A 109,449-nucleotide genomic window follows, 5' to 3' on the forward strand; every position below is an offset into this window, starting at 1 on the left:
AACGAGCACAAGATCAGCTTCCTCAGCATCCTCGCCGACAACGGCCTCCAGCTCGCGCTCGACACGCTCGTGCCCTACGCGCACTGGATCACGCCGGAGGGCATGCCGAAGCGGTTCGACACCTGGTTCTTCCTGGCCGCGGCGCCCCCGGACCAACTCGGCGCGCATGACGGCCGCGAATCCACCGATTCGATCTGGGTGTCGCCCCGCGAGGCGGTGGAGGGCGGCGAGAGTGGCCGCTTCAAGCTGCCGTTCCCGACCACGCGCAATCTGATCCGGCTCGCCAAGCAGGACAGCGTGAGCGCCGCGCTGGAGCATGCCCGCGGCATGTCCATCGTCACGGTGATGCCCGTCATGACCAAGACCGAAACCGGCCGCCAGCTCCGCATCCCCCGCGAGGCGGGCTATGACGGCGAGGTGTTCGAGGTCGGCGCGGTCGGCTGATATACTTCGACAAGCAACGAAGTATTGGCTGCTGCGGACGCGCTAGGTTCCGTCCATCGCGAATGGACGGGACTGCTTGCCGGCGCGGCGGCCCTGATCCCGGCCTCGCTGATCGTCGGGCAGCCCTGGACGCTGTCACCGTCGCTGGCTTCCGTGCTGGCGCTGCTCGCGCTCGCGGTGTTCTCGACCGCGGCGGCGTTCGCGATCTATTTCCGCCTGATCCAGACCCTGGGCTCGGTCGGCACCACCGCGCAGGCTTATCTGCGCGTGCCGATCGGGGTCGCCATCAGCGTTACCTTCCTCGGCGAGACCTTGAGCCGGACTGCCTGTGTCGGGCTCGCCTGCGTCGTGCTCGGCGTCGCCGCCATGACGATCCAGGCCCGGCGGGGGGCAAGCGTCAAAACGTCATAGAGCCGGCGAGGAGGGCGGGTCGAGAACCACGACATTAAGGATATTCCGGGGCGCGAGGCATGTTCCCCCGGGCGTGCAATACGTCGTATATTGGGCTTCCAATAGATAGCCCGGTCCTCAACGCACCAATGTCCGCCGAATTGACGCCGCCCCCCGAGAAAAAGCGAATCTTCTCGCTGTCCATCGGCCAGTTGACGTTCGGAAGCTTCATCCTGGTGCTGGCGGTGATCATCGTCACCTCGGCCGCGAGCGTGATCGCGATCCGGCACATCGACACGACCTTCGCCGAGTTGCAGCGGCTCCAGAGCGTCGGCGACCTTGCCGAGGACATCGACCGCCGCATGAACGAGCTGCGCCTTGCCGCCCGCGACTTCGTCACCGACCCCGGCGCCGGCATCCAGTTCAAGCAGGTGGGCGAGGCGGCCTCGACGCTTAGCGACATCCTGAAGAAGACCCGCATCGAGCTTGCGCCCGAGCAGCAGGACATGATCGACGGGGTCACCGAGCGGCTTGCGACCTATCGCAATGGCCTGGAGCGAATCTCCACCCTGATCGACCGTCGCGCCCAGCTGCTCGCCGGATTGCCGCCGCTGCGCGACCAGTTCGACGCGGCCGTCTCCGGCACCGCGGACCGCGAGCTCGCCTCACGGCTGTCCGAGGCACAGAGCCGGATCGCGCTCGGGCTGCTCGCGCGCAATCCCTCCGCGGCCGAGCAGGCCGCGCAGAACATGCGGACGATGGACTTCCCCGACGCCAAGCTCAGGACGGCCGTGAATGATTACGCCGAGGCGATCATGGCGGTCGCCGTCCGGGAGCGACAGATCGCCGACATCGACCGCGAGGTGCTGGGAACCGAGGGCCGCCTGATCGGCCGCGTCACCGAATTGCTGCGTGAGGTCAGCGCCAGGCGCGGCCATGTGCTGTCGCGCGATTTTGCCCGCACGCTGACGGAGGCGCGGTGGCAGAGCATCGTGCTCGGCAGCATCGGCGTGCTGATCGGCATCCTGGCGGCCGGCTTCGTGGTGCGGCGGACGGTGCGTCCGCTGGCCCAGATCGCGCGCTCGATTCGCGCGCTTGCCGCCGGCCAGAAGGACACCTCGATCCCGTCCGCGGATCTCGACAACGAGATCGGCGACATCGCACGTGCCGCCGAAGTGTTCCGCCGCGCGCTGGAGGAGGCCGACACAGCGCGTGAGGCAGCGGTGCGCGCGCTCACCGAGCAGCGCCTCGCCGAAGAGAGCTACCGGAAACTGTTCGAGGGCTCGGTCGACGGCATCTACGTGACGACGCCGGCCGGCGACCTCCTCAACGCCAACCCGGCGCTGGCGCGGATGATGGGCTATGACAGCCCGCAGCACCTCATCGACAGCATCAACGACATCGCCCACACGATCTACGTCCATCCCGAGGCGCGCGACGAATATCAGCGGCTGATGTCGCGCGACGGCATGGTGCGCGAGTTCGAATACCAGGTGCGCCAGCGCAGCGGCGATATCCTGTGGCTCTCCGACAGCGCCACGGGCGTGCGGGACGAGCAGGGCAATATCGTCCGCTACGAGGGCACGCTGCGCGACATCACCGACCAGAAGCGGGCGGAAGACGCCATCGCCGAAGGCCGGCGCCTGCTCCAGCAGGTCATCGACACCGTGCCCGCGGTCATCAACGTCAAGGACCGCGACCTGCGCTACGTGCTGATGAACCGCTACATGGCCGGCATCTTCGGCATCGAGCCCGGCGATGCGCTGGGCCGCACCACCGCGGATCTGATGTCGCGCTACGGCGCGGCCAAGACCGACGAGAACGACAAGCGGGTGCTGAAGCTGCGCAAGGGGCTCGGCTTCTACGAGGAGGAGTACAAGGATAGCTCCGGCAACATGCGGCAATGGCTGGTCAACAAGCTGCCGCTGCTCGATGCCGAGGGCGAGATCGAGCGGATCGTCACCGTGGCGCTCGACATCGGCGAGCGCAAGCGCGGTGAGCAGGAGATGCGGAAGGCCAAGGAATCGGCGGAGACTGCGCTGCGCAATCTGCGCGAGACCCAGGCCTCGCTGATCGAGGCGGAGAAGCTCGCAGCGCTTGGACGGCTGGTCGCGGGCGTCGCGCATGAGGTCAACAACCCCGTCGGCATCAGCCTCACGGTCGCTTCTGCGCTGGAGCGCAAGACCGCGATGTTCACGTCAGAGGTCGAGCGCGGCGAGCTCCGCCGCTCCACGCTCAACGACTTCCTCAACACCAGCCGCGACGCGTCCTCGCAGCTCGTCTCCAATCTCAACCGCGCCGCCGAGCTGATCCAGTCGTTCAAGCAGGTCGCGGCCGACCGCAACTATTCGGACCAGCGCAGTTTCGATCTCGGCGACCTCACCGAGCAGGTGGTGATGAGCCTGCGGCCGGGCCTGCGCAAACACAATCTGACGCTCAATGTCGATTGCCAGCCCAGCCTGACCATGAACAGCTACCCCGGCCCGTACGGGCAGGTGCTGACCAATTTGTTTCTCAATTCGGTGGCGCATGCCTTTCCCGACGGGCGCCCGGGGATCATCGACATCCAGGTGCGCGAGTCCGGCAAGGACAATGTCGAGATCATCTTCTCCGACAACGGCTGCGGCATGTCGCTCGACGTCCGCCGCCGTGCCTTCGATCCGTTCTTCACCACGCGGCGGGACCAGGGCGGCACCGGCCTCGGGCTGCACATCGTCTACAGCATCGTCACCAACCGACTCGGCGGCCGGCTCGATCTTGATTCCGAGCCGGGCAGCGGCACGCGCATCCAGATCATCCTGCCGCGCACCGCGCCGCTCGAGCAGGCCGCGGAATAGCTAATCCACCTCGGCGAGCTTGTGCAGAGTGGCGCCGAAAATCAGGCTGGCCTTGCCGACGAGCGCCGTTCCGGTCATCTCCGCGCGCGTGTCCGTGTAGGTCCCGCTGACACCGATGCCGACCGGCGCCGGTCCGCCGAACAGCGGATTGTCGTCGCCTCGCGGTGAGGTGTGCCGCTGCACCAGCACCTCGCCCTTGAAGGAGTGGTCATCCTTCACCACGTAGCTGCCGGTGTAATAGAGGTAGGCATCGCCGCCAAGGATCTTGCCGTCGCGGAAAAGAATCACGCCGCTGCCCTTGCCGACTCGACCATCGAGCAGGTTCACGTGGATCGAATAGAGGCCGTTCTTCATAACGTCCCGCAGGCCGGCCGCCATCGCCCAATGGCGTAACCGGTAGAGCTTTTATGCCAAAGCGTATCCCCTCGCGCAACGCGGCAGTTTGCCGGCCGGCAAGCTGTCCCGTGGCGCGGACCGTAATTATCCCGACTTGTCTATGACGCGGTTATGACGGTCTCATCATGAGGCGAGGCCAGTCGTTGCGAATCAAGTTGGCCCGCGAAATGCATAACCATTGTTGCACTGGCCGCGGGGTGCTGGAGCAAGACAAACGTGAGCAACTGGATCGATTCCGGCGGCGATCAGCCGCATCTGTACAGTGCGCGTGCCACGAATTGCAAAAACGAACGACGGCGGATTGGCAGCGCGACACGCTGGCGAAGCGTGACGAGACTGGCATGCGCCACGGCCCTGATCGCGCTCGCAGCCCCCTTCGGGCACGCCCGCGACCGCGGCCAGTTCGTCAACACCAATGCCGACTTGAAGGCCTGGTTCGACGGACTGCGAAGCGGCAAGGGGCCATGCTGCTCCGATGCCGACGGCTCCGCGCTCTCGGACACCGACTGGGATAGCAAGGACGGGCGCTATCGTGTCCGCGTCCCGCGCTATGGCTACGCGCTCGAGGGCCAAAAGCAGGAACTCGTCTGGGTCGACGTGCCCGACGAGGCCGTAATCTCGGAGCCGAACCGGGTCGGGCGTACCATGGTGTGGCCGATCTACGGCTATATGGGCGTCACCATCCGCTGCTTCATGCCCGGCAGCATGACTTAGCTGCGTCAGGCGGCACGTCGCTAGGTCTTGCTGATGGCGGATGCGGTGCGCGCCGCGTCAGGTGTATTTCTTGTCGCGCTCGAGCAGCTCGATGGAAATGCCTTCGGGGCCTCGGATGAAGCAGATGCGCACGCCGGGCCGGATCGTCGTCGGCTCGCGCGTGAACGCGACGCCCTTGGCCTTGATCTCGGCGGCCACCGCGTCGATGTCCTTTACCGTGAGTCCGAAATGGTCGAGGCCCTGGTGCGGATGCGGCGGGGGCGGGCTGACGGCGTTGTCGCCCTCGAGCGGTGCGATGAAGATCCTGGCGCCGCCGAGGTTCACGTCGATCCGTCCGGGCGCACGCACGATCTCGCCGCCGAGGATGTCCCGCAGCCAGGCCGCCGTGGCCTCCGGATCGGGGCTGCGCAGATGGACGTGATCCCAGGTGACAGCGATTGGCATTTCATGTTCTCCCAACGGGGGCTTTCGATATTGCGGCGCATGTTAGCGGTCCGGGGCGGTGATCGCCACCGTCCTTGCCGACTCGCTTGAAGCGCGGGAACCTTAGTTCGTCTCCCGGATTAAGGTAAGCAGTGGCCGGGTCCGTCGTCGGACCTGTTGCGGCCACCATCGGTGATACAGCCATGAGCGCAGGGCTTGAGCGGGTCGGGACGGAGAGCTTCGCCGGCATCGGCGAGCGTCTGGCGCGGGTCGTGAGGGTTGCGAGCGTCTCGTGTGGCCGAAGCCTGCTGTGGCTGCTGGCCGCCATCATCGTCGGCTGCGGCGTCTGGATGCTGCTCCCGCTCCCCAAAGGTAACAGCGCTGAACCGGTGAAGCCGGAGCTGGCATCCGTCGAGACGGCGCCTTCATCCGATACGGCCGCCGCGGTCACGCCGGCGTCCGAAGCCCAGGCTCTGGCTGCGGCAGAACTCGACCGTCTCAGGATTTCCTCTCAGACCTGGCGCCGCGGCGGTCTTGGCTCGAAGGCGCTGGTGACGTTCACGCTGCGAAATGACAATGACTATGCCGTAAAGGATGTGGCGATCGTTTGCGCGTTCGCCCGGCGCGACGGCAGTCATCTGACCGACCGCAGCCGCGTTCTGGCCGACACGGTCGGCATGAAGAGCCGCAAGACCTTCGCGCGCATCGCTGTCGGCTATGTCAACGTCAATGCCGATCAGGCGAAGTGTTCGCTGGTCGCAGCCCGTCGCGCGTAAGGCGCGGCATTTTCGGGTAGCGGAAAAGTTACCCTTACCGGGCCTTGGCGAAAAAACTTGGCGTTGCCATTTGAACCCAACGGCTGGGTCAGGAACCAATTGAAGTATCGCCTGTTAAGGCGGAGAGCCCACGCGGGGATGCGGGGGGCGGAGCACGGTTAATGCCCATCTTTCGGTATTTCCTTTTTGTCGGTGGAGCCTTGCTCGCACTGCTGTTCGCAGTGAACTTTGTTCTGCCGGCCTCGCCCGTGACACAAGCCGTCGCGACCGCCGGCAATGATCAGCCGTTGATCCGGATCCGATCCGATCGTCACCTGCCTGAGCGTGTCGTGCTCGACACCAGCCGGCCGATGATGGCCGCGCCCGCGGTGAAGACCGCCGCTGTCGTTGCGCCCCAGCCGCCGGTGCAGGATGCCGCCTCGGCGGCGCTCGCCGAGATGTCGGCCAAGGCGCGGGTGCGCGAGACGTTCGCCCAGTTCACGCCGGACCCGAAGGCCGGTGCCGCCGCGTCCAGGAAGATCGACGCCAAGCCGCAGGGGCAGATCCAGCAGGCCCAGGCCCAACCTCCTCAGGCTTCTCCGGCCTTGTCTCAGCCGAAGCGCAAGGTTGCGAGAGCGCATCCGGCGCCGCAGCCCGGGCAGCCTGGCCGGCCGGTGATGCTGGTGGCCCAGCAGCCGCATTTCGGTCTCTTCAACACGACCTGGTGAGAGCCGGCTCTGACCCGCCTCGGTGACGGCGGGAAGGGCTTTTTATTGGCCAGCCTCTCTGCTAATCCGAGCGCGTCCGAACGCCGTCCGGTGTGCTGGCTCGCCAGCAATTGTCCGGCACGTCTCGGTTTCGGCCCAATATTCGGGCCAGGGCGCTCGTAGCTCAGCTGGATAGAGCATCGGATTTCGATTCCGAGGGTCGGGAGTTCGAATCTCTCCGAGCGCGCCACCCCCCGTCGGTGTTCCAGCTCCGTTCCACGGCGATGCCGCGGCCGTGGAAGCGGTTTGGCGGGGATCAGCCTGTCAGGAGACTGGTTTGCCGGCCCCGCGCCAGCGTGTCCGAGGGCGTCTCGTGGAAGGTCGCACGGTAGGCCGCGGCAAACTCGCCCATGTGATGGAAACCCTGGGCGCGCGCGCAGGTGGCGACGGTGACGCCGCCGCCTTTGAGCAGCCGGGTGCGGGTCGCCCACAATCTCTTCAGGCGGATGTACTGGTGCAGGCTCATGCCGCGCACCTTGCTGACTGCGCCGCTGAGCGTCCGGATCGAGACACCGAACTCTCCGGCGAGATCGGCCGTATAGATCGCAGCGGTCGGATAGGCCGCGACGTAATCGTCGATCCGCTGCACGAGCTTGGCCGACCGCCCGCCCTGGACCGAAGTGCTCCGATCCGGGCGCACATCGATCCGAAACAAATCGTCGAGCGCGAGCAGCAGGCCTTCCTCGAGATGGGCGGCGGCCTCGGTGGTCTCGAACAGGAGCGGCTGCACCGACGCGGTTCGCAGGATATCGAGCAGGAGTTGCCGGGCGTGGAGCAGGGCGGGCCGGTTCGCGACGTAGGCCCGCAAATCGTCGGCATGATCGAACCAGCCCCGGTCTCTCAGGCCGGGCGAGAAGATGATCATCGCATGATAATTGGTCTGGGGTTCGACGAAATGGCATTCATCGTTGCCGCGGAGCGCAACGAAGAAGCGCGCGTCGAGATCCACTCCCTTGGAGTTGACCCGAAGGTCGTCGGTCATCGGCAGGACCACCATCCCGCCCGGCATGCGATAAGCGGTGTCGAGGATGCGCGCGAAGGATCTCATCACGACGATGCGGCACGCCGGCAGAGAGACGACGGCGCGGGCGGCCGCGAAGTTCGGGACGTCGAGCGGAATGCTTCTCGCATCCTCCATCGACTCGATCGGCCGAAAGGCATCGACATCGGCAAAGCCGATCAATTGAAGCGCGGTGGACGGGGCGAGGGCGTCGAACATGCGTCTGACCGGCTGCTGCAATGTGACAATCAAATGAACGTCGGTACGTCGCCATCAATGACGAAACATCACGCTTCAGTAAACCGAATTCCGGGCCGTAGTATTGCGGACATCATGCCATGACATCCGTCAGATCATTTTACCGTCAACGTTCCCGGTTCATCGGTTGGCCGGAGGCGAGGTCGATGAAATGGAGGCGCGTGCAGGCCGGACAGGCGAAGGACTCGAAGCTTCGTCCCTCCGGTCTCTGCTGCTTCTCCAGATGCGTCTGCACATTCATGCCCGTCTGGGGGCATCGAAAAACAATCAACTCGGCCATTACCGTAGAATGACGGTACGGCGAACTTTGCTCTTTGATCTAGATCAGTTTTGGATTGGCTCCAGACCGATCAGGCGCGCGTGGGCATCCACGATCTCGCAAAAGCGAAGGGGCCCGAGGGCCCCTTCGAATGTCACCAGCGGCGATAGCCGTAGCCATAATAGCGCGGGCCGTAGTAGCGCGGCCCATAATACCGGGGGCCGTAGTACGGCCGCGGCGGCCCGTAATATCCATAATAGTCCGGGCGCCACCAGCAGCGGCCCCAAGGGTTACAGACCCAGCGGACCTGCTCGACGTCGGAGGCCTGCGGGACCGCCGGGGCAGGCGCGATGGGCATGGCGGACACCGCCGGCGATGCCGCGAGGGCACCGAACAGGAACGCGGCGACGACGCCAATCTTGAGCTTCATGATATCTTCCTCCGCTTACGCGATACAGGATATCGAAGTTGTTCTGATCAAATTGTGGCAGAACCGAAATGTAATGCTGATGAACAAATCTCCTTCCACTCCGCCGCGGGCCTGATCCAGCTCCGGCCGCATCGCGGGACATCGCCACCCTTCTTGATCCTGCGCAATTCGCGCCGGCGACTTCGTCCCTAGTCTTGCCGCCATGGGCAGTCCTTCGCGGAATGCGAAGCGCGTTCGGCCGGTCGTCCGCATCGGTCCGAGGCCCAGTGTTTGTTTGGAGCTGTGCAATGGACAAGATGAGAATCGACAAGGGTGACTGGCTGGTCGTGTGCGACGGGCGCAAGGCGCTCATTCTGGAAAACCTCGGCGACGAGATGTTTCCGAATCTCCACACCAGGGAGGTACACGAGCAGCCCAATCCCGCCACGAGCGCGCAAGGGAGCGATGCGCCGGGCCGATTGCAGGGCGGGGCCGGCGGTGCGCGTAGCTCGGTCGAGCAGACCGATTGGCACGATGAGGCCGAGCGCGCCTTCCTGCGCAGCCTGGCCGGCCGGCTCGACGCCGCGGTCAGCTCGGGCGAGACCTCGGCCCTGACCATGGTGGCCTCACCGCGCGCGCTCGGCATGATCCGCGCCGATTATTCGGACGTCGTGCGCAAGGCGCTTCAGGGCGAGGTCGGCAAGGACCTCGTCAAGCTGCCGGTCTACGAGATCGAGAAGCAATTGCTGCTGTCGGGAGTCGCCAGGTAGGGACGCCCGCAACGGACGCGCCAGCGCCCCTCAGTAGCAGGGGTGCCGGCGGCGGTCCTGGCCGACATAGGCGGCCGCGCTCTGGTAGCAGTGGTTGGTCGAGGGGCCGTCGTAATAGGCGAAGGTGCCAGGGGTGACGCCGGGGCCGTAATTGTGCAGGTAGCTGATCGGGTAGGGCAGCGGGTTGACGTAGGAACGGTGGTACCGGTGATGGCCCCGCGCCTCCGCCAGGCCAGGGACTAGGATTGCGGCCGACAGGGTAGCAACCGCGGCAACAAGCTTCAACTTGCTCATCTCGATTCTCCGGAACCCGTGCGAATAGGTCAGCCGGTTATAGCCATTTCGGGCCGTCAGGACACCCGTCCGGCGGCCGGAAAACGGGGCCAATCCCGCAGATTCCCGGGTGGGTGTGACAGAATTGCCGGAAGTGCGGCCGGACCCTGCCCATTTTTGGCCTTTTCGGGATGCTTAACGAATTCCCCACACAAGTGTGGCCAAAGAGAATTCGGTTAGACTCTTGTTGCCGGCCCTTTGGGGGTCCTTCGCGGCCGGTCCCATTGCTGAAGGCTTTCGTCGTCCGCCGCCATGCGCATCACGCTTTTGAGCCTGCTGTTGCTCTGCCTCGCCGCCGCCACGCCGGCGCGGGCCGAGCTGCATATCACCCGTGACCACGGCGGCTATGTCGAGGAGTACAAGGCCAAATACAAGCGCGTCCGGGAAAAGGGCGAGCGCGTCATCATCGACGGCATCTGCAACTCGGCCTGTACGCTCGTGCTCGGCATCGTCCCGATGAACAAGATCTGCGTGACGCCGCGGGCCAGCCTCGGCTTCCATCAGGCCTATTACGACAAGGCCTTCACCTTCGGCATCAAGGTCACCAGCGCGGAAGGGACGTCCGATCTGATGTCCTACTACCCCGATACGGTGAAGGACTGGATCCGCCGCAATGGCGGGCTCACCACCGACATGAAGAAGATCAAGAACGGCGTCGATCTCTGGAAGATCATCGACCCCTGTCCGGAAGAATGGTGAGCGGCCGAGTCGAACCGCCGCCGTCCGTCGCAGCGCAGCATCGCTCAATCGAAATTCGCATTGCCGCATAGGCCCCCATGGGGCAATGAGGGCGGCAATGAACCATAATCAAGAAGCCCTGACCGCCCGCGCCGCGCCGATCCTGTTCGTGCTGCTCTGGAGCACCGGATTCATCGGCACCAAATACGTCATCAACAATGCCGATCCCTTGACCTATCTCGCCATCCGCATGGCGATCGTGGTCGGCCTGATGGCGATCATCGCAGGCATCGCGCGGCCGAAATGGCCGGACCGAATCGGCATCGCGCACAGCGCGGTTGCCGGCATCCTCGTCCACGGCTTCTATCTCGGCGGCACCGCGATCGCGATCGCGCATTCGATTCCGGCCGGGCTCTCCGCGCTGATTCCAGGCCTGCAGCCGATCCTGACCTCGACCATCGCCAACCGCTGGCTCGGCGAGAAGGTGACGCCGGTGCAATGGGCGGGGCTCGTGCTCGGTCTCGGCGGCGTGGTGCTGATCCTGCACAACCGTCCCATGACCGGCGAAGCCGGGCTCGGCTGGCTTGCCTCGGTGGTCTCGCTGGTCAGTATCACGCTCGGCACGCTCTATCAGCGCCGCTACTGCAACCACATCGACTGGCGCGCCGGCAATTTCGTGCAATATGTTGCCGTCACCATCTTCTTCGCGCTCGGCGCCTTCCTGTTCGAGGATCGCGTGGTGCACTGGACGCGGGAGTTCGCGCTCGCGCTCGGCTGGCTCACCGTGGCGCTCTCGATCGGATCGATCGGGCTGTTGTACTGGCTGATCCGCCACGCCGCGGCGACCTCGGTCGCGAGCCTGTTCTACCTCGTGCCCGCCGTGACCGCGCTGATGGCTTACGCACTGTTCGACGAGAAGCTCGATGCGCTGGCGATTGCCGGCATGGCGATGTGCGCCGCTGCGGTGTTCGTGGTCAACCGGCGCGTCTAGTCAGATGGCCGCAGTGCGGGAACACATCCCTGATGTGCAGGGGGCATCGTGTTAGGCTGAACGTATGTCAGCCTCCCTTTCACACGGTGATTTCATGAAGAAGGCGCGACGCGCACTGCTCGGCAGGTCCCTGAAGCCGGTCCGGATTGCCTGCATCAACTACGCCGAAGAGATGATGAGCGACCGGATGATGGCGAGGCTCACGGCCGCGCTGCAGAAATGCTACGACGAGCATTTCCTGCCCGTCTGGGGCTACCCGGTCGATCTCGACGTCACCCGCAAGCCGAAGCCCACCGACTGGCAGCTGGTCTATTTCGACGATGCCACCCACAAGAACTTCCTCGGGCGGCATGAGCTGACCCATCGGGGGCAGCCGATCTCGAAGATCTTTCTGAAGGCCCTCGGCGAGGACGATCCGGTCAGCCTCGCGGCATCGCACGAGCTGTTCGAGATGGTGCTCGATCCCATGGCCAATCTGTGGGCCGACAAGACCCGGCAAACCCAATATGCCTACGAGGTCTGCGATGCCGTCGAGGAGGAGTCCTTTCTCGTCAGCGGCTTTCCGATGTCGAACTTCGTCTATCCATCCTGGTTCGAACCGTTCGCACATCCCCGCGGCACCAAGTTCGACCATATGGGATCGCTGAAGGAGCCGTTCTCGATGACCGAGGGCGGCTACGTCATCAAGAAGGTCAACGGCAGGAGGGTGATCAAGCAGTTCGGCTCGCCCGAGAAAAGGCGGCGCTTCGCCAAGGAGGACCGGCGCGGCCATCGCAGCGAATTCCGCGATCCGCAAGGCGAGCATCACGCTGGCCGCCGCTCCGCCAGACGGCGAGGGTAGGGGGACTCGCCGGAGCGGTCTCCGGGCAGCGCCCGGAGACCGCCGCGCTGTGATCAGCGCTTGGCCTTCTTGGCCTTCTTTTTCGATTTGGCGGCTTTCTTGCCAGCCTTCTTCGCGGTCTTCTTGGCCGCTTTCTTCGACGACTTCTTGGCAGCCTTCTTCGAGGTCTTCTTGGCAGCCTTCTTGGCTTTCTTCTTCGAAGCCTTCTTCGGCGCTACCTTCTTCGCGACCTTCTTGGCGGCTTTCTTCACCTTCTTGACGGCGGTGACAGCGGCGTCCTTGGTCGCTTCCACGGCGGTGGTGATGGTCTCCATCGCCTGTTCGGTGATCGGCTTCTCGTCGTCCATATCGTCCCCCATTGCTTGCGTGGAGCGCTGACGATACCGGGTTTCAAAATTGTGTCAAAGCAACGCTCAACCTTTGCGGATCTTTGCGTAAGCGGCGAGCGCGCGCTCGCGTCCCCTGGCGTGATCGATGATCGGCTGCGGATAGGTCTTGCCGAGCGTGATGCCGGCGCTCGCCAGCTCGATCGGCGTCGCCTGCCAGGGCTGGTGGATCAGCTTGGCCGGTACGTCCCTCAACTCCGGCACCCAGCGCCGGACATAGGTTCCATCGGGGTCGAACTTCTCGCCCTGCAGCTGCGGATTGAACACGCGGAAGTAGGGCGCAGCGTCGGCGCCGCAGCCGGCGACCCACTGCCAGTTGGCGGGATTGCTGCCGGCATCCGCATCGACCAGCGTGTCCCAGAACCAGGCCTCGCCATCGCGCCAATCGATCAGGAGGTGCTTGACCAGGAAGGACGCCACCACCATCCGCACCCGGTTGTGCATCACGCCGGTGTGCCAGAGCTGGCGCAAGCCGGCATCGACGATGGGATATCCGGTGCGCCCGCGTTGCCAGGCGGAGAGGGCCTTTCCGTCAGGCTGCCAGGGGAAGTCGTCGAAATTGGATTGCAGGTTTGCGGTGGCGAGGTCGGGATGGTCGTGGAGCAGATGGCGGCAGAACTCGCGCCAGCCGAGTTCGCTCAGGAATTTTTCGACGCCGGGCCCGCGCGCGGGATCCTCGGCCGCGGCAAAGCGCGCGGCGTGCCAGACCTGGCGCGGGCTGAGCTCGCCGAACCTCAAATGCGGCGACAGGCCTGAGGTGCCCTCCCGGTCCGGGCGGTCGCGGTCGCCGGCATAGCCGCGCACGGTGTGCTTGAGGAAGTCGCGCAGGCGCGCGCGGGCGGAGGCTTCGCCCGGCGTCCAGCTCTTGCGCAGGCCGCCGGCCCAATCGGGCTTGCCCGGCTCGAGCTTCCAGCTCTCCAGCGTGTCGCTCGCGATCTTTCCGCTCGGGCGCAGCTGCTTCGGTGCGGGCAGGGGCTTTGGCGGATCGCCGAGCGACAGCACGCGCCGCCAGAACGGCGTGAACACCCGGAGGCCCCGGCCTTCCTTGTTGCGGATCGACGAGGGCGGGGCCAGCAGGTCGCCGGGGAAGATTTGCGAATCCACGCCGAGCTTTGCCAGCGCCGCCTCGAGTTGTCGCTCAACCGCCTGATGCGGCGTCTGGGCGATGCCATTCCAGTAGACGGCAACGGCGCCGTTGTCGCGCACCAGGTCGGGGATCACCCTGGCCGCCGGTCCCTCGCGCAGGATCAGCGATGCGCCCCGCGCGGCGATCTCGGCTCCGAGCGCCCGCAAGGACTGTGCCAGCCACCAGCACGCCGCGCCGCCGGGCGCCCGGCCGGTGGTCTCGTCCAGCACGTAGAGGCAGACGATTGGCGCACCGGTCTTGGCGGCGGCGTGGAGGGCCGGATGATCGGACAGACGAAGGTCATCGCGAAACCACACGATGATGGGCGGCGCGCTTGGCGTGGTCAGGCGGATCCTCGTTTACAATTTGGAAAGCATGTCGCGGCGTGAACCGCCGTTAATGGGACCGTAAGTCCACTGCAACATTATGCAGGAATTACGGGGGTAGTTCCATTCATGTCGAACCCATTAACGGCGAAGTTCCTGCCGCAGTTCAAGCTTGGCACCAAGGCCGTCCTGTGCGCCGTGCTGCTGATCGCCGTGAATACGGCGCTCGTGGTCGGCGCCGGCTATTGGTCGCTCACGTCCGCTTTCAATGAGCGTGCGCTGCGCGACATCGAGGTCAATTTGCGCACGCTGGCGCTGGCCTTTGCCGAGACCGTTCCAGAGGCCAAGATCACGGTGAGGGATGGTGCGGTCGTGCGCGCCGAGATCCCCAAGATGCCCGAGTTCAAAGATCACGCCATCGTCGATCGCGCGGTGTCCTATGTCGGGGGCAATGCGACCCTGTTCGTGTTCGACGACGCGAGCGGGCAGTTCGTCCGCCGTTCGACCAATGTGAAGAAAGAAAATGGCGACCGCGCCGTCAGCACCCAGCTCGCCGCCGATCATCCGGCGCAGGCGCTGCTGCGCCGTGGCGAGGCCTACAAGGGCCCCGCCGTGCTGTTCGGCAAGTCCTTCATGACCGCCTATTTCCCCGTCATGGACGCGACCGGCAAGGTCGCCGGCATTCTCTACGTCGGCATTCCGATGGCGCAGTTCGAGAGCATGCTGGCCCACGCCATCGAGAGCATGGCCGCCGCGGCCGGCATCGCCGCGCTGCTGGTCCTGGTCCTCACCATGCTGGTCGTGCGTCGTGTCACCCGGCCGCTCACTTCGGTCACGCGCTCGCTCACGGCGCTTGCGAACGGCCAGAGCGACGTCGCGATCGAATGCGAGGACCGCGCCGACGAGATCGGCGAGATCGCCCGCACGGTCGCGGTGTTCAAGAGCAATTCGCTCGAGCGGGCGCGCTTGCGCAGCGAGCAGGTGGCGGCATCCGCCGCCGCGGCGGAGCAGCGCAAATCCGAGCTGCGCAACTTCGTCGAGGAGTTCCGCGGTAGCGTCAGCGGTATCCTCGACAAGGTGCTGAGCTCCTCCGGCGAGTTCGAGCGCGTGGCGCGGCAATTGACCGATACCGCGCGCACGACCGCCGAACTGTCGGCCCAGTCGGCCGGGGCGTCCGAGGACGCCTCCGAGCACGTGCGTTCGGCGGCGTCAGCCTCCGACGAGCTGAGCCAGTCGATCTCCGAGATTACCCGGAGGGTGCAGGAATCCAACGAGATCTCCGCCGAGGCCGTGCGACAGGCCGAGGCCACCGACCAGCGCATCGCGCAGCTCTCCGAGGCGGGCGCGCGCATCGGCGACGTCGTCAAGCTGATCACCTCGATCGCCGAGCAGACCAACCTCCTGGCGCTGAACGCAACCATCGAGGCCGCGCGCGCCGGCGATGCCGGCCGCGGGTTTGCAGTCGTGGCTCAGGAGGTCAAGACGCTCGCCGGCCAGACCGCCAAGGCGACCGACGAGATCTCGAACCAGATCGCCAGCATGCAGCTCGCCACCGAGGAATCGGTCGCCGCGATCAAGGCCATCAGCCAGACCATCGAGCGCATCAGCGGCATCGCCGGCTCGATCTCGGCTGCGGTCGAGCAGCAGAAGGGCGCGACGCACAACATCGTGGCCAGCGTTCGTGCGGCGGTGTCGGGCACGGCCGATGTCGCCGTCAACGTCCGTCACGCTGCCAAGGGTGCGAGCGAGACCGGCGAGACCTCGAGCCGGATGTTCGCCTCGGCCCAGGCGCTGTCGGGCGAGAGCCTGCATCTGAAGGCCGAGGTCGACGGCTTCCTCGACCGCGTGCACGCGGCCTGAAATCCAACGTCATCATTACCGGGGCGAGGCTGACGCATCGCCCCGGGATGTCAGTGAGTTATTTCGGCTGCGGCACGATCCGGATGTAGGGCTTCGGCTCTTTCCAGCCCTGCGGGTAGATCGTCTTGGCCTCGTCGTTGGAGACCGAGCCCGCGATGATCACGTCCTCGCCCTGCGACCAGTCGGCCGGGGTCGCGACGCGGTGCTTGGCGGTGAGCTGGAGCGAGTCGATGACGCGCAGGATTTCCTGAAAATTCCGGCCCGTGGTCATCGGATAGACCAGCACCAGCTTGATCTTCTTGTCCGGCCCGATGACGAAGACGTTCCGAACAGTCTGGTTGTCGGCGGCGGTGCGGACAAGGGGATCGCCTGAGATGGCAGCCGGCAGCATGCCGTACAGCTTGGAGACGTTGTAGTCGGTATCGGCGATCATCGGGAAGTTCGGCGCAGTACCTTGCGTCTCCTTGATGTCCTCCGACCATTTCGAATGGCGGTCCACCGGATCGACCGAGAGGCCCATCAGCTTGACGCCGCGCTTGTCGAATTCCGGTTTCAGCTTGGCGAGAGCGCCGAGCTCGGTCGTGCAAACCGGCGTGAAATCCTTGGGGTGCGAGAACAGCAGCGCCCAGCTGTTGCCGATCCAGTCGTGGAACTTGATCTTCCCTTCGGTGGTCTCGGCTTCGAAGTCGGGGGCGGTGGCGCCGATCGGAAGTGTCATGGTTCTACCTCATCGCTTTGAATTTACTTAGAAATTCCTGGCTGGCCGTGCGCCCCAGTATAGGGACTTGGCGATCCCAAGTGAACGCCAACTGAACTGCTTCAAGTAAAATGTGAATTCCTCCTCTGAAGGGCTGATTTCCGAGCACGTTTTTGTTACGGGGGCACCTGCGGCGAAACATCTCCACCGGGGCCACACGGTCTCGATTGCCCCGATAAAGCCTTTTATGACCCGCATCACGCTCGCCCGACGCTCTCCGGAACCGAACCGGTCCTCATAGCGACTAATCGGCAACCATTGAGAAAAGTCGCGATCCCCGTATCCAATCATTAACCACCCCTTTACGCCCGCATGAAAATGCTGGTCGATCAGAAGAAATCTGGAAGTGCACTATGTCTGCCGCTGCGCCTAAGTCTGTTGAGTCGCCGTCCCTGGAACCGTCCTGCCGCGATACCGCGGCGCATGCACTCACCATCGTGCGCGACGGCGTGATCACGGGCGAAGGCCCGACCACCAAGGGCCGGGTCCATTTCTCCCGCTCACTCGATGCCGACGACACCGCCTGGTGCGCGCGCATCCTGACCGCCACCGCCGTCAACGACCAGCCGATCAGCCGGGCCGAAGCGGAGGTCCTGTTCGAGATCAACGAGGCCGCAACCGAGCGCACCGATGGCGGCCGGTTCGACGACCTGCTGGCCAAGGCCGTGGCTCACTACGCCGCGAGCGCCTCGGGTCTGAAGGTGCCGCCGCGCAGCGTCGCACTGTCGGCCGACACCGATATCGAGAGCTGGGCGCCGTCCTATGCCTCCAAGGTCAACAGCGAGATGCTGGAGTGGATCGCCGGCCAGATGCGCGGCAAGCGCCACAACAACCGCCGCCTGATGGCAATGGTGGCGACCTTCCTGGGCGCCACCGCGCTGCCTCTGGCGGGCCAATTGCCGAACGTGTTCGACATCGGCATGTAAGAACTCTGCGCCTCTCACGAGGACGCACCTGAACGGCGGGGTTACTTCCCCGCCGTTTTTTGTTTGCCGGCGTCCGGCTCGAGCCCCAGCGTGCGGCCGGGGAAGCCGGCGGCGTCGAAATAGCGTTGGCTGCCGACGCGCTGGAAATTCAGCACGGTCACGAGGCCGCCCTCGGCAGGCTTGGACTTCTGCGTGCCGGCATACGCCTTCGGCACGATGCCGTTGGGCAGGGCCTCCGACATCACGCGGCCGACCAGGCCGCCGTTCTGCGAACCGCGCAGGTCCATGAGCCGGGCAGCCGTCATGCCGACGTCGGCATTGCTGACCGGGATCTCGCTGACATAGCCGGCTTTGAAGTCGGGACCGATGGCGGCCATGAAATTCATGGTGTCGCCGCGGCTGAAGCTGCCATGCATGCCCTGGCCCTGGCGCAGCACGGTGTCGGCGACCTGCACCGAGCAGTTGGTCGGCGCCTCGCCGCAATCGCTGGCATAGGAGCGGAAGTTGACGACGATCGAGGGCGTCGGCGTCGCCGACTTGCCGCGCAGATTGATGCTCGACAGCGGCAGGGTGCCGGGGAAGCGGCCGAGCGAGTCGTCGACGAACAGGCCGGAGACGTAATCCTGCTCGAGCAGGGCCTTGATGGTTTTCGCCGCCAGCTTCTTGTCCTTGTTGGGCAGATAGACCAGGTCGGAGCCGCCATTGGTGGCGACGACGAGATCGGGCTTCTCCGGATCCTTGCCGAGCACGCCGTTGCCGGCCTTGGGATGCTTGTTGCCCTCGATCTTCGCATTCTTGTCGTTGGGATCGAACAGCGGCAGGTCGAGCGCCTTGGCCAGATCGATCGCCAGAAAGCCCATCGGCAGGAAGTCCTTCGGCGTGTCGTCATAGCTGACCTTGGCCGAGGGGCTGGTCTTGCTCTCCTTGGAGATCGTCGAGAAGCCGTGGTCCGCCGACACGATGATGTTGGTCGAGGCGGCGAGCCCGAGCTCGTCGAGCGCCTTGCGGAGCTGGGCGAGGTTGTCGTCGGCGTTCTTGATGCCGGCCATCGAGGTCGGCCCGTTGATGCCGGGCTTGATCTGGTTGAGGCTGTCGCCGGTGTTGTGCTGGCTGCCATCGGGATCGCGCGACCAGAACACCAGCACGAACGGCTTGTTGCGGGCCTTGAACATCGGCAGCACCACCTTGGCGGCGACGTCGGCGAAATAGGCCTGCTGCGCGACGTTGGCGACGGTGGTGCCGGGCGTCCTGGCATCGCCGGCCTTGCTGTTGTCGCCACGCGGCGGCGTCGCGAGGGGCAGGCCGGCCTTGGTCAGCGCCGCCTTCACCTCGTCCGAGAGCGCCACGCCGTTCTTGCCGCCAGTGGAGTCGTCGAACACGACCGAATGCAGGCCGGGCTTTTCGGGCTTGTCGGTATGGTCGAACTGGTAGGTCGGACCGACCTTGCCGATCGCCGCCGTGCTCAGCCCCTTGTCGCGGGCCATCTTCAAAATGGTCTCTTCGTTGAGATAGTCGCCCCTAAAATGCTCGTCGATGTCGCCGAGCACGGCGTCGTTCTCGATGAAGGGGACCACGGTGTCGCCGGCGGGGACCGAGGTGTAGTTGGTCCAGATCGTGTTGGAGAACACGCCGGTGTCGCCGAGATAATGGCCGGTCGACATCGCCGAGCCGTTGGCCATGGTGAAGGTCGGAAACAGCGAATGCGGATTCCTGAAGTTGACGCCCTTGTCGCGGACCTCGGCCATCGCGGGGGCCGTTTCAGGGGTGACCTTCAGCGCGCGCAGCCCGTCCGGAATGAACAGGATGAGGTTGCGAGGGGTGTTGTTCTGGGCGGAGGCAAGTCCGGTGGACAAGACTGTCAGTCCGGCGGACAGCAACACCAGTGAACGGCGCATCAAAGTCTCTCCCTGCGGTGAGGCGGCATGGCCGCAATCGCGGCCCCGCCTTCGTTTAGTTTTGCTGTGTGACGGTTTTGTTACAAGAGGGGCGAGGCATGCAAGAGGGCTGGGGGGAGGGTGACGCCGCTGTGACAGTATCCATCCCGTCATCCTGAGGTGCGAGGCTTATGATGCGAATGCATCGCAAGCCGAGCCTCGAAGGATGAACGTTCGAGATGCAGCCGGGCCGTCGCCCTTCGAGGCTCTCCACGCGACGCAGTGCGTCGCATGGTTCGCGCCTCCAGCGACAACCGCTTCGCGGTTGCGCGGGGGTGGCGGTCTGAGATGGTGCTTGCGGCAGCATTCGGTCTTCGGCTTCTGAGCGGCAGACACACCTTCGCATCCTCGCGGCTTGTTTCGCCCGAGATTTGCTTTGTCGTCTGACCCTCATCGATGGAAGAGGGTGCAGGGAAGACCGGGAGCCGGTTGGCTCCCATCGACCGCCATGCCAAGAGCAGCTTGCGCATGCTTCATGCACAGCGGAGAACAGGGCAACCGGAGACATCCCGGCCTTCCCTGCGCAGTGGTTTGACGGCTTATGTCGTGCTCTCCCCGGGGAGCGGTGCACTATTGCCCCCGTCGCCTTTGCAGATGGCTGATGCGTCTGCCCGGTTGGGCTGCCACATCACCACAAGACTTGACGCACAGACCCCGGGCGTCAGGACCACACGATTTTGCCGTACGCTGATGGCACCGGTCGTGTGCGCGACGGCTTTGCTCACGGTTGCCCGCCCTGCGAAGCCATTCGCGCCGACGCCACTCGCGTCCACCGCCACCCGGCCCGCGTGTCGTGACGATCGCGATGCGCCCCTCTTCCTTGGGCCGGAGTGAGGAATGTCTACCAAAATTCCGAATTCGAATAAAGAGAATTATTTCGATGCCGGTCCCTTGACCCGGGCTTGGGTGTTTTGCCCGGCGGCTGCACAAGGGCTTGTGTTGACGCAGAAAAGGCCCGTCGTCCCTGCAAGGACGACGGGCCTTGTTGCAAGGCTTGCGCTACCAGTTGCGATATCTGCCGGTCAGCGTGCCATTGTTGTTGCCGTCGGGGCCGACATCGCCCTGCGTCGAGCTCGGTGTCGGATGATGGGTGCCGCTCACCGCGCCATACGGCCCGGCGGCATCCGGATAGTACGCGCGCGGCTGAACCGGTTCGTAGGTGGGGGCGGTGCGGTCCCAGCCTGCCCGCGGCCCGTTCCAGTCGTAGCCCTGCGCGGACGCGGCTGCAGTGCCTGCGACGAGCAACGCCGTGATCAGCCCGAAGAGTTTTGACTTGTTTTGCATGCGAGATGCTCCCTGCTTCTTGTCGGGGGCCAACAACTGCAATCCGACAGCGTTCCGGACATGGACAGCCTCAGCCGATCAACTCCGATCAACTACTTATGAATCGGCGTCCTGTGGATCGAAGGGCTTGAAGCCGGCCGGGAATCCCGGGCGTTCTGCCGCACCGGGTTCCCCGTTAATCCCGTGCCTTAACCAATAATTAATTATACGTTTGCGGCTGGGCGACAGCCCGGCCTAGCGTGCGGTGGGGAGCCGCCGAAGCCAAACGAGTTGGTGCGTATCATGATGATGTCCAGATCATTTGGGGCGCTGTTCGCCTCGCTCAGCGCAGCCGCGCTGCTCCTTTCTTCCAGCGACAGTTTTGCAAGGCCCGGCGGCGCCGCGCCGCATGGCGTCGTGGCCACTGCTGCGCCTCCCGGCGCGGTAGCGCGTCCTCCGATTGCGCCGGGCGCCCGGTTCCGCGGCCGCACGCCCTGGGTCTATTGGCCGGGCGGCGGTGGGTTCTACTACGGCGGAGGAAACGACAACCAGCCCTTCGTCGACATCGGACAGCCCGTCTCCAACGACGTGCGCTACACCTACACCTATGACGTCCCCTGGGACTGGACGCATCGCTTCCCGCCCAACGTGGTGCCGTCCGACCGGCCCTACGTGCCGAGCTGCCCGACGGAGCAGGTGACGGTGCCCGGCCGCGGTGGTGGCGAGCACACCGTCAACGTCATGCGCTGCTACTGAGCGGCGCTTTGCACTAACCCAGCTCGAAGCTGGTCACGCCGAAGACGCGGTCGAGCCGCAGCGGTGGGATTGGCCCGGTGTACATCCGCGCCGTCTCGAACACCGGCTTGAGGCCGAGCCCTTCCGCGAGCGCGATGGCCTCGCGATTGACGGCGGGGACATCGAGGAAGACTTCGCCGCCGCCCGCGCTCGCCAGCAAGGCCTGCACGACGGCTTCGGCCGCCGCACGATCGTCGGCGACGAGCGGGCCGATCTTGCAGCCGGTCCGGCACGGACGGATCACGCCCCATGCGGCCAGCTTGCCATCACGCAGCAGCGCGCGGCCGACATGGCCTGATGTCTTGATCCAGGCGCGGAGGAAGGCGCTGCGCGGTGCGGGAAACACCGTGGCGTCGTCGGCTTCAACGAGCGCGAAGGGGATCGTGTCGAGCGCGACGACATCGGCGGGCGGTTTCAGCGCGGCGACGATGCCGCCATAGCGGATATTGGCGTAGGCGAGCTGGAAACCGGACTTTTTATAATTGTCCTGCTGCGCGACGACGCCGTCGAGCCCGATCACGCGGGGACGCGCATGCGCGATCGCCGCGTTCCAGATGCGCAGGCCGTGGCCGGAGCCGCGAAAACTTTCGCGCACGATGTAGAATCCGAGAAAGGCGAAGCGGTCATCGTAATTGACGCAGGAGACGGTCGCGACCGGCTCGCCATCGATCTCGCCGACGAAGAAGCCCTGCGCGTCTGGTATGGCGAAGCAGGCGGCGTCGGACGGGCCCGGATTCCAGCCTTCGGCCGCGGCCCAGTCGACGGCGATGGAGATCTCCTCGGGGCGCAAATTGCGGATCTGCAAATCGCTCATGACGGTTGCTTTCGACGGTGGACCTGCTGGCAAGTCTGGCGCTAGAAGGCCTCATGATAGGCCGGGCCATAACAGACTAAACCTTGGGCTCGCCTCAAGACAGGGATGATCGTCATGGCAGCAGAGAAGGTCGCACTTGTCACCGCCGGTGGCAGCGGCATGGGGGCAGCGGCTGCGCGGCGGCTCGCGGACGACGGATTTCGCGTCGCGATCCTGTCGTCCTCCGGCAAGGGCGAGGCGCTGGCGGCCGAGCTCGGCGGCCTCGGCGTCACCGGTTCCAACACGTCGAATGACGATCTGAAGCGTCTCGTCGATGGAGCGCTTGCCAAGTGGGGACGCATCGACGTGCTCGTCAACAGTGCGGGCCATGGGCCGCGCGCTGCGATCACCGAGATTACCGACGAGCAGTGGCACACCGGGCTCGACACGTATCTCCTCAACGTGATCCGGCCGACCCGGCTGGTGACGCCGGTGATGCAGGCGCAGAAGAGCGGCGCCATCATCAACATCTCGACCGCCTGGGCGTTCGAGCCGAGCGCGATGTTTCCGACCTCGGCGGTGTTCCGCGCAGGGCTTGCCGCCTTCACCAAGATCTTCACCGACACCCATGCCGCCGACAACATCCGCATGAACAACGTGCTGCCGGGCTGGATCGACAGCCTGCCGCAGCAGGACGCGCGACGCGACAGCGTGCCGATGAAGCGCTACGGCAAGGTCGGGGAGATCGCCGCGACGATCTCGTTCCTGGCCTCCGACGGCGCGGCCTATATCACCGGCCAGAACATCCGCGTCGACGGCGGACTGACACGCTCGGTCTGAGCCGGGCGGCTTCGAATCGCGCTCGCGCGGCCTTGTCGTGATGCGACATGGGCGCGCGTGGCGCGCCGTCGATCAAGGATGATGCGTGGCTGCCGGGCCACACTCCTCGTTCGTTCGCACGAGGTGGGGCGCACACTACGTCACAGTCCCTATGAACTTCGTCGCAGCCCAAGACGGCATGAGGCCAGCCGCCTATGCCCGATCTGCGCCGGATGCCTTCCGCCCGCGCATTCGAAACGCGAGCAGATCGCGTGGGGCAAGGAGACTGGAATGAAGACGTTTTTGCTGGCGGTCGCATCGCTTGTGCTCGGCACCGCATCCGTGCAGGCGGCCGACCTGGCGGCGCATTACACCAAGGCGCCGATGATGGCGCCGGCCTACAACTGGACCGGATTCTACGTCGGCGGCAATGTCGGCGGGCAGTGGGGCAGCTCCGATCCCAGCACCTCGACCGTGTTTTCTCCGACCGGCTATTTTGCGGCCAGCAGCATTCCTGCCATAGGCGCCGTCGGCGCCCAGGGCGTCAACAGCTCCAGCGTCACCGGCGGCTTCACCGCCGGCTACAACTGGCAGGTCAACCATGCCGTGCTCGGCCTCGAAGGCGACATCAACTATTTCGGCTTCAAGGGCAGCGCGAGCGGCTCGGCGCTCTATCCCTGTTGCGCCCCGACCGGCTTCACGGTGTCGTCGTCAGTCTCGGCCGACTGGCTCGCAACGATCCGCGGCCGCATCGGCTTCCTCGCCGCTCCGACCTGGCTGCTCTACGCCACGGGCGGCGCGGCCATCGCGGAGGTGAAGGGCAATTTCAACTTCACCGACACGTTCGCGTCGGCGACGGAGTCCGCGGCGATCCGCGACACCCGCGTCGGCTGGACCGTGGGCGCCGGCACCGAATACGCGTTCGGCGGCGGCTGGTCGCTCAAGGCCGAATATCTCTATGTCGATCTCGGCCGCGCCAGCGCGACCAGCACCAACCTTGCTGCCTTCGTGCCGGCCGTCGCATTCCCGAGCAACGTCTACACCCACTCGGTCGACCTCAAGTCGAACATCGTGCGCGTCGGCGTGAACTACAAGTTCGGCGGACCGGTCGTCGCCAGATACTGAGCTCCATCCCGTTCCTGATCTGGCGTGGAAAGCCCCGGCCTGGCCGGGGCTTTCTGTTTTCGAGCTCAGCCGCCGTGCGACGCGACCAGTTGTGCGAGCGCCGGCAGAATCTTGTAGCGGGCGATCTCGTGCGGGTATTCGCCGCGATTGGCCAGCAGCACGATGCCGATCCGCCGCGACGGGATCAGGCCGAGATAGCCGGAGGCGTTGTTGAGGCCGCCCGGCTTGTCGATAACGGTGGCCTCGGGAAGATGCACCGTCTCCCAGGCCATGCCTTGGCCGAATTTCTCGTCGACGCGGAAGGCCTCATGCTGCGTCATTCGCAACGCCTCACGCAAATGCGGATCGACCGAGCGGCCATCGACGCAGGCCGCAACGAAGGTCGAAAGATCCCGCGGCGAAGAGAACATCTGGCCGGTGCCGGGGACATCGAAATAGCTCTGCTGGTTGCCGGGCGGGCCGATCGCGGTGCCCTGATCCGAATAGCCCTGGACCACGCGCTGCATCCAGGCCTTGTCCATGATGGCGCGGTTGTCCTCGCCGCGTTCGGGCACCGAGGTCGCGGTCATGCCCAGCGGCTTGAAGATGCGCTGCTCGAACTGGGTTGCGATCGGCGCGCCGTAACGGCTGTCGAGCACGAGCTGGAGCAGCACATAGCCGGCGTGGCTGTAGATGCGTTGCTTGCCGGGCGCCTCACCAGCTCGCGGTCTCCACGCGTTGAGCATCTCGATGAACTGCGCGCGTGAGAACTGCGCGTTCGGCCAGGGCGGATGGTCGGTCGGCAGCAGCAGTCCCGACGTGTGCGTGACGAGCTCGCCGACGGTGACGCGGCGGATGGTGTCGCCGGTGAGTTCGGGCAGGTATTTCGGCAGGGGATCGTCGAGCCGCAGCTCGCTACGGAGCGCGCCGAGCGCGACCAGCGTCGCCTCGAAAGGCTTGCGCAGCGAGGCGAGGTTGAACAGCGTGTCCGGTGTGACGGGACGCCGGCTGGCGTCGTCGGCAAAGCCGTAGTTGAAGAACTCGACGTGGCGGCCGGCATAGAGCGCGGCGGCGAGGCCGCCCGGCCGGTCCGGCGTTGCGGTCGGCGCAAGCTCGGCGGCGACGATGTCGCGCATCTGCGCGATCATGTCGGAATCCGCGGATGCGCGCCGCGGTCGAAGCGCGATTGCAAGCGGAATGAGCGCAGCCCGGGCGAAGGTTCGCCGGCTGATCGGGGATGAGGTGACAACAGGCGCCACGTGCTCTGATGAATCATGCTTGTGCGCCCCCGGATATCTTTTAGCGGGGAGGGTGCGATGTCCCAATTCACGATTGCGCGTTGTGGGTTCCATCTAGGTTACGCAGCTTTAACTTAGCCAACCGGCTAACAATCGTTGACGTCCGCCATCTGGCGTGTATGGTTAGCTACATGGCTAACCAATTATCCCACCTTGATCAGATCTTCGCGGCTCTTGCCGATCCGACACGGCGGGCGATCGTGATGCGGCTCTGCGGCGGCGAAGCATCCGTCGGCGAGCTCGCGGATCCCTTCGACATGGCGCTGCCGAGCTTCATGAAACACATCCATGTGCTGGAGACGAGCGGGCTCGTTCTGTCGGAGAAATCCGGCCGCGTGCGCACCTGCCGTCTCAGCCCGGACGCGCTCGTCGGTGCAGAGGACTGGTTCCAGCAGCAGCGCGCGATCTGGGAGGCGCGGCTCGACCGGTTCGAGGCTTACGTCATGCAACTGAAGAAAGAGAAGGAGAGGGCGGCCGCCAAGCGGCCGTCCCGTACAACCAAACGGAAAGGTTCTTGACGATGACGAATTCTGCCAACCCCGCTCTGTCGCAATGGTCGCTCGACCGCGAGATCGTGATGTCGCGCGTGATCGACGCGCCGCGCGATCTGGTGTTCGAGGCTTGGTCCGACCCGAAGCATCTGCCGCAATGGTTCGGGCCGAAGGGCTTCAAGGTCGAGACCTTCGAGATCGACGTGCGCGTCGGCGGCGTCTGGCGCTTCAACATGATCGGCCCAGACGGCACGGTCTATCCGAACCGCATGCGCTTCCGCCGTATCGAGCGGCCCTCGCTGATGGAGATGGACCACGGCACCGACCAGGACGACGATCCCGGGATGTTCCGCTTCACGGTCACCTTTGCCGAGCAGAGCAACGGCAAGACGGTGCTGATGATGCGGCAACTGGCCTCGAGCACCGAGCAGCGCGACGGCATGATCGGCTTTGGTGCCGTCGAATACGGCTACCAGACGCTGGACAAGCTCGCGGCGTATGTGGGTGGGATGAAGACATAAGTTCCTCGCATCATTCGGGCCGCCTCAAAAGGGCGGCCCCGGAATGAGCCTGGAAAGGAGTGGAGGGCTGATCGCCTTCGCGAATATGACAGCGCGGAGCGCAATTATGACAGCGCCATAACGTAGATTTTTGTCGCGTCGTGCTGCTGATTTATGACAGAATTACTACCGCTGGATGTCATATCGGTTACGGCGGAGCGATTCATGTTGCAGTGGCAGGCGCGGTCAAATCCCCTGGCGTGGTGGTGGGGGTCCCTGACGCTTGTCAGTGCTGCCAATATTCTCGTCTGGTTCATGCTGTATCGCGAGTTCTACCCGACGGTCGCCGGCAGTGTTGGCGGCGGGTCCGACATCGGGCTGATGTTCCTGCTCTGCGCCGGCTATGTGTTCGGCTGCGCCTTCCGCTCGTTCCTGCCGCGCGCCGACGTGCAGCGCATCTGCCTGTTCGACACCTGGCTCTCCAGCGTCGTGGTCGGCCGTTCGGTCGCGACCGTGGCCGAGCTTTGCTTCGTCGCGCAATGGGCCATCATCCTGCATCAGCTGGGTCAGATGACGGGTGCGGAGACCGCGGTGAACATCGCGCTCGTGATCGTGCCGATCATCATCATCGCGGAGTGCTTCTCCTGGTACGCGGTGGTGACGACCAACTTCCTCTACAACGCGATCGAGAACTCGCTGTGGGCGGTGACCTTTTTCCTCGCCGGCATCGCGCTGTGCCGCCTGATGCCGGAATTCCAGGGCCCGGTGCGCTGGGCGATGATTGCCGGTATCGTCGGCATCGCCTGCTTCCTCGCCTTCCTCGTCACCGTGGACGTGCCGATGTATCTCAGCCGTTGGCGGGCGGGGCATGAAGAAGGCAACAGGTTCCTTGGCTTCCTCGAAGGCCTGCATGACGTCTCGACGCGCTGGGTGGTGACCCACGACATCGCGCATTGGAAGGGCGAGCTGACCTGGATGTTCCTGTATTTCAGCGCCGCGGTGTGGTCGAGCCTGGCGCTGTGCGCGCTCTACGCGATGGAAGGCTATCTGACGCGCTATCTGGCCTGAGCGCTTCAGGCCTCGCCGAGATCGACCTGCGTCAACAACCCCTGGCGCAGCGCCAGCCGGACCAGCTCGATGTCGGAGCCGACGCCGAGCTTGTCCTTGATCAGCGAATGCAGGTTCGCCACCGTCTTCGGACTGACGTGGAGCGTCTCGGCGATCTCCTCCGTCGTGTTCTCGGCCAGCAGCAGCCGCAGCACCTCGAACTCGCGCGGCGTGAGGACGTCGGCAGCCGAGCTCTCGCCGCTGATGCGGCTGAGCGCCAGCTCGTGGTCGATGTCGGGACTGATGGCGATCCTGCCCGCGAGCACGTCCATCACCGCGCGCACCAGCGTCTCCGGCGGGCTCATCTTGGTGACATAGCCCCGCGCACCGGCACGGATCGCCTGCACGGCGAAGCCCGCATTCTGGTGCATGGTGAAGACGAGGATTCTTGCGCCCTTGTCCCATTGCCTGATGCGCCTGACGGCCTCGATGCCGCCGATGCCGGGCATGCTCAGATCCATGATGACGAGGTCGGGCGCCTCGGATTTGAACAGACGATAGGCCTCCGCGCCGTCGGCGGCTTCGGCGATGACGCGCAGGCCCGGCTGCTTCTGGAGCACCGAGCGATAGCCTTCGCGAACGACGGAATGGTCGTCGACCAGCAGGATGGTCGCGTCGGCCGCGCTCATGCCGCCCGCTCCAGCACCGGCCGATCGGCGCTGACAGGGATGGTGACGCGCAGCGCCGTGCCGCCATGCGGTCCGGCCTCGAAGCTCAATCGGCCACGCAGGGCCGCGACGCGCTCGCGCATGCCGAGCAGGCCCATGCCGGATTTCGCGGCGGGATCGCTTGAGCGGCCGTCGTCGTCGATCGCAAGCGCGATCTCGTCGGCACGCCTCGTCAATTCCAGGCTCACCTTGGTTGCGCCGGCATGCTTGGCGGCGTTGGTGAGGGCCTCCTGCACGATGCGGTAGAGGCTGGCGCTGATCGCGGGCGGCAGGGTCTCGAAGGCGCCGTCGAACCGGATCGCATAACGCGTCTCGCCGCGGCTGCGTCCGTTCCAGCCGGCGACCAGGCCTTCGAGGCTGGCGACGAGCCCGAGCTCCTCGACATCGGGCGGACGCAGCCGGAACAGCGTGCCGCGCAGCATCTCCATCATGCCGGTTGCGGTCCGTGCGATGCCGTCGCATTCGGACAGCAGGGACGGGCAGTCCTGCACGGCGGTCTGGCGGGCAGACGAGGCGAGCGCGCGGATGGCGGCCAGCGACTGGCCGAACTCGTCGTGCAGCTCGCGCGCGAGATGGCGGCGCTCCTCGTCCTGGAGCGCGATCAGCTTCCGCGTCAGCTCGGCGCGTTCGGCGAGCGCGGTGTCGAGGCTTTCGGCGAGGTGATTGAAGACGTCGCGAAGGGCCGAGAGCTCGGCGAGCTCGAACGGCGGCAGGCGCGTCGCGAGGTCGCCGGCGGCGATCCGCTCGAGGCCGGTACGGATCATGCGGGTAGGGCGCAGCGCCCGCGCCAGCGCCGCATAGACCAGCGCGCAGAGCAGCGGCAGTGCGATCGCAAGCGCGATCGTCAGGCGGCCGGCCTCGTGCCAGGCCTCCGCGGTCTGCACGGCCGGATCGACCGAGACCACGGTCTCGCCGAGCTTCGTTCCGCGCACGATCACGGGCCGTGCCGCCTCGCGGCCGGGGTCGAACAGGCTGCGATAGAAGGTCGCGAAGGCCTGCGGCGGCGCGTTTGCCGGCGTCGGCGCGCCGCTGCAGAACCGCTGCAGGATGTCGCCGCTCGTGCCTCGGAAGGCCAGGCACAGGCCCGGCGTCATGACGTAGGCCGATACGGGGTCAAGGTTGGGGAAGTCCGAGCGCGGGCTGGCCACCCACTGGACTTTGCCCTGTTGCAGCTCCAGCGACTTCGCCACGATGGCAGCGATACTGTCGATGCGCGCATGCGCCGCGCGGTCAGCCGTGACAAGGAAATAGGCTGATATCACGGCGAAGCAGGCGGCCGATATTGCGGCCACGCGCAACGTCAGACGGACCTTGAGATCGAATCTCGGGCGGTTCCACATCGGCGGGCACCTGGCGCGAACGGGCTTGTCGCCTCCGCATTAAACGGCAGAACGCAAGCGGCGGAAAGCGCTGCGCTTACCGCAGTGCAACGTCGTGAAATTTTCCCGGTGCTTGCCGGGACGGACACGGATGCAAGGCCGTAGGCGACCATCCAGATTTTCGGGCCGCTCCGTCCCACGAGGCCCGCTCATGCACCTGTCCCGGTTGATCTTCTCCACTTTCCTCCTTGTCGTCCTTGCCGCGGCCTGTTCGCCAGCCGGTGCCGACGCCGGCATCGGCGTTGCCATGGACGATTTCAGCTATACCGACACGTCGGCCGAGCCGGCCAACCAGACCGCCGCCCACGAGCGGCGGCTGTCGGCCTTCATGGCCGCGCTCAGACGGGACATCGGCGCGGACGGCCGCTACCGGCCGGTGCCGTCGGTCGAGGACGGCGCGGCGTTCAAGGTGATCGGCGGCATCCAGAAGACCAGCACGCTGGTGCAATGGGCCAAGGTCGCCGTGATCGACGTCGGATCCAGGAGGATCGTGATGGACAAGCTCTACACCTTCCGCGGCGACAACGACGAATCCTGGGAGCGTGCCGAGATGTTCGTCTCGCGCGAGGTCAAGGCGGCGCTGGCTGGGCCCGCACCGATCGCGCTGGCGGTGTTCGAGTTCGAGCTCGAGGACATGACCGCCGCGTCTGCGGGGGCAACGGCGACGTCGGACGCAGCCTATCTCGCCGAGGTCACCGGCAGCGTGCGCGAGGCGCTCGGCCAATCCGGCCGCTATCGCATCGTCGATGTCGGCGGCGAGGCCAAGGCGCGCGCCTTGCGCGATTGCGGGGGCTGCGAGGCGACGATCGCCCAAGGGCTCGGCGCGGACCAATCTCTGATCGGCGTGGTGCGGCGGGTCGGCCGCACCGAATATACGCTGGGCTTCCAGGTTCGCGACGCCAGGAGCGGCGCAGTGCTGGCGCGCGGTGACAGCGGCCTGCGCCTCGGCGCCGACTATTCGTGGAAGCGCGGCGCCGTGCGGCTGGTGAATGAGCGGTTGGTCGAGAGCCGGTAGTGCGGTCCACCTCTCCCTACGGGAGAGGTGGAGCAAGCCTCGCCGCATTTAGAACGTCAGCTGCACCTTCATCGACTGCGCGCGGTCGCTGGCAAGCTCGAAGGCGGCGACCGCGTTCTCGAACGGCATGGTGGCCGTGATCAGCGGCTTGACGTCGATCAGGCCTTCGCCCATCAGCCGCACCGCGAGCTCGAACTCGGGATCGAAGCGGAAGGTGCCGCGGAGCTGCAATTCCTTGGCGACGATGGAATTGATCGGCAGCGTCATCTCGCCGCCGAGGCCGAGCTGCACCAGCGTGGCGCCGGGCCTGAGCACGTCGAGCGCGGTGCGTAGCGCCGCCTGATTGCCGGAGGCTTCGAACAGCGTGTCGAACACGCCCTTGCCGGTGCGCCAGGAATCGAGCGCGGTGGCATTTGTCGCGACGTTGATGGCGTGGGTGGCGCCGAGCTTCCTGGCGACCGCCAGCGGCGCGTCGGCGACATCGGTCACCACGATCTCGGCGGCGCCGCCGAAGCGGGAGACCAGGATCATCAGCGCGCCGATCGGGCCGCAGCCGGTGATCAGCACGCGCTTGCCGAGCAGGGGGCCGGCCTGCTTGCCGGCATGCAGGCACACCGCGAGCGGCTCGGCGACCGCGGCCTCTGCCAGCGACAGCTTGTCGGAGATCGGCACCGCCTGCGTGGCATCGACCGTGATGAACTCGCGAAAGCCGCCCTGGACATGGGGAAAGCGCATCGCGCTGCCGAGGAAGCGCATGTCGAGGCATTGGTTGCGCATGCCTTCCTGGCAATGCAGGCACTGGCCGCACGGCTTGCTCGGATTGACCGCGACGCGCGTGCCCGGCTTGACGCTGGTGACGCCGTCACCGACGGCCGCGACGACACCGGCGATCTCGTGGCCCAGCGCCATCGGCTGCTGGATGCGCACGACGCCGAAACCGCCGTGATGATAGTAATGCAGGTCCGAGCCGCAGATGCCGCCATTGGCGATCTTGACGCGGACCTCGCCCGGGCCGGGTGCCGGATCGGGGTAGCTGTCGATCCGCAGGTCTTTCGGGGCGTGAATGACGACGGCGCGCATGGGCTCGCTCCTCACTATGCTTTGCGGGTCACATCGCGGCGATCATGCCGCCATCGACATAGATGATCTGGCCATTGACATAGGTCGAGGCGTCCGATGCCAGGAAGATCGCGGCGCCCACCAGCTCGTCCGGTCTGCCCCAGCGCTTCGACGGGATGCGGCCCATCAGCCAGGTGTTGAAATCGGTGTTGTTGACCAGCGCCTCGTTCATGTCGGTGAGCATGTAGCCGGGGCCGATCGCATTGGCCTGGATGCCGTGCTGGGCCCATTCCACCGCCATCGAGCGGGTCAGGTTCTTGATGCCGCCCTTGGCTGCTGTGTAGGGCGCGATGGTGGGACGCGCCAGCTCGCTGCCGAGCGAGCCGATATTGATGATCTTGCCGTACTTGCGCGGGATCATGCGCTTGGCGGCCTCGCGGCCGATCACGAAGGCGCTGGTGAGGTTGGTCTCGATCACCTTGCGCCACTCGTCGGTGGTGAACTCGACCAGCGGCTTGCGGTGCTGGATGCCGGCGTTGTTGACGACGATATCGACGGCAATGCCCTTTTTGTCGAAATCGTTGAACGCCGCGACGATCGCCGGCTCGTCGGTGACGTTGAAGGCAGCGCCTTCGGCCTGATGTCCTGCGGCGCGAAACTCGGCGACGGCCTGCTCGACGCGCTTGGGATCGACGCCGTTGATGATCAGCCTGGCGCCGGCCTTGGCCATGCCCTCGGCGATGGCGCGGCCGAGCCCGCGGGAGGAGCCGGTCACGAGTGCGGTGCGGCCGGACAAGTCGAACAGGGCAGTGCTCATCTCAGGAGATCCTCAAGCGTTGGAGCGGCGCACGGTGAGATCAGTGCGGTCGAATACGGCGGGCAGAAGGTCGACGCCAAGGCCGGGTCCTTCCATCGGGAAGACATAGCCGTCCTTGATCACGGGCATCGTGGTGACGAGCTCATTGTACCAGCCCTTGTAGAAGGCGCGCACCGATTCCTGGATCAGCGTGTTGGGCTGGCTGAACGACATGTGGATCGCCGCGATGAAGCCGATCGGGCCGATGCAGTCATGCGGCGCAAAGGGCCGGTGATAGGTCTCGGCCATCGCCGCGATCTTGCGGCCCTCGGTGAGGCCGCCGGTCCAGCACAGATCGGCCATCACCACATGCATGGCGTCGCGGTCGAGCATGTCCTTGTAGGGGAAGCGCGAGCCCAGCGTTTCGCTGGCGCAGACCCAGACGTCGGTCGAGCGGGCGTATTCGGCCAGCGCCTGCGGCGAGTTCATCCGGATCGGGTCTTCGTACCAGGTCGGCTTGTAGGGCTCGAGGGCGCGCGCGATCTGCTTGGCGGTCGGCAGGTTCCAGAGCGAATGGAGCTCGACCATGATCTCCATCTTGTCGCCGACGGCTTTCCGGATCTTCTCGAACGGCTCGATCGCCTTCTTCATCTGCGCAGCGGTGATGTAGAGGCCCTTGTTCTCCTGCGCCGCCGGATCGAACGGCCAGATCTTCATCGCGGAGATACCGCTCTCCAGCAGGCTTTCGGCCAGCGCGTCGGCGTGGTGCATGAAGCCGTCAAGGTCTTCATAGGGACCCTTGGACGCCCCGAGATTCCAGTTGGCAACCGGGCTGATATTGGTGGAGCGGACATATTGCGTGCCGGCGCAGGTGTTGTAGATGCGCTGCTTGTCGCGGCACAGGCCGCCGAGCATCTGGTGCACCGGCTGATTGCAGACCTTGCCGAACAAATCCCACAGCGCGATGTCGATCGCGGAGGCCGCGCGGTATTCGACGCCGGTCGAGGATTGCGCCATCGGCAGGTTCAGCATGTCGCGATGGATGGCTTCGATGTGCAGGGGATTGCGGCCGAGCAGGCGGCCGGCAAACGTGTCGTGGATCTGCGCTTCGACCGCGCCTGCGCCGTAGAAGGTTTCGCCGAGACCGATCATGCCCGTGTCGGTGTGGACGCGCACCCAGATGACGTTGGAAAATTCCTCGGTGCGCAGCGTCTCGATCGACGTGATCTTCACGGCAACAATCCTCCCATCACCGGCGCCTCGCGCCTGACGTCTCATTTTGCACTGCAGCATGCTGCAGGTCGCACGGAAGTCTTACGCCTGCTTGTAATATATCACAACATGTTTTAAGCCAGTCACAAATAAGGCGCCGCCCTGCACGGGACAACGCAGGCCGACGGGGAGGACAACATGGCACGGCGCAAGCGCGCGCTCGAGGTGGTGAGAAACGAGGACGACGGCGAGGGCAGGCCCTCCCGCCGCAACCGTCTCAACTTCTTCGAGCTTGCCTACCAGAAGATCGAGGAGTTGCTCGTTCATTGCGAGCTCAAGCCCGGCCAGTTCATGACGATGCTGGAATTGCAGCAGATCACCGGCTTCGGGCGCACGCCGGTGCATCACGCCGTCAATCGTCTCTCCAACGATACGCTCATCATCATCCGTCCGCGCCATGGCCTGCACATCGCGCCGATCGATCTGGCGCGCGAGCGCATGCTGCTGGCCTTGCGCCGCGACATGGAGCGCTTCGTCGTCCGCCTTGCGGCCGATCGCGCCAGCCTCTCGCATCGCAATCAGGCGCTGCACATCGAGCGTCTGTTGCGCGAACGCCGCGCCACCCTGACCCTCGACGAATTCAACAGCATCGATCGCCGCATCGACGCGCTGGTGCTGGAAGCTGCCGGCGAGCCTTTCCTGGTGCATACGCTGCGGCCCTTGCACACGCTGTACCGCCGCATCGGCTACATCCACCACCGCTTCATGCCGGGACAGGCCGAACTGTCAGGCACGATCGATCGCCACCTCGCCATTCTCAGTGCGGTCGCCGGCCGCCATGTCGAGGACGCCGTGAAGGCGAGCGACGCGCTGATCGACTACATGGACCAGATGTTCACGGGCATGGAGGCAGGGATCGATCCGCGCCTGCTCGATTGCAGCATCGAGCCGCTGCTCGGCGCGTAAGAGAGTTTTGAAGAGAGGACCAAAGATGTCGACGATGGCCATGCCCCAACCGACCGCGAGCGAAGCCGCGGTCCGCTACCTCATCACGAACTACAGTCCCAAGGGGAACAAGGTCGGCTGGCTGATGATGGCCTCGATCCTGGTCGAGGCCTGGGACCTCTATTCGATCGCCTTCGTGCTGATCTTCATCAAGGAGCAGTACAATCCCGATCCGCTGATGCTGGGCCTTGCCGCAGCCGGCACGCAGGGCGGCGCACTCATCGGCGCGCTGCTCGGCGGCTGGCTCTCCGACAAGATCGGCCGCCGCGTGATGTTCCTGGTGACGATGGTGATGTTCATCGTGCTGGCGCTGGCGCAGGCTTTCGTGCCGAACGTTACCTGGCTGATCGTGATCCGATTCCTGCTCGGCATTCCGCTCGGCTCGGATATTTCGACCGGCTACACCTACATCATGGAATCCATGGCCAAGGGTGAGCGCGAGGTCATGGGCAATCGCTGGCAGTTCATGTTCGCCGTCGGCGAAGTGCTGACGATCGGCGTCATCGTGATCTTCCTGCTGCTCGACATCCACCATGAGACGCTGTGGCGCGTGACGCTCGGCCTCGGCGCGCTGCCGGCGCTGATCATCCTGGTGATGCGGCATGACGTGCCGGAGACGGCAGTGTGGCTGGTGCAGAAGGGACGCTACCGCGAGGCCAAGCAGGTCGCGCGCGAGATGTTCAACGACGATCTCGCCATGCTGCCCAACCAGGACGTGGAGGTGCCGAAGGTCTCGACCCGCGCGTTCCTCGCCGATCTCAAGAAGGATCCGATCCGCTGGCGCGCGACGATCTACGGATGGATCGCCTGCTTCGCGCAAGGCAGCGAGTTCTCGACCTTTGCGTTCTATCTCCCGGTGCTGTTCGTCATGGTCGGCGTGTCGAGCGTGCTCGGCATCAATCTGGTGACGATGGCGCTGTTCTCCTTCGCCGCTCTGTCCGGCTGGGTCGGACCGCTGCTGACGCCGAAGATCGGTCACCGCGGCATCGCGATCGCCGGTTTCGGCATCGTGCTGGCCTCGCTGCTGGTCGCCGCTTTTGCGCTCTATACCGACAACAAGATCCTGCTGCCGTTCGCGGCCGCCGCCATGTTGTGGGGCCATTATTGGGATGCGTCGAACTGCATGACGATCCCGACCATGGTCGCCAAGCCGAAGTACCGCGGCACCGCCAGCGGCTTCGCCTACATGTTCGTGAAGCTGCCGTCGTTCCTGGCGATCTTCCTGTTCCCGACAGTGTTCGCCGCCATCGGGCAGGCGAATGCCACGCTGATGGTCGCGATCTTCCCGCTGATCGGATTGCTCGCCGCAATCTTCATCCTGCCGGAAGTCTACGGCTACGAGAACGACTGAAGATGCGAGATAACCCCGGTCGCGGCCGTCATGGCCGCGATCGGGCTTTTCCCGCTACGGGCTCAGGAAGACGGGATCAATCCCGGTGCCATGGCTGAGCAGGCCGATCGCCTGAAGCTGGACGGAATGCAGGTCGATTTCCACGATGGCGAACAGAGCCAGCAGCGCCACGACGGAGACGACGAGCAGGGGATGGGATGTCTCGCCTCGGCTTACGGCCGGCGCCATGAAGCTCTGAATTTCGCGACGCAGGGAAAAGCTCTGCGGCAGCGCTTTTGATTGGATCTGCATGATGAACCTTCCTTGCCGCGGCATGTTTTAATCGCGCGACAAGTGAACTCTAGCGGTGGTTACACCGCCGGCATTGATGCACCGCAAACAACCGAACCTAATTGGCCGCGACTACCTGATCGCCGCAGCCAGCGCGGCGATCAAAGCGGGCGGCGTCACCAATAGGCCGAGCTTGAGGAACGGCCAGGCGCCGACCTCGATCTTCTCCCGCCGCAGCGCGACCAGCCATAGGATGGTGGCGAGGGATCCCGTTACCGACAGGTTGGGGCCGAGGTCGACGCCGATCAGGATGGCGCTGACGACGGGCGCGGGCAAATGATCGGCGGCGGCGACCGAGCCTGCGACGAGGCCGACCGGAAGGTTGTTGGCGATGTTGTCGGCGATGGCGGTTGCGATGCCGACGCTCCAGGCGGCCTTCGGCACCGATTGCGCGACGGCCTGGTGCAGCAGTGCGCTGAGCTGCCCGATCACGCCTGTTTTCACCAGCGCTTCCACCATCACGAAGAGCCCGCCGACCAGCGGCAGCACGCTCCACGACACGCCCCTCAGAACGGGCAGCGGCGATTGCCGGCTCAGCAGCAGCACGATCGCGGCCGTCGCCACGCCGCAGATGAAGGTCGGCAGGCCGAGTTGTCTGTCGAGCGCGGAGGCCGTGACCAGCACGATGCCGATCGCGACGATACCGGCCGCGGTCAGCTTGCCGCCGCGGCCGAGCTTCGGATGCGGCACGCTCCGTGCAATCGTCTCCTCCTTCAGCGCGCGATGCTGGGTCAGGCGCAGCACGACATAAGTCAGCAGAATGGAAGCCGCCGAGGGCAGGGCGAACAGGTGCAGCCATTCGGTCAGCTGCGGCATGCGCGCGCCGAACACGACGAGGTTGGCCGGATTGGAGATCGGCAGCACGAAGCTTGCGGCATTCGCGATGAAGGCGCAGACGAACAGATAAGGCAGCGGCTTGGCGCCGGCGGCGCGCGTCGCGGCATAGACGGCGGGTGTCAGCACGATCGCGGTGGCGTCGTTCGAGAGCAGCACGGTGACAAGGGTGCCGACGAGATAGATCAACAGGAACAGCCGCTGTGGCGAGCCGTCTGCATATTCCACCGCGAGCGCGGCGAGATAGTCGAACAAGCCTTCGAGCCGCGCCAGTTCGGCGATCAGCATCATGCCGATCAGGAAGAGATAGACGTCGACACCCTTCTCGATGCCGACAAGCGCATCCTGCCACGGCAGGAAGCCGAGCAGCACGAGGGCGCCGGCGCCGATCACGGCCCAGATCGCCTCGGGCAGGGCCAGGGGGCGGATGATGACGCCTGCGGTCGCGGCGACGATGATGCTCCAGGCCCAGATGGCGTCAGACGGCGCGGTCGGCACGTTCGGTCCTCGTTGCCTTTGATTGTTCCGCAGCGGTAGCCGAAGCCGACGGCGCTGTCTTCCCCTGAAGGCGAGGCCGCCTCAAGATTTCACAATGAGGATGCGCTCACCTTGCCACCGACAGCTTCTCGGTGATCGCCTTGCGCAGAATCCGCGACAGCGATTCCACCGAATACGGCTTCTGGATCAGCTCGAAGCCGCGATGGGCGTTCTCGGCGAGCACGTTGCTGTAGCCGGAGGTGAGCACGACGGGCAGGCCCGGATAGCGCTCGCGGATGATCCCGGCGAGCTCGACGCCGTTCATGCCGGGCATGATGACGTCGGAGAAGACGAGGTCGACGGCGAATTCGTTCTCGCCGAGGATCGCCAGCGCCGCGTTGGCGTTGGCGACGCGGCGGACGACGTAGCCGAGGTCCTCCAGCAGCTCGGTCGAGAACTGGCCGACGTCGTCATTGTCCTCGACCACGAGCACGCGGTAGCCGCGCCCGGTGGTCGCGGCTTCGCTGGTCAGCGCTGCGGCTTCGTTCTCGGTGGCAGGGCTCTGCGCCTGCGGAAGGTAGATCGTGAAGGTCGCGCCTTTGCCCGGCGTGCTCGTCACCGCGATGTCGCCCTCGGACTGCTTGGCGAAGCCGAACGCCTGGCTGAGGCCGAGGCCGGTGCCCTTGCCGACCTCCTTGGTGGTGAAGAACGGCTCGAAGATGGAGTCGAGATGGTCGGGCACGATGCCGCTGCCGGTGTCCGCGACCGAGATCGCGACATAGTCGCCGCCGCGCGCCGATTGCGCGCGCAGGCTCGGGATGCCCTGCACCTTGCGCACCGCGATGGTGAGACGGCCTTCGCCGTCCATGGCGTCGCGGGCGTTGATGGCGAGGTTGATCAGCGCGGTCTCGAACTGCGCGATGTCGGCGACGGTGAAGCAATCCGCATCCTCAACCTCGACGCCGATCTCGATGCGTCCGCCGACCAGCGGCCGCACCAGTTGCGCCACGCCCTCGACCTGGCTGGCGACATTGAAGATCTGCGGCTTCAGCGGCTGCCGTCGCGCGAAGGCCAGAAGCTGCGCGGTCAGTTTCGAGGCGCGCTCGACGGTGTCCGAGATCGCATCGACATAGCGGCGGCGGCGTTCCTCCGGCAGTTCGCGCCGGCGCAGGAAGTCGGTCGCCGAACGGATGATGGTGAGGAGGTTGTTGAAGTCGTGGGCGACGCCGCCGGTGAGCTGACCGATCGCCTCCATCTTCTGCGACTGCCGCAGCGCTTCCTCGCCGCGGCGGCGCTCGGTGATGTCGACCAGTTCCGGCACCGCGCCCGTGATCTTGCCGTGGCGGTCGAGCACGGGGCGCATGTCGAACTCGAAGTCGCGCTCGCCTATCGGCAGGCGCAGCCGCATCTCCATCCGCACCGCTTCGCCTCTCAGCACGGTTTCGAAGGCCTCGCGCGCGACGGCACTCATCCCCGGGGTTCCCGTGAACCACGGCGAGTCCCAGAACGGCTTGCCGATGACGTCGCGCGCCTCGGCGCGGATGCCAGCGAGCGCGGTCTTGTTGGCGTAGAGCAACTCGCCCGTGAGATTGACCAACCCCTGATACTGGTTGCTGGTCTCCAGGATCGCGCGCAGCCGGGCCTCGTTGGATTCGAGCTCGGCGGTGCGCTCGGCGATGCGCTCCTCCAGCGTCTCGTTGAGCCGCCGGAGCTCGATCTCGGCCTGCTTGGCGGCGGTGACGTCGTGAGCGACGCCGATGAAGCCGATATGCTTGCCGGTCGGATCCCAGCGCGGCTGGGATTCCGAGCGCAGCCAGCGCCATTCGCCACTGGCGTTCTTGTAGCGCGCTTCCAGCACGAAGGGCTTCAGCGACGCTTCACCCTGGACGGATTGCTGGAGCACCTGCGGCAGGTCGTCCGGATGCAGCACCTTGCGCCAGTCGAAATCGATGGCTTCCTCGTAGGGCAGGCCCACGAAGTCGACATAGGCCTGGTTGGCGAAGGATCGCTTGCGGTCGAGTTTCGTGACCCAGATCGGCACCGGCGCGCTGTCGGCGATCAGCCGAAACCGATCTTCGCTCTCGCGCAGCGTCTCACGCGCGAGCATCTGGTCGGTGATATCGATATGGGCGCCGACGAGGCGGATGGCGCGCCCGTCGCGGTCGCGCTCGATCTTGGCGACGACGCGGATCCAGCGGGTCTCTCCGTCACTGGGACGGACGATGCGGTATTCGGCGACGTAGTCTTCGCTGGTCCCGGCCAGCGCGTCGATGAAGTGCTTGACGGTCGCATCCCGATCCTCGGAATGGATGCGGCTGACCCACGCCTCGTGCGATTCGTCGGCGGCCTCGGGAGGCAGGCCGTGGATCATCAGATATTCCGGCGAGCGGCGGTTCTTGAAGCCCTCGCGGAAGTCGACCTCGAGGCCGCCGACCTTGCCGATGCGCTGGATGCGCGCGAGCTCGGCCTCTCGCTCCTGGAGCGCGCGATAGGCATTGTCGCGCTCGCGCGCGACATCTTCGAGGTGCTGGCGCAGCCTTTCGGCGGCGATGGTCTCGGGCAAAGGATCGTTCAAGGCGTCGGCCGTTGTGATGCGGATGCGCACATGCCGGACCGATACTCACACAGACGGAGCGTGATGACCATTGCCTGGAGGGGATAGACTGTCAGGAAAGGCCCGCGGCCAGCCAGAACGCGGTAAGGTCCGGCCAGTCAACGCCGGGTCTGGCAATTTGTTCCTGATATTGGAACGATGGGCGTGCGGATGCGTCTTTGCGAGGCGCCACGACTTTCATTCGTAAAATTCCCTTTTCGGAGAGGCTAAATCTTGAAGCTCTTTGTCTGCCAGTCCTGCGGCAACGTCCTTTATTTCGAGAACCGGGCCTGCGAGCGTTGCGGTCACCTCATCGCCTTCCTCCCGGAGAAGGAGACGATGTCGGCGCTCGAGCCCGACGGGGAGGGCTGGGCCACGCTCTCCGACAAGGGCAAGGGACGCATGCTGTGCCGCAATGCCGAGTACGACGCCTGCAACTGGCTGACGGATCCGGGTGATACCAACGGATATTGTCGCGCCTGCCGCCACAACGGCATGGTGCCTGATCTGTCCGATCCGGCTCAGCTCGCCGGCTGGCGCGAGCTGGAGGTGGCAAAGCACCGGCTGTTCTATTCCCTGATCCGCTGGAAGCTGCCGCTCCAGAACCGGCAGGACAATTCCGGGCATGGCCTGATCTTCAACTTCCTCGCCGACGATCCGAACAGCGGACAGAGGATCATGACCGGCCACGACAACGGCCTGATCACGATCGCGCTCACCGAAACCGACGGCATCGAGCGCGAACGGCGCAGGCTGGAGATGGGCGAGCCTTACCGGACGCTGCTCGGGCATTTCCGCCACGAGGTCGGACATTATTTCTGGGATGTGCTGGTCAGCGAGGGGGGCAAGCTCGACGCATGCCGCGCCGTATTCGGCGACGATTCGGCCGATTACGGTCAGGCCCTGCAGCGCCACTATGCCGAAGGCGCGCCGCCGGACTGGCAGCAGAACTACGTTTCGGCCTACGCCACGACGCACCCCTGGGAAGATTTCGCCGAAACCTGGGCGCACTATCTCCACATCGTCGACACCCTGGAGATGGCTTCCGAATTCGGTATGGAGGTGCGGCCGAGGGTCGATCGCGACGGGGAGCTGTCGACGCGGATCCGGTTCAATCCCTATGAGGCCAAGGACGTCCAGACGCTGGTCGACGCATGGCTGCCCTTCACCTTCGCCATGAACAGCGTCAATCGTGCCATGGGAATGCGCGACCTCTATCCATTCATCCTGTCGCAGCCGGTGGTCGCCAAACTGGACTTCATTCACGCCCTGGTGCGGGACGTCGCCAAGGCCGGGAAGCCGTAGGCCGTCCCCAGGCCCGCCGAGCCCGCTCCCCAAGTCCGTTTCCCCAAGTCCGTTTCCACAAGCCCAGTTCGGTCTTGCGCTGGTACGCCAGAGGGGTCGGATTTAGACCGTTGCCTCCGGCCTATTTTGATGTACCACGGGAGCCGTACGGCCCGTCCCATAGGCCCAACGGCCAGGGAAGGGTCCCGCCCAAGGTCGAGACTCAAGAAAAGCATGTTCAAACGCATTCTGATCGCCAATCGCGGCGAAATCGCCTGCCGGGTCATCAAGACTGCCCGCCGGATGGGAATTGAAACGGTCGCGGTCTATTCCGAGGCCGACCGTGATGCCCTTCATGTCGAGATGGCCGACGAGGCCGTGCTGATCGGCCCGCCCGCCGCCGCCGAGAGCTATCTGGTGATCGAGAAGATCGTGGAGGCCTGCCGCAAGACGGGCGCGCAGGCCGTGCATCCCGGCTACGGCTTCCTGTCCGAGCGCGAGGCGTTCCCACGGGCGCTGGAGGCCGCCGGCATTGTGTTCATCGGTCCCAATCCCGGCGCGATCGCGGCGATGGGCGACAAGATCGAATCCAAGAAGGCGGCCGCCAAGGCCAAGGTCTCGACCGTGCCGGGCTATCTCGGCGTCATCGAGGACGACAAGCACGCGGTGCGGATCTCCGACGAGATCGGCTATCCCGTCATGATCAAGGCCTCCGCCGGCGGTGGCGGCAAGGGCATGCGCATCGCGCACTCGAAGAGCGAGGTCGCAGAAGGCTTCAATCTCGCCAAGGCCGAGGCCAAGGCCTCGTTCGGCGACGACCGAGTCTTCGTCGAAAAGTTCATCGTCGATCCCCGCCACATCGAGATCCAGGTGCTGGGCGACAAGCACGGCAACGTGATCTATCTCGGCGAGCGCGAATGCTCGATCCAGCGCCGCAACCAGAAGGTCATCGAGGAGGCGCCGTCGCCGTTGCTCGACGAGGCCACCCGCCGCAAGATGGGCGAGCAGGCGGTCGCGCTGGCCAAGGCCGTGAACTACGATTCCGCCGGCACCGTCGAATTCGTCGCAGGGCAGGACAAGAGCTTCTACTTCCTGGAGATGAACACGCGCCTCCAGGTCGAGCATCCCGTCACCGAGCTCGTCACCGGCGTCGACCTCGTCGAGCAGATGATCCGGGTTGCCGCCGGCGAGAAGCTCGAGCTTGCGCAGAAGGACGTCACGCTCACCGGGTGGGCCGTGGAATCCCGCCTCTACGCCGAGGATCCGTTCCGCAACTTCCTGCCCTCGATCGGACGCCTGGTGAAGTATCGTCCGCCGGCGGAAGTGAGCCAGGACGGCATCACCGTGCGCAACGACACCGGCGTGCAGGAGGGCGGCGAGATCTCGATCCATTACGATCCGATGATCGCCAAGCTCGTCACCCACGCACCCTCGCGCGCGGCCGCGATCGAGGCGCAGGCCACCGCGCTGGATTCGTTCTATGTCGACGGTATCAGGCACAACATCCCGTTCCTGTCGGCGCTGATGCACCATCCGCGCTGGCGCGAGGGCCGGCTCTCGACCGGCTTCATCGCCGAGGAATTCCCCAAGGGCTTTGCGGTGCGCGTGCCCGAAGGCGAGGTCGCCCGGCGGATCGCCGCGGTCGGTGCCGCCGTCGACCACGTGCTCGGCGAACGCAAGCGCCAGATCTCCGGCCAGTTGGGCGGGCGCATCGTGCAGCGTGAGCGCCGCCGCGCGGTCTGGCTCGATCGCCAGGAGATCCTGCTCGAGGTCGCCCGCGAAGGCGAGGCGATCGCGATCCGTTTCATCGATGCCGAAGGTAAGGCCGGCAACGCGCATCTGCTGAAGTCCGCATGGAAGCCGGGCGATCCGGTCTGGCAGGGCACCATCGACGGCCACGTCGTCGCGGTGCAGGCCCGGCCGGTTCCCAACGGCATCCGCCTGGCGCATCAGGGCGTCGAGGTGCCGGTCTATGTCTGGACCGAAGCGGAAGCGGCCTCTGCGCGGCTGATGCCCGTGACCACAGCCTCCGACACCGGCAAGAAGCTGCTCTGTCCGATGCCCGGCCTGATCGTCTCGATCGCGGTGACCGAGGGGCAGGAGGTCAAGGCCGGCGAGACGCTCGCGGTGGTCGAAGCCATGAAGATGCAGAACGTGCTCCGCGCCGAGCAGGACGGCACCGTGAAGAAGGTCCACGCCAGCGCCGGCGCGACGCTCGCGGTGGACGCGCTGATTCTGGAGTTTGCGTAAAGAGTGTGAGTGGGGCTCTCGCCGGGCCCCGCAAACACCGTCATTGCGAGCGCAGCGAAGCAATCCAGACTGCCCCCGCGGAAAGATTCTGGATTGCTTCGCTACGCTCGCAATGACGGAGTATGTTGCGACGGCGTCGTTCTGATCGAGACAGCACCATGGCCTTCCGTTCCCGCCGCGAGAAACTGCGCTCCATCCTGTCGGGCGCAACTTGTGTCCATCCCGGCTCGGTCTATGACGCGATCTCGATCCGCATTGCCGAGGATCTCGGCTTCCCGCTCGGCATGTTCGGCGGCTCGGTCGCCTCGCTCGCGGTGCTGGGCGATCCCGACATTACGCTGATCACGCTCACCGAGCTTGCCGAGCAGATGCGGCGGATGTCGCGCGCGTCCGCATTGCCGGTGCTGGTGGATGCCGATCACGGCTATGGCAATGCGCTCAACGTGCGCCGCACGGTGCAGGAGCTGGAGACGGCGGGTGCGGCCGGTCTCACCATCGAGGACACGATGCTGCCGGCCGCCTTTGGCGAGGCGAAGGCGCAGCTGATCTCGCTGGAGGAGGGCGTCGGCAAGATGAAGGCCGCACTCGATGGCCGCGGCGATCCCTCGCTGGTCATCATGGGCCGAACCGGGGCTGCCTCGATCACTTCGATCGAGGATGCGATCCGCCGCGCCAAGGCCTATGAAGCCACCGGCGTCGACGCGCTGTTCTTCACCGGCATCAAGTCGCGCGCAGAGCTGGAGGCCATCGTGGCCGCCACGCATCTTCCGATCGTGCTGGGCGGCGCGCCGGACGAATTGAGCGGGCTCGACTATCTCACCAGCCAGCGTGTGCGCATCGCGCTGCAGGGCCATGCGCCGATCGCGGCGGCGACGCAAGCGGTGTACGAAGTGCAGAAAGCGTTGCGCGAGGGTACTGTGCCGAAAAATCTCAAGGGATTGCCCTCGGCGGAGTTGACCAGTCGCGTCATGCGAGAGGCCGATGGAAAGGCGCGTGGCGCCGTTTTTCTCGGACTCAAAAAGTGAGCCAGGCGATCCTCCAGGTGATGATCCGCGGCCGCGTGCAAGGCGTCGGCTACCGCGCCTGGGTCGAGTATCAGGCCACCAATTGCGGGCTGGAAGGCTGGGTCCGCAACCGCCGCGACGGCAGCGTCGAAGCACTATTCGCGGGTGCGCCGAAGCATGTCGCCGACATGGTCGCGCTGTGCCGGCATGGTCCACCGTCGTCGCGGGTGGATAGCGTGACGAGCGAGACGGCCAGTGTGGATGAATTGAACCTGCGTCGGGCAGGGGAGGCATTCTCGGTGCTGCCGACGGTGTAGGCGCGCTTTCAAGAGAGGTCGTCATGCCCAGGCCTGTCCCGGGCATCCACGTTCTTGGTGTCGTGCAGCAGGGCGTGGATCGCCGGGACGGGCCCGGCCATGACGCTGTGGAGGCCTGGTGCCTCAAACAATCACCGCGGCAGCTTCGAGATCGCCTCGCTCAGCTCGTGGATCTCGTAGGGCTTGCGCAGGATCGGGAAGTCGCCGCGCACGTCGGCGGCGGCCTCGCTGTAGCCGGTGGCGAGCAGGATCGGCAGGCCGGGGCGGATCAGGCGCAGGTGATGGGCGAGGGTGAGGCCGTCCATCTTGCCGGGCATCACGATGTCAGAGAATACGAAGTCGACTCCGTTGTGCTCGAGCTCGCGCAACGCGGATTCGGCGTCCGGGACGCGGCGAACGCGGTAGCCGAGCTGCTCCAATAGACCGATGCTGACGACGGCGACATCCGGGTTGTCCTCGACCAGCAGCACCGTGCCGCTGCCGCGCAATGGCATCGCCTCCGCCGCGTCCCGCGGCGGCACGTCCGTTCCGCGCGGCAGCACGATGGTGAAAGTCGTGCCCTTGCCGAGCTCGCTTGCGACCTTCACCGTGCCGCCGGCCTGATGCGCAAAGCCGTGCACCTGGGACAGGCCGAGACCGGTGCCCTTGCCGATCGGTTTGGTGGTGAAGAACGGCTCGAAAATCTTGTCGATGACGTCGGCGGGAATGCCGAGACCGGTGTCGGCGACGTCGATCGCCACGAACTCGCCGGCGAGCAGAGCCTCGTCCAGCACGACATTGCGGGCGCTGATCGTCACCGTGCCGCCGTCGGGCATCGCATCGCGGGCGTTGATGACGAGATTGAGCAGCCCGGTCTCGAGCTCGGAGGCGTCGGCCCTGATCGGCCAGACCTCGCGGTCGATGTCGAAGGCGAGGCGCACGGAGCTGCCGACGCCGGCGTCCAGCACCTCGCGGATCGCCGAGATGCGCTCGGAAAAATCGATCGCCTGCGGGTTGACGCTCTGCCGCCGGGCGAAGGTGAGGAGCTGGTTGGTCAGCGCGGCGCCCCGCTTGGTCGCAGTCTCGATCGCCGAGATCGCGCGCTGCAGCTTGGCATCGTCAGCGCCCCGCTTCAGGGTGTGAAGGCTGCCGCTGATGATCATCAGGAGGTTGTTGAAATCGTGGGCGACGCCGCCGGTGAGCTGGCCGAGCGCATCGAACTTCTGGGATTCGGCGAGCTGCTTCTGCATCGCCTCGAGCTTCAGCTGCGTGTTGCGCCGCTCGGTGATGTCGCGCGTGATCTTGGCGAAGCCGATCAGTTCGTCGTCCTCGTAGATCGGGTCGATCACGACGCTCGCCCAGAAGAAGGTGCCGTCCTTGCGGACGCGCCAGCCTTCCTCCTCGTAGCGGCCTTTGTCCCGGGCGATGCCGAGGGCGCGCGCCGGCTTGCCGTTGGCCCGGTCGGTCTCGGTGTAGAAGCGCGAGAAATGCTGGCCGACGATCTCTTCGGACGAATAGCCCTTGATGCGCTCGCCGCCGATGTTCCAGCTGGTGATGGTTCCCTTGGGGTCGAGCATGTACAGGGCGTAGTCGGCAACCCCTTCGACCAACAGCCGGAAACTGCGTTCGCTCTCGAACAAGTCTCTCTGCTGACTGGACTTTTTTACCATTCCCAACACCCTGCCTCGACCGGTGCAAACGCTCAACAGGTCGTTTGGTTCCCGATCGCTGGGAAGTTTTTAGGCAAAAGCAACGCACGGTATGCACGGGGCAGGCCATCCGGAAGCGCTTGACACTCAATCTCATTCGTCAGATATTTCTGTTATGACAGAAATAACCGGAAAGAAGAAACTCCCCGCCGCCGTCGAGCGCTTCATCCTGCATTGGGGCGACATGGGCGACGAATGGGGCGTCAACCGCTCGGTCAGCCAGATCCACGGGCTGCTCTATCTTGCCGAGGCGCCGATGACGGCCGAGGACATCGCCGACACGCTCGGCATGGCGCGCTCCAACGTCTCCAACTCGATCAAGGAGCTGCTGGCCTGGAATTTGATCCGTCGGGTGCCGATCCTCGGCGACCGCCGCGATCATTTCGAAGCCGAGACCGACATCTGGGAGGTTGCGGCCCGGATCGCGGCGCGGCGCAAGGAGCGGGAGCTCGATCCGGCGATCACGGCGCTCCGGGCCTGCGTGTCCGATGCCGCCGACGATCCGACCATCAATCCGGTCGCCAGCAAACGGCTGAAGGAGATGCTCGCCTTCACCGAGCTCGCCGACCACTGGTTCATGCAAATGCTGAAGGTGCCGCGGCCGCGGCTGGTCGCCCTGATGCGGCTTGGCGAAAAGATCGCCAACCTGCTGCCGCTGGGCAAGGCCAGATAGGGTAGAGGAGGGTGCGATGACGTCGGCTCGATTATCAGGCTCCAGCGCATCTCCCTCCGCTCACACCAAGCTGCTCGACGACCGCCGCTTCCGTGCGCTGCTGTCGGACGAGGATTGGGGCCGCCTGCCGCTCGCGACCTGGCGGCGCTTTTCCAAGCGCGTCGCCGACGGCGACAGCGTCGTCTATGTCGGCGTGGTCGACGAAGTCTCTTTCAGCGATATCGGCTGGTGGTTCGCGCAACTCGCGCGACTGATCGGCGGACCGCTGCCGACCGGCCGTGACACCGGTGTCCCCATGATCGTGACGGTCACCGAGGACGGCGCGAGCGGCGGCCAGACCTGGACCCGCATCTGCGCGCGCAAGCAGGGCTTTCCGCAAGTCATCCATTCGGCAAAACGCTTCGCCGGCCCGACCGGCCTCGAGGAATATGTCGGCTTCGGCGTCTCGATGGCGCTGCGCATCGCGGTCGAGGACCAGGTGCTGACCTTCCGCAGCGCCGGCTACGGCCTCCAGTTCGGACGCCTCTGGATTCCGCTGCCGCAATGGCTCACGCCGGGCGATCTCACGGTCACGCACAGCGATCTCGGCGAGGGCGCCTTCCGCTTCACCCTCGATGTTACTCACCCGCGTTACGGCGCGCTGATCCACCAGTCCGCCGTCTTCAGGGAGGCCGTATCATGACGCCGCTGTTGTGGACCCTTATCGCCATCCAGATCGTGATGGGCGTGTTCGACACCTTCTATCACCACGAATTCACCGAGCGTCTGGCCTGGCGCCCCTCGCAGCGTTTCGAGCTGAAGCTGCACGGCATCCGCAACATGCTCTATGCGCTGTTGTTCCTGATGCTCGGCTGGCTAGAGGTCTACGGCGTGCTGGCGCTGCTGATCGTCGCAGTCCTGGTCGCCGAGATCGTCATCACGCTGATGGATTTCGTCGAGGAGGATCTGAGCCGAAAGCTGCCGCCGAGCGAGCGCATCAATCACACGCTGCTCGCGATCAACTACGGCGCCATCCTGGTGCTGCTGCTGCCGGTGCTGATCGATTGGGCCATGCAGCCCTTCGGCGTGAGCGTCGTGTATCAGGGCCTGCTCAGCATCGCCGCCATCGCCTGCGCGATTGGAGCTGGGCTCTGCGGCGTCAGGGATTTTGCGGCAATGCGCCGGCTCGGCCGCATGAAGAGCGTGCCCGCGCCAGGGCTCGTCGAAAAGCTCCCCGGCCGCAAGACTGTGCTGATATCGGGCGCCACCGGCTTCATCGGCAGCCGCCTTGCGGCGAGCCTCAGCGGGGCAGGGCATCACGTCATCGCGCTGATCCGCAACCCCGCCAAGGCCGAGATGCTGCCGCCGCCGGTGACGCTGATCACCAGCCTCGATCAGCTCGCTTCGGACACGCAGATCGACGCCATCGTCAATCTTGCCGGCGAGCCGATCGGCAACGGCCTGTGGACCGAGGCGAAGCGCGCGAAGATCATCAACTCCCGCATCGACATGACCGGCGAAATCGTCAAACTGATCGCGCGGCTGGACCGCAAGCCCGAGGTGCTAGTCAGCGGCTCCGCGATCGGCTGGTATGGCTTGTGGGCCGATCAGGTGCTGACGGAGTCGGCGAAGTCCCACGCCTGCTTCAGCCACGAACTGTGCGCGGCTTGGGAGATGGCGGCGCGGCCGGCGGAGGAGCTTGGCGTGCGCGTGGTGTACCTGCGCATCGGCCTCGTGCTGGGTACCGAGGGCGGATTCATCACGCGCATGCTGACGCCGTTCGAGTTCGGGCTCGGTGGGCCGCTCGGCACCGGGCGGCAGTGGATGTCCTGGATCGAGCGCGACGACCTCATTCGCCTGATCGCCTATGTGGTGGCGACGCCCGATCTCGCCGGTCCCGTCAACGCCACCGCGCCGATCCCCGTCACCAATGCAAAGTTCACCGAGGAGCTCGGCCGCCGTCTGCATCGGCCCGCCGTGTTCCGCATTCCCGGCGGCCTGTTGCGCCGGATCGGTGGCGGCTTCGCCGACGAGCTTCTGCTGGGCGGTCAGCGTGTGCTGCCGAACAAGGCGCTGAGCCGCGGCTTCGTGTTCCGGCACGAGACGCTGCGCAGTGCGTTCGAGGCGATCTTATGAGGGTGGTGTCATGGCTTGCGATGCTCGTCTTCGCGCGTTCGACGGCTGGTTTCGCGGATGCTTGACTGCGACAGCCGTGCTGGACACGATGATATTTGTCGTCCTCGCTCTGATCGCGCCCGAGCGTAGCCCGAAGCAGGTCGTAGATGACACATTCGCAATGGCGGTTGTCGTCGTGCCGCTGACATTCTTCGTGACCTGTGCCCTCACAAGCGTTCCGGCAGCTGTCTTGATCTGGCTTGGCGAACGTCTGCGCACCCGCGCCATGGTATTCTATGTAGGCTCCGGCGTTGCGGTTGGTGCGTTGTTTTGCGTGTTGCTCTTCAAGGATGTCGGTTTGCTTGGTGTGGCATTTGTTCTCGCCGGTGGTCCGGCTGGGTTCGTTTACTGGCGCGTGGCAGGCCGATACACGGGAGAAGATTAGGGACCGCTGGCTGAGCGCTAAGCCGCCAAGCTCCGGAACGTCGCCGCCACCGCGCGCAACGCCGCGAGCTTGGCGGGATCGCTGACCTTCGAATGCAGCATCACCTTCGAGCTGCCGAGCTTTGGCAGCCTGTGGGCAGGGCCGATGTCGACAAGCCCGTGAGGCGCGATCCGTCGCGCCAGCGGCGCGATCGCGAGTCCCGCGAGCGCGGCGGCGACCACCGCAGTGACACCACCACCCACAAATCGCTCGCGCCAGGTGATGCCGGCCTTGTCGAGCGCGCGCACTGCGATGGCGCGGACACCGCACGGCGGGGCGAGCGTGGCCAGCGGCAGCGGCTCGCCTTTCGGCAGGGTGAAGCGCCGCGATGCGAACCAGCCGAACTCGTCCTCAGTCAGCTTCTCGCCGCCGCGGCGGCTGCCTTCCTGGCGAACGATGACGGCGTCCAGCTCGCCCGCGTCATAGGCATCTTGCATCTCGCGCGAGAAGCCGATGGTGACGGCGAGGGTGAGGTTGGTCGACATCGCGTGCAGGCGTTTGAGCAGCGGCACCAGCTCCGGGCCTGCGGCGTGGTCGGAGATGCCGAGCGAAAGCGACTGCACGGTCGGCGCCTCACCGGACAGCGCGCGGTCATGCGCCGCCATCAGTGCGCGAGCGCGATCGAGGAAGCTCGCGCCATCAGCGGTGAGCCGGACCGCGCGCGGTGAGCGCTCGACGAGGCGCTTTCCGAGCAGCGTCTCCAGCCGCTGAAGCTTGAGGCTGACGGCGGCCTGTGTCGTGCCGAGTGCCTCGGCGGCGCGGGTAAAGCTCTGGAGGTCGGCGACCAGCAGGAAGGCCTTGACGGTGGCGATGTCGAGCGTTGCTGTCATTATGAATAGTTATCACTGGTATCAGGTGAGATAAGATACCCAAATGACGAGGGGAGGTCTAGCTTCTCACCAACGCCGCGCAAATCGCGCGGGCAGCTTGAGGAGAACGACTATGCCCCTGATCACCGTGTCCTATACGTCTTCCCGCCAGTCGCCGTCGCTGAAGGCCGACATCGCCAGCGCTGTCTCCGAACTCACCGCAAAGATCCTGCACAAGGCCCCAAAGGTGACCGCCATCATCGTGAAGGCGGTCGATGCGGGCGACTGGTTCGCCGGCGGCAAGTCGCTCGCCGAGCAGAAGCTGGCCAGCTACTGGATCGACATCCACGTCAGCGAGGGCACCAACACCAAGGACGAGAAGGCGGCCTATCTCGCCGCGATGTTCAAGCGCATGGCCGAAATTCTGGGCCCGCTGCATCCCGAGACCTATCTGCATGTCGACGAGGTCAAGGGCGACGCCTACGGCTTTGGCGGCCTGACGCAGGAGCGGCGCTACATCGCCGGCAAGCTCGAGGTGTCGTTGCAGGCGGCGTGATGACGGGGGCCGCGGGAGAACAATCTCACCCGCGGCCCAAAGCCATCAGCTCGCCGCCCGGAACTGAACTGCGGAATTGTTGATGAAACACGTCTTGTCGAACAGCGTCAGGTCCAGCGGGTTCGGCAGGCGGACATCGCTGAGGTCGGGGCAGGGCTTGACCGAGGAATCATAGGATCGGTCGATCTGCGAGATGAAGACGACGATCAGCCCCTGGTCGCGTGCGAAGGATTTCAGCGCGCGCACCTGAACGGTCAGGTCGGGGTTTTCCCGCCTCTGGTCGAGCAGTTGCAGATAGTCGATCACCACCACCGTGCCGCGGGGTGCAGCGGCCATTTGCTTCACGACGTAATCGGCGCTGATGGCGTCGGAGCAATCGACCTCGAACAGCCCAGTGAATTGCGCCGGCTCCGCGCCGATCGCCCGCAGGCGATCCAGCACGTCTTTCTCGGTGTATTCGAGCGAGAAGAACGCGGCTCGATGGCCTGATTTCATGGCCTCCACGGCGAGTTCGAGGCTCATCAGGGTCTTGCCCTGCCCGGGGCGTGCCCCGACCAGCACCAAATCGCCCGGCTTGAATTGCGGAAACAGCCTGTTCGCCGGTGTTGCTGCCGCGGCTTTCGCCGCGAGCATGCTCCAGGCGGAAAAGCCTTCCGTCGTGGCGACGCGGTCAAGCGCAGCGTGGAGCGGAATGCCTTCCTCGCGGGACAGGCGCTTCGCCTTGCGCTTCAGATGATAGACAGGCGCAGAGAGTCTCATCGTCAAAACCTCCCATTGCGAGCATGATCGCAACCCCTCCTTATGCCTGGCGCTCGAACAGTCGGTCCGATGATCAACTCGCCCGGTATGAAGTCTACTTTCCCGGCGGAGGGGGGAGGCGTGGGCGACACCGGACTCAAATCTAGCCGATTCCGCGCCTGCGGAAAACGGGATCGGCGGGTGTCCAACAGGAATGCGCTCAGGCAATCGCTTCCGACAGCAGCGCGCGGGTCGGCCCGAACAGCTCCTCAAAGGCCTGCCGGAGCGCGACGTCGACGTCGGCCATGGTCACGAGCTGGCCGAGATCGACCAGCGAGGTGACGCCGTAGCGGGGATCGGCGACGCCGCAGGGCACGATGCCGGCGAAATGCGACAGCTCCGGCTCGACATTGATGGCGATGCCGTGGAACGACACCCAGCGCTTCAGCCGGACGCCGATCGCCGCGATCTTGTCTTCATGCTGGGGCCCCTTGTCGGGCCGCTTCACCCAGACGCCGACCCGGTCCTCGCGCCGCTCGCCGCGGACGTTGAAGGCGGCGAGCGTGCGCAGGATCAGCTCCTCTAGGCTCGCGACATAGGCCCGCACGTCCGGCCGGCGGCGCTTGAGGTCGAGCATGATGTAGGCCACCCGCTGGCCGGGCCCGTGATAGGTCAGCTGCCCGCCGCGCCCGGTGGCAAAGGTCGGAAATCGGGGATCGAGCAGGTCGGAGGCCTTGCCGGAGGTGCCGGAGGTGTAGAGCGGGGGGTGTTCGAGCAGCCAGACCAGCTCCGGCGCCTCGCCTGCCGCGATCGCGGCGACCCGCGCCTCCATGGCGGCGACGGCCTCCGGATAGGGCACCGGAGCGTCCGAAATCCGCCATTCCGCGGGCTGGCCGTCGGCGGCGGAAAACGACGTCAAGTCTAGGTCTTGGCGAGGGTTTTGAGGTGAATTAACCATTGGCTAACCATAACGTGGTGATGATCGCAGGTGCAAATGCCAAGTCCATTGGTGTGAGTCTCAAGTTGCGGCGGTCCTGACAGTGCCCACTCTCGATAAAGTCACCGTGGATCTCATGGTCGTCCTCGGGACGACCACCATGCCGATCCATCAGGTATTACGTCTTTCCCGCGGCGCCATCATCGAGCTGGACGCAACCGAGGCCGACGAGGTCAAGGTTTTGGCCAATAACCTGCCGGTCGCTTCCGGCGTCGTGCTGGTCGATCGCAATCGCATCGCGGTCGAGGTCAAGCAGATGCTGCCGCGCACAGCCGGGACCCGATAGCGGCCGGGGCACGCGGTGGCGGCCCGGGGCACGCGGTAGCGGCCCGGGCACCCGATGGGGCCGGACCAGGGCAGGGAGGAACTTTCTTCCCAAGCTTGTGGAATTCGGGGCCTTTGCAGGCTTGTACCCCTCTGATGGATTTGTTAGATCGGCGCCGTTGATCCGGCAGGCCTCAAGCCTTAAGCCGGCATCCCCAAAGCGCTCGTGGCGGAACTGGTAGACGCGCTGCCTTGAGGTGGCAGTGAGTAAAATCGTGGGGGTTCGAGTCCCTCCGAGCGCACCAAAATCCGCATTCATCATTGAAATATATGGATTTTTCCCGGTGTGACCATGGAACGGCATCACGCCGTTCCGGAGCAGCGTTCATTCGCGACTCGGGCATCGGCCGAAGGCCCGCCGCGCATCATCTCCTCGGGCCGAACGCGACGATCCCGTTGATTTCACAGCTACCGAGCTTCCCTCGATTCGCCAGCGCGGTAACCGAGCGGCCTCTGATCGGTGACCCGCACTTCTTCCTCACGCACTCCGCGCCGAGCGCCGCAGCGACTGCGGCGGCTGACCGAATGCGCGGATGAAGGCTCGGCGCATTCGCTCGGGGTCACGAAACCCCGTGGATTGCGCGACGCGCTCGATGGCTTCGCCCGAGGATTGCACCCGCTCGCGCGCAACCTCGACCCGTAATCGCTCGACGGCCTTGGTCGGCGTGGAGCCGGTTTCGGCGATGAAGGAGCGCACGAAATGCCGCGCACTCAATCCCGCGCGTTCGGCAAGCGCGTCGACGGTGAGCTGCGCGTCCAGGTTCTCGCGCACCCAGGACAGCAAGCTGCCGAAGCGGCCGTTCGGCGGCTTGAGTTCGAGCAAGGTCGAGAACTGCGATTGCCCGCCGCCGCGGCGCTGATAGAGCACCAGCTGCCGCGCGGCGGCTTGCGAAACCTCCTCGCCGTGATCCTCGCCAATCATGGCGAGCGCGAGATCGATTCCGGCGGTGATGCCCGCCGACGTCCAGACACGATCGTCCCGGATGAAGATCTGGTCCGGCTCGAGCCTGACTTTTGGATAGCGTCCGGTGAAGTCGCGTGTGCAGGACCAGTGCGTGGTCGCGCAGCGGCCATCCAGCAGGCCCGCCTCGGCGAGCAGGTAGGCGCCGTTGCAAACACTGGCCATGCGCACGCCGCGCTTCGCCAGTCTCTGAATGAAGGCGATCGTCGTCTTGCAGCGCGTGGCTGCTTCTACGCCTTCGCCGCCTGCAACGAGCAGCGTCGTGACGGAGCTCGCCGCGCGCAAGCTGCGCGCCAGCATCTCGGTGCCCGACGAGCTGCGCACGGCGCCGGCCTTGTTTGCGACCGTGATGACGTGTGGGGCGTTTGGCACGTGACGTCTTGCGATCTCGAAGACCGAGATCGGGCCCGCCGCGTCTAGCAACTGGAATTCGGGAAAGATCAGGAAGCCGATCATGGACGCGTCCAATAATGAGGGAAATACGCCGTTTCCGACCTCAACGCCAACATGGCAGGCTGCAACCGTCAAGCGCGATGTCGAGGTTGGTCATGTCGGGTCCGTTGCAGATCGGTCTTCTGGTTTTTCCCCGCGTCACCCAGCTCGATCTCACCGGTCCGGCGCAGGTGTTCTCCAGCCTGCCTGATGTGAACGTGCATCTGATCTGGAAACGCATCGAACCGGTGCCGAGCGATTCCGTGATCATGCTGACGCCGACCGTCACCTTCGCCGATTGCCCGCAGCTCGACGTGATCTGCGTTCCCGGCGGCTATGGCACCGACGAGCTGATGCTCGACGAGGAGGTTCTGGCGTTTCTGCGCAGGCAGGAGAGGGGCGCCAAATACGTCACGTCGGTCTGCACCGGCTCGCTCGTGCTTGGCGCCGCCGGCCTGTTGGACGGCTATCGCGCAGCGACGCACTGGACGGCCATCGATGCGTTGCCGTTCTTCGGCGCCTCGGTGTCGCGGGAGAGGGTCTGCATCGATCGCAATCGCATCACGGGCGGCGGCATCACCGCCGGGATCGATTTCGCGCTCACCCTGGTCTCGATGCTGCGAGGCCGCGCAGCCGCCGAGATGATCCAGCTGCGCATGGAATACAACCCCGCGCCGCCGTTCGGGGCCGGCTCGCCGGATACGGCGCCGGCTGCGATCGTCGCGGCGATGAAGGAACGCGTTGCGCCTGCGCAGGCGCGGCGGCTGGAATTCGTCAGGAAGGCCGTCGGTCAGCAAGGATAGCGCGGCGGTCGGGTCAATCATCGCCGACATGCGTCGCGATGCGGAAGCGGAGGGGGCAATGGCGCCTTGTCGTGTTGAGAAGTTACACCCGTGGCACAGCCGGCTTTGCCGTTTGACTTCCTGCGTGATCCTGATGCTGGGTCCGGTCGCGCTCACTGAGCGGAGCGCGGCCGCCGACTTCTCCGGCGGAGTGGTCAGGATCGGCATTATCAATGATCAGGGCGGACCATTGTCGGACCTTGCCGGACCCGGCTCCGTCGTCGCGGCGAAGATGGCGGTTGAGGATTTCCAGCGGGCGACGCCGGGCCTGAAGGTCGACATCGTCGTCGCCGACCATCAGAACAAGCCGGATATCGGCGCCCAGATCGTCCGCAAATGGTTCGACGTCGATGGCGTCGACATGGTGGCCGATGTCGGCAACTCCGCGGTGGCCCTCGCCATCCAGTCGATCGCGCGCGACAAGAACAAGCTCGTCATCTACTCGGCCGTCGGCACGACCGATATCGGCGGCAAGCAATGTTCGCGCACCGGCCTGATGTGGCTGCACGACAATTATAACCTTGTCGCCGGATCGGTTCGCAGGCTGGTGTCGCAAGGCTACGACAGCTGGTTCTTCATCGCGGCCGATTACGCGTTCGGACGCAACATGGTGGAGGTGTCGCAGCGCGTGCTGTCCGCATCGGGCGCCAAGTCGCTCGGGGCGGTGTTTCATCCGCTCGGAAACGCCGACTACGGCTCGTTCCTGCTGCAGGCCCAGGCCTCGAAGGCGAAGGTGGTGGCCTTCGCCAATGCCGGCGAGCAGCTCGTGACCTCGATGAAGCAATGGAATGAGTTCGGAATGACTACGGGGCCGCAGAAGCCGGTCGCCGAGCTGATGTTCCTGACCGACGTCCATGCCATGGGCGTCGAAACGGCGAAGGGGCTGACCACGGTCACGGCCTGGTACTGGAATCTGAACGAGGAGACGCGTGCATTCGCCGAGAGGTTCTTCAAGCTGCACAAGGCCATGCCGACCGCGCCGCAGGCCGCCGTCTACTCCGCCGTGTTGCAATATTTGAAGGCGGCGGCAGCGGCCGGAACGGACGAGACGGGCGCCGTCCTGGAGAAAATGCGTGCGATGCCGGTGGACGATTTCTATGCGCGGGGAGCAAGGCTGCGCGCCGACAACAAGCTCGTGCACGATTTCTACCTGGTCGAGGTCAAGCAACCCTCGGACGTCAAGACGCCGTGGGACTACTACAAGGTCGTCGAGAAGATCCCCGCCGAAGACGCCTTTCTCCCCCTGAGCCAAAGTGAGTGTCCGTTGCTCAAGGTCTCCGGAAACTAGCGTCGGCCGGGGGCGAGGCCAAAGCAGGGCTCCTCAGCCATATTCTTCGCCGATGCCGTATTCCCGGTAGATCTCAAGCGGATCCGTATCCGGAAACAGGCGGCATTTGGCCTGGGCGAGGTGCAGGCTCACCGCCGCCGGCGCCTTGCCGTTCGCCAGCATCTTGCGGATGTCGTCCATATGCGCGCTCGGCTGGTGCTTCGGCGCGAGCTGCTCCAGCGCGACCAGCGCGGTCGCGAGCGCCTCGGTCAAGACCCAGTCGTCGTGGCCCGTGATTCCCTTCTTCGGCATCGGCAGACCCCACGTGTGGCGGCAGCCCCCAGTGTATCGCGACTTCCGCCAAACCGCCATTGAGCCGGCGCGGACACCCCGGCGCGCGGAACTGGCCGGTTGCATTATGGCCGCGCGTGGCTAAAAGGCGGCGAGTTGCGGGCGGATGGTATCTTTGTCGAAACAAAGTTGGCGTAGACGGGCCTGCGCGGCATTCGGGCCGGCTGTTCCCGCCAGTATCGCCTTTCCCCGGATTCGCAACGCGATCCGCTTGCGCGTCTTCTCAGGGCTGGAGCCAGTATGGTCTTTCTAAGCTTCGTCTACCGCTTCGTGACCAACTTCGCGTTCATGGCGATGGTCTATTTCAGCCTGAACTTCCTGGAGAAATATCAAAACCGGGCGATCGTCGCGATCCTGGTGCTGATCTATGCCGGCATGCGCGCGGCCTCGACGCTGCGGGCGTTCTATTTCTTCCAGAAGATCGAGAAGCTGGAGGCCGAGACCAAGCGCCTTCAGGCCCCGATCAACGACGGCACGGGCGGAACCAGCGCGCGCAGGCAGGTGGTGGCCGACGTGGCGCGGCTGCGCCGCGACGGCGAGCTCAAGTCCTATATGGACTTGTTCTTCCTCGCGCTGATCGTGCTGCTCTGCGTCGCCAACATCATGCGGCAGTAGGGCTCTTACTGCGCGCGCTTCTTCAGGCTGGCCACGCGGGTCGGACGCGGCGCGGCGCTCTGGGCCGTGCTCTTCGGCGTGGCGTTCTTGGGGGCCGCGCTCTTGGCCTGCGCGGCATGTTTCGGCGTGCCGTGCGCGGCATGGGCGGTGCGGTTCGCCTGCGGCCTGGCAGCCGATTTGCCGGCCTTGCCCTTGGCCGCACGGGGCGTCTCGGCCGCCATCGCCAGCCGTGTCGCGGCGCGCCGCGACAATGTCGTGGACAGCAGGACCTCGATCGAGCCTTCGGGAATCGCAAACAGAGCGGGGCCGGGCACGGGCAGGGTGGCAGCCACACTGGCCTGCGCCATGGTCCGGCGCGGCAGCAGCGGCTGATGCTCGGTCTGTGCATTGAGATCGGCAAGCGAGGGCGCCGGCAGCGTCTGGGTCTGCGTGAACACGAAGTTCGGCACGACCGGCCAGCGCGCGATCGGCACGGTCTCGGTCGGCGGATGCAGCAGCCACTCCACCGGCGTGGTCGGCGTCGCCGGCCGGTCGGCGGTCGCGGGCACCACATGCACGATGCGATAGCCGCGCGCCTTGAGGTCGCGGATGATCTTGGGCAGCGCCGCAACCGTTCGCGCCTGGATGTCGTGCAGCAGCAAAATGCCCTTGCCCTTGGCCTCCAGCCGCTGGATCGCCAGCTGATAGACGCGGTCGGACGACACGTGCCGCCAGTCGTCGGCGGGGAAGTCGGCACTCCAGACCTGGATGCCGCGCGAGATCAAATAGTTCTCGACGCCTTCGGCGCGCATTAGGCCGGGAATGCGGAAGAACGGCGCGAGCTTGGACGGATCGGTCATTGCGGCCGAGGTCCATTCGATGCCGCCGTTGATCTCGGTCTCGAACTTTTCGAGCGGCATCCGGTCGAATGTCAGCGGATGGTTCATGCTGTGGGTGCCGACGGTGTGCCCCGCCGCGACCAGCTTGCGCACGCCTTCCGGGTTCGCCTTGGCCTGCTGGCCGATGATGAAGAAGGTCGCCTTGATGCACTCGTCGGCGAGGATCTGCAGCACCTGATTTGAATATTTCGGCAGCGGACCGTCGTCGAAGGTCAGGACCACTTCGTGGTCCTTCAGTGGCAGCGTCTCGCGGTACTGCATGGTGCCGATGCGCGGATGCTCGCGCGGATCGACGACGAGGGTGCGGGAGGTCCCGAGCGCGTCCGGGTGGCCGGGACAGTCGGCCGCGTAAGCCGCCGGCGCGCCAACGGCCAGCAATCCCAAACAGAGGACGATCCACGATCGCGTCCGAACGACAACGCTACTTCCGAACATGAATCCCGTCTGCCCTCATACGCGATTGCCGCCATAGTAGGTCGGAGACATCAGGAAACGGTTCAGGCGCCAGAACCTTTCCCAGGGACCGTTCCATGACGAACCCACCTCAATACTTGCATGGCGTATCATGAACAGATTGTTAATAGGGCCCAGATCACCCCATTTTGCGCCGGCGTGACATTCCGACATCAGCGCGTGTCGGCGCTCTTCTGCACTGCGCCCGCCGGGACCACGTGAACCACGCGAAAACCGTTCTCCCTCAGATACCGCAGGAAGGCCGGCATGATCGCGGCGGTGCGCGCCTTGGGATCGTGGAAGAGGATGATACCCTTGCCGGCTGCGGCGAGCCGCTCGGTGACCAGCTTCAATTCCTGTTCCGGGGTCATCTCGTTCCAGTCGCTGGCCCAGAGATCGGCCCCGAACACGACGATGCCGCGCGACTGGAGCAGGTCGAGCTCGGCTTGCGTCGCCTCGAAATAGGGGAAGCGGAAGAACGGCGTCGAGGGCGTCGTGGTCGAGACCCCGTGCAGCGCCGTCTCGTCGGCCGCAATCCCGCGATCGATCTCGGCCTTCGCCTTGTCGAACGGGATCCGCGCCATGAACGGATGCGACCAGGTGTGGTGGCCGATGGTGTGGCCCTCGCGCGCGATGCGCTTGACCATGTCGGGATGCTGGGAGGCGTGCAGGCCGATCAGGAAGAAGGTCGCGCGCACGCACTCCTGCGCCAGCGCCGCCAGCACCTTCGACGTCGTCGGCGGATGCGGGCCGTCGTCGAAGGTCAGCACGACCTCGTGATCGGCGAGCGGCAGCGTCTGCGGAAAGCTCTTCAGGCCCACGCGCGGCGTGGTCTTCGCGTCCACGCTCAGGAGGCGCGAGGTGCCGAGCGCATCCTTGCGCGGGCACTCGGCGGCTTCCGACGGGGCGATGCCGGTGAGGGCCGCGAGGACCGCGCCCGCCGCGATCGAGGTCCATTTCAGCCGAAGCATCTTTGCCATTGCGCTCGGAGTCGCCTTGTGGGTATTGCCTGAACCATCAGCTCAGACCACCTGATCCATCCTGTCAAACGGCGAGGCGCACCATGGATGAACATATGGACGGTGCTCCATCCGCCGAGGCTTCGGTACTCGACCACGTGCCGATGCGCAATGAAGACGGGGAAATCCGTCACGAATTCGTCGAGGAAATTGCCCGTGCGATCGAGGCCGGGGACAGTGCCGCGCTGCGCGCCTGCGTTGCCGAGCTGCACGAGGCCGATCTCGGCGATCTGATCGGAGCCCTCGAGCCCGACGACCGAGTCCGCCTGGTCGAACTCACGGGCCGCGACTTCGACTTCTCGGCGCTGAACGAAGTCGACGAGAGCGTCCGCGAGGAGATCCTCGATGAGCTGCCGCCGGAAACGGTGGCCGAAGGCGTCCGCGAGCTCGAATCCGACGACGCGGTCGAGCTGCTGGAAACGCTCGACGAGGACGAGCAGGAGGAGATCCTCGAGAAGCTGCCGCTGCGGGAGCGCGTCGCGCTCGAGCGCAGCCTGCTGTATCCGGAAAATTCCGCCGGCCGCCGGATGCAGACCGAGTTCATCGCCGTGCCCCAGGATTTCACCGTGGGGCAGGCGATCGACTACATGCGCGAGACGCCGGATCTGCCCGACCGCTTCTACGAGATCTACGTCGTCGACAAGGAGCAGCACTGGCAGGGCGCGGTCTCGCTCGACGTCCTGCTCCGCGCCCGCCGTCCGGTGGCGCTTGCGGAGCTGACCGATGAGGATCGCCGCCGCGTCTCCGTCCTGGAGGACCAGGAGGAGGTGGCGCGCATGTTCGGCAAGTACAATCTCGTCGCAGCGCCCGTGCTCGACACCCAGGATCGCCTGGTCGGCGTCATCACCGTCGACGATGTCGTCGACGTCATCGAGGAAGAGGCGGACGAAGACCTCAAGGCGCTCGGCGGCGTCACCAGCGACGAAGAACTCTCCGACACCGTGTTCACCATCGCCCGGGCGCGGTTCAACTGGCTGCTGGTCAATCTCGCCACCGCGTTCCTGGCGTCTTCTGTGCTCGGCCTGTTCGAGGGCCAGCTCGAGAAGATGGTGGCGCTGGCCGTGCTGGCGCCGATCGTGGCGAGCCAGGGCGGCAATGCCGCGACCCAGACCATGACGGTCGCGGTGCGGGCGCTCGCCACCCGCGAGCTCGGCTCGTCCAACGCCTGGCGCGTGGTGATGCGCGAAGGCCTGGTCGGCCTCGTCAACGGTCTCGCCTTCGCCGTGATCACCGGCATCGCGGCGGTGGTCTGGTTCAGGATCCCGGGCCTCGGCATCGTCATCGGGCTTGCGATCATCTGCAACCTCGTCGCCGGCGCGCTCGGCGGCATCCTGATCCCGATGGCGCTCGAACGCGTCAGGGCCGATCCAGCGGTGGCGTCCGGCACGTTCGTCACCACGGTGACCGACGTCGTCGGCTTCTTCTCCTTCCTCGGGATTGCGACCTTGTGGTTCGGGCTGAGGTAGGGGCGGTTTGGGAGGCCGTGCTCTCTCCACGTCATTGCGAGCGCAGCGAAGCAATCCAGACTCCCGCCGCAGCGGCAGCCTGGATTGCTTCGTCGCAAGAGCTCCTCGCAATGACGGGGGTGGTAGCGGGGCACGAGACCATGATCTTTAATCCGAACTTAAGCGACCTGCCGCATCATCGCCCGCGCTTGGGGGAATGAACATGCGGTTGCGGCTGAAGGCGGATGGACGGGTCGTCGAGTTGCGGGACGGGCAGGAGTTTCCGGTCCAGCCGTTTCCGGCCCAGCCCGCGATCCAGGATCCGTCAGGCGAGACCCCTTCGCTCGCGGTGCGCGATTTGCGCCGTCGCGCCTGCCTGACCCAGATGGAGTTCGCCGCCAAGCTCGGCGTTCCCGTCGAGACCATCCGCAACTGGGAGCAGGGCAAGCGCGCCCCGCGGGGACCCGCGCGCGCTCTGCTGGCCGTGATCGCGCATGCGCCCGACACCGTGTTCCAGGCGCTCGCCAAAGCCTGACGACAAGGCCCGAGCTGCGAACCTCCCGTTAGCACTGCGCTGAATATTCGGCCGAACTGCTCGCGGCTTCCGTTGGCAGTGCCACGGGCCGGGTCCATAATGGCGTCTGGGGCTGCCGCAACAGAGAGGATTCCTCATGCTGTTCGTCGAGGCCAATGGTGCAAGGATCCCGGCGATCGGGCTCGGGACCTGGGAGCTGAGCGGGCGGCCTTGCGCGCGTGTGGTCGAGCAGGCGCTGCGGCTCGGCTACCGCCACATCGATACCGCACAGGTTTACGACAATGAGCGCGAGGTCGGCGACGGTATGCGCGCCTCCGGCGTGCGACGCGACGACGTCTTCCTCACCACCAAGGTCTGGACCAACCATTTCGCGCCCAACGATCTCGAACGGTCGGTGAAGGAGAGCCTCGCGCGCCTGCGGCTGCCCTCCGTCGATCTGCTGCTGCTGCACTGGCCCAATTCGCATGTGCCGCTGGCGGAGACGCTTGGCGCGCTGTCGCGTGCCAGGCAAATGGGCCTGACCCGCCACATCGGCGTCTCCAATTTCACGGTGGCGCTGATCGAGCAGGCGGTCGCGCTGTCGCCGGAGCCGCTCGTCTGCAACCAGGTCGAATTTCACCCTTATCTCGACCAGGCCAAGGTGAGGGCGGCCTGCGACCAGCATGGGCTCGCGCTGGTCGCCTACAGCCCGATCGCCAGGGGCCGCATCAAGACCGACCAGACGCTCGCCGAGATCGGGCGGGCGCATCGCAAGACGCCGGCGCAGATCTGTCTGCGCTGGCTGGTGCAGCAGAACGTCGCGGCGATCCCGCGCACCTCGCGCATCGAGCGCCTGTCGGAGAACATCGAGATCTTCGATTTCGAGCTCTCGGACGAGGAGATGGCCCGGATCGCCGCTCTGGCCAATCCCAAGGGCCGCCTGACCGATTTCGGCTTCGCGCCAAAATGGGATTGAGGGCGGGCTGCCGTATGCTAGGAGCAGGGCGGCAACCCAAGACCGGGCGATGGAACTGCGGACAATCATACGGACGGACATTGCAGCGTCGGCGATCGCGCATCTGACGCTGGTGGCGCTGATCATCGTGATCAGCGAGGTCCATCCGTTTCGCAGCCAGCCGCCGGAAACCGTTACGGTCGACATCGTCACGCCGGAGCAGGTGAAGCAGGAAGAGGCCAAAGCCGAGGAGAAGGCCAAGGACGAGGCAAAGGAGAAGCCGCCGGAGCCGAAACCCGACCTGAAGCTGCCGAAGCTGGATTTCACCGACAAGTCGGACGCCGCGGCAAAGACCAAGCAACAGGCCGCGGCGCAGTCATCGCAGCAGAAGGCATCGCCCGAACCGCAGCAGAAACAGCCGCAGCCCTCACAAGCGCCAAAGCAACAAGAGGCAAACGCGCAGCCGCAGCCTCAACAGCCACCGCCGTCGCAACCTCAGCCGCAGCCGTCGCAATCGCCGCCGCCGCAGCAGCCGCTGTCGCAGACTCAACCGGCGCCGCAGCCGCCACCTGCGATGCCGCAGCCGCAGGCCGCGCCGCCGATCTATCAGGCACCCGAGCCCGACGTCACCGTCAAGTACGGCGTGATGCTGGGCCTGCCGCCGGAATTGCCGCTGGAGCCGAAAGACGCGCCGAAGGACGACGGCGGCGATGCCAAGGATTCGATCGGCGCGAAGCTTCCACCGGAGGTGATCGCGGAGCTTCGTCGGCACCTGAGGAACTGCGCGAAACTGCCGGCCGGGGTCGCGCCGACCGACCCGGTGCGCATCAAGCTGCGCGCGGTGTTCGCCACCGACGGCACGCTGGCGCGTCCGCCGATCCTGATCGAAGCCCCACCGTCGGCGAAGGGCGTGGCCGTCGTGAAGTCGGCGACGAGTGCGCTCCAGGCCTGCCAGCCCTTCAAGATGCTGCCGGCCGACAAATACGAGGAATGGAAGGTGTTGGACCTGCCGTTCACGCCGCAGGATTTTGGCGGTTAGCTCTCCGGTAGCCCGGATGGAGTGCACGCTCCATCCGGGCTACCGGCTACGAAGCGTGGTTCGCAAGCCAGGTGAAGGCGGCCAGAATTCCCGGCAGTTGCAAATCATGACGAAGCTTGCCGGACGCCGGCAGCAGGCGATGGTCCACGGTGACACCGACCCGGCGCAGCGCCTCGACATAGGCTGTCTGAACCGACGCCGAGACGCGCTGGTCGTGCGGGTCGGTCAATACGATGATCTTTTGCGGGGGATGGCGTGCGACCTCGGCGACATGGTCGATCGGATCGAGGAAATCGCTGTGGCCGGTGATGTCGGCGGTCCAGCCGTTCTCGTGGTTGCGCTGCGCCACCGCCGTGTTTCCCGACGTGATCACCGCGCAGCCGATGTCGTTGCGGCGCGCGATCAATGCGGCGACCAGATGGCCGCCGCCGGATTGGCCGACGAGATTGAGACGGCGCCAGCCGAAATGCGCCTTCAGCCGGGTGAGTGCCGCATCGACCAGCGCGACCTCACGCGGCCGTCGCCGGTCGAGATGGCGACCCGAGGAACCCAGGATGCCGGGGCGCGCCAAATGGACATAGGGGCGATGGAAGCTGGCGCTCAGCTGCTCGGTCAGCGCCTGCACGTCGTAGGCCGTCGCTGCCACGTACCACTCGTTGGCGACGACCCCGTCGTCGCGCTTCTCCACGGCATCCCCGCGCAGAAAGATGACGGGGTCCGCCGGCGCACCTTCCGGGGCCGCACCATAGAAGGCGAGAACGTCGGGCTGGCCGTCGACCTCGACCAGAACGCGGCCCGGACCGTCGCCGTCGGATGCGGAGCATTCGACGCCACGCACCACGTCGGTCCCGGAGAAGGGCGTGGTCGGCAGTTCCGCGAGGACTGGAAATGCGATCATGCTTCAGTTGCGCCCAATCGCGTCGTCGCTGTCAAGTCACGCGCCCGCGATAGCTGCGGGACACCGCGCGGCGAAAGGTTGTCGCGGCCCGACGGGCAAAACACCCGCGAAGCTGTCAACCCGCTGCCGCGAAAATATTCCACTTTATCGAAATTCGGAAATGGCGTATGTGTCGCCCATCCCGGCTCATCCTTGAGGGGCGATCATGCGGTCGTCTTGTTCGCGAGCCGGGCTTGCGGTGGACGCGGCAGCGTCGGCACGAGAGGTGCGGGCAGGGCGGGTAGTCCCCGTGAGCTCGCGGCCGCGTGCGGACGAACGGCGCTGCCAGGCTTCGTCTCGTCTGTAAGTTTCCGGCTTCGTCGACAGGGCCGGGAAAACTGCGGCGACATGGCGGGCCGTGCGTACGGCAAAACCGTGTGGTCCTGGCCGTCGTTGCTACGGTCAAGCTTTCGCGGAGGTGTGTGCGAGCCCAACCGGGCGGACAGCATCGTCAATTCGCGGGGCGAGGGAGGCCAGAAGGAAAGTTCGGCTCCCGGGAGAGCACGGCATAAGCCGTCCGACCATCGCGCAGGGAAGGCCGAGTGATTGGCACCACCTGTATGCTGCTGTGCGGTTTTCCTGCGTGTGCTTTTCGCGCAGCGGACCGCGGGTGCGAGGTCGGCACCCGGCCTTCCCTGCGCCCTCTTGGTTATGAGGGTGGAGAGATGAAGCAAAGCTCGGGCGAATCGCGCCGCGAGGCTGCGAACGCATGTCTGTGATCGAGAATGGATGCGAAGATGTCTCGTGCCCGGACGCAACGCTTCACGCGTTGCAGCTTGTCCGGGACACGAGGGAAGTGGCCGACGAGCGGAGAGTTGCGCTCAGCCTGCGGGTCCTGGTCTCATCCCTGGCTCGCCACGCGCGCGCGGTCGAGATGCTCCTCGATCTTCGGGCGATCGCGGGTGCGCTCGAAACTGGTGCAGAGCAGCTCGGTCTCCTCGAGCGAGATGGGAGCGCGATACAGCCGGCACATGAATTCGGCGGTCGCGCGTCCCTTTGCGGCGGCCGGGCCGATGCCTGGGCTGCGTTCGGCGAGAAACATGCAGTCCCGGCAGATGCTGGCATCGAGTCGCTGATGAGCCGCGTCGAGGTGATTGAGAATCTCCCGCAGCGAGTCGCGCAGCTTGATGCACTCCTCGGTACCGAGCGAGGTGACCGCATTCACCACGTGGTTGATCGGGTCGTGCTGGCTCAGGCACTTCTCGCCCTGCGCGGTGACATGGAGCACCACGGAACGCTTGTCCTCGTGCGAGGGCTTTCGCACCAGGAAGGACTTGCTCTCCAGCGTCTTCACGATCTGCGATGCCGTCGCCCTGGTGGCGCCGATGAAGCCGGCGAGCGCGGACGGTGTGCGCGAAAATCTGTTGGCGCGGCCGAGGAAGCGCAGCGCCATCCATTCGCGATCGCGCAATCCATGCTGATTGCCTTCGAAATACCAAGCCCTCGCCGCCTGGACCAGCAGCTCGACGGCCTCTCGTGCCAATGGCATGGACTTTACCTCGTCCCTGGAGCTTCGTCTGCGGCGTCCCGAAGCCGCCTTGCGCCCTGGTTCGCGAATCCTTCGACAGACATCAGACCAATGGAGATGTCCTGCGAGCGCGTGCCCGGCGTCTGCTTGAAGGCGCGGACTGCAGCGCGCCTGACCTCGACGAATGGGCGCGGTGTAGTCCGAAGCGAGAGGTTGCGTCGCTGTTGGCATACCAATCGCGTCGTCGCACGGGAGCCCGAGTTGCTGTCACCAGCGGACGATGGACCGGAATTGTTCAACCGAAGCCCCTGAGTTCAAGTCGCAAGCACACGTTTCTTATCTTCCACCGAAACGATGAATGAGCTTCTCAACAAAATCAAGTAGAGACGCTCTCGGAGACTGGCTGTCGGCGCAGGCGAATGTAACGTTCAAGACAATCTCGCAGTTAGGGACACATGATAGTGAACGCAATACGCTGTTCCACGAGCAACATGCACGCATTTATGCGACGGTTTGATTGCACGGCTTGTTGTTGTCTGTCGTTGATGCAAATTGATCGAAGCTTGTGCACGATCGGGGTGATGTGCGTTGATGAATCATCCACAACTTGTGCGATGCGTCCCGGGAATCAGCGGGGGAACCCACAGGAATTACACGCGGCGGTTGTTGTGACTCCGACCACCCGAAGCTCCTCCGAACGGTCGATGCGCATACGACGGACGCGGTGGCGACGATATGTGCGCACGCGCCGGCAGCGCGGGGCAAGCGCGATCGACCGTCGAAGCAATGAGCAAAGCGAGATCGCCGGTGCGGCGCGCACCGTCTCGTCCTGCTACTCGCCCCTGAGCATGTCCCTCAATTCGCGGAACGGGTCTGCGCTCGGCGGAGCCGAAGCGTCCTGGCGCATTGCGCTGTAGATCCGCGGAACCATGTCGATCGCCTGGTCGAGGCCCGAATCGCGCCCCGACTGGTATCCGCCCATCAGCCGAAGGTCGCGCGTGTCCTCGTATTTGGCGATCATGGTGCGCAGCTTGCTCACCAATTCTCGCTCTTCGGGGTCCCAGACGTTGTGGGCGAGGCGGGAGACCGAGGCCAGCACGTCGACGGCCGGATAGCGCGCCTGGTCGGCGATGTGCCTGGAGAGCACGATATGCCCGTCGAGTGTGCTGCGGATGGTGTCGGCGATCGGCTCGTTGTGGTCGTCGCCGTCGACCAGCACGGAGAAGATCCCGGTGATGGTTCCGGATCCCTCCTCACCGGGGCCGGCGCGCTCCAGAAGGCGCGGCAGGTCGGTGAAGACGGTCGGTGCGTAGCCGCGCGCAACCGCAGGTTCCCCGGCGGCGAGCGCGACCTCGCGGGCGGCGTGGGCGAAACGGGTGATCGAATCGACCACCAGCAGGACCGATTCGCCGCGATCGCGGAAATATTCGGCGACCGCCATGGCCGTCTTCGGTGCCAGCCGTCGCATCATCGGGCTCTCGTCGCCCGTCGAGACGATGGTGACGGCGCGGTTGCGGTTGGCGCCGAGCACGTCCTCGATGAATTCGCGCACCTCGCGGCCGCGTTCTCCGACCAGTGCCAGTACAACGGTGTCAAAGCCCTGGCTGCGAGCGAGCATGGCCAGCAGCGTCGACTTGCCGACGCCGGAGCCGGCAAAGATGCCGACGCGCTGGCCGGCGCAGATCGGGGCGAACAGGTCGATGACGCGCACGCCGGTGTGCAGCGGCTTGTGGACGCGCGCGCGCTTCATGGCCGACGGCGCCTCGGCCTCCGCCGAGACGGCGCGCGATCCCGGCGTGAGGGGGCCTTGTCCGTCCAGGGGCGCGCCGAGCGCGTTGATGACGCGGCCCTTCCAGCTCGGGTCGGGCGCGAAGGACAGTGGCGGCATCCGGTAGGCGACGGAGCCGAGGCCGCCGGCGAATTGCCGGTCGAACGGCTTGGCGATGATGCCTTCGCTGTCGATCCGCACCACCTCGCCGATCTGGGGCTTGCCGCCGGAGTTGACGCCGATGAGCTCACCGAGCCTGACGAAGCGCGACAGGCCGGAGACACGGAAATGCGTCGGCGCGATCTCGGAGATCGCGCCGCTGACGCTAGCCAGGGGAGTGCTCTGCTGAAGCTCCAGCAGCGCCCACTCGAGTTGCCGAAGAGCGTTCAAGGAAACCGTCCAACCTCATTGCGCACGCGGTGCACTCTACTTGCGAATCTATTTGCCCGGCTCGCCCAGCGTCCGGATTGCGTTCTGGAGCGAGCTCTCGGTGCCCTCGATCATCGAATTGGTGCCGTCGAAGGCGCGCGAGGCTGCCATCAGCTTGGTCAATTCCATCATTGGATTGGCGCCGGAGCCCTCGACATAGCCCTGCTTGAAGCCGTCGCGGGAGAAATCGGCAATGGCGGTCGCAGGCCGGTCGGGCGTGACGCCCGAATTGCCGTAGCGCTCGAGATTGGCGTCGGCGGGAATGTTGAACAGGCCGATGGTGCCGATCTCGTTGTTGTCCTGGGTGATCGCGCCGCTGCGTGCGATCGAGACCGGTCCGCCGTTCGCGTCGAGCGTGATCTGCGCGCCGCCGGCATCGATGACGGGGAAGCCGGACACCGTCTGAAGATCGCCGTTGGCGGCGATCTGGAGGCGGCCGTCACGGGTATAGACCGTGCCGTTCGGGCCGGCGAAGGCGAGCCAGCCCTGTCCGACCACGGCGACGTCGAGCGGATTGCCGCTCTCGGTGATGCTGCCGGTCTCGCGCGAGATGATGTTGTCGCCGGGCGAGGAGAAGGCGACCGGGTTCGCGCCGGCCTTGGACAGCACGGTCTCGAATTTCACTACGTCGGTGCGGAACGCCGCCGTGTTGACGTTGGCGACGTTGTTGGCGATCGTCTGGAGGCGCTTCTCGAGCGCGACCTGTGCGGACAATCCCACATAGAGAGCCGATTGCATGACTTACCTGTTGAACTTGATGTTCTGAAGTGTCGTGAGCAGGTCGGTGTCCATGCTGGCGGACGTCGCCGCGCCGCCGATCAGGACCAGCGCGGGGTTGGTCGAGGTGTCGCTCTGGGCCTGGGTTGCATCCCACATCGCCGCGAAGCGCTGCACGAATTTGGTGATCTTGGTCGGGTCCTGGAAATCGGTGAGGTCGATCTTGTCCGTGATCATCTTGGCCTGGGCGTCGATGTCGGAGGAGCTGATCGTCGACGACCAGCCCATCGCGGTCTGGACCACCTGGGTCAACGCCTTGTCAGCGAGGATCTCGTAGGCATTCGTGATGGTGGAAGCCTTGCGGGTGAAATAGAGCGCCAGCCGCAGGCCCTCGTTCTGGTCGCCGGCGTTCTGCTCCATCGTCTGGGTGACGTATTGGGTGGCTGTGCCGGTCGTGGCTGCGGTGGTCTGGGTCGCCTGGTCGCCGAGGGCGGCGAAATTGAAGGCGGTGGCGAATTCCCGATAGCGGGTGTCGGTGAGCTTGTTGGCGAAGGCGTCCTTGTCCGAGACGCCCTCGGTCAGAACCTTGCGCATGAACGCCTTGGCGTAGGCCATGTCGCTGAGACCGTAGGCCTTCATCGCATAGGTGTAGAGGCGGTAGTCCTTCAGGAAGTCGTCGATCGTCTTCACGTTGCCGATATGGCTGAGGAAATAGTCGGTCTCGCGGCTGACATCGGGCTCCGTCGCGACCTGGGTCATCGACTTGCTCATGTCCTTGGTCAGTCTGGTGTAGTCCGCGATGGTGGATAGCATGTACGCGCCCCTTTGGCCGCCGTTGCGACATGGTCCCAAGCTGCCGCCAAATGCTTGCGCGGGGCTGGCGACCCGGGAAGCCAGCCTCGCGCAAGCGTCGCGGACTAGATATTCCCGGTGGGATCGGCGATGGAGTGGCGCGTTGCTCAGTTTCGTGGGGATTTTCATCACGGTGGCGGCGCTACTCGGCGGCTTTGCCGCCATGGGCGGGCATCTGGCCGTGCTCATGCAGCCGTGGGAATTCGTGATCATCATGGGCACCGCGGTCGGCACCTTCATCGTGGCCAATCCGTGGAAGACGGTCGTCGACACCGGGGTTGCCTGCATGCAGGCCGTCACCGGCGCAGTGCCGGGGCAGCGCTATTATCTCGACCTGCTCGGGGCACTGCATGCCCTGATGCGCGAGCTGCGTGGCAAGGGCCGCAACGAGGTGGAGGCGCATATCGACGATCCCTCGTCCTCCGAGATCTTCAAGGCGTTCCCGAGCGTGCTCGGTGACCCGGCGTTGCTCCAGTTCATCTGCGATTATGTCCGCCTCATCATCATGGGCAATGCGCGCACGCACGAGATCGAAGCGCTGATGGACGAGGAGATCCACACCATCGTGAAGAGCAAGCTGGCGCCGTACCATGCTCTGGTGATGGTGTCCGAGGCGCTGCCGGCGCTCGGCATCGTCGCCGCCGTGCTCGGCGTCATCAAGGCGATGGGCGCGCTCGACCAGTCGCCGAAGCTGCTCGGCGGCTTCATCGGCGCGGCCCTGGTCGGTACCTTTGCCGGCATCTTCCTGTCCTACGGCGTCCTTTCGCCCTTCGCGATCAAGATCAAGATGACGCGTGAGAAGAAGTGCCGGCCCTACATCATCGTCAAGCAGACGCTGCTGGCCTTCATGAACGGCGCCATGCCGCAGATCGCGGTCGAGCACGGCCGCAAGATGATCTCGAGCAACGAGCGCCCCTCGATCGACGTCGTCGAGAACGAGACGATCGCGGGCCCGAAGGCCGTCGTAACCGACGCTGAACCGAAGGCTGCCCGCGCATGACGATGGAAGACGTCGAAGTCGATCAGCGGAAGCAGCTGCCGAACTACCTGCTCGACGCGGCGGGTATCTCCATCGAACGCATGCCGATGCTCAATGTGATCTTCGATCGCATGGCGGCATCGTGCACCGACAGCCTGCAGCCGATGGCCGGAACGCCCTGCTATTTCTCGGTCAACGGCATCACCAACGACCGCGTCGGCGACATCATCAAGGATTACGAAAGCAACGCGGTCGCCGCCGTGCTGTACGCCGAGCAGTGGGACTCCCGCGTCATCATCATGCTCGACCGCGATTTCGTGTTCACGATCATCGAGGCGATGTTCGGCTCCGACGGCGCCGAGCCGCCGCTCGACGTCGAGCGCGCATTCTCGAACATCGAGATCCGCCTGGTCCAGGCGCTGTTCGAGCGATTCGCCAAGGCGCTGCAATCCGCCTTTGCCGGCACCTCCAACGTCACCTTCCGCGTCGAGCGGGTCGAGACTGCGATGGCGTCGCTGGCGATCGGGCGGAGCGGCAACATGTCGATCTGCGCGAACATCATGCTGCAGGCGCTGTTCCGCGGTGGCCAGATGTTCCTCATCATTCCGCACTCCGCGCTCAACCCGCTGCGCCAGAAGCTCGCCCATGTCGTGGTCAGCGACGGCCGTGCGTCCGACCCGCGCTGGCGCGAGCAGATGGAGAGCGAAGTTCACCGCACCGAAGTGACGTTGAGCGCTGTGCTCGACGAGAAGATGGTGACTCTCGGCGATGTCGTGAAGTTCCAGGTCGGGCAGGTGCTCGAGCTCGAAGCCACGCCGCGCACGCTGGCCCGTCTCGAAAGCAACAATCAGGTGCTGTTCTGGTGTCAGATCGGCCAGCTTGATGGCTATTACGCCATGCAGGTGGCCGATCCCGTGGATCAGAAACGGGAGTTCGTCGATGATATCCTATCTCGTTGATGCCGTGCTGCTGATTGCGCTCGCCTTCACCAGCATGCGGGTGACCCGTATGCACCGCGAGCTGGCGCGGCTGCGCAGCTACCAGGGTGAATTCTCGACCATCGTCCACGAGACGGCGGGCGCCTTCGACACGGTCATCACCGCGGCGCATGATTCCACTGCCAATCTCGGACGGCTCGCCAACGTGCTGAGCACGAAGATCGATCAGGCCCACGAGGCGATCGCGGCGCTCGACGCCAGGAGCGGGCTCGCATCCGCCGCGACCGCCGGCGGCGCCGACGTGAACAAGCATTGAAGCCAAGACCGGCGAACCAAATACGATCGGAACGCGGCGGCGCTCCGGGAGCGGAAATACCAAGAGGCGATACCAAATGGCGCAATCCTTCGACTATGAGTCTGCATCTGCAACGGGAGAGGCCGAGACGTCTCCGCTGGAGCGGCTGGCCGAGATCGCCGCGCGCACGGCGGAGGAGAGCGGCAAGTTCGCCAATGTCGATGCCATCCTGCGCATTCCCGTCACCATGCAGGTGGTGCTGGGCTCGGCGACCATCCCGGTGGCAAACCTGATGAAGCTCGGGCGTGGCGCGGTGGTTCCGCTCGATCATCGGGTCGGCGAACCCGTCGACGTGGTCGTCAACGGCCGCATCGTCGCCCGCGGCGAAGTGGTCGTCGTCGAAGAGGACAATTCCCGCTTCGGCGTCTCGCTCACGGAGATCGTCGGTCCGCTGGGGCAGGGTGATACCTGACCATGGCGGCACAGGTCGGCATCGCTCCCATCAAGCAGCGAGGCGTTGCCACGCTGGGCGGCACGGAGAAGGTCGCCGCGCTCCTGCTGGCCATGGGCCGGCAGGCGGCGGCGAGCGTGCTCTCGCAGTTCGAGCCCCAGGATATTCGCATCGTCACCAAGGCCGCCGCCGAGCTGCGGCCGATCACCGCGCAGGAACTTGAAGCGATCGTCGAGGAGTTCGCCCAGCAGTTCTCGATGGGTGCGAACATTCTCGGCACCATCGGCGGCCTGGAAGCCGTGCTCGGCGACGTACTCCCGGCCGACCAGGTCTCGGCGATCATGTCGGACCTGCTCGGCAATTCGAGCCGGTCGGTGTGGGACCGCGTCTCGTCGGTGTCGGAAAATTCGCTGGCGAGCTACCTATCCAAGGAGCATCCGCAGACCGCGGCGCTCATCCTGTCCAAGGTCAAGCCGTCCTGCGCCGCCAAGGTCATGAGCCAGCTGCCCTCGAGCCTGCGCAACGAGCTGATGCGCCGCGTGCTCAGCCTCAAGCCGATCGCCGACGACGCCATGAGGGTGCTCGAGAAGACGCTGCACGAAGACCTGACGCTGAATTTCGCCCGCAACCTCGGTGCGGACACCTACGCCCGCGTCGCCGACATCATCAACAAGATGGAGCGCGGTCACATCGAGGACATGCTGAAGAGCCTGTCGGAGAAGCGGCCGAAGTCGGCCGAGGTGCTGAAGGAGCTGCTGTTCACCTTCGACGACGTGATCCACCTCACGCCGAAGGCGCGCACCATGATCTTCGACCAGGTGCCGACCGACCGCATCGTCGTCGCTCTGAAGGGAACCGACAAGAACTTCCGCGAGCTGATCCTGTCCTCGGTCGCATCGCGCGTCCGCCGCGTCGTCGAGCACGAGCTCGCCATCGGCGAGCCGTCGAACCAGCGCGACGTGCTGGAGGCGCGACGCGTGATCACAGATCTAGCGCTCGACCTCGCGGAAAAGGGCGAAATCGAGCTCAACCCCGAGCAGGAGGATGAGCTGGTCTTTCGCTGACCGCTGAACGGGCATGGCAGAAACATCCGATCAGGAAAGCAAGACAGAAGAGCCGACCGAGAAGAAAGTCCGCGATGCGCTCGAACAGGGCAAAATTCCGGTCTCTCGGGAGGCTTCCATCTTCGCGTCGATGGCGGCGCTGATGGTGATCCAGATGTTCCTGATCGGCCAGGGCGTGCAGCAATTGACGCCGACCCTGAAGAACCTCCTCGACGATCCCGAGGGCTTCCCCCTCAGCACCGGGGCGGACGCGCAGAATCTCCTCACCGTCGTGGGCCTCGAGGCGTTGCGATTCCTCATGCCACTGGTCGTCGTTCTGCTCGCGTTCGGGCTGGCAGCGTCGCTGCTGCAAAACGCGCCCAGCCTGGTGCTCCAGCGCATCATGCCGGACCTTTCGCGAATTTCCCCGATCAGCGGCTGGAGCCGGATGTTCGGAACGCAGGGCCTCGTCGAGTTCGCCAAGTCGCTGTTCAAGCTCGCCTCGGTGACCACCGTCGTCGCCTTCGTGCTGCGCTCGTCGGAAGCGAGGGCGTTCGAGGCGATGTACACCGATCCGGTTGCGCTTCCGGAGATGATTCTCAACATCGCGATGCGGATCGTCTCGGCGATCTGCATCGCGACCATCGTGCTGGTCGCGATCGATCTCGCCTGGGCGCGCTTCCACTGGCGGCGCGAGCTGCGCATGACCAAGCAGGAGATCAAGGACGAGCACAAGCAGGCCGAAGGCGACCCGCTGATCAAGGCGCGCCTGCGTTCGCTGGCGCGCGATCGCTCGCGGCAGCGGATGATCGCCTCCGCGTCGCGCGCGACGCTGGTGATCGCGAACCCGACGCACTTCGCGATCGCGCTGCGCTACAAGCGCGAGGAGAACCCGGCGCCGCTCGTCGTGGCCAAAGGCATGGACGTGATCGCGCTGAAGATCCGCGAAGTCGCCGAGCAGAACAGAATCCCCGTGATCGAGAACAAGGCGCTGGCGCGCGCGCTTTACGAGGCCGTCCAGGTCGACCAGGTGATTCCGGCCGAATTCTTCCGGCCCGTCGCGGAGATCATCTACTTCCTTCAGTCGAAGCAAACGACGCGGCCCGAGAAGGTCCAGTAGATTTCCGAGGACGGCGTCGGCTCCATCAGCCTGGCGAAAGCTTGCAGCCCTAAGCTTTTCCTCGAATGGACCAGAATGGGACTGCCGTGGGACCGCTTTATCTCTTCGAACTCGCATCATCGCAGGCGCGCTGGCTCGAGCTTCGCCAGTCGACCATCGCCACCAACGTCGCCAACGCAAATACGCCGGGCTTCAAGGCGCGCGACGTCGAGCCGTTCAACAAGGTGCTCGATGGAATGCCGGTCAGGCTCGCGACGACGTCGCCCTCGCACATGCAGCTTTCTCCGACCGAGACCGACACGCGGGCGACTGCGAAGAAGGACAGCTGGGACGTGGTTCACTCCGGCAATTCCGTCAGTCTCGAGCAGGAGATGATCAAGGGCAACGACGTCGGTCGCGACTATTCGATGAACTCGGCGGTCATGCGGTCGTTCCACCGCATGCTGCTGTCGAGCACGAAGACCTGAGGTGAACTGACATGCTGGATTCACTGAGCGCATCTCTGACGGTTGCGAGCTCCGGGCTCGAAGCGCAGTCGACGCGCATGCGCATCGTCTCGGAAAACCTTGCCAACGCGACCTCGACGGGCCGCAGCGCCGGCGCCGATCCGTATCAGCGCAAGACGATCACCTTCGATGCCGCGATGGACCGCGCCTCGGGCACGCAGCTCGCGAAGGTCAAGGAGATCGGGGTCGATACCACGCCGTACCGCGTTGAGTACGATCCGGGACATCCCGCGGCCGACAAGGCCGGCTACGTCAAGATGCCGAACGTCAACATGATGATCGAGATGGCCGACATGCGGGAAGTCAACCGGTCCTATGAAGCCAATCTTCAGGTCGTGAAACAGGTGAGATCGATGTTGGGCATGACCATCGACCTTCTGAGGAGCTGACAATGCTTGAGGCGATTTCATCCACGGCGATCTCCGCAGGCCAGGCGGCCTCCCGCGCGACCGAGACGCAGGCGATCTCGCCGGCGGCGCCGACCGCGGTTCAGTCCGTCGACGATGTCGGCTTCGATTCGGTGATGAAGCAGGTGACGACGGACGCGATCGGCACGCTGAAGGCGGGCGAGGCGGCGTCGATCTCGGCCATGCAGGGCAAGGAATCGACGCGTCGCGTCGTGGAAGCTCTGATGTCGGCCGAGCAGGCCTTGCAGACGGCGGTCGCGGTTCGCGACAAGGTCGTGCAGGCCTACCAAGAAGTCGTTCGTATGTCGATTTGATCTGAAGGAGTCACCTAGTGAAATCGCTTGCCATTGCGGCCACGGGCATGAATGCCCAGCAGACCAATATCGAAGTCATCGCAAACAACATCGCCAACATCAACTCGACGTCGTACAAACGGGCGCGTGCGGAGTTCACCGATCTGTTCTACCAGATGGACCGCATGCAGGGCGTCGCGAACGTCAACGGCTCGTCGCCGATCCCGGAAGGCGCCAATCTCGGTCTTGGCGTGAAATCCGCGGCGATCCGCAAGCTGCACATCCAGGGCGCGCTCACGCAGACCGGCAACCCCTACGATCTCGCGATCAACGGCCGCGGCTGGTTCCAGGTGCTGGGCCCGAACAACGAGGTGCAATACACCCGCGCGGGTTCGTTCAACACCAATGCCAACGGCCAGCTCGTCACGATCGACGGCTATCTGCTCGATCCCGCGATCACGGTGCCGCAAGGCACGGTCGAAGTCACGGTCAACGCCACCGGCCAGGTGTTCGCCAAGCTCGACACCGAAGTGAACCCGCGCCAGATCGGCCAGCTCAATCTCGCCAACTTCGCCAATGAGGCCGGCCTCGAACCGCTCGGCAGCAATCTCTACAAAGAGACCACGGCGTCCGGCACGCCGGTCGTCGGCCTGCCGGGCGATTCCGGATACGGCAAGATCAACCAGAAATATCTCGAAGCCTCGAACGTCGATCCGGTCAAGGAAATCACCGAGTTGATCTCGGCGCAGCGCGCCTACGAAATGAATGCCAAGGTCATCCAGGCTTCGGATGAAATGGCCTCGACCGTATCGAAGGGCCTTCGCTAGTTCCGGTGTGTCCATGTTGAACAGGGTGGGCCTGATCGTGCGCGGGTTGGCCGCCGTGCTGCTGGTTCTCGTCTCGGCGCGCGTCGCTGCGGCCGAGGAGAAGCGGCTTCCCGTGCCGGCCGTATCGATCCGGGCCGGCGAGCTGATCCGCGACGACATGATTACGGAGCGAATCTTTGCGCCGAACGTGCTCGGCGTCGCCATGTTCATCGAGGGCCGCCAGGTCCTGGTCGGCCGCATGGCCCGGCGTGCGCTGCTGCCGGGCCAGCCCATCCCGACCAACTCGGTGGAAGATCCCTTCACCATTGCCCGCGGTGCCATGGTCAAGGTCGTGGTCGAGGACAGCGGCCTGTCGATCGTGACCTACGGCTCGGCGATGCAATCGGGCGCGCCCGGCGCGCTCATTCCAGTGCGAAACACCGACACTGGCGTGATCATCAGGGCCATCGTCCAGCCGGACGGCACCGTCAAGGTCGTGGACGGATCATGACCAGGCTCCTGCTTGCGCTCGTCCTCCTCGTTTCCGCCGCCAGCGCCCAGGCCGCCGTCCGCATCAAGGACATCGCGGACATCAAGGGATTGCGCGAGAACCAGATCGTGGGCTACGGCCTCGTCATCGGCCTGAACGGCACCGGCGACACGCTTCGCAATGCTCCATTCACGGAGCAGTCCCTGCAATCGATGCTCGAGAACATGGGCATCAATGTCAGGAACGAGACCACGAGCACCACCAATCCCGCGCGTCCGACCACCCTGCGTACACGCAACGTCGCAGCCGTGATGGTAACTGCGGACCTGCAGCCTTCGATCGGGGCGGGCGAGCGGATGGACGTGACGGTGTCATCGCTCGGCGATGCGACGTCGCTGCTCGGCGGCACCCTGGTGATGACCTCGCTGCGCGCCGCGGACGGTGCGGTCTACGCGGTGGCGCAAGGCGCGGTCACGGTCGCTGGCTACAGCGTGGGAGGCCAGGCGCAGAATGTCAGCCAGGGCACCCCGACCGCGGGCCGCATTCCGAACGGCGCGCTGGTCGAGCGCGAGGTGCAGGGAAGCCTCCACGAGATGGAATTCCTGGTGCTCGAGCTCAAGAATCCCGATTTTGTCACGGCAACGCGCATCCTCGATGCCATCAACCGCTATGCCGGCGGCCGCTATCGCGCGCAGATCGCCTTCGAGCGCGACTATCGCACCATCGTGTTGTCGAAGCCGCGCCATATCGGCCCGGTCCGCTTCCTCGCCGAAATCGGCGAGTTGACGGTCGAGCCCGACACGCCGGCACGGGTGGTGATCAACGAGCGCACCGGCACGGTGGTGATCGGTCGGGACGTGCGGATATCGACGGTTGCGGTGACGCATGGCAATCTGACGGTCCGCGTCACGGAGCTCCCTGTGGTGTCGCAGCCGGCGCCGTTCTCGAAAGGCCAGACGGTGGTCGTTCCCCAGACCATGGTCGAGGCCAACGAGGCCGGATCGCAGGTGGCCATTCTGAGCGGCGTCGATCTCCAGCGTCTGGTGCGCGGATTGAACCAGATCGGTCTCAAGCCATCAGGCATCATTGCGATCCTCCAGGCGATCAAGACGGCCGGCGCGCTCCAGGCCGATGTCATCGTCCAATGATGCATAAGCGTCGTGCAAGCTTGGTCGCTCAATGCTCTGGTCTCGACCGAGAATCGCACGCGGCCCGATGCTGAAGCTGGATCACAAAGCCAAACTCCTCCTCCTGGTCGCGGCCGCGGCGCTCGCGGGCGCATCGCCCGTGCTGGCGCTGGATGAAGCCAAGCCGACCAAGCCGCTCAACCTGCTGTCTTTCGCGCGCGCCCGCGCGCCCGGACCGCAAAAGCCCCCGCTGGCCACGCCGCTCCCGGGCGACAATGCATCGCCGCGGGCGACGGCATGGGTCGCCGAGGATTCTGGGCCCGCAACCACCGGCGCGGTACCCGCGCCCGAGGCGCCTGCACCGGCACGCGCGTCGGCACCAGCGCCCGCAACCGCGCCCGTCCGGTCTGCCAAGCCTGGCAGTGTCACGGCGCCGCCAAAGCCCGCACCGCCGCAGGCCGCTGCGACCGCGGACAACGAGGTCGCGCTGTTCTGTAGCAACGTGGCCGATCCCGCCGTCGATGCGAGATTGGCCTGGCAGCTCAGGGAGCTGGAAAAGGCCGAGAACCAGCTCCGCGAACGCATCGCCGAGGTCGAGGCCAAGCGCGCCGAATACGAGAAATGGATGGCGCTGCGCGACGACTTCCTGAAGAAGGCCGAGGCGCAGGTCGTCGAGATCTATTCGCGCATGAAACCGGACGCAGCGGCCACCCAGATCGCCGGCATGGCGGACGAGACCGCCGCTGCCGTGCTTGCCAAGCTCAGCCCGAGGAGCTCGAGCGCGATCTTCAACGAGATGGATACGGCGCGCGCGGCGCACCTGGCCGATTTGCTCGGCGGAATGCGCCGCGTGGACGACGGAAAGACCAAATAGATGAAGAATCTGATCCTCATCCTGCCGCTGATGTTGCTCGCCGGATGCGTCGGTGATCCGGCTGAGGTCCTGACCGGCCCGCGACTGTCGCCGGTCGGCAGCGGCCTGAGGACGCAGGCCGACCCGATCCCGGTGACGCCGCGCATGCGTTCGCCTGTCAGCTATCGCTCGACCTGGGACGACGGCACAGATCTCTACCGCGATCCCCGCGCCCGGCGCACCGGCGACGTCGTCACGGTGATCATCTCGATGCAGGACAAGGCCAAGCTCGACAACAAGACCGACCGCTCGCGCGATTCGCAGATCAAGTTCGGGCTCGACTGGCTGATGGACGTCGCAGGATGGGCCGACAAGGGTCAGACCACCGCCAATCTCAGCACCAACACCCAGATCAAGGGCAACGGTCAGATCGATCGCACCGAGGACATCAAGCTGTCCATCGCCGCGATCGTCACCGACGTGTTGCCGAACGGCAATATGATGATCAGCGGCTCGCAGGAGTTCCGCGTCAACACCGAGATGCGCGTGCTCAATGTCGGCGGCATCGTGCGCCCGCGCGATATCTCGCGAACCAACACGATCTCCTACGAGAAGATCGCGGAAGCACGCGTATCCTACGGCGGTCGCGGAAATCTGTCGGACGTGCAGCAGCCTGGATGGGGACATCGGATCTATGACGCCGTGGCACCGTTCTGAGGTTCGCAGCCGTCGGGCCGCGTCGCGAGGGCAGGGGACGCCATGCGCCTGATTGCCGCCATCGTGGTGCTGACCCTGGTCGCGATCGGTGCAGGTGCGCTTGCCGGTCTGCATCTGTTTGCGGCTGCCGAGCGCGTCGCAGACGCAAAGAAGAGCGCTACGCCGCCGCCGCTGGCGTCGAGCTACGCCGGCAGCGCGCGGCTTCGAAAGCTGTCCCCGATCGTGACCAATCTCGCCGCGCCGGCCAACAACTGGGCCCGTGTCGAGGCCTCCATGGTGACCGACAGCATGAGCGACGAGGATGCCGGCATCCTTGCCGCCCATATCAGCGAGGACATCGTGACCTATCTGCGGTCGGCCTCGGTCGCGCAGTTCGAGGGATCGCGCGGGCTCCAGCATCTGCGCGACGACCTGACCGAGCGCGCCAATGTCCGCTCGTCGGGCAAGGTGCGCGAATTGATCATTGAGACCTTGGTGATCCAGTGAGAGTGAGAGTCCTGCTGCTCGCGTTGCTTCTGGTCGTGCTGCCCGAAATGGCGTTCGCCCAGATTCCGGACCTCAACTCGCTGCTGCCGCCCGGCAACGGCTCGACCAGCGGCCGCATCATCCAGCTGATGGCGCTGATCACGGTGCTGTCGGTGGCGCCGGGACTGCTGATCATGGTGACGAGCTTCACGCGGTTCGCGGTGGCGCTGTCGTTCCTGCGCTCCGGTCTCGGCCTCCAGACGACGCCGGCCAATCTGGTGCTGATCAGCCTGGCGCTGTTCATGACGTTCTACGTGATGGCGCCGACCTTCGACCGCGCCTGGGAGACCGGCGTCCAGCCTCTCATGAAGAACGAGATCTCGGAGGAAGAGGCTTATCTGAAGATCACCGATCCGTTCCGGGAGTTCATGCTGGCTCACGTTCGCGACAAGGATCTGCAGACCTTCGAGTCGCTCGCCGCGGAGAGCTTTCGCAAGAAGTTCGACGACAAGCGCATCGATCTGCGCGTCATCATTCCGGCCTTCATGATCTCCGAGCTCAGGCGTTCGTTCGAGATCGGATTCCTCATCATGCTGCCGTTCCTCGTCATCGACATGATCGTGGCGACGCTGACCATGTCGATGGGCATGATGATGATGCCACCGACGATCCTCGCCCTGCCGTTCAAGATGCTGTTCTTCGTGCTGATCGACGGCTGGAATCTGCTGGCCTCCGGACTGGTGCGGTCGTTCTCGTAGGAGCCGCGATCGCCAGCCGGCGGTTATGGTTAGCGAGACGTGCCGGTCTATGGTTAGCAGAGGGTAATGTTAACCATCTGATATTGCTACATAATTCAAGCCGATCTTAATCCCGGCGCAAGATTCGGCGTGCTAGCAATGCGGCACGGCGGGTTGGACTCCACCCACATCAGTCCAAAGGCATGATGCCGCCCTTCCGTACCGGTGAAAGCCCGGTATGTCCCCTCGTGAAAATGTAACGCGTACATAAAGGGACATTCGCAATGTCAAGCCTGCTTACGAACTCGACCGCCATGACCGCGCTCCAGACCCTCCGGTCTGTCAGCTCGCAACTCTCCACCACGCAGAGCCGCATCTCCACCGGCCAGCGCGTCTCGACCGCTTCGGACAACGCTGCCTACTGGTCGATCGCAACGTCGATGCGCTCCGACAACGCCGCGCTCTCTGCGGTCTCCGACTCGCTCGGTCTGTCGGCCGCGACCGTCGACACCGAATATACCGCTCTGACCACGGCTATCGGCGACAGCACCTCCGGTCTGACCAAGCTCCAGGCGCTGCTGGTCGAAGCCAAGACCGCCGGTGTCGATCGTACCAAGATCCAGGCCGACGTCACCCAGATCCAGCAGCAGCTGAAGTCCACAGCAGGTGCAGCGACCTTCAACGGCATCAACTGGCTGAGCATCGACACCTCCACCTCGTCCACGGCCACGCCGACGAGCTTCAACCTCGTGTCGTCCTACTCGCGCGTCGGCGGTACGCCCACCATCGGCTCCATCACCGTGACGACCGCCAACTACGCGCTCTACACCACCGGCGGTGCTACCAAGACCGGCATCCTGGATACGGTGACCGGCACCGGCTCGACCGCTGCGTCGGTCGACACGATCAGCATCGGCTCGCTGACCGACTCGGCTGCCGACCAGACCACGCTCGACGGCTACATCAGCCAGGTCACCGCTGCGATCAACTCGGTAGCCTCGGCCGCCGCCAATCTCGGTGCCGTCAAGAACCGCATCTCGACCAACACGGAATTCGTCAAGTCCCTGATGGACTCCGTGGACCGTGGTATCGGCCAGCTCGTCGACGCCGACATGAACCAGGAGTCCACCCGCCTGGCGGCCCTCCAGGTCCAGCAGCAGCTCGGCGTGCAGGCGCTCTCGATCGCCAACAACAGCAGCCAGAGCATCCTGTCGCTGTTCCGCTAAACCTCAGGTCATCTGGAGGAGGGCCGCGCTTCTCGCGAAGCGCGGCCCTTTTTTGTCTGGCGCGACGCCGCGTCCGCGCCATGATCTCGCCCGCTGTTGCAGTCGGGTCACAGAGCCGCAAGCCTCGCACAAGCTTCAGCAGGTAACCTCACCGCTACGACAGGTTGGGTCCTGCACTTGCATTTCCGCGGCCCAAAGGCATGACGCCGCCCTGTCGTACCGGTGCAAGTCCGGTATGTCCCCCAAGCACAATTCAATCTTCAAAGGGACATCAAAATGGGTTCTAGTCTGCTTACCAACTCGTCTGCAATGACCGCGCTGCAGACCCTCCGCAACGTCAGCACGCAGCTCGCGACCACGCAGAACCGGATCTCGACCGGTCAGCGCGTCTCGACCGCTTCGGACAACGCTGCCTACTGGTCGATCGCAACGTCGATGCGCTCCGACAACGCCGCGCTCTCGGCGGTCTCCGACTCGCTCGGTCTGTCGGCCGCGACCGTCGACACCGAATATACCGCTCTGACCTCGGTCATCGGCGACAGCACCTCCGGTCTGACCAAGCTCCAGGCGCTGCTGGTCGAAGCCAAGACCGCCGGCATCGACCGCACCAAGATCCAGGCTGACATCACCCAGATCCAGCAGGACATGAAGCTCAAGGCCGGCTCGGCGACGTTCAACGGCATCAACTGGCTGAGCATCGACACCTCCACCTCGTCCACGGCCACGCCGACGAGCTTCAATCTCGTGTCGTCGTACTCGCGCGTCGGCGGTACGCCCACCATCGGCTCCATCACCGTGACGACCGCCAACTACGCGCTCTACACCACCGGCGGCGCCACCAAGACCGGCATCCTGGATACGGTGACCGGCACCGGCTCGACCGCTGCGTCGGTCGACACGATCAGCATCAGCGCGCTGACCGACTCGGCGGCTGACCAGACCACGCTCAATAGCTACATCAGCCAGGTCACCACCGCGATCAACTCGGTGGCCTCGGCTGCCGCCAATCTCGGCGCCGTCAAGAACCGCATTGCGACCAACACGGAATTCGTCAAGACCTTGATGGACTCCGTGGACCGCGGTGTCGGTCAGCTCGTCGATGCCGACATGAATGCGGAATCGACGCGCCTGCAGGCGCTGCAGACCCAGCAGCAGCTCGGTGTTCAGGCGCTCTCGATCGCCAACCAGAACAGCCAGAGCATCCTGACGCTGTTCCGCTAAACCTCAGGTCATCTGGGGGAGGGCCGCGCTTCTCGCGAAGCGCGGCCCTTTTCATTTTGGTGTGCGTTGATCGCGCGTCATGACCTTGGCGGCTCGCCCTTGTTGATCTGACGCACCTTGTTGCGGTCCGGCCACGGAGCCACAAGCCTCGCACAAACTTCGGATGCTATCGTCACCGTCACGTCAGGTTGAGCGCGCATTTCCGCGGCCCAAAGGCATGATGCCGCCCTGTCGTACCGGTGCCAGCCCGGTATGTCCCTAAAACACAATTCAATCTTCAAAGGGGCGTCAAAATGAGTTCCAGTCTGCTCACCAACTCGTCTGCAATGACCGCGCTGCAGACCCTCCGCAACGTCAGCACGCAGCTCGCGACCACGCAGAACCGGATCTCGACCGGCCAGCGCGTCTCGACCGCTTCGGACAACGCTGCCTACTGGTCGATCGCAACGTCGATGCGTTCCGACAACGCCGCGCTCTCGGCGGTCTCCGACTCGCTCGGTCTGTCGGCAGCGACCGTCGATACCGAATATACCGCCCTGACCTCGGTCATCGGCGACAGCAGCTCCGGCCTGACCAAGCTCCAGGCGCTGCTGGTCGAAGCCAAGACCGCCGGTATCGACCGCACCAAGATCCAGGCTGACATTACCCAGATCCAGCAGGACATGAAGCTCAAGGCCGGCTCGGCGACGTTCAACGGCATCAACTGGCTGAGCATCGACACCTCGACCTCGTCCACGGCCACGCCGACGAGCTTCAATCTCGTGTCGTCCTACTCGCGCGTCGGCGGTACGCCCACCATCGGCTCCATCACCGTGACGACCGCCAACTATGCGCTCTACACCACCGGCGGTGCTACCAAGACCGGCATCCTGGATACGGTGACCGGCACCGGCTCGACCGCTGCGTCGGTCGACACGATCAGCATCGGCTCGCTGACCGACTCGGCGGCTGACCAGACCACGCTCAATAGCTACATCACGCAGGTCACCACCGCGATCAACACGGTGGCCTCGGCCGCCGCCAATCTCGGCGCCGTCAAGAACCGCATTGCGACCAACACGGAATTCGTCAAGACCTTGATGGACTCCGTGGACCGCGGTGTCGGTCAGCTCGTCGATGCCGACATGAATGCGGAATCGACGCGCCTGCAGGCGCTGCAGACCCAGCAGCAGCTCGGTGTTCAGGCGCTCTCGATCGCCAACCAGAACAGCCAGAGCATCCTGACGCTGTTCCGCTAAGTCGCGGCTTCGACAACGACCGTGCTCCCTCGGGAGCACGGTCTCCGCCATGACCGGCGGATATGGTGGCACACGACGTGCCCGCAATCGATCTCCTGACGCCAGATATCAAGCCACACGCCGTAGCCGATCGCGCCGCGAGGCGTCCGGCCGTGCGGCGGTTGCCGATACGCGCGTCAGCGGCGCTCAATTTCTTGTAAAATTGCAACGCCTCGCCTGCGAACTGACACATTCGTGGTCCCGCGCAACCTTCAGACAAGGTTGGCAGCGGAGTGTCCTCTACGTTCGCATTGGTATGAGGTCATATGCTGTTCAGTCGTGCGCAAATACAGCAACTGCTCAACAATCTGCTGGAGCTCGGGCCGCGACGCCTGATGGCCTTGGGACTGATCGGCTTTGCCGTTCTCGTCACCGTCGTCGGCGGCGCCTATTATCTGAGCCGGCCTGAATTCGAAGTCCTCTATACCGGCCTCTCCCGCGAAGACGTGACGCGCATGGGTGCCGCACTGCGCGAGCAGAACATTGCCTTCGACGTCAACACGGCCGGCGACGCGGTCTCGGTGCGCCCGAGCCAGACCATGCAGGCGCGGATGCTGCTCGCCGAGAAGGGGCTGCCGACCAGCGCCAATTCCGGCTACGAGCTGTTCGACAAGATCGGCTCGCTCGGTTTGACCTCGTTCATGCAGGAGGTCACCAAGCTGCGCGCGCTCGAGGGCGAGATCGCGCGCACAGTCCAGCTGATGAAGGGCGTCAAGGCGGCGCGGGTGCACATCGTGTTGCCGGTGCGCGGCTCGTTCCGCGCGACGCAACAGCCGCCCTCGGCGTCGGTCGTGCTGCGCACTGACGGCGCAATCGAGGCGCGCACGGCACAGTCGATCCGCCACCTCGTCGCTGCCGCCATCCCCGGCATGAGCCGCGACAAGGTGACGGTGCTGGATGCCGACGGTTCGATGCTGCTGGCCGAAGAGGACGAGGCCACCGCTGCGCCGACCAAGATGGCGAGCCTCCAGAAGACGGTCGGCGGCATGGTGCAGGAGAACATCCGCAAGGCGCTCACGCCGTATCTGGGCCTCGACAATTTCGAGGTCAGCGTTGCGCCGCAGCTCTCCACCGACAAGCGGCAGGTTAACGAAACCGTCTACGACCCCGAGAACCGCGCCGAGCGTTCCGTCCGCAACATCCGCGAAAACGAGAAGTCGCAGAACGCGGATCGCTCGACGCCGACCACGGTGCAGCAAAATCTTCCCGACCAGCAGGTCAACGCCGGCGGGACCAAGAACTCCAGCGAGGACAAGACACGCCGCGAGGACGTCACCAATTTCGAGGTCTCGTCGAAGACTACGACGACGGTGAGTGACGGCTACCTGGTGAAGAAGCTCTTCATTGCCGTGCTGGTCAACCGCGCGCGTCTCGTCGCCGATCTCGGCGACAAGACCAACCAGGCCATCGTCGACAGCAAGCTCGCCGAGATCAGCCAGCTCGCGGCGACGGCCGGCGGGCTCGACAAGCAGCGCGGCGACCAGATCCAGGTGACGGCGGTCGATTTCATCGAAGGCTCGCGCGAATTGGCGCCGGTGCCGCCGATCAGCTTCGTCGAGATGATCAACAGGCAGCTCGGCAGCGTCATCAATGCGGTGACGATCCTGGCGGTCGCTTCGATGCTGGTCTGGTTCGGACTTCGGCCGGCGGTCAACGGCATTCTGACCCATCGCGCGCAGCAGGAACAGACCGAGGCTGCGGAGGCCGCCGAGCTCGAAGCCGCAGCCGCGCTTGCATTGCCGGACAGCGAGGAAGCCGAGCTCAACCTCGTCGAAGACCTCGAAGGCAAGATGCAGCGAACGCCGCAGAAGCGGCTGGAGCAAATCGTCAGGCTCGATCAAGCGCAGGCGGCAGCGATCCTTAAAGACTGGATGCGACGCGAGGAGGCGGCATGAACGCGGCAATCGGAAAATTTCTGACGCAGTTCGACGCGAACGGCCGGATCAAGTCGCCGCCGCCTCCGCCGCCCAAGATCCAGGACGCGCTGACGAGGCCGAGGGAGGCCCGGCGTGAGCCGCAGCCGACACCGGCCCAGCCGCAGCGTCAGCCTCAATCGCAGCCGCAGCTTCAGTCGCCGGCTCCGGCGCCCGAGGCGGAAGCTCCGTCGGCCAATCTTCTCGACGACGCCTATCGTCGCGGCCATGCGGCCGGCGTTGCGGAAGGCGATGCCAAGGTCGCCGAGGAGCGCGTGCGCAGCGCAATCCGGCTCGGCGAGGAGCGGGCCAAGTGGTCGGACCAGCAGGCGGTCGCGATCGTGAGCGGTTTCGAGGCGGCATGTCGCGAGATCGAGACCAATATCGCGAGCTCCGTTGCGCGGATCTTGCTGCCGTTCCTTGCCGATGCCGTCCGCGACAAGGCGATCGGGTCGCTGGTCGAGCAGATCGCGGCGCTGACCGGCAATTCGCCGGTGCCGGTGTTCAAGATCACCGGCCCGAGCGAACTGCTCGACCTGGTGAAGACGCAGCTCGAGACAGCCCGGCGAACGGGCATCGAGTACGAGGCCGCCGAGACTTTCGAGGTCCGCGTCGTGGCCGACCAGACCGTGATCGAGACGCAGATCACGGCCTGGGGCGACCGCTTGAACGAGGCACGCCGGTAGTCCGCCATGGAAGAAGTCAAGCACGAGCTGGTGATCATTCGCAGGCGTAGCGCCTTCGCCGAGGAGGCGCATCACGGTGGCGTCTGGAAGATCGCCTATGCGGACTTCATGACCGCGATGATGGCGTTCTTCCTGGTCATGTGGCTGCTCAATGCGCTCAACCAGGACCAGAAGCAGGTGGTCGCGAGCTATTTCAACCCGATCAAGCTGGCCGAGAATGCGCCTGCCCCGAAGGGCCTCAAGGATCTTTCCAAGAAAGAGCCGACCGCATTCGAAGGCCAGGACGGCCGGCGTCAGCCGGCGGGGCCGAACGAGGAGCGTCGCGGCGACTCGCCGACGGCCGAGAAGCCGGCTTCCTTCGAAGAGAAGGTCCTGTTCCGCGATCCCTATGCGACGCTTGCCGAGATCGCCAACAGCGCCAACCAGGCTGCAGGCCAGCGCCGTGCCGGCGCGCTGACGTCCGCCGAGGAGGATGGCCTCAAGGGCGGTGACGCCTACCGGGATCCCTTTGATCCCGGCTATTGGAAGCTGGCGCCGCAGGCATCCAAGGATTCCGATCGCATTATCGAGAGCGAGCCCAAGCCGAACGCGTCCGCGCGCGACAACGTGTCCGGCACAGCTCAGGGCGACGTGCAGGCGCGCCGCGCCAAGACGGATGACGCCGGCGGAAGCGTCGCGCCGAACGCGGATGCCTCGTCCGCAAGCCTGTCGCCCCTGCTGCCGCCGGGACCGCCGCCGTCGCAGTCTTCCCGCGAAGGCAGCACGCAACCGGCCGCGCAGGCGCATGCCAACGATACGACGAAGGATGCCGAGCCGCGCGGCGCCGCGCAAATGCAACAGCCGACCGTCAAGCAGCTTCAATCCGCAATCGCAGATGCGCTGTCGGATATCAAGGCCGGCGCGGGACCGGTGGCCGAGGTGCGTCAGGTCGAGGAGGGACTGCTGGTCAGCCTGACCGACGATGCGAGCTTCGGCATGTTTGCGGTCGGCTCGGCCGAGCCGCGGCCCGAACTCGTCCGTGTGATCGACAAGATCGGACCATTGGTGGCGAAGCGCCCCGGCATGATCATCGTTCGCGGCCACACCGACAACCGTCAGTACAAGTCGGACACCTACGACAATTGGCGGCTGTCGACGGCGCGCGCGCAGATGGCTTATTACATGCTGGTGCGCTCCGGCGTCGATGCGCAGCGGATCGAGCATGTCGAAGGTTATGCCGACCGGCGACCGAAACTTCCGAACGATCCGGCGGCCGCGCAGAATCGCCGGATCGAGATCCTGATCCGGGAGAAGCGCCCTTGATCAGGCCGCGCCTCCGTACCGCCCTGCTGCTGCTGCCATTCATGGCGGCGCGCGCATGGGCCGAGCCGGCATCAGTGCCGGCACCGACAACGGGCGAACCCTACGAGCTCGTGCGCACATTGCAGGCCGTGCAGGACGGCATCGCCAACGGCGACACCGCGGCGCATGGCAGCCACATCGCGCTGATCCGGCAGATCGGCGAGAAGTTTCTCGCCGCCGATGCGAGCGTATGGAGCAACCCGCAGAACGGCCAGGCCGTCGTCATCTACCTGCTCAGCGGCGGCGCGCCGCAGGTCGTCCGCAAGCTGCCGCGCGACAAGCTGAACGTGGATGGACGGCTGTTCGATGGCGCGCTCGCCTATGTCGAGGGCCGCCAGGACGAAGCGCGCGAACTGCTCAAGGACGTCAAGCCGCGGACGATACCGTCGGGCCTGGGCGGACAGGTCGCGCTGGTCCAGGGCGCGCTGTTCGCGCGCACCGAGGCATCGCTCGCGATCGAGCGGCTGGACGACGCGCGCCTGCTCCTGCCCGGCACGCTGGTGGAAGAGGCGGCGCTGCGGCGCGAGATCCTGTTGATCGGGCAGGCGGAGGATTTCGACAAGTTCGAGTTCCTGACGCTGGCCTATATTCGCCATTACCGCAACTCGATCTATGCCGGCGATTTCTGGCAGCGCTTCTCCTCGGGCCTGACGCAATCGAGCCTGGCTCTCGACGAGCGCCGCTTTGCGCGGATCTCCACTCTGCTGGAACAGATCGACCGCGCGAGCCGCCTCAAGCTCTATCTGGTGATCGCGCGCACCGCGATGGTGCGCGGACGGATGGCCGTGACCCGGCTTGCCGGCGAGCGGGCGCTGACGCTCAGCACCGACGCCTCGGCGGAGCGCGAGCGTGCACATTTCTTCCGCGGCGCCTCGCGAGCGCTCGACGACGAATATGACGGCGGTCTTGCCGAGCTGAAGGCGCTCGACCGGTCGAAGCTGCCCGAGCGCGACATTCCTCTCCTGAATGCAACGATTCAGCTCGCGCTCGACGTCCGCAAATCGTTCGCGGGCGGACCCGCCGCCACCGCCGACAAGCCTCCGGTAACGCCGGCCCGTCTCGATCTCGCATCATCGACCGCGGCCCTCGTGCGTGCGCAGAAGCAGCTCGGCGAACTCGAACTTCTCACCAGGGATCGCCGTCCATGACCAAGCTCAGCGGAACCTCCGGTCAGGCTTTCTCGGGCCTCGCCGAGACCCTCAATATGCGCGGCGCGTCACGTTCGGCGAAGGGCACGGGCGCGAAATCGCAGGCGGATTCATCGTTCAACGATCTGCTCCATACCGTCTCGAACCTTGCAAAACGTGCGCTCAACGATGAGGACAGTGGTACGGCCGTGAAGGCTGGAACGCTAAGCACGCGCCTGGTGCATCCGGCCGCGAAGGACAAGTCGAAGGACGAGACGGTGCTTGAACGTACCGCGGTGGCCGAGAAGCCCAAATCCACTGAGAAGTCTTCCGACAAGGAGACGGACAAATCGTCGGAGAAGCAAAGTCCGGCCGACCATGCCGAGAAGGTCGACGTCCAGAACCGATCGAACATTCCCGCGATCGTCGCAGAGATCGTCGCCATCCCTGACGTGAAGCCGCAGATGCAATTGCCGGCAGCCGACAGGAAGGATGCGCCTGCGCGCGACGAGCGGTCGTCCACGACGAAGCGCGAGGTTCAGGCTACCGGCGCGACGAAGGTGGCGACGGCCGATCCCACCCCATCCACGGTCGCTCCGACCGCCGCGCGCTCGCAGGCTGCGGCTCCGCAAGCGTCCACCGCGGCCCTGGCGACGTCGACGCAAGACAGCGAGATATCGACGAAGGCAATGCCCGCCACACCCGGCTTCGAGGCCGTCACGGCCAATGTCGAACGCGCTGCCAAGGCCTCGGCGCGGGACGCACTGCCGGAGGCGACCAAGGTCACCGTGGTCCAGCAGGAGACCCATCTGCCCCCGGCGCAGTTCAACGCTCCGCAACAGGTCGCCAATGCGGTCGTCGCCGAGCTGAAGGAATCGCCGGCGCCGACGGCGTCCGCTGCTCCCGATCTCGCGGCGTCCCAGACCAATGCGCCCGATCAGCCGCTCAAGATCCTGACCATCAGTCTCGAGCCGCCGGCGCTCGGCAACGTCACCGTGCGCCTTCGTCTCGTCGGCACCGAAGTGTCCGTCCAGCTGGCCGCCGAGCGCAAGGACACGAGCCAGATGCTGGACCAGCAACGCGACTCGATCCGCGATCTGATGCAGTCGGCAGGCTACGTCGCCGACGTCGCGCCCGTCCAGCACGGCTCGCTGGATGGATTCCAGAGCGGCTCCGGTCAATCGCAACCGCAGCTCTCTGGTCAGCAACAGCCATCGTCCCAGTCGCAAGGCACGTTCGACGGCGCCAGCAATTCGTCGGGGCAGTCGGACGGTGGTGCGAAGCAGGCCCGCCAGGAGCGCCAGTCCAACCAGGAGACGCGTCATGACCAGGACGTGGCGCCGCAGAATCGCCGCGGCCCTGTTTATCTGTAACGCCGGCGCCGCCGAGGCGGCCGCCGATAGTGCAGGCCCCTGCGAGCGCGAGATGGCGCGCGCGGCCCAGCAGCACGGGATTCCGCTCGGCATTCTCTATGCCGTCGGCCTCACCGAGACCGGGCGGCGCGGCGCGCTCTATCCTTACGCGCTCGGTGCCGACGGCCAGACCGTGTTCGCCAAGGACATCAACGACGCGATCGCGAATTTCGAGGCGATGCGCGGCAAGGGCATCAAGCTGATCGACCTCGGCTGCATGCAGATCAACCACTACTTCCATGGTGACAAGTTCACGTCAGTGCGCGCGATGTTCGATCCTGCCAGGAACGTCGACTACGCCGCGCGCTTCCTGAAGGAACTGAAGCAGCGCGAGGGAAGCTGGACCATGGCGGTCGCCCGCTACAACGCGGGACCCAACAATCAGCCGGCACAGAAGCGCTACGTCTGTCACATCGTCGCGCATCTCGTCTCCAGCGGCTTCGGCGCGTGGACCGACAAGGCGCGCTCGTTCTGTCAGCCCAAAACGACATGACCAAAATGACATGACCATGACGATCTGAAAGTTGTGCACGGTCCCCAATCATCAGCCCCGCGCAAGCAAGAACCCGCATTGTAGCCGCAACCTACCAAAGGAGCCAATTTCATGAGCCTGTATGGTGTTATGCGCACCGGCGTTTCCGGAATGAACGCGCAGTCCAACAAGCTGTCGACGGTTTCGGACAACATCGCCAACGTCAACACCACTGGCTACAAGCGCGCTTCGACGGAATTCTCGTCGCTGATCCTGAAGAGCGGCTCCGGCAATTACGATTCCGGCGCCGTCGAGACCACGGTGCGCTACGCCATCTCCGATGCGGGCAATTACCAGTTCACGACCTCGACGACCGACCTCGCGGTCCAGGGCAACGGCTTCTTCGTGGTGCAGGACTCGAACGGCAACAACTTCCTGACGCGCGCCGGAGCCTTCGTGCCCGACAGCACCGGCAATCTCGTCAACTCGGCCGGTTTCCAGTTGATGGGCTACAACATCGCGAACGGCGCCGTGCCGAACACCTCCGCCAATGGCTTCGGCAACCTGCAGGTCATCAACGTTAACCAAATGGCGCTTCAGGCATCGCCGTCGACCAAGGCGACCGTGGCCGCCAATCTCGATCCGAGCGCAACAGCGATCGTCGGGCCGGCCGGGCCGGCCAACTACACGTCAAAGACGTCGATGGTGACTTACGACAACATCGGCAATGCCGTGACGCTCGACGTCTACGCCGCCAAGACCGGCGCGAATACCTGGGATATCGAGGTCTACAACGGAGCAACCGCGCTGACGACGACCGGTCCGACGACCACGTTCACGTTCGACGTTAGCGCGACCGGCAAGGGTGCGCTGGCCGCCGCGAGCCCGACGTCGCTCTCGGTCGCGATCCCCGGTGGTTCTGCCGCCTTCAATATCGACCTCTCGGCGATGACACAGGTCGCCTCCACCTTCGACTTCAAGGCGACGGTCGACGGCAACGCGCCGTCCGCGGTCGAGAAGGTGAATATCGACGACAAGGGCGTGGTCACCGCCGTCCTGAAGAACGGCACCGAGCTTCCGAGCTTCCAGATCGCGCTCGCCACCGTTCCGAGCCCGGACCATCTGACGCCCGAAGTCGGCAACGTCTATTCGCCGAACCTGGAGTCCGGAAACGTGCAGGTTGGGCTCGCAGGCCAGGGCGGCCTCGGCACCATCCAGTCGGGCGCGCTGGAGGATTCCAACGTCGATCTCGCGGACGAGTTGACCTCGATGATCGAGGCCCAGCGCGGCTTCACCGCGAACTCGAAATCGTTCCAGACCGGCGCCGACCTGCTGGATGTGGTCGTCAACCTGAAGCGCTGAGTCCCTCAGCGCTCGTCTCCGGCAAGAGCAGATCATGAATCTTACCGCCGCCCTCGAATCCGCCCGCTCCTCGCTGATGGCGTCGGGCATCCAGTCGTCGGTCATCTCGCGCAACATCGCCGGCGCCAGCTCCACCGGCTATTCGCGCAAGATCGCCGTGCTGGACAACCTCCCAGGGGCCGGCGTCTATGTGGCGGCAATCCAGCGCGCCGCCAGCTCGGGTCTCTACAACAACGTCCTGATCGCGACCTCGTCGTCGGCCAAGCAGGGCGCGATCTATGACGGTCTTCAGAAGATAGCGTCTGCCACGGTGGATGATCCGGAGCTCGACCAGTCGCCGACGGCGCAGCTCAATGCGCTGAAGCAGGCGCTTCAGCAATATGCCAACGCCCCTGACAACACCACGCTGGCGCAGGCCGCGGTCACGTCCGCCAAGGACATGGCAACCGCGCTCAACCAGGCGACCCAGACCGTGCAGTCGGTCCGTGAGGGCGCCGATGCCGACATGAAGACGTCGGTTCAGAACATCAATCAGTTGCTCTCCCGGTTCCAAACGGTGAACACCGCGATCGTGAAGGGTACGATCTCCGGCGACGACATCACCGACTACCTCGACCAGCGCGACAGCATCGTCTCGCAGCTGTCGCAGGAGCTCGGCGTCACGATGTCGCTCCGTCCCAACGGAGACGCGGCGCTCTACACCGACAGCGGCGTCGTCCTGTTCGACAAGACGGCGCGCACGGTGAGTTTCGCGCCGACCAACGCGTATACGGCCGGCACCACGGGCAATGCGGTCTATATCGACGGCGTGCCGGTGACCGGCGCCAATTCAGTGATGCCGCTGAAGTCGGGCAAGCTCGCGGGCCTCGCTCAGCTGCGTGACCAGGACACGGTCACCTATCAGAGTCAGCTCGACGAAATCGCGCGCGGCCTGATCAATACCTTCAGGGAGAGTGATCAGACCGCTGCGGCGCTGCCCGACGTTCCCGGCCTCTTCACCTATCCCGGCGCGCCGGCGATGCCGGCGAGCGCCACCGTCTCGGTCGGCCTGGCCGGCCTGATCAGCGTCGCGGCGTCGGTCGATCCGGCCCAGGGCGGCAACCCGAATCTGCTGCGCGACGGCGCGATCAGCGGCAATGCCGCATACCAATACAACACCGCCGGCAACGGCGGCTACTCGACCCGGCTGCAGCAGCTGATCGGCGACATGGATGCATCGCAGCCGTTCGATGCAACCACGCAAGGCAAGCCGAGCGGCAGCTTGATCGACTTCGCCTCGTCGTCGACGAGCTGGATCGAAAACCAGCGCAAGGCCGCGGACGACAACGTCACCTACCAGAAAACGCTGCTCGACCGCAGCACCGCGGCGCTGTCCAACGTCAGCGGCGTCAACATGGACGACGAGATGTCCCTGATGCTTCAGGTCGAGCGCACCTATTCGGCGTCGTCGAAGATCATCTCGACCGTCGACGAAATGTTGCAGAGCCTGCTGGCTGCCGTGGGGAACTAAGCCATGATGACCGCGAACTACATCTCGACCTTGATGCTGTCTTCGTCGTTGAGGTCCTCGATCACGAACAATCAGGCCGCGCTGACCAAAGCCTCGAAGGAAGCCACCACCGGCCGCTTCGCCGATGTCGGCCTTCAGCTTGGTGCCACGACGGGGAATGACGTCACCTTGCGGGCGGACCTGAGCTTCGCCGATCAGCTCGTCGATACCAACGGGCTCGTCTCGGGGCGCCTGGACACGACCCAGAACCGGATCACCCAGCTCACCACGACCGCAACGGACTTCCTCAAGGATCTGATCGCGGCCCGCAGCACCGACGGTGGCGGGCGGATCGTCCTGCCGCCTGCGTCCTCCAACCTCCAGGATCTGATCGGCGCGCTGAACGTCTCCTATAACGGCTCGTATCTCTTCTCGGGCATCAACACGCAGAACGCACCGGTCACGGCTTACACCGCGGGTACGGCCAGCAAGAACCAGGTCGACGCCGATTTCCTTGCGACCTTCGGCTTCTCGCAATCCTCCGCCAGCGTGAGCAGCATTACCCCGGCTCAAATGCAGACCTTCCTCGACACCACTTTCGACGCCGAGTTCGCGAGCCCGGCCTGGAATACCAACTGGTCATCGGCCACCGACCAGGTCATGCAAAGCCGAATCTCCACGACCGAGGTCGCCGATACGTCCGTGAGCGCCAACCAGGCCGGCTTCCGCAAGCTTGCCGAGGCCTACACCATGATGGCGGATCTCGGGAACGCGAACCTGAGCCAGGAGACGTTCCAGGTCGTCGTCGACAAGGCCATCGGCCTCGTCGGTAACGCCATCACTGACCTCGCGACGCTCGGCGGCAGCGTCGGCACGGTTCAGCAGCGGGTCACCGGCGCCACCGAAAAGCTTAAGACGCAGCAGGACATTCTGAACAATCAGATCGTCGGGATGGAGGCGGTTGACCCGACCGAGGCCTCGGTCCGGGTCAACGCCCTGCAGACCCAGATCCAGACGGCGCTGGCGCTGACCTCGCAGCTCCAGAAGATCAGTCTGATCAACTATCTCTGAGCCAAGGCTCATTTGCGATGGTTCGTACCCCTTGTTTTGTTATTCGGTTTCCTGCGCAGAGTGGTCCTGATGACGTTTGAAGCCTATGAAGCGGTCGTTGAAGAGAGCGGCTATCAGGAGAGAGGCCGCGAGCGACAGGCGCTCAGCCTCGGCATCGACCGGCTCGAGCGGATCGAGAAGGGGCGCTTCAATTTCGAGGATCTGGTCGAGAGCCTGCTCTATGTGCGGCGGTTGTGGACGATCTTCATCGAGGATCTCGCGCACCCGGAAAACGGCCTCCCGGACAAGCTGCGCGCCGACATCATCTCGATCGGCTTGTGGGTCATCAAGGAGGCGGATCGGCTTCGCGAAGAGAAGTCGGGCGACGTGATGCAGCTCATCGAAATCAACCGTCTGATCCGAGACGCGCTCTAATGAAGATATCCTTGCGGGCGGGCGAACGGATCTACATCAACGGCGCGGTGCTTCGCGTGGATCGCAAGGTCTCCGTCGAACTCGTCAACGACGTGATGTTTCTGCTCGAAGGGCAGATCATGCAGGCGTCCGACGCCACCACGGCGCTGCGACAGCTCTATTTCATGGTCCAGCTCATGCTGATGAACCCGACCGACGTCCGAGATGCCGCGGCGCTCTACGCGCAGCACCACGCGGCCCTGCTCGCGGTGTGCGAGAACCGCGAGATGCTGGAGGGACTTGGCGCCGTCGACGAAATGGTCGGGGCGACCCGTTACTTCGAGGCGCTCAAGCGGATCCGAGCGCTGTTCCCCGTGGAGCAGGCCATCCTGGCCGGCGCCGCGATCGTTTCCCCATTCGAGGCTGCCTGACAGCGGAGAGAGACATGAACGTCACCAGCGCGACCGACAGCACCAGCAGCTCGTCCAGTTCGACCAGCTCCACCACGTCTACGTCGAGCAACAGTGTCGACTACAACACGTTTCTCCAGCTTCTCATCGCCGAGATGAAGAACCAGGACCCGACCAACCCGATGGACACCTCGCAATACATGAGCCAGTTTGCGCAGCTCTCGTCGGTCGAGCAGGCGATGCAGACCAATACCAAGCTGGATGCGCTGCTGTCTTCTCAGTCGTTGTCGCAGGCCGACGGGCTGATCGGAAAAACCGTCAGCTTCACCGACTCGACCGGCGCGACTTTCAGCGGCAAGGTCGCGTCGATCTCCATCAACAGCGACGGCTCCGTCGCAACCCTCGAGGACGGTACCAAGGTCGCCGTCGGGCCGGGGCTCACGATCAGCCAGTCATGAACGAGCGGGACGCCCTCGACATCGTCCAGGCGGCGATCTGGACGATCATCGTAGCCTCGGGGCCCGCGGTCGGCGCGGCGATGCTGGTCGGCACCATCATCGCGCTGATCCAGGCCCTGACCCAGATTCAGGAGGTGACGCTGACCTTCGTTCCGAAGATCATCGTCATTCTCGTGGTCGTCGCCATCTCCGGCTCCTTCATCGGTGCGCATCTCTCCACCTTCACCGAGATGGTCTATTCGCATATCGAGCGCGGCTTCTGATCCGCGAGGCGACCGGCCACCACCCTCGCGTAAGCTTTGCGCGGCAGATTACGGGGCGGACCCTCTGCCGGTGACCCATGGCCGATACCTTAGCTGCTAGCCTGCCAACCCCGCGACGAGTCGGGGCCGATGCCTTCTTCGCGGGCGGCATCGTGGCCATGCTCACGATTCTGTTTCTGCCGATACCGCCGATCCTGATCGATCTCGGCCTGGCGTTCTCGATCGCGCTGTCGGCGCTGATCCTGATGGTCGCGCTGTGGATCCAGCGGCCGCTCGACTTCTCCGCGTTCCCGACCGTGCTGCTGATCGCAACGATCCTGCGCCTTGCGCTCAACGTTGCGACGACGCGCCTGATCCTGTCGCGGGGCGGCGAGGGCGAGCAGGCTGCGGGCCACGTCGTGGCCGGCTTCTCGAAATTCGTCATGGGCGGCGATTTCGTCATCGGCCTGATCATCTTCGCAATCCTGGTCACGGTGAATTTCGTCGTGATCACCAAGGGCGCGACGCGTATCGCGGAAGTCGGTGCCCGGTTCACCCTGGACGCCATTCCCGGCAAGCAGATGGCGATCGACGCCGATCTGTCCGCGGGCCTGATCGACGACAAGGAAGCGCAGCGCCGGCGCAGGGAGCTCGAAGAGGAGAGCGCGTTCTTCGGCGCCATGGACGGTGCCTCGAAGTTCGTCCGTGGCGATGCCATCGCCGGCCTGATCATCACCGCGATCAACATCTTCGGCGGCATCATCATCGGCGTCACCCATCACGGCCTGACCCTGTCGCGCGCCGCCGACGTCTATACGAAGCTCTCCGTCGGCGACGGCCTGGTGTCGCAGATGCCGGCGCTGATCGTGTCGCTGTCGGCGGGCCTGCTGGTCTCCAAGGGCGGCACCAGGGGCTCGGCGGAGCAGGCGGTGCTGCGGCAGCTCAGCGGCTATCCCCGCGCCGTGTCGGCCGCCGCGCTGATGATGTTCGTGCTGGCCCTGATGCCCGGCCTGCCGCTGGCGCCGTTCCTGCTGCTGGGCGGCGTCATGGCCTTCGTCGGCTACTCGCTGCCGAGGCGGCAGGCGGCGCGCGAGCGGAAGGAGGATGCCCGCAAGGCCGATGAGCGCGCCCAGGTCGAGGCCAAGGAATCCGTCAAGGAATCGCTCAAGACCGCCGAGATCGAGCTGTCGCTCGGCGGCCACCTGTCGGTCCATCTCTTGGGCTCGCGCACCGAGCTCGGCCACCGCGTGGCTAAGATACGCAAGAAGTTCGCCAAGCAATACGGCTTCGTGATTCCCGAGATCAAGCTCACCGACAATCTGTCGATTGATCCGAAGGGATATCAGATCCGGATCCACGACACGCGCGTCGCCCATGGCGAGCTCAGGCTCGGCGAGGTGCTGGTGCTCGTCGACAAGGATGGTAAGCCCGACGTGCCTGGTGAAGAGGTGATCGAGCCCGCCTTCGGCATGAAGGCGCTGTGGGTGACGGAAGCCTTCACCGACGAAGTCAAGCGGCAGGGCTGCAAGCCGGTCGACAATTTGTCGGTGCTGCTCACGCATTTGAGCGAAGTGCTCCGGGCCAATCTCGCCCAGTTGCTGTCCTACAAGGACATGCGGGGGCTGCTCGACCGGCTCGATCCGGAATACAAGCGCCTGGTCGAGGATCTCTGCCCGTCGCAGATTTCCTATTCGGGTCTGCTGGCAATCCTGAAGATCCTGCTGGCCGAGCGCGTGTCGATCCGCAACCTCCATCTGGTCCTCGAGGCGATCGCCGAGATCGCGCCCCATGTCCGGCGCTCCGAGCAGGTCGCAGAGCATGTGCGCACGCGCCTTGCCCAGCAGATCTGCGGCGACCTCTCCGACAACGGCGTGGTCAACGTGGTCCGCCTCGGCAATCGCTGGGATCTCGCCTTCCACCAGAGCCTGAAGCGCGACGCCAAGGGCGACGTCGTCGAATTCGACGCCGATCCGCGCCTGATCGAGCAGTTCGCGACGGAAGCCAGTGCCGCGATCCGCAAGTTCACCGAGAACGGCACCAGCGTGGTGCTGGCGGTGACCCCCGAAGCCCGTCCCTATGTCCGGATGATCCTCGAACGGGTGTTCCCGACACTGCCGATCCTGTCGCATGTCGAAGTTGCGCGCAGCGCCGAGATCAGAGCGCTCGGAGCCATATCGTGATCAGCAGCCTCGCCGACAGCGTGCTGGTGACGTTCATCGTGTTCTGCCGCATCGGCGCCTGCCTGATGTTTGTGCCCGGCTATTCCAGCGTCAACGTCCCGGCCCAGGTTCGCCTGTTCATCGCGCTCGTCACGACGTTCGCGTTGACGCCGATCCTGATCGCGATCCTGAAACCTCTGACGGACAACGCGGCGCCGCTGACGCTGGCACTCCTGATCGGCTCCGAGATCCTGATCGGCAGCGTCATCGGCCTTGGTGGACGCGTGTTCTTCCTGGCGCTCCAGACCATGGCAACCATGATGGCGAGCGCGATCGGGCTGAGCAATATCCCGGGCACGCCGATCGGCGACACCGATCCGGCGCCGGCCCTGGTGCCGCTGATCATGGCGTCCGTTACCACGCTGTTCTTCATGACCGACCAGCACTGGCAGGTGCTGCGCGGGCTGATGAACTCCTACGACGTCTGGCATCCCGGCGACAGGCTCGGCGGCAGCATGGCGCTCGACCAGCTCGTCGGCCGCCTGTCGGAGGCGTTCGTGCTGACGCTGCGGATCACCAGCCCGTTCATCGTCTATTCCGTCATCGTCAACCTGGCGGTTGGCCTGATCAACAAGTTGACGCCGGCGATTCCGGTCTACTTCATCTCGGTGCCCTTCGTGCTGTTCGGAGGCTTCCTGCTGCTCTACCTCACCAGCGACGAGCTCCTGACGCAGTTCATGCTCGGAATCTCGTCCTGGCTGGCGGAATGACCGTCATGAAGTCGCGCGCGGACAAGCTTGGTCGGATGGTCTCGCTCGTGAAGCTGCAGCTCCGGCTGTCCGAATGGCAGCTCGCGCAATTGCGGCAGCAGGAGCGAAGCTTGCAGGACGAGCAGGAATGGCTGGTCGGGGCCCTGAACGAGGGGAAACCGCCGGCGGGGTCGTCGAGCGAGTCGATCGCGCGGCGCCTCAACAGGACGAGCGTCGGCGCGCGCGCCGTGAAGGAGCAGGCTTCGCGGCAGCTCGACCAGGTCCGCTCGGAGAGCCGCCGGGTGAAGCAGCTCGAGGAAGTCGCCAGGGCGGCGCTCGCGGACAAGCTTCGCGAGGCCGAAAAGCGCTCGCTCGAGGAGATGACGGGAACAAGCCTCACCGTGCGCGAGTGGACGCCGCGGCCAGCCAGCCGGAACAAGACATGATCGTGACAGCCACACCAGACCTCGTTCTCGACGTTCTCGAGGCTGCCGACCCCGTGACGCAGCGCGCGGCGACCGCGAAGCTCGATGCGCTGAAATCATCGGGCGCCGATTTCGCCGCCACGATGGATGCGGAGGTCGGCAAGGCTGCGGCGGCCGATCAATCCGCGACGAAGGTTGCCGAAGCGCAATCGGGTGCAGTGAACGGGGCACCGGTGCAGGTGATCAAGGCGCCTGCGTCCGGCGACGTCTACCGGAAGTTTGAGGCATTCATCCTCCAGACCTTCGTCGAGACGATGCTGCCGAAGGAGTCCGAGGAAATCTTCGGCAAGGGGACTGCCGGCAGCGTCTGGAAGTCGATGCTGGCCGAGCAGCTCGGCAACCAGCTCGCCAAGGGCAAGGGGATCGGGATTGCCCGTCAGCTTGCCGCTGCGCGTCCGGCCGGGCCAGACGTTACGGGGAAGGCCGGATGATGATCCGGGAATGGGCGACAGAAGTTGAAGGGTGAATTTCCTATGCAGGCACAAGAAGGCGCGGCGGCCCTGGTGATGGAGCAGCCGGTCATGGACACCGAGGCACTGACGATTGAAGCCGCGCCTGGCGATGCGCTGTTGCCGGTGCTGCTGCCGAATGTCGGCGGCGAGGCCGTGATCGGCGGCGCCGAGCCGGCGCGATCGGACGAGATGCGCGGCCTGCTGGCGGCGATCCGCCGGCTCGGAAACATCGTCGAGGAGGAGACGGCTGCGCTTGCAACGGCCAGGAAGATCGATTTCGACGACTTCAGTGCCCGGAAGAGCCGGAGCATGCTCGAATTCGTCCGCCTGATGCGGGCGCGGATGCATCTCGGCGACGAGGCCGAGATCACCGAAGAGATCCAGCGGTTGCGCGACAAGCTCGAGCGCAATCGTTCCCTCCTCGAAATGCATTACGACGCGGTGCGCGAGGTCGCGTCCATCATCGTCAGGGCGATCAAGGATGCCGAGTCGGACGGCACCTACACCGGTCGCGCAACGCAGGACGGAAAATGATCAGGCTCGTTCTGGCCGGGCTCTGGGTCTGCATCCTCACCGCGGGGACGAGCTACGCCGTGGCCTATTGGAAGGAAAACGGCAGCCTGCTGCCGGCCAAGGACGCATATCTGGAAGGGCTCCAGTACCAGAAGACGCGGGCTCTCAGCGTACCCATGGTCGAGAACGGCGGCGTGCAGGGCTATATCGTCGCGCGCTTCGTCTACACCGTGGAGGCGCGGACCATGCATCAGCTCAACGTTCCGCCGGAGCCGTTCGTCGTCGACGAGGCCTTCCGCAGGATCTATGCCGACGACCGCCTCGACTTCAGGAAGCTCGCGCGCTACGACCTCTCGATCCTCACGACGGCCGTCAAGCAGCGCGTCAACGAGCGGATGCAGGCCGACGTCGTGCAGGACGTCCTGGTCGAGGACTTCAACTACGTCTCGAAGGAAGAATTCCAGCAGAAGCCCTAGAGCATGGCCCGGACAAGCGCGAAGCAGCTTTCCGGGGCGATCATGCTCGGCCGGGCATCCGATGTGCGGATCCGATCTCGTCGCGCTTTGGGGCGGCGACGTTCTGCTGCGGTGCCTGCATTCGGCCGTCTCGGTCACTGAAAGTGCAACGGCCTCTGCGAAGGTGCTCCGCAGAGGCCGTTGTCATTTTTAGCGCCAGCGCCCTGGCGCGTCAGTTTCCTGCTGAATAGGCCGCCGGGACGGCGTGCGCCCTGTTGAGGAGGATGCCGACCTCGTCGAGCTCCTGCATCGGCACGTCGACCGTCTCGCCGGCGGGGATGTTGAGGCGGTATCCGACATAGCGCCGGGCCACGATCGCGTCGAAGCCGAGCCGGTCGCGGAGCTTCTTGCGCAGCTTGCTGACGTGGCTCTCGATCACGCTCTCGTCGAAGGTGGACTCGAAAATGCCGTAGACCGCGTTGAAGATCTGCGTCTTGGTGATCCACTTGCCGTGGTTGCTGACCATATATTCGAGAATGCGCAGTTCGCGGCGGGGCAGGGTGAGGGCGTGGCCAGCGATCTCGGGGTCACGTCCGTTGAAGAAGACCTGGATCCGGGTCTCGCAGGGCCTCGGCAACTCGCCCACCCGGCGGCGCGCGATCGCGGCCGTTCGGGCGAGGATCTCGCGCAGGTGAATCGGCACGTGTACGACATCGTCGACCCCCGATTCGAACAGCTCCAGCGTGTTCTTGAGCATCTTCTGGCCGCTCATGGCGATGATAGGAGCCGAGGAGCGCTTGCGCATCGCCCGCGGCAGGCTTCCGCGGGCATCGCAATCCCCGAGGAGGAAGGCGTCGACCGCTGCCAGGTCCGATTCACTCGCAGATTGCAGCCAGTCCCAGAATTCTCCGGAGGAGAAGCCGATCGACGATACACCTTCGCGAACGAGCCCTCCAACGTAGCTGTTCGTGACGCTCTCGCGATCATCAACGATTATATACATCAGTCTTTCGCCCCTGTTTCGCACTTGTCGCGGCCGGATGGTTATTGTGATGCCCGGCTCGGCAACCATGCTGTTTGACGATATTTCCATCCCGCGAACCGTTGTTATGGTTTCGATATTCGCGGGCAGCCCTACGCATTCAGTGCCTGCGTTCTCCGCGGGCCTGTTACTTCGACTCGATACTGAACGCTTACTGCGTGAGGCCCGGCGGGTGTCTTACGGATCACCTCGCGGGGCGGATTGAGACAGCGACCTAGAACAGTTGCGCCAAGTTGCTTATCGCGTCCGAACGCTACTGAACTTTGCCGATCTCCTCGCCAACTGGCGAGAATCACTTGAGTAGGACCGTAACAATTGCCGATTTCCGATCAAGCGCGCGCAACAAAGCGATTGCTACGTGTGTTTGATGCTGTTGGTTTGTTTCGGGTTGTTTCTTGATACACTCAATCGCATCAGTTGATTTTGAATCCGAACTAGTTTTGCACCGTAGCGGTTCTATAGTTCCGCATCCCAGTATAATCACAGCTATTTTGGGTAGTGCTGCCGATCATGCGCATGGAGGGGTTTTCAACCCCGGATTGACTCTCTCCGAGGTGTTTCCACATGCGACAATTCGACTCATGTGTGGCGAGGCGACTCCAGCTTGGCGAAATCTTGGCGAGTGTGTGTCTTTCGAGTCGCACTCTCGCCACGTGCGTGACGCTTTCGACTCATGCGATGTCGCATCGTGTGCGATGAAAAGTTTTCGATGCGCACGTTTCAGGCAAGCTTCGACACATAACGTCGTCGTTCGATAGATCGAAGCGAACGGAGCATCCTCACATGTTGTCCGATGGAAAAACTCGTCCCAACGAGACCGCTGGAGTTTCCGCGGCGGCCAAGCCGGCTCCGGAACCGCGCAATGCAAAGGACAACGCGACGCAAGCGGCCAAGCCCGCTGCGAACGCCAAGCGCGTGTCGGCTGCGACGAGTGATGAGACTCTGGCGAAGGAGGCGCTCGAGGGGCTGAAGCGCATTCGTGCCAAGGCGCGCCTCGACAAGATGGCGATACCCAAGCCGGCGCCGGTCGTGATCAAGCCGGCCGTGATCGTGGCCAAGCCGCCGCCGCCCCGTCCGACCTGGGTCGCGCCGCTCGCGACATTGGCGGTCGCTGCCATTCTGGTGGTCTGCGCCTGCACCGGCGTGATCGCCTATCTCACCACCCAGCCCGCCCAGAACAACGTCGCAGCCAACACGGAGATCAGGAATCTGCGCGAGACGGTCGCCCAGCTGCGCAAGCAGGTGTCGGGCGTGTCCGAAAATCTCGACGGCCTGCGCACCGCGGTCGATCAATCGAGCAAGGCGACCAATGATCGTTTCGGCAGGTTCGCCGAGAATCTGGACCGGATCGAGCGGGTGAGCTCGTCCTCGACGGCGAAGCTCGACAAGCTCGCCCTGGCGCAAGTCCAGGCCCCGGTGCCGGCGATGGCGCAATCGCAGCCGTCGTCACAGGCCGCGCCGATGATGGCCTCGCTCGCTGCTCCCGAGGTCACGGGCTCGGTGCCTTCCTCCGAGCGCGCATCGGTGCCGCGGAAGGTGGTCAAGGGTTGGTCGGTCCGCCAGGCCTATGAGGGGATTGCGATCCTGCAAAGTCCGAACGGCGTCATCGAGGCCGTGCTGGGACAGCAGGTCCCCGGGCTTGGCCGCATCGAAGAGATCCGGAACGAGAACGGGCGCCTAGTGGTCGAATCCAGCGGGGGCGTGATCTATTCGTCGCGCAAGGCAACGCCGTGATCGGGAGCCGCCTTCTATTGGCGGTGATGTTCGAAGCTGGTGCATAGCAGATCGACCTCCGGCTCCGCGATCGGCGCGCGAAACAGGCGGCAGCTGAACTCCACAGTGGTCTTGCCGTCCGCGGTGGTGCGATCTTCCCGGAGGAAGATGCAGCGCTTGCAGACGTCGGTGTGGTGCCGCTGCTCGGCCGCGTCCGACTGATCCAGCACGTGGCGGAGCGCGTCGCGGAAGCGGATCTTGGCCTCGTCGTCGAGAACGGCAATCGCCTCGACGAGAACGTTGACGGGGTCGCGCGCGAGGAATTTCTTGCCCTGCTGCGTGACGCTCAGCATCACCGACCGCTTGTCCTTGGCCGAGCGCTTTCGCTCGAGATAACCGAGCCGTTCGAGCTCGCCGATGATGAACGAGGCGGTGCCGCGGGTGGTGCCGACGTAGCTCGCGAGCGCGGAGGGCGTGCGGGAAAACCGGTTGGCGCGCGAGAGAAAGCGCAGCGCCATCCACTCGCGGTCGCGCAGGCCGTGCTTGGTGCCTTCGAACCAGAGGATCCGTGCGACCTGCTCCAACAGTTCAATCGATTCGCGAGCCAAATTCATTTCAGTTCCAGGTCGGATAAAGCTTTATTCAATTGAGCCCTTGGGTAGCGCAATCTGGGTGGACGAGAATGAAGCTCTCGGGCGATCCTTCGTCCGTAGCCGGACTGTGGAGCGCGCTTTGGAAGGTCTCTCGCTTTCCGGAGATGGAACTTCCGGCCGTGGAACTAGAGCGTCACAACGAAAGTTCGAGTAAACCGCACGGCTCAACTCTTCCGAAAATTTCAGTCAAATGACTGCGGTTCGCGTGCAGGATTCCGACAGCGCGCAACATCCGGGCAACATGATGTGTCGTTGCGGCCACCATGGAGCCCATTTGTTGCGGGAGCGCGTTTCGAATTGCGCGAAGGAGCGGAGCGTCTGCAACCTCTGACCGTGTGAGGTGCGGCGGAAGAACCCCCATTTTCGGTTAATGGATGTTGCGCCGCAGCGCCGCCGCGCGGTTAAATCAGGCACACGATCGAATCCGGTCGGCTGGCGCGTCGCCTTGCGTTGGCGATGCCGACCTGCGGCTTCACCTCGATCCAGCCCGTGCGGGACATGACAACCTGTGGAGCAGCGTCGGGGACAACCCTGGAGACCGCATTCTCGCAGGCTGGTGATTTGCGTTTCCCCGGCAACTATTGGCGAATGCGTCGCCCCCGGGGGGTACCATGACAGGCAGCAGGAAGGGATAGACCGATGAGCTTCGAAACCAACATGACATCCGACGTCGTCGGGCTGACAAAGGTCGCCCCGGTCTCGCGCCGCGGATTCATGAGCGCCACTGCGGCCGTCGCCGCCGGCTACACGCTTGCGGCAGGTCCGGTCCGCGCCGAGGTGATCGCGACCGACACCAGCGGCCTCCAGGCTGGTGACGCCAGGATCAAGGTCGGCTCCGAGGAAATGCCTGCCTATTTCGCCCGCCCCGCCGGCAACACCAAGGCGCCGGTGATCATCGTGGCGATGGAGATCTTCGGCCTGCACGAATACATCAAGGACGTGACGCGGCGCCTCGCCAAGCTCGGCGCATTCGCGATCGCTCCTGACTATTATTTCCGCAAGGGCGCCGACCTCACCAAGATCACCGAGATCAAGGACCTGCTGCCGATCGTCAATGCCAAGCCCGACGCCGAGCTGCTGTCCGACCTCGACGCGGTGGTGGCATGGGCGGGATCGCAGGGCGGCGACACCGCCAAGCTTGGCATCATCGGCTTCTGCCGAGGCGGGCGTACCGTCTGGGAATATGCCGCTCACAGCAGCACCCTCAAGGCCGGTGTCGCCTTCTATGGGACTGTGGTCGACCCCGCCAATCCGCTGTGGCCGAAGAGCCCGATGCAGCTGGCCCCCGAGATGAAGGCGCCGGTGCTCGGTCTCTATGGCGGCGCCGACACCGGTATTCCCGTCGCCCAGGTGGAGCAGATGAAGGCGGCGCTCGAGCAGAACAAGAAGACGGCCGAATTCAAGATCTACCCCGAAGCGCCGCACGGCTTCCATGCCGACTATCGCGGCAGCTACCGCAAGGAGGCGGCGGAAGATGCCTGGAAGCAGGCCGAGGCCTGGTTCAAGAAATATGGCGTTCTGAGCTGAGCTGAATTTCAAAGGGGCGGCCGATCGGCCGCCCCTTCTCCATAAAGATGCGTTGACGCTACTTCACCATCGCGCCGTAGACGATGTCCTGGACCTGCTCGCGATAGTATTTGCGCAGCTCGCCCGGCGCCGCCGTTCCCACCACCACGACGAGGCGCTCCTTGGGATCGCAGAAGAACTGCGTCCCGTAAGCGCCGTTCCAGGTGAACTCGCCGGGATTGCCGGGGACTGACGACAGCCCTTCGCTGGTGCGGACCGCGACCGACAGGCCAAAGCCGAAGCCGGCGCGATGCGGCTCGATGTTCGCCACGTTGTTCTTGATCTCGGGGCCGAGATGGTTGGTCGTCATGTGATGCACGGTCTTCGGGCCGAGGATGCGCTGGCCGTCGAGTTCGCCGCCGTTGAGCAGCATCTGTCCGAAGCGGATGTAGTCGCCGACCGTCGCGAACGAGCAGGCGCCGCCACAGTCGAATTTGGTCGGCGTGTCCAGCAGCTTGATGGCTTGTGGCTTCCCCGTCAGCGGATCGTTGGCGAACGGACGGGCGAGGCGGGGGCGCTGCGCGTCTGTCGGATGGAAGGTCGCGTCCTTCATGCCGAGCGGCTGCCAGACATGGGTGGCGAGATAGTCGCCGAGCTTCTGCTCGCTCACCTTCTCGACGACGGCACCGAGCACGTCGATCGAGAAGCCGTACTCGAACTCGGTCGAAGGCTGATGCGCCAGCGGCAGCTTTGTGATGCGGTCGATGAAGGCCTGGGTGTCGCCTTCGATCGCCGGCGCGACGCCATCAGGATATTGCCGCGCCACCGGGCTCGATGAGTCCGGGCGGCCGCCATACATCAATCCGGACGTATGCCGGTAGAGATCGTGGATGAAGATCGGCGAGGCCTGCGGGTCGAGTTTCAATGAACCGTCGGCCTGCTGAACGCCGACCTTCATGTCGGCAAAGCCGGGATAGTAGTCGGACAGCTTGGCCTGGAGCGGCAGTTGGCCCTTTTCCATCAGCGTCAAGCCGGCGACGGCCGCCATCGGCTTGGTCATCGAGGCCAGCGCGAAGATCGCATCGACCGGCATCGGCGTGCCCTTGTCCGGATCGAGCATGCCGTAGGCCTTGTGGTGAACGAGCTTGCCGTCTCGCGCCACCGCGACGACTGCGCCGGGCACGCGCTTGGCGGCGATCTCGCGGGCGAAGAAGCTGTCGAGCCGCGCAAGTCCCTGCTTCGAGAAACCGACGTCGTCGGGATTGGCTTCGGGCAGCGGTGCGGCGCGCGCTGCGCCGAACGTGATGACGGCAGCCGCCGCCGCGATCATGGCGATCGTCTTCTTCATTGGATCCTCCCAAGGGGCGAGCTCGTTATGCGAGCGGCTCGCTCGGTGCCTAGAACACGACCGCTCTGGTGCGAAGTCAAGCGCGGGCAGGGCATGTCTGGGAGGCGTCGGAGATGCCGGAACCCTATCGTCCTTCGTTCGCGCGCCACAGCGCGTCGAGGCCGTGCCGATACGTCGGATAGTCGAGCGTGACGCCGAGTTCGCGCTTCAATTTTGCATTGGAGACGCGGGCGCTGCTGGAATAGAAGCTGCGCGCCATCACCGACATCTCGGCGGTCTCGAACGCCTCTTCGGGCGGCGGGGCAACGCCCATGAGCTGCGCGGCATAGGCGATCACGTCCTGCGGCGGCGCAGGCTCGTCGTCGCAGACGTTGAAGATGCCGCCGCCCTGGTGACGAACCGCGGCCATGATCGCGCT

At 65.0% G+C, this 109,449-nt stretch carries 114 protein-coding genes, 2 tRNA genes and 1 pseudogene (2 of these 117 only partly in view); 80 read left to right on the forward strand and 37 right to left on the reverse strand.

Annotated elements, in window-relative coordinates; translation table 11 throughout:
• The 3 genes and pseudogenes from AC1RUR_RS00600 to AC1RUR_RS00610 form a co-directional block, all read left to right on the forward strand.
• Positions 1-444, forward strand: the 3' portion of a protein-coding gene (locus AC1RUR_RS00600; protein WP_492840309.1) for an NUDIX hydrolase. 372 nt of this gene lie to the left of the window's left edge; 444 of the gene's 816 nt are visible here — the last part of the coding sequence; its start codon lies off the left edge, out of view; it ends in the stop codon at positions 442-444.
• A 72-nt stretch (positions 445-516) separates the two neighbouring features.
• Positions 517-855 (forward strand): annotated as a pseudogene (locus AC1RUR_RS00605) (EamA family transporter); the annotation flags it as partial.
• 128 nt (positions 856-983) lie between these two features.
• Positions 984-3,671 (forward strand): PAS domain S-box protein, encoded by a 2,688-nt coding sequence (locus tag AC1RUR_RS00610; RefSeq protein ID WP_492840311.1) that lies wholly within the window; start codon positions 984-986, stop codon positions 3,669-3,671.
• Here AC1RUR_RS00610 and AC1RUR_RS00615 read toward each other — a convergent pair whose 3' ends face one another.
• Positions 3,672-4,025, reverse strand: a complete 354-nt coding sequence (locus AC1RUR_RS00615; protein WP_492841550.1) for a GrlR family regulatory protein — start codon at positions 4,023-4,025, stop codon at positions 3,672-3,674.
• A gap of 258 nt (positions 4,026-4,283) precedes the next feature.
• Between AC1RUR_RS00615 and AC1RUR_RS00620 the strand changes: the two genes are divergently transcribed.
• A complete protein-coding gene (locus AC1RUR_RS00620; RefSeq protein WP_492840313.1) occupies positions 4,284-4,781 on the forward strand; it encodes a hypothetical protein in 498 nt (165 codons plus the stop codon).
• 57 nt (positions 4,782-4,838) lie between these two features.
• Here AC1RUR_RS00620 and AC1RUR_RS00625 read toward each other — a convergent pair whose 3' ends face one another.
• Positions 4,839-5,225, reverse strand: a complete 387-nt coding sequence (locus tag AC1RUR_RS00625) for a VOC family protein (protein ID WP_492840315.1) — start codon at positions 5,223-5,225, stop codon at positions 4,839-4,841.
• Positions 5,226-5,407: 182 nt separating this feature from the next.
• Between AC1RUR_RS00625 and AC1RUR_RS00630 the strand changes: the two genes are divergently transcribed.
• From AC1RUR_RS00630 to AC1RUR_RS00640, 3 genes are all read left to right on the forward strand, one after another.
• Positions 5,408-5,980, forward strand: coding sequence for a hypothetical protein (locus tag AC1RUR_RS00630; protein ID WP_492840317.1), 573 nt, complete (start codon positions 5,408-5,410; stop codon positions 5,978-5,980).
• Between the two features lie 161 nt (positions 5,981-6,141).
• Positions 6,142-6,687 (forward strand): hypothetical protein, encoded by a 546-nt coding sequence (locus AC1RUR_RS00635; RefSeq protein WP_492840319.1) that lies wholly within the window; start codon positions 6,142-6,144, stop codon positions 6,685-6,687.
• Between the two features lie 152 nt (positions 6,688-6,839).
• A tRNA-Arg gene (locus AC1RUR_RS00640) sits at positions 6,840-6,916 on the forward strand.
• Between the two features lie 66 nt (positions 6,917-6,982).
• On the opposite strand, the gene AC1RUR_RS00645 is transcribed toward AC1RUR_RS00640, so the two are convergent.
• Positions 6,983-7,945, reverse strand: coding sequence for an AraC family transcriptional regulator (locus AC1RUR_RS00645; RefSeq protein ID WP_492840321.1), 963 nt, complete (start codon positions 7,943-7,945; stop codon positions 6,983-6,985).
• Between the two features lie 452 nt (positions 7,946-8,397).
• Positions 8,398-8,673 (reverse strand): hypothetical protein, encoded by a 276-nt coding sequence (locus AC1RUR_RS00650; protein ID WP_492840322.1) that lies wholly within the window; start codon positions 8,671-8,673, stop codon positions 8,398-8,400.
• A gap of 287 nt (positions 8,674-8,960) precedes the next feature.
• On the opposite strand from AC1RUR_RS00650, the gene AC1RUR_RS00655 reads away from it, so the two are divergent.
• Positions 8,961-9,422, forward strand: coding sequence for a host attachment protein (locus AC1RUR_RS00655; RefSeq protein ID WP_492840324.1), 462 nt, complete (start codon positions 8,961-8,963; stop codon positions 9,420-9,422).
• A gap of 30 nt (positions 9,423-9,452) precedes the next feature.
• Here the strand turns inward: AC1RUR_RS00655 and AC1RUR_RS00660 are convergent, their stop codons facing one another.
• Entirely contained in the window at positions 9,453-9,716 is a 264-nt protein-coding gene (locus tag AC1RUR_RS00660) for a hypothetical protein (RefSeq protein ID WP_492840326.1), read from the reverse strand.
• 291 nt (positions 9,717-10,007) lie between these two features.
• Between AC1RUR_RS00660 and AC1RUR_RS00665 the strand changes: the two genes are divergently transcribed.
• The 3 genes from AC1RUR_RS00665 to AC1RUR_RS00675 all read left to right on the forward strand — a co-directional run bounded on the left by AC1RUR_RS00665 (position 10,008) and on the right by AC1RUR_RS00675 (position 12,265).
• Positions 10,008-10,454: a hypothetical protein gene (locus AC1RUR_RS00665; RefSeq protein ID WP_271575809.1), complete on the forward strand. Its 447-nt coding sequence runs from the start codon at positions 10,008-10,010 to the stop codon at positions 10,452-10,454.
• A gap of 97 nt (positions 10,455-10,551) precedes the next feature.
• Positions 10,552-11,424, forward strand: a complete 873-nt coding sequence (locus tag AC1RUR_RS00670; protein WP_492840328.1) for a DMT family transporter — start codon at positions 10,552-10,554, stop codon at positions 11,422-11,424.
• A gap of 94 nt (positions 11,425-11,518) precedes the next feature.
• A complete protein-coding gene (locus tag AC1RUR_RS00675; RefSeq protein ID WP_492840330.1) occupies positions 11,519-12,265 on the forward strand; it encodes a hypothetical protein in 747 nt (248 codons plus the stop codon).
• A 53-nt stretch (positions 12,266-12,318) separates the two neighbouring features.
• Here the strand turns inward: AC1RUR_RS00675 and AC1RUR_RS00680 are convergent, their stop codons facing one another.
• Positions 12,319-12,612, reverse strand: a complete 294-nt coding sequence (locus AC1RUR_RS00680; RefSeq protein ID WP_492840332.1) for a histone — start codon at positions 12,610-12,612, stop codon at positions 12,319-12,321.
• 66 nt (positions 12,613-12,678) lie between these two features.
• Entirely contained in the window at positions 12,679-14,124 is a 1,446-nt protein-coding gene (locus AC1RUR_RS00685; protein ID WP_492841552.1) for a cryptochrome/photolyase family protein, read from the reverse strand.
• Positions 14,125-14,232: 108 nt separating this feature from the next.
• On the opposite strand from AC1RUR_RS00685, the gene AC1RUR_RS00690 reads away from it, so the two are divergent.
• The gene (locus tag AC1RUR_RS00690; protein WP_492840334.1) at positions 14,233-15,963 is read left to right on the forward strand and encodes a methyl-accepting chemotaxis protein; all 1,731 of its coding nucleotides are present in this window, start codon (positions 14,233-14,235) and stop codon (positions 15,961-15,963) included.
• Between the two features lie 58 nt (positions 15,964-16,021).
• Here AC1RUR_RS00690 and AC1RUR_RS00695 read toward each other — a convergent pair whose 3' ends face one another.
• Entirely contained in the window at positions 16,022-16,681 is a 660-nt protein-coding gene (locus AC1RUR_RS00695) for a peroxiredoxin (protein ID WP_492840336.1), read from the reverse strand.
• Positions 16,682-17,073: 392 nt separating this feature from the next.
• Here AC1RUR_RS00695 and AC1RUR_RS00700 point away from each other — a divergent pair, with 392 nt between their 5' ends.
• The gene (locus tag AC1RUR_RS00700; RefSeq protein WP_492840338.1) at positions 17,074-17,646 is read left to right on the forward strand and encodes a hypothetical protein; all 573 of its coding nucleotides are present in this window, start codon (positions 17,074-17,076) and stop codon (positions 17,644-17,646) included.
• A gap of 41 nt (positions 17,647-17,687) precedes the next feature.
• Here the strand turns inward: AC1RUR_RS00700 and AC1RUR_RS00705 are convergent, their stop codons facing one another.
• Both AC1RUR_RS00705 and AC1RUR_RS00710 read right to left on the reverse strand, forming a co-directional pair.
• Positions 17,688-19,541, reverse strand: coding sequence for an alkaline phosphatase family protein (locus AC1RUR_RS00705; protein ID WP_492840340.1), 1,854 nt, complete (start codon positions 19,539-19,541; stop codon positions 17,688-17,690).
• Positions 19,542-20,579: 1,038 nt separating this feature from the next.
• Entirely contained in the window at positions 20,580-20,864 is a 285-nt protein-coding gene (locus tag AC1RUR_RS00710) for a hypothetical protein (protein ID WP_492840342.1), read from the reverse strand.
• A 285-nt stretch (positions 20,865-21,149) separates the two neighbouring features.
• Between AC1RUR_RS00710 and AC1RUR_RS00715 the strand changes: the two genes are divergently transcribed.
• Complete coding sequence (locus AC1RUR_RS00715; RefSeq protein WP_492841554.1) at positions 21,150-21,599, forward strand: hypothetical protein; 450 nt, start codon at positions 21,150-21,152, stop codon at positions 21,597-21,599.
• Positions 21,600-21,612: 13 nt separating this feature from the next.
• Here the strand turns inward: AC1RUR_RS00715 and AC1RUR_RS00720 are convergent, their stop codons facing one another.
• Positions 21,613-22,452: a GNAT family N-acetyltransferase gene (locus AC1RUR_RS00720; RefSeq protein WP_492840344.1), complete on the reverse strand. Its 840-nt coding sequence runs from the start codon at positions 22,450-22,452 to the stop codon at positions 21,613-21,615.
• A 114-nt stretch (positions 22,453-22,566) separates the two neighbouring features.
• Here AC1RUR_RS00720 and AC1RUR_RS00725 point away from each other — a divergent pair, with 114 nt between their 5' ends.
• Both AC1RUR_RS00725 and AC1RUR_RS00730 read left to right on the forward strand, forming a co-directional pair.
• Complete coding sequence (locus AC1RUR_RS00725) at positions 22,567-23,271, forward strand: SDR family oxidoreductase (RefSeq protein ID WP_492840346.1); 705 nt, start codon at positions 22,567-22,569, stop codon at positions 23,269-23,271.
• Positions 23,272-23,541: 270 nt separating this feature from the next.
• A complete protein-coding gene (locus AC1RUR_RS00730) occupies positions 23,542-24,375 on the forward strand; it encodes an outer membrane protein (RefSeq protein ID WP_492840348.1) in 834 nt (277 codons plus the stop codon).
• Positions 24,376-24,440: 65 nt separating this feature from the next.
• Here the strand turns inward: AC1RUR_RS00730 and AC1RUR_RS00735 are convergent, their stop codons facing one another.
• Positions 24,441-25,502, reverse strand: a complete 1,062-nt coding sequence (locus tag AC1RUR_RS00735) for a serine hydrolase (protein ID WP_492840350.1) — start codon at positions 25,500-25,502, stop codon at positions 24,441-24,443.
• Positions 25,503-25,783: 281 nt separating this feature from the next.
• On the opposite strand from AC1RUR_RS00735, the gene AC1RUR_RS00740 reads away from it, so the two are divergent.
• The 3 genes from AC1RUR_RS00740 (at position 25,784) to AC1RUR_RS00750 (ending at position 27,711) form a co-directional block, all read left to right on the forward strand.
• Positions 25,784-26,170, forward strand: coding sequence for an ArsR/SmtB family transcription factor (locus AC1RUR_RS00740; protein ID WP_492840352.1), 387 nt, complete (start codon positions 25,784-25,786; stop codon positions 26,168-26,170).
• Positions 26,171-26,172: 2 nt separating this feature from the next.
• Positions 26,173-26,664, forward strand: a complete 492-nt coding sequence (locus AC1RUR_RS00745) for an SRPBCC family protein (RefSeq protein ID WP_492840354.1) — start codon at positions 26,173-26,175, stop codon at positions 26,662-26,664.
• A 204-nt stretch (positions 26,665-26,868) separates the two neighbouring features.
• A complete protein-coding gene (locus tag AC1RUR_RS00750; protein WP_492840356.1) occupies positions 26,869-27,711 on the forward strand; it encodes a hypothetical protein in 843 nt (280 codons plus the stop codon).
• A 5-nt stretch (positions 27,712-27,716) separates the two neighbouring features.
• Here the strand turns inward: AC1RUR_RS00750 and AC1RUR_RS00755 are convergent, their stop codons facing one another.
• Positions 27,717-28,379 carry a response regulator gene (locus tag AC1RUR_RS00755; RefSeq protein WP_492840358.1) on the reverse strand — a complete coding sequence of 221 codons (663 nt, stop codon included), beginning with the start codon at positions 28,377-28,379 and terminating at the stop codon, positions 27,717-27,719.
• A complete protein-coding gene (locus AC1RUR_RS00760; protein WP_492840360.1) occupies positions 28,376-29,758 on the reverse strand; it encodes a sensor histidine kinase in 1,383 nt (460 codons plus the stop codon). Before AC1RUR_RS00760 ends, AC1RUR_RS00755 begins: the two co-directional genes overlap by 4 nt.
• Positions 29,759-29,948: 190 nt before the next feature.
• Here AC1RUR_RS00760 and AC1RUR_RS00765 point away from each other — a divergent pair, with 190 nt between their 5' ends.
• Positions 29,949-30,812: a DUF3280 domain-containing protein gene (locus AC1RUR_RS00765; protein ID WP_492840362.1), complete on the forward strand. Its 864-nt coding sequence runs from the start codon at positions 29,949-29,951 to the stop codon at positions 30,810-30,812.
• A gap of 48 nt (positions 30,813-30,860) precedes the next feature.
• Here the strand turns inward: AC1RUR_RS00765 and AC1RUR_RS00770 are convergent, their stop codons facing one another.
• Genes AC1RUR_RS00770 through AC1RUR_RS00780 form a run of 3 tightly spaced genes read right to left on the reverse strand, consistent with a single transcriptional unit; the run spans position 30,861 to position 33,900 of the window.
• On the reverse strand, positions 30,861-31,892 hold the full coding sequence (locus AC1RUR_RS00770; RefSeq protein WP_492840364.1) for an L-idonate 5-dehydrogenase: 1,032 nt from the start codon (positions 31,890-31,892) through the stop codon (positions 30,861-30,863).
• A gap of 28 nt (positions 31,893-31,920) precedes the next feature.
• The gene (locus AC1RUR_RS00775) at positions 31,921-32,688 is read right to left on the reverse strand and encodes an SDR family oxidoreductase (protein WP_492840366.1); all 768 of its coding nucleotides are present in this window, start codon (positions 32,686-32,688) and stop codon (positions 31,921-31,923) included.
• 12 nt (positions 32,689-32,700) lie between these two features.
• A complete protein-coding gene (locus tag AC1RUR_RS00780) occupies positions 32,701-33,900 on the reverse strand; it encodes a mandelate racemase/muconate lactonizing enzyme family protein (RefSeq protein ID WP_492840368.1) in 1,200 nt (399 codons plus the stop codon).
• 177 nt (positions 33,901-34,077) lie between these two features.
• On the opposite strand from AC1RUR_RS00780, the gene AC1RUR_RS00785 reads away from it, so the two are divergent.
• Both AC1RUR_RS00785 and AC1RUR_RS00790 read left to right on the forward strand, forming a co-directional pair.
• Positions 34,078-34,845 carry a GntR family transcriptional regulator gene (locus AC1RUR_RS00785; RefSeq protein WP_492840370.1) on the forward strand — a complete coding sequence of 256 codons (768 nt, stop codon included), beginning with the start codon at positions 34,078-34,080 and terminating at the stop codon, positions 34,843-34,845.
• A gap of 25 nt (positions 34,846-34,870) precedes the next feature.
• Positions 34,871-36,235, forward strand: coding sequence for an MFS transporter (locus tag AC1RUR_RS00790; RefSeq protein WP_492840372.1), 1,365 nt, complete (start codon positions 34,871-34,873; stop codon positions 36,233-36,235).
• A 54-nt stretch (positions 36,236-36,289) separates the two neighbouring features.
• On the opposite strand, the gene AC1RUR_RS00795 is transcribed toward AC1RUR_RS00790, so the two are convergent.
• The 3 genes from AC1RUR_RS00795 to AC1RUR_RS00805 form a co-directional block, all read right to left on the reverse strand.
• Positions 36,290-36,526, reverse strand: coding sequence for a hypothetical protein (locus tag AC1RUR_RS00795; RefSeq protein WP_492840374.1), 237 nt, complete (start codon positions 36,524-36,526; stop codon positions 36,290-36,292).
• Between the two features lie 111 nt (positions 36,527-36,637).
• Positions 36,638-37,897, reverse strand: a complete 1,260-nt coding sequence (locus AC1RUR_RS00800) for an arsenic transporter (RefSeq protein WP_492840376.1) — start codon at positions 37,895-37,897, stop codon at positions 36,638-36,640.
• 106 nt (positions 37,898-38,003) lie between these two features.
• Positions 38,004-40,481, reverse strand: coding sequence for a hybrid sensor histidine kinase/response regulator (locus AC1RUR_RS00805; RefSeq protein WP_492840378.1), 2,478 nt, complete (start codon positions 40,479-40,481; stop codon positions 38,004-38,006).
• A gap of 222 nt (positions 40,482-40,703) precedes the next feature.
• Between AC1RUR_RS00805 and AC1RUR_RS00810 the strand changes: the two genes are divergently transcribed.
• The 4 genes from AC1RUR_RS00810 (at position 40,704) to AC1RUR_RS00825 (ending at position 45,324) form a co-directional block, all read left to right on the forward strand.
• Positions 40,704-41,774, forward strand: a complete 1,071-nt coding sequence (locus tag AC1RUR_RS00810) for a zinc-binding metallopeptidase family protein (protein ID WP_492840380.1) — start codon at positions 40,704-40,706, stop codon at positions 41,772-41,774.
• Positions 41,775-41,987: 213 nt separating this feature from the next.
• Complete coding sequence (locus tag AC1RUR_RS00815; RefSeq protein WP_492840382.1) at positions 41,988-44,003, forward strand: acetyl-CoA carboxylase biotin carboxylase subunit; 2,016 nt, start codon at positions 41,988-41,990, stop codon at positions 44,001-44,003.
• 158 nt (positions 44,004-44,161) lie between these two features.
• Positions 44,162-45,028: an isocitrate lyase/PEP mutase family protein gene (locus AC1RUR_RS00820; protein WP_492840384.1), complete on the forward strand. Its 867-nt coding sequence runs from the start codon at positions 44,162-44,164 to the stop codon at positions 45,026-45,028.
• Positions 45,025-45,324 carry an acylphosphatase gene (locus tag AC1RUR_RS00825; RefSeq protein WP_492840386.1) on the forward strand — a complete coding sequence of 100 codons (300 nt, stop codon included), beginning with the start codon at positions 45,025-45,027 and terminating at the stop codon, positions 45,322-45,324. Before AC1RUR_RS00820 ends, AC1RUR_RS00825 begins: the two co-directional genes overlap by 4 nt.
• A 131-nt stretch (positions 45,325-45,455) precedes the next feature.
• Here the strand turns inward: AC1RUR_RS00825 and AC1RUR_RS00830 are convergent, their stop codons facing one another.
• Entirely contained in the window at positions 45,456-46,973 is a 1,518-nt protein-coding gene (locus tag AC1RUR_RS00830) for a PAS domain-containing sensor histidine kinase (RefSeq protein WP_492840388.1), read from the reverse strand.
• Between the two features lie 154 nt (positions 46,974-47,127).
• On the opposite strand from AC1RUR_RS00830, the gene AC1RUR_RS00835 reads away from it, so the two are divergent.
• The 4 genes from AC1RUR_RS00835 to AC1RUR_RS00850 all read left to right on the forward strand — a co-directional run bounded on the left by AC1RUR_RS00835 (position 47,128) and on the right by AC1RUR_RS00850 (position 50,224).
• A complete protein-coding gene (locus AC1RUR_RS00835; RefSeq protein WP_492840390.1) occupies positions 47,128-47,685 on the forward strand; it encodes a GbsR/MarR family transcriptional regulator in 558 nt (185 codons plus the stop codon).
• Positions 47,686-47,701: 16 nt separating this feature from the next.
• Positions 47,702-48,367 (forward strand): DUF4166 domain-containing protein, encoded by a 666-nt coding sequence (locus tag AC1RUR_RS00840; RefSeq protein ID WP_492840392.1) that lies wholly within the window; start codon positions 47,702-47,704, stop codon positions 48,365-48,367.
• The gene (locus AC1RUR_RS00845) at positions 48,364-49,800 is read left to right on the forward strand and encodes a TIGR01777 family oxidoreductase (protein ID WP_492840394.1); all 1,437 of its coding nucleotides are present in this window, start codon (positions 48,364-48,366) and stop codon (positions 49,798-49,800) included. The genes AC1RUR_RS00840 and AC1RUR_RS00845 overlap by 4 nt, the downstream gene beginning before the upstream one ends.
• 76 nt (positions 49,801-49,876) lie before the next feature.
• Complete coding sequence (locus tag AC1RUR_RS00850; protein ID WP_492840396.1) at positions 49,877-50,224, forward strand: hypothetical protein; 348 nt, start codon at positions 49,877-49,879, stop codon at positions 50,222-50,224.
• 17 nt (positions 50,225-50,241) lie between these two features.
• Here AC1RUR_RS00850 and AC1RUR_RS00855 read toward each other — a convergent pair whose 3' ends face one another.
• Positions 50,242-51,093: a LysR family transcriptional regulator gene (locus AC1RUR_RS00855; RefSeq protein WP_492840398.1), complete on the reverse strand. Its 852-nt coding sequence runs from the start codon at positions 51,091-51,093 to the stop codon at positions 50,242-50,244.
• A 112-nt stretch (positions 51,094-51,205) separates the two neighbouring features.
• Here AC1RUR_RS00855 and AC1RUR_RS00860 point away from each other — a divergent pair, with 112 nt between their 5' ends.
• Positions 51,206-51,628, forward strand: a complete 423-nt coding sequence (locus AC1RUR_RS00860) for a tautomerase family protein (RefSeq protein WP_492840400.1) — start codon at positions 51,206-51,208, stop codon at positions 51,626-51,628.
• Between the two features lie 45 nt (positions 51,629-51,673).
• Here AC1RUR_RS00860 and AC1RUR_RS00865 read toward each other — a convergent pair whose 3' ends face one another.
• Positions 51,674-52,387: a DNA helicase gene (locus AC1RUR_RS00865; RefSeq protein ID WP_492840402.1), complete on the reverse strand. Its 714-nt coding sequence runs from the start codon at positions 52,385-52,387 to the stop codon at positions 51,674-51,676.
• 199 nt (positions 52,388-52,586) lie between these two features.
• The gene (lipB, locus tag AC1RUR_RS00870; RefSeq protein WP_492840404.1) at positions 52,587-53,324 is read right to left on the reverse strand and encodes a lipoyl(octanoyl) transferase LipB; all 738 of its coding nucleotides are present in this window, start codon (positions 53,322-53,324) and stop codon (positions 52,587-52,589) included.
• Between the two features lie 82 nt (positions 53,325-53,406).
• Between lipB and AC1RUR_RS00875 the strand changes: the two genes are divergently transcribed.
• The gene (locus AC1RUR_RS00875; protein ID WP_035714832.1) at positions 53,407-53,649 is read left to right on the forward strand and encodes a FliM/FliN family flagellar motor switch protein; all 243 of its coding nucleotides are present in this window, start codon (positions 53,407-53,409) and stop codon (positions 53,647-53,649) included.
• A gap of 198 nt (positions 53,650-53,847) precedes the next feature.
• Positions 53,848-53,932 (forward strand) — tRNA-Leu (locus tag AC1RUR_RS00880).
• A gap of 233 nt (positions 53,933-54,165) precedes the next feature.
• On the opposite strand, the gene AC1RUR_RS00885 is transcribed toward AC1RUR_RS00880, so the two are convergent.
• Positions 54,166-55,104 (reverse strand): GlxA family transcriptional regulator, encoded by a 939-nt coding sequence (locus AC1RUR_RS00885; RefSeq protein WP_492840406.1) that lies wholly within the window; start codon positions 55,102-55,104, stop codon positions 54,166-54,168.
• A 92-nt stretch (positions 55,105-55,196) separates the two neighbouring features.
• Here AC1RUR_RS00885 and AC1RUR_RS00890 point away from each other — a divergent pair, with 92 nt between their 5' ends.
• On the forward strand, positions 55,197-55,883 hold the full coding sequence (locus tag AC1RUR_RS00890; protein ID WP_492840408.1) for a DJ-1/PfpI family protein: 687 nt from the start codon (positions 55,197-55,199) through the stop codon (positions 55,881-55,883).
• A 133-nt stretch (positions 55,884-56,016) separates the two neighbouring features.
• Positions 56,017-57,210 (forward strand): ABC transporter substrate-binding protein, encoded by a 1,194-nt coding sequence (locus AC1RUR_RS00895; RefSeq protein WP_492840410.1) that lies wholly within the window; start codon positions 56,017-56,019, stop codon positions 57,208-57,210.
• Positions 57,211-57,243: 33 nt separating this feature from the next.
• Here the strand turns inward: AC1RUR_RS00895 and AC1RUR_RS00900 are convergent, their stop codons facing one another.
• Positions 57,244-57,501 (reverse strand): hypothetical protein, encoded by a 258-nt coding sequence (locus AC1RUR_RS00900; RefSeq protein ID WP_492840413.1) that lies wholly within the window; start codon positions 57,499-57,501, stop codon positions 57,244-57,246.
• A gap of 279 nt (positions 57,502-57,780) precedes the next feature.
• Between AC1RUR_RS00900 and AC1RUR_RS00905 the strand changes: the two genes are divergently transcribed.
• Entirely contained in the window at positions 57,781-58,155 is a 375-nt protein-coding gene (locus AC1RUR_RS00905) for a hypothetical protein (RefSeq protein ID WP_492840415.1), read from the forward strand.
• Positions 58,156-58,160: 5 nt separating this feature from the next.
• Here AC1RUR_RS00905 and AC1RUR_RS00910 read toward each other — a convergent pair whose 3' ends face one another.
• Positions 58,161-59,468: a polysaccharide deacetylase family protein gene (locus AC1RUR_RS00910; protein ID WP_492840417.1), complete on the reverse strand. Its 1,308-nt coding sequence runs from the start codon at positions 59,466-59,468 to the stop codon at positions 58,161-58,163.
• A gap of 191 nt (positions 59,469-59,659) precedes the next feature.
• A complete protein-coding gene (locus AC1RUR_RS00915) occupies positions 59,660-60,466 on the reverse strand; it encodes a polysaccharide deacetylase family protein (protein WP_492840419.1) in 807 nt (268 codons plus the stop codon).
• An 83-nt stretch (positions 60,467-60,549) separates the two neighbouring features.
• Between AC1RUR_RS00915 and mgtE the strand changes: the two genes are divergently transcribed.
• The 4 genes from mgtE to AC1RUR_RS00935 all read left to right on the forward strand — a co-directional run bounded on the left by mgtE (position 60,550) and on the right by AC1RUR_RS00935 (position 64,458).
• Complete coding sequence (gene mgtE / locus AC1RUR_RS00920) at positions 60,550-61,971, forward strand: magnesium transporter (protein WP_492840421.1); 1,422 nt, start codon at positions 60,550-60,552, stop codon at positions 61,969-61,971.
• Between the two features lie 196 nt (positions 61,972-62,167).
• Positions 62,168-62,485, forward strand: coding sequence for a helix-turn-helix domain-containing protein (locus tag AC1RUR_RS00925; RefSeq protein ID WP_492840423.1), 318 nt, complete (start codon positions 62,168-62,170; stop codon positions 62,483-62,485).
• A 136-nt stretch (positions 62,486-62,621) separates the two neighbouring features.
• Positions 62,622-63,440, forward strand: coding sequence for an aldo/keto reductase (locus AC1RUR_RS00930; RefSeq protein ID WP_492840425.1), 819 nt, complete (start codon positions 62,622-62,624; stop codon positions 63,438-63,440).
• A 49-nt stretch (positions 63,441-63,489) separates the two neighbouring features.
• The gene (locus AC1RUR_RS00935; protein WP_492840427.1) at positions 63,490-64,458 is read left to right on the forward strand and encodes a hypothetical protein; all 969 of its coding nucleotides are present in this window, start codon (positions 63,490-63,492) and stop codon (positions 64,456-64,458) included.
• Positions 64,459-64,504: 46 nt separating this feature from the next.
• On the opposite strand, the gene AC1RUR_RS00940 is transcribed toward AC1RUR_RS00935, so the two are convergent.
• The 5 genes from AC1RUR_RS00940 to AC1RUR_RS00960 form a co-directional block, all read right to left on the reverse strand.
• Positions 64,505-65,356, reverse strand: a complete 852-nt coding sequence (locus tag AC1RUR_RS00940) for an alpha/beta hydrolase family protein (RefSeq protein WP_492840429.1) — start codon at positions 65,354-65,356, stop codon at positions 64,505-64,507.
• Positions 65,357-66,236: 880 nt separating this feature from the next.
• Complete coding sequence (locus AC1RUR_RS00945) at positions 66,237-66,884, reverse strand: MarR family winged helix-turn-helix transcriptional regulator (RefSeq protein ID WP_492840431.1); 648 nt, start codon at positions 66,882-66,884, stop codon at positions 66,237-66,239.
• An 811-nt stretch (positions 66,885-67,695) separates the two neighbouring features.
• Complete coding sequence (fliI, locus tag AC1RUR_RS00950; protein ID WP_492840433.1) at positions 67,696-69,021, reverse strand: flagellar protein export ATPase FliI; 1,326 nt, start codon at positions 69,019-69,021, stop codon at positions 67,696-67,698.
• Positions 69,022-69,069: 48 nt separating this feature from the next.
• Positions 69,070-69,798 carry a flagellar basal-body rod protein FlgF gene (gene flgF, locus AC1RUR_RS00955; protein ID WP_492840435.1) on the reverse strand — a complete coding sequence of 243 codons (729 nt, stop codon included), beginning with the start codon at positions 69,796-69,798 and terminating at the stop codon, positions 69,070-69,072.
• Positions 69,799-69,801: 3 nt separating this feature from the next.
• Positions 69,802-70,590, reverse strand: a complete 789-nt coding sequence (locus tag AC1RUR_RS00960; RefSeq protein ID WP_492840437.1) for a DUF1217 domain-containing protein — start codon at positions 70,588-70,590, stop codon at positions 69,802-69,804.
• Positions 70,591-70,732: 142 nt separating this feature from the next.
• Between AC1RUR_RS00960 and motA the strand changes: the two genes are divergently transcribed.
• The 38 genes from motA (at position 70,733) to AC1RUR_RS01150 (ending at position 102,790) form a co-directional block, all read left to right on the forward strand.
• On the forward strand, positions 70,733-71,629 hold the full coding sequence (motA, locus tag AC1RUR_RS00965) for a flagellar motor stator protein MotA (protein WP_492840439.1): 897 nt from the start codon (positions 70,733-70,735) through the stop codon (positions 71,627-71,629).
• Positions 71,626-72,567 (forward strand): flagellar motor switch protein FliM, encoded by a 942-nt coding sequence (locus AC1RUR_RS00970; RefSeq protein ID WP_492840441.1) that lies wholly within the window; start codon positions 71,626-71,628, stop codon positions 72,565-72,567. Before motA ends, AC1RUR_RS00970 begins: the two co-directional genes overlap by 4 nt.
• Positions 72,548-72,862, forward strand: coding sequence for a hypothetical protein (locus AC1RUR_RS00975; RefSeq protein ID WP_247330531.1), 315 nt, complete (start codon positions 72,548-72,550; stop codon positions 72,860-72,862). Before AC1RUR_RS00970 ends, AC1RUR_RS00975 begins: the two co-directional genes overlap by 20 nt.
• Before the next feature lie 76 nt (positions 72,863-72,938).
• Positions 72,939-73,313 carry a flagellar motor switch protein FliN gene (gene fliN, locus AC1RUR_RS00980; protein ID WP_492840443.1) on the forward strand — a complete coding sequence of 125 codons (375 nt, stop codon included), beginning with the start codon at positions 72,939-72,941 and terminating at the stop codon, positions 73,311-73,313.
• Between the two features lie 2 nt (positions 73,314-73,315).
• A complete protein-coding gene (locus AC1RUR_RS00985; protein WP_492840445.1) occupies positions 73,316-74,356 on the forward strand; it encodes a flagellar motor switch protein FliG in 1,041 nt (346 codons plus the stop codon).
• Between the two features lie 13 nt (positions 74,357-74,369).
• A complete protein-coding gene (gene flhB / locus AC1RUR_RS00990; protein WP_492840447.1) occupies positions 74,370-75,455 on the forward strand; it encodes a flagellar biosynthesis protein FlhB in 1,086 nt (361 codons plus the stop codon).
• A 65-nt stretch (positions 75,456-75,520) separates the two neighbouring features.
• Complete coding sequence (gene flgB / locus AC1RUR_RS00995; RefSeq protein WP_492840449.1) at positions 75,521-75,922, forward strand: flagellar basal body rod protein FlgB; 402 nt, start codon at positions 75,521-75,523, stop codon at positions 75,920-75,922.
• Positions 75,923-75,933: 11 nt separating this feature from the next.
• Positions 75,934-76,350: a flagellar basal body rod protein FlgC gene (gene flgC / locus AC1RUR_RS01000; RefSeq protein ID WP_492840451.1), complete on the forward strand. Its 417-nt coding sequence runs from the start codon at positions 75,934-75,936 to the stop codon at positions 76,348-76,350.
• Between the two features lie 2 nt (positions 76,351-76,352).
• Positions 76,353-76,682 carry a flagellar hook-basal body complex protein FliE gene (gene fliE, locus AC1RUR_RS01005; RefSeq protein WP_492840453.1) on the forward strand — a complete coding sequence of 110 codons (330 nt, stop codon included), beginning with the start codon at positions 76,353-76,355 and terminating at the stop codon, positions 76,680-76,682.
• Positions 76,683-76,699: 17 nt separating this feature from the next.
• Positions 76,700-77,488 carry a flagellar basal-body rod protein FlgG gene (flgG, locus tag AC1RUR_RS01010; protein ID WP_492840455.1) on the forward strand — a complete coding sequence of 263 codons (789 nt, stop codon included), beginning with the start codon at positions 76,700-76,702 and terminating at the stop codon, positions 77,486-77,488.
• A 13-nt stretch (positions 77,489-77,501) separates the two neighbouring features.
• Entirely contained in the window at positions 77,502-77,978 is a 477-nt protein-coding gene (flgA, locus tag AC1RUR_RS01015; protein ID WP_492840457.1) for a flagellar basal body P-ring formation chaperone FlgA, read from the forward strand.
• On the forward strand, positions 77,975-79,105 hold the full coding sequence (gene flgI, locus AC1RUR_RS01020; protein ID WP_492840459.1) for a flagellar basal body P-ring protein FlgI: 1,131 nt from the start codon (positions 77,975-77,977) through the stop codon (positions 79,103-79,105). The genes flgA and flgI overlap by 4 nt, the downstream gene beginning before the upstream one ends.
• Before the next feature lie 67 nt (positions 79,106-79,172).
• Complete coding sequence (locus tag AC1RUR_RS01025; RefSeq protein ID WP_492840461.1) at positions 79,173-79,958, forward strand: MotE family protein; 786 nt, start codon at positions 79,173-79,175, stop codon at positions 79,956-79,958.
• Positions 79,959-80,654, forward strand: a complete 696-nt coding sequence (flgH, locus tag AC1RUR_RS01030; protein ID WP_492840463.1) for a flagellar basal body L-ring protein FlgH — start codon at positions 79,959-79,961, stop codon at positions 80,652-80,654. It begins immediately after the preceding gene.
• Between the two features lie 42 nt (positions 80,655-80,696).
• Entirely contained in the window at positions 80,697-81,140 is a 444-nt protein-coding gene (locus AC1RUR_RS01035; RefSeq protein ID WP_492840465.1) for a flagellar basal body-associated FliL family protein, read from the forward strand.
• Positions 81,137-81,877, forward strand: a complete 741-nt coding sequence (gene fliP, locus AC1RUR_RS01040; protein WP_492840467.1) for a flagellar type III secretion system pore protein FliP — start codon at positions 81,137-81,139, stop codon at positions 81,875-81,877. Before AC1RUR_RS01035 ends, fliP begins: the two co-directional genes overlap by 4 nt.
• 263 nt (positions 81,878-82,140) lie before the next feature.
• Positions 82,141-83,082, forward strand: a complete 942-nt coding sequence (locus tag AC1RUR_RS01045) for a flagellin N-terminal helical domain-containing protein (RefSeq protein WP_492840469.1) — start codon at positions 82,141-82,143, stop codon at positions 83,080-83,082.
• A 276-nt stretch (positions 83,083-83,358) separates the two neighbouring features.
• The gene (locus AC1RUR_RS01050; protein ID WP_492840471.1) at positions 83,359-84,303 is read left to right on the forward strand and encodes a flagellin N-terminal helical domain-containing protein; all 945 of its coding nucleotides are present in this window, start codon (positions 83,359-83,361) and stop codon (positions 84,301-84,303) included.
• A gap of 293 nt (positions 84,304-84,596) precedes the next feature.
• The gene (locus tag AC1RUR_RS01055; protein ID WP_492840473.1) at positions 84,597-85,541 is read left to right on the forward strand and encodes a flagellin N-terminal helical domain-containing protein; all 945 of its coding nucleotides are present in this window, start codon (positions 84,597-84,599) and stop codon (positions 85,539-85,541) included.
• 305 nt (positions 85,542-85,846) lie between these two features.
• On the forward strand, positions 85,847-87,475 hold the full coding sequence (fliF, locus tag AC1RUR_RS01060) for a flagellar basal-body MS-ring/collar protein FliF (protein ID WP_492840475.1): 1,629 nt from the start codon (positions 85,847-85,849) through the stop codon (positions 87,473-87,475).
• Positions 87,472-88,179 (forward strand): hypothetical protein, encoded by a 708-nt coding sequence (locus AC1RUR_RS01065; protein WP_492840477.1) that lies wholly within the window; start codon positions 87,472-87,474, stop codon positions 88,177-88,179. The genes fliF and AC1RUR_RS01065 overlap by 4 nt, the downstream gene beginning before the upstream one ends.
• A gap of 6 nt (positions 88,180-88,185) precedes the next feature.
• Entirely contained in the window at positions 88,186-89,481 is a 1,296-nt protein-coding gene (locus AC1RUR_RS01070; protein ID WP_492840479.1) for a MotB family protein, read from the forward strand.
• Positions 89,478-90,668, forward strand: a complete 1,191-nt coding sequence (locus tag AC1RUR_RS01075) for a chemotaxis protein (protein ID WP_492840481.1) — start codon at positions 89,478-89,480, stop codon at positions 90,666-90,668. The genes AC1RUR_RS01070 and AC1RUR_RS01075 overlap by 4 nt, the downstream gene beginning before the upstream one ends.
• Complete coding sequence (fliK, locus tag AC1RUR_RS01080; protein WP_492840483.1) at positions 90,665-92,020, forward strand: flagellar hook-length control protein FliK; 1,356 nt, start codon at positions 90,665-90,667, stop codon at positions 92,018-92,020. The genes AC1RUR_RS01075 and fliK overlap by 4 nt, the downstream gene beginning before the upstream one ends.
• Complete coding sequence (locus AC1RUR_RS01085) at positions 91,971-92,552, forward strand: transglycosylase SLT domain-containing protein (protein WP_492840485.1); 582 nt, start codon at positions 91,971-91,973, stop codon at positions 92,550-92,552. The genes fliK and AC1RUR_RS01085 overlap by 50 nt, the downstream gene beginning before the upstream one ends.
• 111 nt (positions 92,553-92,663) lie before the next feature.
• Positions 92,664-93,893, forward strand: a complete 1,230-nt coding sequence (locus AC1RUR_RS01090) for a flagellar hook protein FlgE (protein WP_492840487.1) — start codon at positions 92,664-92,666, stop codon at positions 93,891-93,893.
• 34 nt (positions 93,894-93,927) lie between these two features.
• Positions 93,928-95,403, forward strand: a complete 1,476-nt coding sequence (gene flgK / locus AC1RUR_RS01095) for a flagellar hook-associated protein FlgK (RefSeq protein WP_492840489.1) — start codon at positions 93,928-93,930, stop codon at positions 95,401-95,403.
• A gap of 3 nt (positions 95,404-95,406) precedes the next feature.
• Entirely contained in the window at positions 95,407-96,453 is a 1,047-nt protein-coding gene (locus AC1RUR_RS01100; RefSeq protein WP_492840491.1) for a flagellar hook-associated family protein, read from the forward strand.
• A gap of 69 nt (positions 96,454-96,522) precedes the next feature.
• Positions 96,523-96,867 (forward strand): flagellar biosynthesis regulator FlaF, encoded by a 345-nt coding sequence (gene flaF / locus AC1RUR_RS01105; RefSeq protein ID WP_492840493.1) that lies wholly within the window; start codon positions 96,523-96,525, stop codon positions 96,865-96,867.
• A complete protein-coding gene (gene flbT / locus AC1RUR_RS01110; protein WP_492840495.1) occupies positions 96,867-97,277 on the forward strand; it encodes a flagellar biosynthesis repressor FlbT in 411 nt (136 codons plus the stop codon). The genes flaF and flbT overlap by 1 nt, the downstream gene beginning before the upstream one ends.
• A 14-nt stretch (positions 97,278-97,291) precedes the next feature.
• Positions 97,292-97,714 (forward strand): flagellar hook assembly protein FlgD, encoded by a 423-nt coding sequence (gene flgD / locus AC1RUR_RS01115; protein ID WP_492840497.1) that lies wholly within the window; start codon positions 97,292-97,294, stop codon positions 97,712-97,714.
• Positions 97,711-97,977, forward strand: coding sequence for a flagellar biosynthesis protein FliQ (gene fliQ, locus AC1RUR_RS01120; protein ID WP_008130649.1), 267 nt, complete (start codon positions 97,711-97,713; stop codon positions 97,975-97,977). The genes flgD and fliQ overlap by 4 nt, the downstream gene beginning before the upstream one ends.
• A 77-nt stretch (positions 97,978-98,054) precedes the next feature.
• Complete coding sequence (gene flhA / locus AC1RUR_RS01125) at positions 98,055-100,136, forward strand: flagellar biosynthesis protein FlhA (protein WP_492840498.1); 2,082 nt, start codon at positions 98,055-98,057, stop codon at positions 100,134-100,136.
• The gene (gene fliR, locus AC1RUR_RS01130) at positions 100,133-100,885 is read left to right on the forward strand and encodes a flagellar biosynthesis protein FliR (RefSeq protein ID WP_492840500.1); all 753 of its coding nucleotides are present in this window, start codon (positions 100,133-100,135) and stop codon (positions 100,883-100,885) included. The genes flhA and fliR overlap by 4 nt, the downstream gene beginning before the upstream one ends.
• Positions 100,886-100,890: 5 nt before the next feature.
• On the forward strand, positions 100,891-101,310 hold the full coding sequence (locus AC1RUR_RS01135; RefSeq protein ID WP_492840502.1) for a hypothetical protein: 420 nt from the start codon (positions 100,891-100,893) through the stop codon (positions 101,308-101,310).
• Positions 101,307-101,780 carry a rod-binding protein gene (locus AC1RUR_RS01140; RefSeq protein WP_492840504.1) on the forward strand — a complete coding sequence of 158 codons (474 nt, stop codon included), beginning with the start codon at positions 101,307-101,309 and terminating at the stop codon, positions 101,778-101,780. Before AC1RUR_RS01135 ends, AC1RUR_RS01140 begins: the two co-directional genes overlap by 4 nt.
• Before the next feature lie 42 nt (positions 101,781-101,822).
• Complete coding sequence (locus AC1RUR_RS01145; protein WP_492840506.1) at positions 101,823-102,335, forward strand: flagellar biosynthesis protein FlgN; 513 nt, start codon at positions 101,823-101,825, stop codon at positions 102,333-102,335.
• Positions 102,332-102,790 carry a hypothetical protein gene (locus AC1RUR_RS01150; RefSeq protein WP_492840508.1) on the forward strand — a complete coding sequence of 153 codons (459 nt, stop codon included), beginning with the start codon at positions 102,332-102,334 and terminating at the stop codon, positions 102,788-102,790. The genes AC1RUR_RS01145 and AC1RUR_RS01150 overlap by 4 nt, the downstream gene beginning before the upstream one ends.
• 211 nt (positions 102,791-103,001) lie before the next feature.
• Here AC1RUR_RS01150 and AC1RUR_RS01155 read toward each other — a convergent pair whose 3' ends face one another.
• A complete protein-coding gene (locus tag AC1RUR_RS01155; protein ID WP_492841556.1) occupies positions 103,002-103,772 on the reverse strand; it encodes a response regulator transcription factor in 771 nt (256 codons plus the stop codon).
• An 822-nt stretch (positions 103,773-104,594) separates the two neighbouring features.
• Here AC1RUR_RS01155 and AC1RUR_RS01160 point away from each other — a divergent pair.
• Entirely contained in the window at positions 104,595-105,545 is a 951-nt protein-coding gene (locus tag AC1RUR_RS01160) for a hypothetical protein (protein WP_492840510.1), read from the forward strand.
• A 14-nt stretch (positions 105,546-105,559) separates the two neighbouring features.
• On the opposite strand, the gene AC1RUR_RS01165 is transcribed toward AC1RUR_RS01160, so the two are convergent.
• Positions 105,560-106,138, reverse strand: a complete 579-nt coding sequence (locus AC1RUR_RS01165) for a MarR family winged helix-turn-helix transcriptional regulator (protein ID WP_492840512.1) — start codon at positions 106,136-106,138, stop codon at positions 105,560-105,562.
• Between the two features lie 678 nt (positions 106,139-106,816).
• Between AC1RUR_RS01165 and AC1RUR_RS01170 the strand changes: the two genes are divergently transcribed.
• Positions 106,817-107,704 carry a dienelactone hydrolase family protein gene (locus AC1RUR_RS01170; protein WP_492840514.1) on the forward strand — a complete coding sequence of 296 codons (888 nt, stop codon included), beginning with the start codon at positions 106,817-106,819 and terminating at the stop codon, positions 107,702-107,704.
• Between the two features lie 58 nt (positions 107,705-107,762).
• Here the strand turns inward: AC1RUR_RS01170 and AC1RUR_RS01175 are convergent, their stop codons facing one another.
• Both AC1RUR_RS01175 and AC1RUR_RS01180 read right to left on the reverse strand, forming a co-directional pair.
• Positions 107,763-109,031, reverse strand: coding sequence for a serine hydrolase domain-containing protein (locus tag AC1RUR_RS01175; protein WP_492840516.1), 1,269 nt, complete (start codon positions 109,029-109,031; stop codon positions 107,763-107,765).
• Positions 109,032-109,155: 124 nt separating this feature from the next.
• Positions 109,156-109,449, reverse strand: partial view of an SDR family oxidoreductase gene (locus AC1RUR_RS01180; RefSeq protein ID WP_492840518.1) — the 3' end only. 558 nt of this gene lie beyond the right edge of the window; 294 of the gene's 852 nt are visible here — the last part of the coding sequence; its start codon lies beyond the right edge, outside the window; it ends in the stop codon at positions 109,156-109,158.

Source organism: Bradyrhizobium sp. GW821-FHT12B03 (genome assembly GCF_058807535.1).

Bases quoted from the DNA above. Each gene is read 5' to 3' on its own strand.
- AC1RUR_RS00610 (WP_492840311.1), top strand. From the start codon at position 984: ATGTCCGCCGAATTGACGCCGCCCCCCGAGAAAAAGCGAATCTTCTCG.
- AC1RUR_RS00615 (WP_492841550.1), bottom strand. From the start codon at position 4,025: ATGAAGAACGGCCTCTATTCGATCCACGTGAACCTGCTCGATGGTCGA.
- AC1RUR_RS00625 (WP_492840315.1), bottom strand. From the start codon at position 5,225: ATGCCAATCGCTGTCACCTGGGATCACGTCCATCTGCGCAGCCCCGAT.
- AC1RUR_RS00630 (WP_492840317.1), top strand. From the start codon at position 5,408: ATGAGCGCAGGGCTTGAGCGGGTCGGGACGGAGAGCTTCGCCGGCATC.
- AC1RUR_RS00635 (WP_492840319.1), top strand. From the start codon at position 6,142: ATGCCCATCTTTCGGTATTTCCTTTTTGTCGGTGGAGCCTTGCTCGCA.
- AC1RUR_RS00645 (WP_492840321.1), bottom strand. From the start codon at position 7,945: ATGTTCGACGCCCTCGCCCCGTCCACCGCGCTTCAATTGATCGGCTTT.
- AC1RUR_RS00650 (WP_492840322.1), bottom strand. From the start codon at position 8,673: ATGAAGCTCAAGATTGGCGTCGTCGCCGCGTTCCTGTTCGGTGCCCTC.
- AC1RUR_RS00655 (WP_492840324.1), top strand. From the start codon at position 8,961: ATGGACAAGATGAGAATCGACAAGGGTGACTGGCTGGTCGTGTGCGAC.
- AC1RUR_RS00660 (WP_492840326.1), bottom strand. From the start codon at position 9,716: ATGAGCAAGTTGAAGCTTGTTGCCGCGGTTGCTACCCTGTCGGCCGCA.
- AC1RUR_RS00665 (WP_271575809.1), top strand. From the start codon at position 10,008: ATGCGCATCACGCTTTTGAGCCTGCTGTTGCTCTGCCTCGCCGCCGCC.
- AC1RUR_RS00670 (WP_492840328.1), top strand. From the start codon at position 10,552: ATGAACCATAATCAAGAAGCCCTGACCGCCCGCGCCGCGCCGATCCTG.
- AC1RUR_RS00675 (WP_492840330.1), top strand. From the start codon at position 11,519: ATGAAGAAGGCGCGACGCGCACTGCTCGGCAGGTCCCTGAAGCCGGTC.
- AC1RUR_RS00680 (WP_492840332.1), bottom strand. From the start codon at position 12,612: ATGGACGACGAGAAGCCGATCACCGAACAGGCGATGGAGACCATCACC.
- AC1RUR_RS00690 (WP_492840334.1), top strand. From the start codon at position 14,233: ATGTCGAACCCATTAACGGCGAAGTTCCTGCCGCAGTTCAAGCTTGGC.
- AC1RUR_RS00695 (WP_492840336.1), bottom strand. From the start codon at position 16,681: ATGACACTTCCGATCGGCGCCACCGCCCCCGACTTCGAAGCCGAGACC.
- AC1RUR_RS00700 (WP_492840338.1), top strand. From the start codon at position 17,074: ATGTCTGCCGCTGCGCCTAAGTCTGTTGAGTCGCCGTCCCTGGAACCG.
- AC1RUR_RS00705 (WP_492840340.1), bottom strand. From the start codon at position 19,541: ATGCGCCGTTCACTGGTGTTGCTGTCCGCCGGACTGACAGTCTTGTCC.
- AC1RUR_RS00710 (WP_492840342.1), bottom strand. From the start codon at position 20,864: ATGCAAAACAAGTCAAAACTCTTCGGGCTGATCACGGCGTTGCTCGTC.
- AC1RUR_RS00715 (WP_492841554.1), top strand. From the start codon at position 21,150: ATGATGTCCAGATCATTTGGGGCGCTGTTCGCCTCGCTCAGCGCAGCC.
- AC1RUR_RS00720 (WP_492840344.1), bottom strand. From the start codon at position 22,452: ATGAGCGATTTGCAGATCCGCAATTTGCGCCCCGAGGAGATCTCCATC.
- AC1RUR_RS00725 (WP_492840346.1), top strand. From the start codon at position 22,567: ATGGCAGCAGAGAAGGTCGCACTTGTCACCGCCGGTGGCAGCGGCATG.
- AC1RUR_RS00730 (WP_492840348.1), top strand. From the start codon at position 23,542: ATGAAGACGTTTTTGCTGGCGGTCGCATCGCTTGTGCTCGGCACCGCA.
- AC1RUR_RS00735 (WP_492840350.1), bottom strand. From the start codon at position 25,502: ATGATCGCGCAGATGCGCGACATCGTCGCCGCCGAGCTTGCGCCGACC.
- AC1RUR_RS00740 (WP_492840352.1), top strand. From the start codon at position 25,784: ATGGCTAACCAATTATCCCACCTTGATCAGATCTTCGCGGCTCTTGCC.
- AC1RUR_RS00745 (WP_492840354.1), top strand. From the start codon at position 26,173: ATGACGAATTCTGCCAACCCCGCTCTGTCGCAATGGTCGCTCGACCGC.
- AC1RUR_RS00750 (WP_492840356.1), top strand. From the start codon at position 26,869: ATGTTGCAGTGGCAGGCGCGGTCAAATCCCCTGGCGTGGTGGTGGGGG.
- AC1RUR_RS00755 (WP_492840358.1), bottom strand. From the start codon at position 28,379: ATGAGCGCGGCCGACGCGACCATCCTGCTGGTCGACGACCATTCCGTC.
- AC1RUR_RS00760 (WP_492840360.1), bottom strand. From the start codon at position 29,758: ATGTGGAACCGCCCGAGATTCGATCTCAAGGTCCGTCTGACGTTGCGC.
- AC1RUR_RS00765 (WP_492840362.1), top strand. From the start codon at position 29,949: ATGCACCTGTCCCGGTTGATCTTCTCCACTTTCCTCCTTGTCGTCCTT.
- AC1RUR_RS00770 (WP_492840364.1), bottom strand. From the start codon at position 31,892: ATGCGCGCCGTCGTCATTCACGCCCCGAAAGACCTGCGGATCGACAGC.
- AC1RUR_RS00775 (WP_492840366.1), bottom strand. From the start codon at position 32,688: ATGAGCACTGCCCTGTTCGACTTGTCCGGCCGCACCGCACTCGTGACC.
- AC1RUR_RS00785 (WP_492840370.1), top strand. From the start codon at position 34,078: ATGGCACGGCGCAAGCGCGCGCTCGAGGTGGTGAGAAACGAGGACGAC.
- AC1RUR_RS00790 (WP_492840372.1), top strand. From the start codon at position 34,871: ATGTCGACGATGGCCATGCCCCAACCGACCGCGAGCGAAGCCGCGGTC.
- AC1RUR_RS00795 (WP_492840374.1), bottom strand. From the start codon at position 36,526: ATGCAGATCCAATCAAAAGCGCTGCCGCAGAGCTTTTCCCTGCGTCGC.
- AC1RUR_RS00815 (WP_492840382.1), top strand. From the start codon at position 41,988: ATGTTCAAACGCATTCTGATCGCCAATCGCGGCGAAATCGCCTGCCGG.
- AC1RUR_RS00820 (WP_492840384.1), top strand. From the start codon at position 44,162: ATGGCCTTCCGTTCCCGCCGCGAGAAACTGCGCTCCATCCTGTCGGGC.
- AC1RUR_RS00830 (WP_492840388.1), bottom strand. From the start codon at position 46,973: ATGGTAAAAAAGTCCAGTCAGCAGAGAGACTTGTTCGAGAGCGAACGC.
- AC1RUR_RS00835 (WP_492840390.1), top strand. From the start codon at position 47,128: ATGACAGAAATAACCGGAAAGAAGAAACTCCCCGCCGCCGTCGAGCGC.
- AC1RUR_RS00840 (WP_492840392.1), top strand. From the start codon at position 47,702: ATGACGTCGGCTCGATTATCAGGCTCCAGCGCATCTCCCTCCGCTCAC.
- AC1RUR_RS00845 (WP_492840394.1), top strand. From the start codon at position 48,364: ATGACGCCGCTGTTGTGGACCCTTATCGCCATCCAGATCGTGATGGGC.
- AC1RUR_RS00855 (WP_492840398.1), bottom strand. From the start codon at position 51,093: ATGACAGCAACGCTCGACATCGCCACCGTCAAGGCCTTCCTGCTGGTC.
- AC1RUR_RS00860 (WP_492840400.1), top strand. From the start codon at position 51,206: ATGCCCCTGATCACCGTGTCCTATACGTCTTCCCGCCAGTCGCCGTCG.
- AC1RUR_RS00865 (WP_492840402.1), bottom strand. From the start codon at position 52,387: ATGAGACTCTCTGCGCCTGTCTATCATCTGAAGCGCAAGGCGAAGCGC.
- lipB (WP_492840404.1), bottom strand. From the start codon at position 53,324: ATGGTTAATTCACCTCAAAACCCTCGCCAAGACCTAGACTTGACGTCG.
- AC1RUR_RS00885 (WP_492840406.1), bottom strand. From the start codon at position 55,104: ATGATCGGCTTCCTGATCTTTCCCGAATTCCAGTTGCTAGACGCGGCG.
- AC1RUR_RS00890 (WP_492840408.1), top strand. From the start codon at position 55,197: ATGTCGGGTCCGTTGCAGATCGGTCTTCTGGTTTTTCCCCGCGTCACC.
- AC1RUR_RS00895 (WP_492840410.1), top strand. From the start codon at position 56,017: ATGCTGGGTCCGGTCGCGCTCACTGAGCGGAGCGCGGCCGCCGACTTC.
- AC1RUR_RS00900 (WP_492840413.1), bottom strand. From the start codon at position 57,501: ATGCCGAAGAAGGGAATCACGGGCCACGACGACTGGGTCTTGACCGAG.
- AC1RUR_RS00905 (WP_492840415.1), top strand. From the start codon at position 57,781: ATGGTCTTTCTAAGCTTCGTCTACCGCTTCGTGACCAACTTCGCGTTC.
- AC1RUR_RS00910 (WP_492840417.1), bottom strand. From the start codon at position 59,468: ATGTTCGGAAGTAGCGTTGTCGTTCGGACGCGATCGTGGATCGTCCTC.
- AC1RUR_RS00915 (WP_492840419.1), bottom strand. From the start codon at position 60,466: ATGGCAAAGATGCTTCGGCTGAAATGGACCTCGATCGCGGCGGGCGCG.
- mgtE (WP_492840421.1), top strand. From the start codon at position 60,550: ATGGATGAACATATGGACGGTGCTCCATCCGCCGAGGCTTCGGTACTC.
- AC1RUR_RS00925 (WP_492840423.1), top strand. From the start codon at position 62,168: ATGAACATGCGGTTGCGGCTGAAGGCGGATGGACGGGTCGTCGAGTTG.
- AC1RUR_RS00930 (WP_492840425.1), top strand. From the start codon at position 62,622: ATGCTGTTCGTCGAGGCCAATGGTGCAAGGATCCCGGCGATCGGGCTC.
- AC1RUR_RS00935 (WP_492840427.1), top strand. From the start codon at position 63,490: ATGGAACTGCGGACAATCATACGGACGGACATTGCAGCGTCGGCGATC.
- AC1RUR_RS00940 (WP_492840429.1), bottom strand. From the start codon at position 65,356: ATGATCGCATTTCCAGTCCTCGCGGAACTGCCGACCACGCCCTTCTCC.
- AC1RUR_RS00945 (WP_492840431.1), bottom strand. From the start codon at position 66,884: ATGCCATTGGCACGAGAGGCCGTCGAGCTGCTGGTCCAGGCGGCGAGG.
- flgF (WP_492840435.1), bottom strand. From the start codon at position 69,798: ATGCAATCGGCTCTCTATGTGGGATTGTCCGCACAGGTCGCGCTCGAG.
- AC1RUR_RS00960 (WP_492840437.1), bottom strand. From the start codon at position 70,590: ATGCTATCCACCATCGCGGACTACACCAGACTGACCAAGGACATGAGC.
- AC1RUR_RS00970 (WP_492840441.1), top strand. From the start codon at position 71,626: ATGACGATGGAAGACGTCGAAGTCGATCAGCGGAAGCAGCTGCCGAAC.
- AC1RUR_RS00975 (WP_247330531.1), top strand. From the start codon at position 72,548: ATGATATCCTATCTCGTTGATGCCGTGCTGCTGATTGCGCTCGCCTTC.
- fliN (WP_492840443.1), top strand. From the start codon at position 72,939: ATGGCGCAATCCTTCGACTATGAGTCTGCATCTGCAACGGGAGAGGCC.
- AC1RUR_RS00985 (WP_492840445.1), top strand. From the start codon at position 73,316: ATGGCGGCACAGGTCGGCATCGCTCCCATCAAGCAGCGAGGCGTTGCC.
- flhB (WP_492840447.1), top strand. From the start codon at position 74,370: ATGGCAGAAACATCCGATCAGGAAAGCAAGACAGAAGAGCCGACCGAG.
- flgB (WP_492840449.1), top strand. From the start codon at position 75,521: ATGGACCAGAATGGGACTGCCGTGGGACCGCTTTATCTCTTCGAACTC.
- flgC (WP_492840451.1), top strand. From the start codon at position 75,934: ATGCTGGATTCACTGAGCGCATCTCTGACGGTTGCGAGCTCCGGGCTC.
- fliE (WP_492840453.1), top strand. From the start codon at position 76,353: ATGCTTGAGGCGATTTCATCCACGGCGATCTCCGCAGGCCAGGCGGCC.
- flgA (WP_492840457.1), top strand. From the start codon at position 77,502: ATGTTGAACAGGGTGGGCCTGATCGTGCGCGGGTTGGCCGCCGTGCTG.
- flgI (WP_492840459.1), top strand. From the start codon at position 77,975: ATGACCAGGCTCCTGCTTGCGCTCGTCCTCCTCGTTTCCGCCGCCAGC.
- AC1RUR_RS01025 (WP_492840461.1), top strand. From the start codon at position 79,173: ATGCTGAAGCTGGATCACAAAGCCAAACTCCTCCTCCTGGTCGCGGCC.
- flgH (WP_492840463.1), top strand. From the start codon at position 79,959: ATGAAGAATCTGATCCTCATCCTGCCGCTGATGTTGCTCGCCGGATGC.
- AC1RUR_RS01035 (WP_492840465.1), top strand. From the start codon at position 80,697: ATGCGCCTGATTGCCGCCATCGTGGTGCTGACCCTGGTCGCGATCGGT.
- AC1RUR_RS01045 (WP_492840469.1), top strand. From the start codon at position 82,141: ATGTCAAGCCTGCTTACGAACTCGACCGCCATGACCGCGCTCCAGACC.
- AC1RUR_RS01050 (WP_492840471.1), top strand. From the start codon at position 83,359: ATGGGTTCTAGTCTGCTTACCAACTCGTCTGCAATGACCGCGCTGCAG.
- AC1RUR_RS01055 (WP_492840473.1), top strand. From the start codon at position 84,597: ATGAGTTCCAGTCTGCTCACCAACTCGTCTGCAATGACCGCGCTGCAG.
- fliF (WP_492840475.1), top strand. From the start codon at position 85,847: ATGCTGTTCAGTCGTGCGCAAATACAGCAACTGCTCAACAATCTGCTG.
- AC1RUR_RS01065 (WP_492840477.1), top strand. From the start codon at position 87,472: ATGAACGCGGCAATCGGAAAATTTCTGACGCAGTTCGACGCGAACGGC.
- AC1RUR_RS01070 (WP_492840479.1), top strand. From the start codon at position 88,186: ATGGAAGAAGTCAAGCACGAGCTGGTGATCATTCGCAGGCGTAGCGCC.
- fliK (WP_492840483.1), top strand. From the start codon at position 90,665: ATGACCAAGCTCAGCGGAACCTCCGGTCAGGCTTTCTCGGGCCTCGCC.
- AC1RUR_RS01085 (WP_492840485.1), top strand. From the start codon at position 91,971: ATGACCAGGACGTGGCGCCGCAGAATCGCCGCGGCCCTGTTTATCTGT.
- AC1RUR_RS01090 (WP_492840487.1), top strand. From the start codon at position 92,664: ATGAGCCTGTATGGTGTTATGCGCACCGGCGTTTCCGGAATGAACGCG.
- flgK (WP_492840489.1), top strand. From the start codon at position 93,928: ATGAATCTTACCGCCGCCCTCGAATCCGCCCGCTCCTCGCTGATGGCG.
- AC1RUR_RS01100 (WP_492840491.1), top strand. From the start codon at position 95,407: ATGATGACCGCGAACTACATCTCGACCTTGATGCTGTCTTCGTCGTTG.
- flaF (WP_492840493.1), top strand. From the start codon at position 96,523: ATGACGTTTGAAGCCTATGAAGCGGTCGTTGAAGAGAGCGGCTATCAG.
- flbT (WP_492840495.1), top strand. From the start codon at position 96,867: ATGAAGATATCCTTGCGGGCGGGCGAACGGATCTACATCAACGGCGCG.
- flgD (WP_492840497.1), top strand. From the start codon at position 97,292: ATGAACGTCACCAGCGCGACCGACAGCACCAGCAGCTCGTCCAGTTCG.
- fliQ (WP_008130649.1), top strand. From the start codon at position 97,711: ATGAACGAGCGGGACGCCCTCGACATCGTCCAGGCGGCGATCTGGACG.
- flhA (WP_492840498.1), top strand. From the start codon at position 98,055: ATGGCCGATACCTTAGCTGCTAGCCTGCCAACCCCGCGACGAGTCGGG.
- AC1RUR_RS01135 (WP_492840502.1), top strand. From the start codon at position 100,891: ATGAAGTCGCGCGCGGACAAGCTTGGTCGGATGGTCTCGCTCGTGAAG.
- AC1RUR_RS01140 (WP_492840504.1), top strand. From the start codon at position 101,307: ATGATCGTGACAGCCACACCAGACCTCGTTCTCGACGTTCTCGAGGCT.
- AC1RUR_RS01145 (WP_492840506.1), top strand. From the start codon at position 101,823: ATGCAGGCACAAGAAGGCGCGGCGGCCCTGGTGATGGAGCAGCCGGTC.
- AC1RUR_RS01150 (WP_492840508.1), top strand. From the start codon at position 102,332: ATGATCAGGCTCGTTCTGGCCGGGCTCTGGGTCTGCATCCTCACCGCG.
- AC1RUR_RS01155 (WP_492841556.1), bottom strand. From the start codon at position 103,772: ATGTATATAATCGTTGATGATCGCGAGAGCGTCACGAACAGCTACGTT.
- AC1RUR_RS01160 (WP_492840510.1), top strand. From the start codon at position 104,595: ATGTTGTCCGATGGAAAAACTCGTCCCAACGAGACCGCTGGAGTTTCC.
- AC1RUR_RS01165 (WP_492840512.1), bottom strand. From the start codon at position 106,138: ATGAATTTGGCTCGCGAATCGATTGAACTGTTGGAGCAGGTCGCACGG.
- AC1RUR_RS01170 (WP_492840514.1), top strand. From the start codon at position 106,817: ATGAGCTTCGAAACCAACATGACATCCGACGTCGTCGGGCTGACAAAG.
- AC1RUR_RS01175 (WP_492840516.1), bottom strand. From the start codon at position 109,031: ATGAAGAAGACGATCGCCATGATCGCGGCGGCGGCTGCCGTCATCACG.